We start from the raw sequence: 91,949 nt of genomic DNA on the forward strand, positions 1-91,949 counted from the left end.
TGTCCGAAGGCTGGATCCGCGCGCCGATTTCGTAGGCGGTGAGCTTTTCGGACTGGAAGTTCGCGCCGCCGATTACGAAGGGCGCGCCAGCCACTATCTCGACCACATCGCGATCGAACGGCGTTGGCGATCTCACCGCCCGCGAGGCGGCCGCCCAGATCATCGCCGTGTCGTTCGGGGTCCAAGACAGGCGCGCGCTCGGTAGAACCTCGGGATCGAGATAGGGGCCGTCCTCGACCTTCAGGCCCAGGATCAGCCTCGTGTTGTCCGCAAGGGACACGCTGTCCTGGACGAACAGGTTGGCAAGGTTGAGGTTACGGCTGAGCGGAGCGAAGAAGAAGGTCGGGGCGCCGACGATGTCGTAGTGGCTGCGCCGAAAGCCGCCGCCCCAGACCAACGCGTGCCGCGCGCCGAGATCGAAGCTGTGTTGGATGTCGATGTCGTAGGTGTCGAACGTGAAGCCTTCGCGGCGGCTGCTCTCCGAGGCGCGCCTGGTGCGGTCGTAATAGGCTTGGACCTGAAGCTTGGATCCATCCTGACCGGATCGGGTCCAGCGGGCGAGCAGGTTTCGCCCCTCGATGTCCTCGTCCAGCGTACCCAGCTTGGCCACCGAGCCGTCATAGGCGTCGCCCTGCAATGTCAGGACGTCACCGGAGGTCGGGGTCCAGTCAATGCGGAAACCGCCCTGCTCGCGGGAAGCGTCGTCGGCCCTGGAAGTCCCGGTAGGGGTCTTGGTGTTGTCCGTGCGCACCGTGCGCGCATAGATGCGATAGGTCAGGTCGTCGTGGAGTTTGCCGCCATAGCGTAGGCCGATCGTGCGTTCGCGATCATCGACGCTGGCTTCCAGCAGGCCGCCCTGGGTGTCACTCGACTTTCGGGTGATGATGTTGATCACGCCGTTGACGGCGTTGGCGCCCCACAGGGTGGCCCCTGGCCCGCTGATCACCTCTATGCGGTCGATATCGGCTGGCAGGACATCCTGCATGTCCCAGTAGACGCCAGAATAGAGGGGGGTATAGACGCTGCGGCCGTCGATCAGCACCAGCAGCTTGTTGGAGAAGCTCTGCGCCTCGCTGTTGCCGCTGAAACCGCGGGCGCTGATCACGTAACCGCTGGCGCTGGTCTGGGCCACCTGGAGGTTGGGCGCCAGGCGAAGGGTTTCCGGGATAGTCCGCGCGCCCGACCGGATGATGTCGTCGCGGGTGATCACATAGATGGCCGACGGCGCCTCGCGCACCGGCTCGGCGCGCTTGGAGACCGACGTCACCTGGATCTCGCCAAGTTCCTCGATCGATAACTGGCTGAGATCCTGCGTCGTACTCGGTGTTACATCGGCCCAGGCCGACCCACTGGCGGCGAGCCCCCCAAGTACGCACGCCGTCGTTACGCCCCAGGAGCGCGAACGGAGCAAGGCCGGCACTATCGCCTCCAAGCCAGTTACAAAACAACCGAGGAGCGAGATTCAACCGCTCTCCTGCCTGAGACGATCTCAGACGCACGCACCCGTCAAGCTATGATCGGCGAGGCATGGCTAACGCGTCGCCCACGCGCGGCCAACTTCCGACAGCGAGACGCAGCCATGATAGGCGCCGGGCACCGGGTCATACTTCAAGGCCACGGTCGCGCCCGGCTCGGAGGTGAAGTAGCCGACCGTGATCAGGTCTTCGAGGACGGGGAAGAAGTGGGTCTGGCTCGGCGTCTGGCTACGCAGGCTCAGGGCTTCCTGCTCGTAGGCGGTCAATAGTTCGACCTGCCGCTGCGGGGGCAGAGCGATGAAGACGTCGCCATGGACGGCGCGAGCATCGGTGTCCATGCGGGCCAGCCCGCCCAGAAGCTGCTCCACCTGCGCCTTGTTGCAATAGTCGGCCAGGGCCCGGTCAATGAACTGCGGGACTCCGGCGTCCCGGGCTCCGGGTGTGTCCGTCGCGGGAATGATCAGTTCGGCCACCACGTCCAGAAGGCGGGCCTGGTCGGTGGTGAGCGCGGTGGGATTCCAGGTCAGCGCCGGCGCGGCGGCCGCCGCGGCGTGGCCGCTCCATCCCGTGGCGGCGGCTCCGACCACGAGGGCCAGGCCGCGAATCGCGCCGCGTCGGTTCAACATCACAGCTCTCCCCTTTTCCGGGCCTGGACCGCGTGGTCGGCCGCCCGGGCGGTCAGGGCCATGTAGGTCAGGGAGGGATTCACACAGGACGCCGAGGTCATCGCGGCGCCGTCGGTCACATAGACGTTCTTGCACTCGTGGACCTGGTTGTGGGCGTTCAGCACTGAGGTCTTCGGGTCGCGCCCCATGCGCGCGGTGCCCATCTCGTGGATGCCCAACCCCGGCGAATAGCCGCTGTCCTTGCCTTGGACGTTCTTGAAGCCCGCCGCCTCCAGCATCTCGGCCGCCGCGTTCTGCATGTCGCGTCGCATGGCGATCTCGTTCTCGCGCATCGTGACGTTCATCGACAAGGTCGGCAGGCCGTACTGGTCCTTCACGGCGGAGTTCAGGGTGATCCGGTTGTCTTCGTAAGGCAGGATCTCGCCAAATCCGCCGAGACCCATGCTCCACGGCCCGGGCTGGCTGAGCGCCGCCTTGCGCGCCGCGCCGAAGCCCCTCGCACCCGAAGCGCGGTTTCCAAGATCGCGATCCCATCCCGGTCGCGCCGCGCCGCCCTGGTAGCCGAAGCCGCGCAGATAGTCGCTGCGCTTGGTGGCGGCGTCGCCGAGGTTGCGGAAGCGCGGCACGTAGATCCCGTTCGGCCTTCGCCCCGAATAGTACATCTCGGCGAACTCGGGCGCCTGGCCTGTCGCCCCGACGCCGAGGTGGTGATCCATCACGTTGCGGCCCAGCTGGTCGCTGGCGTTGCCAAAGCCGTTGGGGAACCGCGAACTGGTCGAGTTCAGCATGATCCATGCCGAGTTGAAGGCCGACGCGCAGAGGAAGATCACCCCTGCGTAGAACTCCTCTTCCTCGCGTGTCGTGGCGTCGAGGATGCGCACGCCGCTGGCCCGTCCCGCCTTGTCGTCATGGATCAGGGTGGTGACGATCGAGTTCGGGCGGATCACCAGGTTTCCGGTGCGATCCGCCGCCACCAGGGACGCGGAGTTGGAGCTGAAGTAGGCGCCGAACGGACAGCCGCGAATGCACAGGTTTCGGTACTGACACTTGGTCCGCCCAAGGCTCAACTGCTCCTCGGTCGGCGCGGTCAGGTGCGCCGTCCGGCCGATGGTGATCCGCCGTTCGGGGAACCGCGCCTCGGACCGGGCTTTGAAGGCCTTCTCGACGCAGTTCATTTCCATCGGCGGCTGATACTGGCCGTCGGGAAGCTGCGGCAGACCCTCGCGTTGACCGGAGACGCCGATGAAGCGCTCGACATAGTCGTACCAGGGCGCGAGCTCCTCGTAGCGGATGGGCCAGTCGACCGCGATCCCTTCGCGGGCGTTGGCCTCGAAATCGATGGGGCTGTGGCGATAGCTCTGGCGGCCCCAGGTCAGCGACCGTCCACCGACGTGGTAGCCACGGATCCAGTCGAAGCGCTGTTCTTCGGTGTAGGGGTGCTGGTCGTCGCGAACGAAGAAGTGCTTGGTGTACTCCGTCATCGTGTAGTTGGTGCGGCGCTGGACCGGATAATGGGCGGCCAGCTGGTCCTGCGGCAGCTGCCCTTGCGGGTACTTCGCCTGCCAGGGGTCCATGGTCGCGGTGGGATAGTCCTCAAGGTGACGGACCATCGGACCGCGCTCAAGCACCAGAACCTTGAGCCCCTTTTGAGTGAGCTCCTTGGCGGCCCAGCCGCCGGTTATCCCGCTGCCGACGACGATCGCGTCATAGGTATTTTCCTGACGCGCGCGACCGTTCAGGTTGGCCATGTCCGCTCCCTAACTGAATGCTCGATGGAGCGGCGTCGGCTGTCCAGCAGCGCGATGCGCCAACCTCGGCGACCTCTTCTTTGTTGCCCGAAGGCTTCCATGAAATGGGTTACATTGCAAGAAACCTCGCTATTTTGCTTCAAAACCATCGAGAGTCGGGACGGAGACAGAGAGCCATGGACAGAGCGAGCAAATCCGCTGGGTCAAACCTCATCCGCGCGGGCGCATTGATGGGTTGCCTGGCCCTGTGGGCGGGGGTTCCAGCCAGCGCGGAACCGGCGAAGGCGGGCCCGTGGCGCTCGCTGTTCGACGGCCGCACCCTGGACGGTTGGACGGCGAAGGTCGCCAAGCATCCCTCGGGCGACAACTGGCGCCAGACCTTCGTGGCCGATCATGGCGCGATCCGCGTCTCCTACGCCGGCTACGAGAAGCTCGACGGCCAGTTCGGCCACCTGTTCTACAAGACGCCGTTCAAAGCCTATCGCCTGCGCCTCTCCTACCGCTTCCTCACCGAGGGCGGGCTGGCGGACACCCCCGTTTGGGCGCGCAGCAACAGCGGGATCATGTTCCACAGCCAGAGCCCCGAGAGCATGACGGTGGAGCAGTCCTTCCCGGTGTCGGTCGAATTCCAATTGCTGGGCCGTGACGGCGACAAGCCTCGCCCGACCGGCGCGGTCTGCACGCCCGGCGTCACCATCACCTTCGACGGCGTCAAGGCGAAGGAGCACTGCACCCCGCCCGTCAACGCGCCCACGATCGACAACGGGACCTGGACGAAGGCCGAGCTAGAAGTCCTGCCCAACGGCGAAGTCTTCCAGAAGATCAACGGCGTGGTCGTCCACCACTATGCCGGTCTTGCCCTCGATCCGGACGACACCGTCGCCGCGGGCGCCAAGCCCTACATCCTGGCGCGCGGCGCCCAGGCCCTGACCGGCGGCTACATCGCCCTGCAGAGCGAGGGGCATCCGATCGAGTTCAAGGACATCGAGATCCAGGAACTGACCGCGCCCTAGGCAAGCCCGCCTGAGCTACTTCTTGAGCGAACCCAGGTACTGGATCACGGCGGCGCGCTGCTCGGCGTCTGGCGCGCCGAGCAGCATCTTGGTCCCCGGAACGGTCTTGCCCGGCGCCTTGATGAACGCATCGAGCGTCTCGGGCCCCCAGGTGATGTTCGAGGCCTTCAGCGCGCCGCTGTAGGCGTAGCCGCCCATCGCGCCCGCCTTGCGCCCGACGACGCCGGCCAGAGGCGGACCCATCTTGCCCGGCGCGGGCTGGACCGAGTGGCACATGGCGCAGCGTTGCTCGAATACGGCCTCGCCCGACGGCGCGGCGGCGGCGCTGGTCGCCATCCCGACCAGGACGGCGGCGAGCGTAAGCGGGAACTTCATCAAGGAACTCCGTCGGAATGTGTCGGCGGTCTTCGGACGCCAGGCTCTAGAGACCGAGTAGTCGCCGATTGCGGTCACCATCAGGCGCGCTGCCGGCGAAGTCGTCGAACGCCCGGTCCGTGACCTGAATGATGTGGTCGCGAATGAACGGCGCGCCTTCGCGGGCGCCCTGTTCGGGATGCTTCAAGGCGCACTCCCATTCCAGCACCGCCCAGCCGGCGAAATCATACTGGGCCAACTTCGAGAAGATCGCCTTGAAGTCCACCTGTCCGTCGCCGAGCGAGCGGAAACGGCCTGGCCGCTCGGCCCAGCCCTGGTAACCGCCATAGACACCGGACCGGGCCGACGGGCGAAATTCCGCGTCCTTGACGTGGAAGGCTTTGATCCGCTCGTGATAGCGGTCGATATAGCCCAGGTAATCCAGCTGCTGCAGCACGAAGTGGCTGGGATCATAGAGGATGTTGGCGCGCGCATGGCCGCCGACCTCGTCCAGGAAGCGCTCGAAGGTCGCGCCGTCGTGAAGGTCCTCGCCCGGATGGATCTCGTAGCAGACGTCAACGCCCTGCTCGTCGAAGACATCCAAGATCGGCTTCCAGCGGCGACCGAGCTCGGCGAAGGCTTCCTCGACCAGACCCGCCGGCCGCTGGGGCCAGGGATAGAAGTAAGGCCAGGCGAGCGCGCCGGAGAAGGTGGCGTGGGCGTTCAGGCCCAGGCGCCGGCTGGCGACGGCGGCCGCTTTCAGCTGGCCAACCGCCCAGACCTGGCGCTCCTGCGGTTTGCCACGCAGTTCTGGCGGCGCGAAGCCGTCAAACAGCTCGTCGTAGGCCGGGTGCACGGCGACCAGCTGCCCCTGGAGGTGGGTCGACAACTCGGTGATCTCCAGGCCGTACTCGGCCAGCAACCCGGCGATGTCGTCGCAATAGGTCTGGCTCTCGGCGGCCAGTGCCAGGTCGAAGAACGAACCCGCGCCGCCGGTCGGCATCTGCACGCCGACATAGCCAAGGTCGGCGACCCAGGCGGCCATGGTCTCCAGCTTGTCGAACGGCGGCTCGCTGCCGATGAACTGGGCCAGGAAAATGGCGGGTCCCTTGAGCGTCTTCATCGCCCCTCTCCCTGTAGCGCCACCCAGCCGGCGTCGTCGCGGCTGGCGGCCACGGCGCGTTCGACGAAGGCCATGCCGCGCACGCCCTCGCCGATGTCGGGCACAAGCCCGCCGTCGCGCCCCTGAATCGCGTCGGCGAAATCGCGATAGATGTTGGCGAAGGCTTCGATGAAACCCTCGGGATGCCCGGTCGGCAGTCTCGTAACCGCGCGGGCCGCCGCCCCCAGATAGCCCGAGCCGGCGTGCAGCACGTGGCTGGGGCCCTCCAGCCAATCCAGCGTCAGTTCGTTGGGGCGCTCGTGCGACCAGGTCAGGCCGCCCGTCTCGCCATAGACGCTGATCGTCAGGCCATTGCGCGCGCCCGCCGAGATCTGGGAGGCGATCAGCACGCCCCGCGCGCCGCCTTCGAACCGCAGCAGCACGTTGCAGTCGTCGTCCAGAGCGCGGCCGGGAACCACGGTGGCGACGTCAGCGCACAGGCGCTCGACCCGGCCGCCGGTGATGAACTCGGCGATATTGAAGGCATGTACGCCGATGTCGCCGATGCAGCCGCCGACGCCGGACTGGGCCGGATCGGAGCGCCAGCTGGCCTGCTTGCTCCCTTCGCGCTCGATCGGTTTCGAGAGCCAGCCTTGCGAGTATTCGACGACGACCTTGCGCACCCGTCCCAGGTCGCCACGCGCCACGATTTCGCGCGCCTCGCGGACCATCGGATAGCCCGTATAGGTATAGGTCAGGCCGTACAGCCTGCCGGACGCCGCGACGATGTCGGCCAGTTCCTGAGCTTGCGCCAGGTTCAGTGTCGCGGGCTTGTCGCTGATCACGTGGAGCCCGCCGCGTAGGGCGGCGGCCGAGACGTCGAAGTGCAGATGATTGGGGGTGACGACAGCGACGAGGTCGACGCCGTCTTCCCGCGCCCGCTCGGCCGCGATCATCACATGATGATCCGGATAGACACGGTCCTGCGACACGCCCCAGTCGGCGGCCGCCTGGGCGTTCTTGGCCGGATCGCGGCTGAACACACCGGCGACCAGCCGGATGCGGCCGTCCAACTCGGCGGCCATGCGGTGGACCGGCCCGATGAACGAGCCGGGACCGCCACCGACCATGGCCAGCCGCAAGGTCATCAGGCGTCGACCTTGGCGAGGTAGTCGAAGCTGATCTTGGCCGACTCCAGCCGAGTGTGAGCGAACGGCGCCTCTTGCTCGTAATAGAAACCGCGGATCCCGGCGGCATAGGCGGCCGGCAGTAGCGTCTTCCAGTCGATCTTGCCGCTACCGACCTCCGTCGGGTCCTGGCGCAGCTCGAAGTTCGGCTCGGTGCTGGCCTTGATATCCTTGACGTGCATCTGGGTGAAACGGCCTGGGTGCTTCCTCAGCATGTTCAGCGGGTGGTGCCCCGCCGCGGTGACCCAACCCACATCCATCTCGAACGTGACGAGGTCTGGGTCCGTGCCATCCAGCAGGATGTGCATGCCGTTGATGTTGCCCAGCGGCGCGAACTCGAAATTGTGGTTGTGGTAGCCGGTGGCGATGCCGGCCTTCTTGAGAACGGCGGCCTTGGCGTTCAGGAAGTCGGCGTTCCATTTCCAGTCGTCGATGGTCATCTGCGCGCCGGCCTGACGCAGGTCGGCGCCGCCCATGCGGTCAGGAATGTAGTGGATCGGCATGATGGCCGTTTTCACGCCGATCACGTGCAGCTCGTCCGCCAGCTTGGCCAGGTCGCCACTGAAGCTGGGACCGTTGGCGCTCTTGGGCGCGATGTGGGCGCTGGGGCAGACGAGGCCCGCGCGATCGAAGGCGGCGCGCAGCTCGGCCGGCGTGCGGCCCAGATAGCCGGCCAACTCCACTGACCTGAAGCCGATCTTGGCGATCGTGGCGAGCTGGGCGTCGAGCTCTTTCGCGAGGTCCGGACCCAGGGTGTAGAGCTGGATTCCGATCGGCAGATCGTGGCGCTGGAAGAACGGCTTCTCCGCCGCGCCCGCGACGCCGCCATAGGCCGCCCCGAGGGCCGCGGCGCCAACACCCAATAGGCTCCGCCGCGAAAGGTCGAAGGTCGAGGGTCGGGTTTCGCTAGCGATTGAGCGCACGAGGCTTTCCTTTGTCTGGAGGAACACGGGGTCAGACCTGGGCCGGGCTGGCCGTCCCGGCGGGCGCGGCGGCGTCGGTCTCGGCGACCGGTCCGGGCGTCGGCGGACGGAAGAAGACTGCCAGCAAGCACACCGCCGCCAGCGCCATGCCGGTCGGAACCAGGAACAGGGTGGTGTAGTCGACCGCCGCCGCGCCATCGCTCCCGACCGTGGTCAGGCTACCGATCAGCGTGGGGAAGAGGAAGCTGGCCACCACATTGCCGACGCCCAGGATCAGCAGGTTGAACAGGCCCTGGGCGCTGGAGCGGACGTCCTTGGGGAAGACCGCGTCGACGAAGATGTAGACCGTGGCGAAGAAGAACGCGTAGCAAATCCCGTGCAGCAGCTGCACGGCCACGATCACCGGGACGCTGTCGGCGAAGAAGGCGAAGACCGCGAACCTGGCGGCGTGGCCCAGGACGCCGACGATCATGGTGATCTTCCAACCCAGCTTCGCCAGCACCCGGCCCAACAGGAACATGGTCAGGATCTCGGCCACTTGGCCCAGGCTCAGCACCACCATGCTGAGATTGCCGGCGATCCCGACCCGGTTGGTCAGGAAGGCGTCCGCCATCACGAAGTAGCCGTTGTGGATCACGGAATCGATGAAGGTGACCAGGAACAGCACCAGCACGAACGGCGCGCCCAGCAGCTTGAAAGCGCGTCGCCAGGCCAGCTTGTCGATTCCCGCCGCATCCTTGCGGGCCGGGGTGTGCGGCAGGGTCAGGGCGTAGCCGGCGAAGGCGAACGAGACGATCGCCGCGACCAGGAAGATCCACCGCACCTGCTCCGCCGTGGCGTGGGCGCCCAGCAGGAAGATGAAGGGCCAGCTGACCAGCACCCAGCCGACCGTCCCGCCCATGCGCACCGCGCCGAAGTCGCCGGCCGGATCGCGCAGATTGGCGAAGGCGATCGAGTTGGTCACCGACAGGGTCGGCACATAGACCAGGCTGAAGATCAGATAGCAGGCGAAGAACGGCCAGAAGCTGGTCGAAAGCGCCGTCCCGACCAAGGCCACGCCGCCGATCAGATGGCTGACCGCCAGGAAGCGCTCGGCCGAGAAATTGCGGTCGGCGAACTGGTTCGAAAAGAAGATGCCGACGACGGCCGCCACGCCCCAGGCGCTGCCGACCAGCGACTGCTGCCAGGGCGCGAAGCCCAGCATGCCCATGTAGGGAAAAATCTTCGGCGCCCAGGCGCCCCAGATCGCCAACTGGAGCACCATCATCAGGAACAGCCTGAAGCTTGTGTTCATGGTCCTGGCCCTCCCCGACCAGTCTGGGCGGCATTTCTGGCCTGAAGGGGCCGCATCCGCTCCGATGTAATCGAAATCATCGATAACAGGGGTCCGCGAAAGCGGCAACCGGGTAGCGGGACGAGAAGCAGCTAGGTGCGCCTTGCCAACGGGCTGGCTTGTCGCCAGTGTCCCGCCAATGGCCACCATTCAAGAAGTCGCGCGCGACGCGGGCGTCTCGACGGCGACGGTTTCACGGGTGTTCAGCGCGCCCGAACTGGTGCTGGAAGCGACCCGCAACAAGGTGATGGAAGCCGTCGCCCGCCTCGGCTACGAGCCCAATTTCGCCGCCAAGAGCCTGCGCACCCTGCGGACCGAGAAGATCCTGGTCACGGTGCCGGACATCTCCAATCCTTTCTTCTCCCAGGTGATCCGCGGCGTCGAGGAAGCGGCGTTGGCCGCCGGCTATTCCGTGCTGCTCGGCGACACCCGTCATGAGGAAGCCCGCGAGGAGCAATACGCGGCCATGTTCCGGCGCAAGGAGGCCGACGGCCTGATCTTCCTGGGCCATCGCCTGCCGGACGTCCTGGCCGACATGGTCGCCGCCAAAGGCCCCAAGACGCCGATCGTCAACGGCTGCGAGTTTCGCCCGGGTCTGGCCGTCTCAAGCGCCCATATCGACAACGATCGCGCCGCGTCCGAGGTCATGGAGCACCTCTATGGCCTGGGCCATGTCCGCATCGGGGTGGTGACCGGCCCGCTGGCCAGTCCCATCAGCAGCGACCGCCTGGCCGGCGTATTGTCGGCGGCCCAGCGCCAAGGCCGCGCCAGCGCGCTGCGCATGGCCATCGGCGACTTCTCGATCGAATCCGGCGTGCGGCAGACCGGCGAACTGCTGGACGAGCCCGGACGGCCGACCGCGATCTTCTGTTTCAGCGATGAGATGGCGATGGGCGCGCTCGAGGCCATCCGGCAGCGCGGCCTGCGCTGCCCTCAGGATGTTTCACTGGTTGGCTTCGACGATATCCGCTTCGCCCAGTACCTCGACCCTAAACTGACGACGGTCAGCCAGCCGATGGAGCAGATCGGCCATGAGGTGGTCCGCCTGCTGCTCGACATCCTGGCGAACCGAACCAGCACCCTCCAGAACGTCACCCTGCCCCACCGGCTCGTCGTCCGGTCGAGCACGGCGCCGCCGCCAAGCTAGCCTCGCGGCTGCAGCTCGCGAACCCAGATGTTGCGGAAGCTGATCGGCGCGCTGGGATCGCCATGCGCCTGCAGCTTGATGGGCGCGGCGCCGTGAGGGTGATACGCGGGCTTGCCGATATAGACCGTCTCGCCCTTCAGCACGGCATTGTCCTGAACCAGCACGCCGTTGTGGAACACGGTCACGGTCGCCGGAGAGGCCAAAGCGCCGTCCGCGCCGAACACCGGCGCCCTCCAGACAATGTCGTAGGTCTGCCACTCACCCGGCGCGCGGCTGGCGTTCGCCAGGGGCGGGTGCTGCTTGTAGACGCTGGCGGCCTGGCCGTTCACATAGGTCGCGTTGGTGTGCGACTCGAGGATCTGCACCTCGTAGCCTTGGTCGTTCGGCCCCGTCGACGCCAGGAAGACGCCGCTGTTACCGCGCGCCTGGCCCGTTCCCGCGATGTCCGCCGGGATGCGCCATTCCAGATGCAGCTGGTAATCCCGGAAGGCGCGCTTGGTCTCGATGTTGCCCCGGGCCTTGTTCACGGTGATGACGCCATCCGCGACGGCCCAGCCCGCTGGCGATTTATCTCGGGCCGAAACCCATTGATCGAGGTCATGCCCGTCGAACAGCACAATCGCGTCGGACGGTGCGCCGCCCGCGCTCCTGGCCGGCGTCACGATAGAGGGCGTCGGCTTCCAGACCTCGGTGTCCTCCGGCTTGGCCTGGGCCAAAGCCGAGGAAGCCGTCGAAAGGCCGCCGAGAAGGACCAGGGTGGATGCCAGGATTGCTCGCTTGGTTGTCATGCCGCTTCGGCGCTCCGTCGTCTGGATCGGCTTTGCGTATCCCGGAGCGCCTCTGCGTACAATCACGTCCGCGCCGCGATCTAGGCGCTCCGCTCGACGCTCGCCAACTCGCGCTCGGACTGGGTGAAGCCATAGGCGGGAACGATCTCGCCCGTTCGATCGGCGACGCCGCTCCACTGGCGGATCACCTGCTCGCCCGCGTCATCGCCGCCGCCGATATAGCGGCCGTCGGTCAGGGTGATATGGGCCGCGGCGAAGTGGCCCGCGCCCGCGCACAGGACGGCCCGGGTCGGCGCGTCCTCGGCGACCAGCGCCAGAAGGCCGGGGCTGACGAAGCCGGGGTCCAGGCGGCGCAAGCTCTCCTCGGACAGCACGCCCTCGGTCATGCCGGTGGCGGCCGTCGGAGCCAGGCAGTTGACGCGGACGCCGTACTTCTCGCCTTCGATGGCGAGGGTCTGCATCAGGCCGACCAGCGCCATCTTGGCCGCGCCATAATTGGCCTGGCCGAAGTTGCCATAGAGGCCCGACGACGAAGTCGTCATGACGATCCGGCCATAGCCCTGCTCGCGCATGATCCCCCAGACCGCCTTGGCGCAGATCGCCGCGCCCATCACGTGAACCTCAAGCACCAGCCGGAAGTCGTCGATGCTCATCTTGGCGAAGGTCTTGTCCCGAAGGATGCCGGCATTGCTGATCAGGGTGTCGATCCGCCCCCAGCGCGCCATCGTGGTCTCGACCATGGCCGCCACGGCCGCCTCGTCGGTGACCGAAGCGGCGACGCCGATCGCCTCGCCGCCCCTCGCGACGATCTCGGCGGCCACGCGGTCGGCGGCCTCCTGGGTCAGGTCGTTGACGACCAGCTTCGCGCCCTGGCTCGCCAGGTAGAGCGCATGGGCGCGGCCCAGTCCTCCGCCCGCTCCGGTGACGATCGCGACGCGTCCATCCAGCAACATGGAACTTCCTTCTCAACTCAGATTTTTGCGAGCCGGCCAAACTCACGGTTCAGCCGGCGATCTTGACCGGAGAGTATCCTCCGGGGGTGCGGGGCTAGCTCTCGCCCGCCGTCCGACGAGCACACACGGAGATGAAGCCCGCGGCCATGAAGGTCGCCATCCGCTCCTTCACAGCGGCGAAGTCATCCGACTTGCAGGCGCCGCCGGACAGCTTGTCGATCCGGCCGGTCCGGGCCAGCGTCAGCATCAGCGCACCGGTGACGAAGTGATATCCCCAGAAGATGTCGGCCTCGCTGCAGTCCGGCAGGGCCTTCTTCAGGAGATCGATCAGGCGCAGGACCACGGGATCGAAATGCTCGTCCATCAGCGCCGCGCCCCATTCGGGCGCGTTGGCGACCTGGGCGCCGAGGGCGGCGTAGTTCTTCCAGCCCTCCCCGCCCTCGATGTAGAGATCCAGGTCGGTATCGAGGAACGCCCGCAAGGCGCCCTCCACCGTCGGCTTGCCGTTGGTGGCCTTGTCGTACTCGTCCAGGGCCCGCATCCGGCGCTCGCTAGTCACCACGGCCCGGCGCGCGAAGACGGCGTCGAACAGGGTCTTCTTGTCGTCGAAGTAGTAGTTCATCAGCGTGTGGTGCACGCCGACCATCTTGGCCACGTCCTTCAACGTGACGCCGTAAAGCCCGTGCTTGGAGAACAGGTGCTCGGCCGCGTCGAGGATCTGCTCCATCATCTCGGCGCGCTGTTCGGCCTTGGTGGAGCGTCGACGGGGTTTGGCGACTTCGGACACTAAGAGGACTTCCATTCCATTGTGGGCAGGCGAACCGGGACGGGGCGTCAGCCGCCGTACTCCGATCGCAGCCGAATTTTGTCGATCTTGCCGGTCGGCGCCAGGGGCATGCGCTCCAAACGGTAGATTGCGTCGGGCGCCCACCAGGAGGCCACGCGCCCCCGGAGCGCGGCCAACAGCGCTTCGTCGCTGATCTCGGCCTGCGTCTCGATCAGAAGAATAGGCCGCTCACCCCATTTGGCGTCAGGACGGCCGATGACGGCGGCGAGAGACACCTCGGGCAACGCCCCGACCACGGCCTCGATCTCGGCGGGGTTGATCCACTCCCCTCCCGACTTGATCAGGTCCTTGGCGCGGCCGGTGATCATCAGGTTTCCATCGGCGTCGATACGCGCCAGGTCGCCGGTCGGAAACCAGCCATCGGCGTCGGTCGCGGGAGCGTCGTGGCCAAAATAGCGCGCGATCACCGCCGCACCGCGAACCCGCAGATGCCCTTCGGCCTCCCTTTGCTTGGGAAGCGGCGCGCCGTCGGCGTCGGTCAGCAGAAGGTCCATGCCCACGGCGGGCCGTCCCGACAGCGCCGCGCGCGCGGGATCGCCGAGCGCCGCCACCGTGCCGGAGGGCGAAAGTTCGGTCATGCCCCAGCTCGTCTGCACCGTGACGCCCAGGCGTTGTTCGATCCGCTCCATGAGAGCGGGCGGCATCGGCGCGCCGCCGACGATGATCCGACGGAGCGAGGGCAGCTCGCCACCGACCGCCTCGAGATACTCGACCAGGCCCAGCCAGACGGTCGGCACGCCGACCCCAACCGTCACCTCCTCTTCGAGGATCAGGCGAGCCAGGCTCGCCCCGTCGGCTTGTCGACCCGGCAGGACCAGCTTGGCGCCCACGGCCGGCGTGGCGAACGGCAATCCCCAGGCATTGGCGTGGAACATCGGCACGACCACGAGCACCGCGTCGTTCCCCGAGATCGCCATGACGTCGACTTGCAGGGCCCGCAGGGTGTGCAGATAGCTCGAGCGGTGGGTGTAGGTGACGCCCTTGGGCGCGCCCGTCGTGCCGGAGGTGAAGCAAAGACCGCAAGGCGCGGTCTCGTCGAAATCACCCCAGACGACGCCGCCCCGCGCGGCGGCGACCATCGGCTCCAGGGCCTGCCCTTCGGGCGCCGCGCCATCGATGACCAGCAGTCGCTCGACGCCTCGCGCTCCATCCTGGATACATCGCGCCAGCGGCGCGAGGTCCGCCGAGGCGATCAGGATCGTCGCCTCCGACTGCACGACCATGGCCGCCAGTTGCTCGGCTGTCAGGCGGGGGTTGAGCGTGTGGCAGACCGCGCCCATGCCCATGATCGCGTACCAGACCTCGACGTGAGCCTGGGTGTTCCAGGCCAGGGTCGCGACGCGGTCTCCGGCCTTCACACCGAGACCCGCCAGCACGGCCGAGACGCGCACGGCGCGGTCCCTCAGGCCCGCGTAGCCGATACGATCCAGCCCGCCGTTGTCCCGCGCGGTCACCACCTGCGCGTTCGGCCTCCACTTGGCCGCATGATCGAGAAATTTGTCGAGCGTCAGGCCGAAGGCCTGCATCTCACCGTCAATCATCGGCACTGAGCAACTCCGGGCGGAAGCGGCGGCGCGACGATGCCGACGTTCCAATTCCACGAGACGTCGCCCTGCGCCCGGCGGCGGCACATGACGGTCTCGTTCAGTTCGTACATGCCCGGTCGCAGGTGAACGCCCGGCCGGGGACCTTCGGCGAAGGTCATGTACGCGCGTCCGGCGCCGTAGGGTTTCCACCTGGGCTGTCCGCCGGCTTTCGGTGCGCCATCACGCGCGAAGGAGGTCCAGTAGGCGACCATCGCCGTCGAGAGTCCTGCCTCGGCGGGCGCATCCGGGATCTTGGGCCAAGCCGGCGGAGTCAGGCCCCGGTTGCCGAGCATGTAGGGGATTTCCGAGGCGTGGAAACCGTGCAGCCCCGCCATGTCGGCGGCTGGATAGCCGTGATCGAAGTAGTAGAGATAGCCCGCCGCGCCGGCCGCCGTCTGCTTGGCGACCAGCCGCTCGGCCGTCCAACCGTAGAGGGCGTCCCGCGTGGTCAGCAGCACGCTCTCGGCCCGGTCGTTGGCCGGATAGAGCTTCAGGAATTCGTCAGCGAGGTCGCCGTAGCGCTTGCGGATCTCGGACTCGTAGGTCGCCGCGTCCGCCGGAGGCGGCGGGGCCAGGATGCGCAGTGAGCGGATCTCGCCGCTGTTGAAACCCGCCAGGATGGGCACCGGGGCCTGCTCGCCGGCGTCGAAGGTGTCGACCAACTGCTTGGGCAGCACCTTGCCGTCGACCGCGCCGAACGTCTGAAAGCCGGCGATCAGGCCCGCGGTGTTGAGAGCCTCGGCGTCCATGGCCCGCAGGTCCGCGAGGCTCTTGGCGCCCAGCTTGGCGGCTGTCGCCGCGCCCATGGCTTCGGCCGAGACGTGACCGAACTTCTGCTCACGCAGGCTTGGCGTGGACACCATGTAGGCGCTCTGGGCGATGGCCTTGTGGAAAAGACCCCGGGCGGCGGGCGAGGCCATCAGATACATGACACTGAGACCACCCGCCGACTCCCCGGCGATGGTCACATTGGTTGGATCGCCTCCGAAGGCGGCGATGTTCTTCTGGACCCAGCGCAGGGCCGCGACCTGGTCGAGCAGGCCATAGTTGCCAGAGACGCGATCCGGTGATTCCGCGCTGAGTTCCGGATGCGCCAGATAACCGAGCACGCCCAGGCGGTAGTTGATCGAGACGACAACTAGATCGCCGCGCTTGGCCAGGACCGCGCCGTCGTAGAGGCTCTCACTGCTGGCCCCGCCGATCAGGGCGCCGCCATGGATCCAGACCAGCACCGGGGCTTTGCGGGCCTTGGCCGGCGTCCAGATGTTCAGCGACAGGCAGTCCTCGCTCGTCGCCTTCAAAGGCGAGGCGTAGATGTTGCCCGCGCGCGGCGGGAGCTGAACGCAGGCCGGACCGAAGTCGAGAGCGTCACGAACGCCGCTCCAGACGGGAGCCTCGGCCGGTGGCTTCCAGCGCAGCGCGCCGATGGGAGCCTTCGCGTACGGGACGCCTTTGAAGACCCGCAAGCCGCTCTGGTCGACGCCGCGCAGCGCGCCGGCCGGGGCCTGGACGACAGGCTGTTCGGCTCGCGCGGGAGTGACGCTCGCCAAGGTCCCCAGGGCCAAGGCGAGCGTCGTCGAGACGAGACTTCTGGCGACGCTCTTGCAGAAGCGGAAGCCGATCATCGTCTAGAACTCGTAGCCCAGACGCACCCCGACCGTGCGCGGCCGCATGGTGGCGAACCGACTGGCGATGAAGGCCTCGGGGTGGACGTAGGTGATCGAGTGGTCGTCGAAGAGGTTCTCGACATAGGCCCCGACCGTCGTCTGGCCCATGGCTACGGCGAAGGTGGCGTTGACGTTCTCATAGGCTTCCGTGAACCCGTAGGTCGCGCTGGTCACGGTCGGTTGCCCGGGCACACGCGGGAACGATCCCGGATACGAGCCGACGTGTTGCAACACGACCGACAGGTTGGCCTTGGCCTTCGGGGTCAGATCCCAGCCGTAGTTGACGAACAGCGAGCCCTGCACCTTCGGCGAGGCGAGACGCGCGCCGGGGATCGCTCCCGAGATCGCCGCTTCGGCCGGCGTCAGCTCGGTGACCTTGGCCTCGTTCAGCGAGCCATTGAGGCCGACGGTCAGACCCTTGGCCGGGAAGGCCAGGAGCTCGAGTTCGATCCCCTTGCTGCGCGCCGCGCCGATGTTGGTGGCGAACTGCACGGAGTCGGAGACGCGGTTGGCCTGGACCTGGATGTTGCTCCAGTCGATCAGGTAGACGGCGAGGTTGGCCGAGACGAGACCGTTCAGGAAACGTCCCTTGGCGCCCAGCTCATAGTTGGTCAGGTCATCCGACGAGGCGCCGTTCGGGATGGTCAGGTCGTTGGGATTGACCACGCTGGCGCGCCCGGCGAACGCGTTGACCACCGGCGTGCGGAAGCCGGTCGAGACCGTGGCGTAGGTCGTCAGGGTCGACGAGGGCTTGTACGACAGGCTGAGCTTGAACGACGGCTTGCTGCCCTTGGCCTTGACGCCCGTCGCCGCCACGATCGGCGTCATGGCGAGCGGCCCTTGGATGCCGTAGATCGCGTAGGTCAGGTAGGCGCTGTTGTAGCCACCGGCCTCAGTGAAGCCCTGCGAGTCGACCTGGCCGTAGCGGATTCCGCCCGTCGCCCAGACCTTGTCGTTGAAATGGTAGGTCAGCTGACCGAACGCCGCCTTCTCGTGCGAGAGGAAGTGCGTGTACTGGCGCTGATAGTACTCGTCCGGCAGGCCGGTGATCTTGTGGGCGGCCAGATAGGCCGGGTTGGAACGGTAGAAGTAGTCCACGTCCAGGCGGCGATCCATGTAGAAGCCGCCGACCACCCAGTCGAGTTTGCCGCCCGGATCGGACGCCAGGCGCGCTTCCTCCACGAAGGTCTTCTGGTAGCCCAGGGCGTCCAGGGCGAAGGCGATGCCGCCACCGAAGGTGCCGGCCAGGTCGACGAAGAACTTCTGATCGAACTTCGAATAGGTCGTCGAGCTGGTGAAGTGCGCGCCGTCGAACTGGTAGTCGACCGTGAGGTTGTGGGTGCGCAGCTTGCCGACGAACTGGTCGGGCCGATCGGAGATCCGCTTGTTGCGCCCCAGCGCCGGGCTGATCATCGACGAATCCTTCGGGTTGCTCTTCTCGTAGGAGAACAGACCCTTCACCGTGAGACGGTCGTTCGGCTTGTACAGCAGCGTCGCGCGGCCGCCCCAGTCGACCAGGGTGTTGGAGTTGTGGACCTTGGTGCCGAGGTTATCGAGGTAGCCTTCCTCGTGCCGGTAGAAACCGACCACGCGCAGGGCCAGCTTGTCCTGAATGAGCGGCGTGTTGACCATCAGGTTATAGCGCTGGCGCAGCGAGTCCGAGCCGGTCTGGCCGAAGTCGACCAGGGTCGCGGCTTCCCGCGCCGAGAGGTTCGGGGATTCGGTCAGGATGCGCAGCGCGCCCGACAGCGAACCCGAGCCGAACAGCGTGCCTTGCGGGCCGCGGAGGAATTCCACGCGCTCGACGTCGAACAGATTGGGGTCCAGCACCGTGGTGTTGCCGATCGTCGAGATCGGGAGTTCGTCGATATAGACGGCCACCGTGCTCTGCAGATTGGCCCCGTAGCCGTTGGTGGCCACGCCCCGGGCGGTGAAGTTGTTGAAATTGGCGGTGGCGCGGTTCAGCACCACGCCCGGCGTTTCCCGCGCCAGACCCTCGTAGCCGACGATGCCCTTGGCGCTCAGTTCCTTCTGGTCGAAGGCGGTGACGCTGAGGGGAACGTCCTGCAGTTTCTCGGGACGGCGGGTGGAGGTGACGATCACTTCTCCCACCGACACGGCGTCCTTGCGTTCATCCGCCCGCTGCCCGGCGGTAGCAGCCGTCTGGGCCAGCGCCGACGTTGAAAGGGCGACAACAGCGACGGCGCACACCGACGCGAACAGACCAGCCTTCATGACGTTCTCTCCCCGAACGAGCGTCGATCGTTTTCCGTCGACGTTGTGAAGCCACGGTGCCGACGATCTGGGGCGCTGTCAACACTCACTCTCTCGCGTGTGAATATTGACGTGACGCCGTCCTTGGGCTCAACCTCGAACCAAGCCAAGCTCGAAGAGCGGCATTTGGGAGGAAGCCTTGAAGAACACGCGCGCCACGGCGCCGCGGCCCTGCCCGCGCGGCCCTGCCCTCTCGGCTCACACCCGGATGGTCGGCCGATGACCGCCCCTTCCCCCTCCCTCGCACCCGTCCATCAGGACGCGCCGACGACACCAGTCGGCGCCCGCGCCTGGGTCGTCCTGGCCATGCTCTGGTTCGTCTACGTCCTGAACTTCCTGGACCGACAGCTGATGTCGATCCTGGCCAAGCCGATCCAGGACGCTCTTCACGTCAGCGACAGCCAACTCGGCCTGATCGGCGGCCTCTATTTCGCGATGTTCTACTGCTTCATCGCCATCCCCGTAGGCTGGCTGGCCGATCGCACCAACCGGGTGGCGGTATTGTCCCTCGCCTGTGGAATCTGGAGCGCGGCGACTGTCGCCTGCGGACTCTCGCGCACCTACGGCGAGTTCGCCTTCTCGCGAATGACGGTCGGCTTCGGCGAGGCCGGCGGCGTGCCACCCTCCTACGCGATCATCACCGACTACTTTCCCGCCGGTCGCCGAGGCACCGCCCTGGGGATCTACAATCTGGGCCCGCCGGTCGGCGCGGCGCTGGGGATCGCCTTCGGCGCGGCCATCGCCGCGGCTTTCAACTGGCGCTACGCCTTCATCGTCCTGGGCCTGATCGGGGTCGTGGCTGCCGCCGTCCTGCCGCTGATCGTGCGCGAGCCGCGCCGCGGGGGCCTCGACGGCGTCACCGCCGACACTCCGCTTCCGAAGGCCCGGTTCTGGGCGACCCTGCGGATGTTCTTCTCGCGGCCGACACTGGTGCTGGCCTCCCTGGGCAGCGGCGCGACCCAGTTCGTAACCTATGGCCTGGGCAACTTCGCCACCCTGTTCCTGATGCGTGAGAAGGGCATGGACCTGAAGGAGATCGCGCTTTGGTACGCCCTGGTGGTGGGGATCGGCATGAGCGCGGGCATCTTCGTTTCGGGTCGAGTGATCGACCGTTTCACCCGCCGCTCCAAGCTCGCCTACGCCTTGGCGCCGGTGATCTCCCTGACCTTGGCGATCCCCTTCTATATCGGCTTCGTCTGGGCCCCGACCTGGCCGATGGCCCTGGCCTTCCTGATTGGCCCAACGTTCCTGAACTACTTCTACCTGTCCTCGTCGGTGGCGCTGGTTCAGGAGCAGGTGCGGCCGGAGGAACGGGTGATGTCCGGCGCGCTGCTGCTGCTGGTGATGAACTTCATTGGCCTGGGCCTGGGTCCTACCTATGTCGGCGCGGCCAGCGACTTCTTCCGGGCCAGCCATCCGCACAACTCCCTGCAGATGGCGCTCTACACCCTGGTCCCGTTCTATTTCCTGGCGATCGGCCTCTTCCTGTGGCTGGCGCGCATCTTCGCCAGGGCCGAAGGACGCCGATGACGGAGCCCGTCTTCAGCCGCCGCTCGACGCGGCGGTGAAGACGGCCAGCTGATCATCGAAGGCGCGCTGATAGGCGGGCCGGGCTTCGGCGCGGGCGATATAGGCGGAAAGGGTCGGATATGACCCCAGCACGCCCGACGATCCCAATCGGCGCAGCACCGTCACCATCAGCAGGTCGCCGGCGCTGAACTCACCGTCCAGCCAGTCGGCGTCGCCGAGGTGACTGGCGAGTTGGTCCAGGCGAGCGCGGACGCGCGGTTCAAGAAGGGACTGGCGTTCATCGTACCAGGGCTTGTCGCGCTCGAAGATCGTGGCCATTCCGAATTCGACGATGGGCGGCTCCACCGTGCTGAGCGCGGCGAACATCCATGTGATCGCGCGCGCCCGAGCGTTCGCGTCGGCCGGCAGCAGGCCCGCGTGGCGCTCGGCGATATGGAACACGATGGCGGCGGACTCGAAGAGCACGAGATCGCCGTCTTCATAGGTCGGGATCTGCCCGAACGGATGACGCGTGAGATGCGCGGTCTCCTTCATTTCAGCGAACGACAGAAGGCGCACGTCGTAGGACTGCCCCACCTCTTCGAGCGCCCAGCGAACCCGCATGTCGCGCGCCAGACCCCGGCCGCGATCCGGCGAACTTTTGAACGCGGTGATGGTCGGGTTCATTGAGCGGCTCCGGGCGAAGGCCGCGCGCCAGGCGCCACGGGGATGATCTTCCGCATTGTCTCTCTCCGGCTCTTCCTGTCCCGAGGACGAATGACAGGCGCCCTTTCCGACATGGCTTCGGCTTTTATCGCAGGCTGTATGCACGCACCGCCTCGACCTAGCCGCCGGGGTCAGGCACCCAGATATAAATGGGCGCAGACGAGGCGAGCGGGGACCTATCCCCCCGCTCGCGCCCTATCAAGTCGCGCCATGGCGTAGAAGATCAGCAGAGTGGTCATGAGCAGCACGGCCGCCAGGACCAGCATGGGCGCCAGATTGCTGCCCGTCGCGTCGCGCACCAGCGGCACCAGGTTCTGGGCCAGGAAGCCGCCCAAATTGCCGATCGCGTTGATCGCCGCGATCCCGGCCGCCGCTCGCGGCCCGCTCAAGAAGCTTGGCGGAAGGCTCCAGAACACGGGCTGCGCCGCGAAGATCGCCGGAGCCGCGATGCACAGCATGGCGAACTTGAGCGTCGGACCGGGCACGATCACGCTCAGGGTCAGGGCGATCGCTCCCAGCAAGGTGGGCCCAGCGATGTGCCAGGCGCTGGCGCCGTGACGGGCGGCGTGGCGCGGAACGAACCACAGCGCCACGGCGACCAAGATCCAGGGGATGACGTTGATGAAGCCGTTGACGGTGTTGGAGACGCCGAAGGACTTGACGATCGTCGGCAGCCAGTAGCTCAGGCCATAGGCGCCGAGCGGCATGCCGATATAGAGACCGGCCAGCAGCAGCACGCGCGGGTCGAAGATCGCCTTCCAGGCGCCGCGATGGTCGTCCAGATCCCCTCCCCGCTCCTTGGCGAGAGCCGTCGACAGCCAAGTCTTCTCGATCTCGGGCAGCCAGCGAGCCTGGGCGGGGCCATCGGGCAGTCGCCACAGGACATATGGCGCGAGCAGCACGGCCGGCAGGCCGGTGACCAGGAACACCCATTGCCACCCCGCGAGCCCCATCAGCCCGTCCAGGTCCAGCAGCAGGCCGCCCACCGCCGCCCCGACCGCGTTGGCGACGGCGCTGGCGATCATGAACAGCCCGACCATCCTGGCGCGATGCGCCTGGGGGTACCAGAGCGTCAGGACATAGAGCACGCCCGGAAAAAACCCGGCCTCGGTGACGCCGAGCAGGAAGCGCAGGACGTAGAACATCGCCGCGTTCTGAGTGAAGCCCAATGCCAAGGTGACAAGGCCCCAGGTGAACATGATCCTCGCGAACCATACCCGGGCGCCGACCCGGGCCAGGATCAGGTTCGACGGCGCCTCGAACAGGAAATAGCCGATGAAGAACAGCGAGGCGCCCAGGCCATAGGCCGCCTCGGTCAGGCCAAGCGCCTGGACCATGTCGAGCTTGGCGTAGGAGACGTTCTGCCGATCGATATAGGCGATCAGATACATCAGGCAGAACAGCGGCATCAGTCGCCGCGTCACGCGCCCGACGGTGGCGCGTTCCATGTCAGTGTGCGGATCGGGCATGTGGTGACCTTTCATCGGGGCGGCGCGGTGGACTGGCGCTCGATCAGCGCATGGTCCAGGACGTGGTCCACGGTGGTTTCGGTCGCCGACTCGGCCGATCGCAAGGCCCGCATCAACCGATCCAGGGCCACGGCCGCCATCTGCCGCACCGGCTGGCGGATGGTGGTCAGCGGCGGCCAAAGCGTGGTGGCCACGGTCGTGTCGTCGAACCCGACCACGGTCAGGTCGCGAGGCACGTCCAGATGTCTGCGGTGGGCCACTGAAACGGCCGCGGCGGCCATGTCGTCGTTGCTGGCGAAGATGGCGGTTGGCGGCCGGTCGGCGTCGAGCAGTTGCTCGGCGGCGCGAAGGCCGGAATCGTAGCTGAACGCGCCTTGGGCCAGGATCAGTTCGGCCCCTTCAACGGCCCCGATCGCGGCGCGCGCGCCTTCGATGCGCTCAGCGCTGGAGGACTGATCGGGATTGCCGGCGATGACGCCGATCCTTCGGTGGCCAAGGCTCAGAAGATGCTCGGTCATCATCCGGCTGGCCTGTCGGTCGTCGATGCGGACATTAATCGCACCGGCTTGGGGACGCCCCGCGGCGACCACGGCGACAGGCAGGTTGGCGGCGCGAAGAATATCCTGAACGACGACCGACTCGCCCAGAGGCGGCGCCAGGACGACGCCATGCACGCCGGCGCCCAGCAGCTTCTTGAGTTCATGAGGCGCCTGGGCCTGGCCCGTTTCGCCCCGCACCAGGATCAGCCGGGCTCCGGCGCTGGTCGCCTCCTCGAACACGCCGATCAGGAAGTCGCTCATGAAGGCGGCGCTGGGATTGGAATAGATCACGCCGATCCGCAATTCGCCGGCCATGACGAGGTTTCTGGCCGCCAGGTTGGGGGCGTAGTTCAGGTCGCGAATTGCGGCCAGGACAGCGGCTCGGGTCGTTTCCTGAACCTTGGCGTCGTTGTTGATCACGCGCGACACCGTCATGCGCGAGACACCCGCCAGCCGCGCCACATCGACCATGGTCGCGCCGCGGGGACGATCTGGCCTGTTCAATGGAGGGCCTCTCGCGCGCACGCCAGCAATGCGACCCTCAGGGGCCGTTCCGATCTCCGACCCCGCGATAGGGCCGGTGCTGTCGTCGCTAGGACGGTCATGTTCAACTTATCTCCGCGCATGCCGCTGTGAGACATGCACCAGTGTTCGCCGGGCGTCGAGCGACCAGGCTTCAAGAAGACGCCCGAGCCACGGATCGGCAGCGCGCCGATCCGGGCCCGGGCGGGGCCGCCCAGGGGGGAGGTGGACGGGCGGCCCGGGACCTAGAAGCTGTAGCGAAGGCCGACGTGGTAGAACCGGCCCAGCAGATCGTAGAGCGCCGGATTGGCGTCCAGACCGGTGTTGGTTTGCGGGGATGGGGTCGGATCGCGGTTCAGCAGGTTGTCGACCTTGCCGTAGATCTGCAGACCCTTGCCGAACTTGTACGAGGCGCTGATGTCGACATAGGTCGCGCCCTTCATTTGGTTGAAGTCGAGGGTCGGCCGGCTGGCGGTCGAGACGGGGCAACTGCCGGGCTTACACTCGACGTATTCGGTGGTGGTTCCGCCGAACCTGCCATCGCTGAACCAGCGCTCCTGGACGCTGAAGGCGAAGCGGTCGGTGTCCCAGGACTGGATGGCCAGCACCTTCCAGTCCGGCGTGGCGCCGGAGTTCTGGCCGGCCGAGTCGGTCGCGACCGCCCCAGGGATGCCGGGATTGGTGACGAACTTGTGGACGTTGGTGGCCAGGCCACGGACCGTGAAGCGACCGGGGATGTCAGGCAGTTCGAAGCGATAGCTGCTCTCGATGTCGAAGCCGCTGGTCTTGATCGAAGCCAGGTTGAACGTCTGGGAGTTGACGAAGGCCGTGCCCTGGGCGGGCGCGAAGTTGAAGGCGCCACAGAACTGCTGGAGGCCCGCGAAGCAGAAATTGACGACCTGCTGTGCCCCCAGGCTGGAGATGCCGCCATTCAGGACGATGTTGTACCAGTCGACCGAGACGCTGAAGCCCGGCAGCCAGGACGGGTTGGCCAGCACCGCGCCGATCGTCACATTCTTGGCGATCTCCGGCTTCAGGTCCGGGTTGCCCACCACGTTCTGCAGAACCGTCAGGGCGGTGCCGTTGAAGGGGTTGTTGAAGTTGGGCTGGGTGGTCGTCACCGGCGCGGCGAAGAGTTCGGACAGGTTCGGGGCTCGCACGTCTCGCGAAGTGACGGCCCGCAGGCGGACGCCGTCGACGGGCGTGTCCCAGGTGACGCCGACCTTCCAGGTGTAGACCGTGCCCGAGGTGCTGTAGTCGGTCCAGCGGCCGGCCATGTTGAGGTTGGCCTTGCCGGCCGCTTCGGAATTGATTAGCGGCACGTTCACTTCGGCATAGGCTTCCTTCACCGAGTACTTGCCGGCGCCGGAGTGGTAGTTGCCCGCGAACCAATTGGCGCCCGACGGAGTCAGGACCGGATCGGCGGGGTAGTCGGCGGTGTTGGGCGAGTCCGTGTTACCATCGCCATAGGGGTCGCCTTTGACGTGGTACTGTTCCTTCCGGTACTCGGCGCCGAAGGCCAGCGACACCGGCCCCGCCGGCACGGAGAAGGTCTCGCCGCTGAAGTTGATGCTGGCGACGTCCTGCTTCTGGACCGAGTGCTGGTAGGGGCCGTTCTTGGGCGTGATGTAGGCCAGGGCCGCTTCGCTGGGCGTCTTGCCGCCAAAGATGTTGATCGGCACGCAGCCGTTGGCGCGGGCGATCGGATCGACGCAGACGATCTGCCCGCCCACCGTGGTGGCCTGGATGGCCGCGCGATAGCGCGGCATCAGCAGGATGTCGCGAACGTGGATGTTCGTGGTGTTCTGGCCGTGCGTGAAATAGGCGTCGTAGTGCCAGTCCTTGCCCATGGCGTCGAACTTGCCGTTGGCCCCGACCACGAGACGATATTGGGTCCGCGTCGGATGGACCGTGATGTTGCGTGGCAGAAGAGCGTTACTGAGGCCGTAGCTGAAGGTCGTGACGCCATTGGCCGCGCAGGCGGCCGCGACCGAGGCCGGCAGGTACGGGTTCGAGCACGACATCGTCAGGTTGGTGGTGGCCGCCCCCGGATTGGGCTGATTGCTGGTCTCTACCCGGGCGGCGTTGAAGGTGGCGTAGACCTCGTTGTCGGCGTCGAGATCGAAACCCACACGGGTATAGGCGTTCATGCGCTTGAGGCGCGACTGCAGCGAGGTGCCGACGCCGACATTGCCCGACAGATCGCCGCCGACGCAGAAGCCGCCGTTCGTGTAGCAGCCGCTGACCGCGCCGTTGGCCGCCTTGGACGGCACGCCGCCGCCGCCATACTGGAACTGGAACGGGTTGCCGGCCTGGTCGAAGGCCGTCCCTTGCAGCGGGCCGGCGCTGATCAGGCCGTACTTGGCGTACTGATAGGCCTGGGCGTGCTCGCGATACAGATACTGCGGCGAGCCGTCGTTAGTGACACCGCGATTGACCAGGGTGGCGGTCGTGTACCAGTCGCGGCTACCCGGCGCGTCTTCGCCGAAGCCGCCCGCCGGGACGCCCTCTTCCCAGTCGTATTCGCCGCTGACCTGCACATGCAGGCGGTCGTCCATGAAGTTCCTGCCTGCCGCGACCTGCGCCAGCCACTGGTGATTGTCGCCATAGGTCGTCACGCCGGTCAGGACGTTGGCCTTCAGGCCGACGAAGCGTTTGTTGGTGACGAAGTTGACCACGCCGCCGACCGCATCCGAGCCGTAGGACGCCGAGGCGCCGCCGGTGACCACGTCGACCCGCTCGACCAGCAGCTGCGGGAACATGCTGATGTCGGGCACGCCCGTGACGTTGGCCGGCACGACCCGCTGGCCGTCCAGCAGGGTCAGGGTGCGGATGGTGGACAGGCCCCGCAGCGAGAACGAGCTAAGGCCCTGCTGGCCGCTCGAGGTGCTGAACGTGCCCGTCGTCGCGCCGGTCGAGCCCTGCAGCGACGGCAGCTGGGTGATGGCCGTGAAGATGTTCGGCTGGGCGGCGCGTTCCAGGTCGGCCTGACCCAGGACCTGGGTCGGGGTCGGCGCGGTGAAGCCGGTGGCTCGGATGCGCGTACCCGTGACGACGATCTCGGTCACGGTGCTGGTGTCCGACGCCGGCGCGGCCTGCTGTGCGTTCGCCGCCCCAGTCGCCAGGATCGTCGCGACCGCGCTCGTGGCGAGCAGAGCGCTCAAAAAGGACGATCGCCCTCGCGTGCTACCGACAGCACTCATCTGCATCCCTCCCATTTTCATTGAGACCACCGTTCGATGGCCTGAGAGGAATTTGTCAGACGATGGGAGCGCTAACTATACGACCATGGTCGTAGGCTCCGGAGCGCCGCCAAGAGGCGAGCGACGGCAGCCGAACGCGAACCCGCCTCGGCGCCCTCGCCCTTCGTGATCAAGGGGTTATTGGGTCCGCACCGCGTAGAGGGTGTGATGGGTCAGCACGAACAATGTCTTTTTGTCCGGACCACCGAACACCAGTTGCAGCGGCCGCTCCGGAATATCCAGACGACCAAGCTCCCGGCCGTCCGGCGCGTAGACGAACACCTGGCCATTGGCGACATAGACACGCCCTTCCCCGTCGGCGGCGACGCTCTCCCCGCCCCGATCCGCGAAGGGCTTCAGGTCGGTGATCGCGCCGTGCTTGCCCACGAGCCCGCTGTAGGTCTTGTTTTCGGAACTGTTGGCGACGAACACCCGCTGGCCTGGCTTGGCCGTGGTGAAGCCGTAGCTGTCCAGCGAGTCCGAGAAGCGCAGACCCCGATAGTCGGGCGGTCCCTGCTGGAACACCCGATAGGCCGGCAGCGTCAGGCTGCCGTCGGGCGAGACGTATTCCTTGGCCTTCGGCAGGGCCATGTCGCGGGCGAACAGCTCGGCCAGGGTCGTGAACTCATAAGTCTCGAGATTCAGCTGATCCTTGAACTCGCCGTTGTTCCACCAGTTGACCGGCAGCACCGTCGCCGCGCCGGGATGGTCGCCCACGGGCGTAGCCGCGATCACCGTGACCTCGGCATCAGGGGCGCCGGGCCGGAAGCTGTAGACCGAGCCGTTGCGGCCATCCGACGAGAGCACCAGCAGGTTGCCCGAGGCGTCCATGGCCAGGTTGACCGGGTCCAGGGTGTTGTCGCGCACGATCGACAGCTTGCGCGCCTCCGACCAGCTGTAGATCCGCTGCTGACGACGATCGGCGAAATAGAGCGTCCCGGCGGCGTCCAGCGTCGCTCCGCCTAGCCCATAGAAGCCATCGGCCAACTTCTCGACCACAGCCCCGGCGGGGAAGGTCGAAGCCGCGACCGACGTCGGCGGGGCGGCGCCGATATCCAGCACCGCGAACTGGCGCTCCCGCACCTCGAGCCCGCTGGTGATGTCCTGGATCGCGTTCTCGTAGGGGTATTTCGTGAGGCGCGTGAAGGTCGCGCAGCCGGTCTCGTCGCAGGTCCCAAAGCCGCTCTCGCCATTGACCGCGACGTTGCGGAACCGGATGTCGCGCGAATTGTAGATCCTGACCGCCGCCGGCGCCGGACGGCGCGTCCGGGTCACGCGATAGCCGTGATAGTTCGCCAGCAGGATATTGTGCGAATCCCGGATCTCCAGCGAGACGGTCTCCTCGCCCTCCCCAGCCTCTTCCTCGGTCTGCGGGGCCAGGAACTCCCAGTTGGCGACGCGGTTCAGGCTGATCTCGGAGCGCAGGTGGTGTTCGACCGAGGCCTGGTAGACGTATCCGGGCGTCGTGGTGTCGGACACGTAGATGCCCGAATAGGCGTAGGTGTTCGGGCTCCAGACGTTCGAGAATGTCCCCCCGCCGCCGTTCGTCACCCAGAGGCTGGGGTACTGGCCACCCCAACGCTTGGAAGGATCGGGATCGGCCGTGGCGTTGCCGTTGTAGGGGTTGTAGCGCGTCCCGTCGGCCAGGTTGGTGCCGTGGCCGCCCTGGAGCTTGACGTCGTTGACCATCGAGTTCGCGCCCGCCGTCCACAGCAGGGCCGTGGCGCGCGGATTGGCGCCGTCAGTATAGAGGCCAAGGCCGAAGACGATGTTGTCGCCGCCTGCGGCCGACTCCACCAACGCCTTGGGTCCGCCCACGCCCTGATAGGCAGGCGTGCGGTCAGGCAGCACGATCTGGGTCAGGCTCGGATGCAAGCCGATCAGAACCGTATCGGCGCGCAGCTTGAGTGTGTCGGTGACGCGATAGAAGCCGGTCGGGAAATAGATCACGCGGTGAGTGTCGATCGCCTTCTGGATCGCGGCGGTGTCGTCGGTCGTGTTGTCGCCCTTGGCGCCCAGCGCCCGTACGTTCGTCCAGGCCGACGTCGGCGGCAGGGCCCGGATCGCCGGCGAGCGGGCTGGCGGCGAGGTCGCCAGCGCATCGAGCTGCAGGTTCGTTCGGGTCTCGCCCATCTGACCGAGCGCCGGCACGGTCAGGCCGTGATTGAAGGCGGCGACCCGATAGGCCTTGCCCTTGCCGGGCAGGATCTTGCCGCTGTCGCGGAAGCGGGCGAACACCGGCGTGTTCACGGCGACGGCGTTCTCGAAACCGACCTGGGTGTAGACGCTACGTTCGTTCGAAATGACAACGCCGGCCTTCGAGACGTTCTCGAAACGAACGTTCTTGCCCCACAGCCAGTCACCGTAGCCGCGGTCGATCTCGATCCCGACAGGCGTGTCGCGCATCGTCACATTGACCAGGGTCAAGCCGGCCTCATGCTCGCGGATCGCCGCGTCGCGCTGGCCTTCGAAGGTCGAGTCGAGCAGCACGAAGCCCCAGGCCGGCGACGGCTTCTCGGTCAGGATGCCGTAGCGCCCGCCCTTGAAGTGCAGGTCCTCGGCCTCGTTGCCGACCTGGTAGAGGCCAGCCAGACCCGAGCCGATGTCGAACGTCGCGTGGCTGACGAAGGCGTGCTGGGCGGCGTGAAAACGGATCGCCGTCGCCGCCGGGTTGCCCTTGCCGATCTTGAAATCGATGTTGCTGATCGCGGTGTAGAACGTCCCGGAATTGGCGTCGGGAACATCCTTGTTGAACGGCACGCTGCCTGGCGGCGGGAAGGCGACGGCGCGCGCCGGGTCGGGCTTGGCGCCGGTGAAGATCACCATGTTGGCCAAGCCCTTCTGGAAGCCCGGCGTCGCGTCGCCCAGCACGATCTCGGGACGGGTCGCCCCGACGCCAAACAGGCGCACCCCAGGCCACAGGAAGATGGTCTTGCTGATCCGGTAACGGCCGGACGGCAGGAAGACGAGGCCGCCGCCAGGCTTGGCCGAAGCGGTGTCGATCGCCTGCTGGAGGGCGGCGCTGTCGTCCGCACGGCCGTCTCCGCGACCCTTGACCACGACGGCGGCGGGATCGTCCGGGACGGTGGTGAAGACCGAGGTCGACGCCCAGACCGGCCCGCTCACCGCTGAAGTGAGCACGACCAAACCCGCGCCCAGCGCGACAACCCAATTCTTCATACCAAACTCCCCTACCCGACGACGCGGCGGCCGATGTCGGGCCACGCCGCCAACAAACGCAAGTCTTCGCTCAGGGCGTGACCGCATAGAGCGAGTGATGGGTCAGGACGAACAGGGTCCGCTTGTCCTCGCCACCGAAGATCAATTGCAGGGGCCGTTCTGGTACGTCGATGCGACCCACAAGGCGACCATCCGGGGCGTACTGGAAGATCTGGCCGTTCGCGACGAAGACGCGGCCCTGACCGTCGACCGCGACGCTCTCGCCGCCCCGGTTGGCGAAGACCTTCAGATCCGTCAGCGTTCCGCCGGGACCGACCAGGCCGCTGTAGGTCTTGTTCTCGGATCCGTTGGTGACGAACACCCGCTCGCCGACCGCGCCACCGATCAGGCCATTGGTCTGGAGGCTGTCGGCCCAGCGCCAACCGACATGGTCCGGCGGTCCCTGCTGCCACACCCGGAAAGCCGGCAACGACACGCTGCCGTCAGGCGATACATATTCCCGCGTCTTGGGCGTGGCGACATCACGAGCGAACATCTCGGCCAAAGTAGTGAATTCGCCCTTGGCTGGGTCGTACTGGTCCTTGAACTCGCCGTTGTTCCACCAATTGACCGGCAGCAGCGTCTTGGCGTTGGCGCGCGCGACCGAGGCGGTCGGCGTGATCATGGTCATCTGGTCCTTGGGCCCATCTGGATCGATCGAATAGACCGAAGCCTGTGGCCCGTAGGACGACACCACCAACAGCTTTCCAGAGCGATCAACCGCCAGGTTCGTGGGGTCCAGCGAGCTGTCGCGCACCACTTTCAAGCCCTTGGCCCTGGTCCAGCGATAGATCCGCTGGAAGCGCTTTTCCACGAAGTAGAGGGCGCCGTCCGCCCCCACCGTCGCGCCGGAAATCGACCAGAATCCGGTCTCCAGCTTCTGAAGCTTCGGATCCGTGGTCGGAGGAGCCGGCGATGGGTCACCTTTGATGTCCAGCACCGCGAATTCGCGCTCGCGAACCTCCAGCTTGCGGGTCTTGTCCTGGATCGCGTTCTCGAACGGGTACTTGCTGGCCCGAAGATAGGTCCCGCAGCCGCCAGTGGATGGGGGCGCATCGCAGAGGGCGACGCCGCTCTCGGCGTTGATGTGGACGTTGCGGAAGCGGATGTCGGACGAGTTGAACAGCTTCACCGCCGTCTCGGCCGGATGGTAGGACCGCGTGACCCGATAGCCGTGATAGTTGGCGAACAGGATGTTGCGCGAGTTGCGCACCTCCAGCCCAACCGCGTCCGGGCCGTCGCCGACCTCCTGCTCGGTCTGGGGCGCCAGGAACTCCCAGTTCTGGACATTGTCGAGCACGAACTCGTTGCGCACGTGGTGCTCGACCGAGACCTCGTAGATGTGGCCCGGCGTGCTGGTGTCGGAGATATAGAAGCCGGCCGAGGCGAAGGTGTTCGGGCTCCAGACGTTGGCGAACGTCCCGCCGCCGCCGTCGGTCACCCAGACGCTGGGATACTGCGCGTCCCAGCGGCCGTCAGCCACGGGATCGCCGCTGCGCGCCTGGGCCGCGCCCAGCGGCTTGCCGTCGGCGGTGGGCGTGCCGCCGCCGCCCATGATCTTAACGTCGGTCACCAGCGACTGCTCGCCCGACCGCCAGAGCAAGGCCGACGCGCGTGGATTGATGCGGCCCGTGAACAGGCCGATCCCCGACAGGATGTTGTCGCCGCCGCGTGGCGTCTCAAGGATCGGCGTCACCGTCCCGACGTCGGCATGGCGAGGATTGTTGTCCGGGATGACCAGCTGCGTCAGGGCCGGGTGCAAGCCGATCAGCACCGTCTCGGGCCGAAGCTTCAACGTGTCGGAGACCATGTAGAAACCGATCGGCAGGTAGAGCACCCGGTGTGTGTCGATCGCCTTCTGAAGGGCGGCGGTGTCATCGGTCGCGCCGTCGCCCTTGGCGCCCAGCGTCTTGACGTTGGTCCACTCGCTCATCGGCGGCAGCGCCCGAAGCGCCAGCGGCGTCCCAGCTGGCAAGGCCTTCAGCGGCGCGATATCGGCGAGGGTCTTGTATTCACCCATCTGGCCGAGCCCCGGCAGCGTCAGACCGTAGGTGAACGAAGCCACGCGATAGGTCCCGCCCTTCCCCGGCACGGTCTTGCCGCTGTCGCGGAAGCGGGCGAATACCGGGGTGTTGGACGCCACGGCATTCTCGAAACCGACTTGAGTGAAGACGCTTTCCTCGGCGGAGATGACCACACCGGCCTTGGAGACGTTCTCGAACCGGACGTTCTTGCCCCACAGGCTGTCGCTGTAGCCACGGTCGATTTCGATCCCGACCGGCGTGTTCTTGATGGCCACGTTGACGAGGGTCAGGTCGACCTCATGCTCGCGGATCGCCGCGTCGCGTTGACCATCGAACGTCGAGTCCACGAGCGTGAACTGCCAGGCGGGTGAGGTCTTCTCCGTTACGATGCCATAGCGGCCGCCATGGAAGTGGACGTCCTCCATGATGTTGCCGGCCTGGTAGACGCCCGCGAAGCCCGAGCCGATGCGGAAATCCATGTGCCGCAGGAAGGCGTGCTGGGCCATTCGGAACCGGACGCCCGCCGCGGCCGGATTGCCGTCGCCGATCTCGATGTCGATGTTGCTCATCGACGAGTAGAAGGTTCCGGAATTGGCGTCGCGCACCCTGGCGGTCGCGGGCCTGACGGTCGGGACCGGCACGGGGATGTCGCCGACCTGATACTGGTCGCCGCCCGTGAACACGATCATCGTGCCCACGCCTTCCTGGAAGCCAGGCGTCCTGGCCCCCAGGACGAAGACCGGCCGCGTTGGGCCGACACCGAAGACGCGGACGCCCGGCGGCACGAGGATGCTGCGGCTGAGGCGATAGCGGCCCGACGGCAGGAAGACCAGGCCGTGCCCCGTCTTGTCCCGGGCGGCGTCAATCGCTTGCTGAACGGCGTCGGTGTCGTCCGCGCGGCCGTCGCCCACACCCTTGACGGTAATTGCGCGCGGGTCGTCGGGCGCCTTTGGCAGCACGGATTGGGCGGGCGCCGCCGCGATGGCGGGGGAGGACACCACGCACATCCCCGACAAGACCGCCGACAACAGGATCGCTCGCATGCCGCTCCCCAAATCTACTTTGACGGAAGACTAAAGGGCGCCGCCCCGACCTCCACCCTCGACCATGGTCGTAGTTACAGCCCATCCGACCCGCCGCTAGAAACCCAGCTCCAAGCTTGGCTCGTCGGTATCGACGCGCCTACTCCGCCCTTCCGACGCCTTCCGGGGACATCGCTTGCCATCGCCACCGAGTCTTGCACCCCCGGCCGGCCTCGCCGTCATCGCGATGGGCGTGAGCGGAAGTGGAAAGTCGACGCTGGGCGGCCTCCTGGCGAACAAGCTCGACTGCCCCTTCCTGGAGGGCGACGCCTTTCACGACGCGCAGGCGGTGGCCAAGATGCGCGCGGGCCAGCCCCTTGCTGACGATGACCGCTGGCCCTGGCTCGACCGACTGGGCCGCGCCGTCGGCGAAGCCCTGGCCTCCCGCGGGCGGGTCGTGGCGGCCTGCTCGGCGTTGAAACGCAGCTATCGCGAGCGTCTGCGGATGACCATCGCCGGCCCGGTGCGCTTCGTGTTGCTCGACGCCAGTCACGACGAACTCCTCCGCCGTTTGTCCCAACGCTCGGATCACTTCATGCCGGCCACCTTGCTCGGCAGCCAATTGGCCACCCTGGAGCGACCGGACGCCGACGAGGCGGTCTTCACCCTCGACGCCGCTGTCTCCCCCGAGCGGCTCTGCGAGATCACCCAGGCCTGGTTGGACAACCCCGCGCTCGCGATCGACGCCGCGCTACGCCTAGGGCATCAGCCGCTTTCGTCCTCGTGAGAGATGCCACCGCATGGCGAGGGCGGCGCCGTCGCCGTCCTGCGCCCGGATCGCCTCGACGATCATCTCGTGCTCGCGCATCATCTCGCCGATCGCCTCCGGAGGCCGCGACCTCGAGATATCGACGCCCGCGCGCATGATCCGGTCGACATCCGCCTCCAGCGCCTCGAAGGTGACCAGGAAGGCGGGATTGGCGGTCGCCAGCACGATCCTGCGATGCAGTTCCATATCCTCGGCATGGGCCGGGGCGTTCGACAGCAGCGCGTCACGCAGTTTGGAAAGCGCGTCCTCAATGCTGGTCATCTCTTCGGCCGAGCGCCGCATGGCCGCCAGCCGCGCCGCCTCGGCTTCGAGCACGAAGCGCACCTCATAGCTGCCCATGGTCGACGGCAGTTCCGAGAGGGGCATGTAGGCGCCCAGCTTGTCGGATGGGCGGTTCTTGACGAAAGATCCGGCGCCGCGACGCGCCTCGGTGATGCTGTCGGCTGCGAGCCGGACCAGGGCTTCGCGCACAACGGTGCGCGACATGCCAAAGATTTCCGCCAGGCGGGATTCGGATGGCAAACGATCGCCTATGGCCAATCCGTCGGCGTTGATCATCTCCACAATGCCCGTATAGGCCCGGTCGGCCAGGCGGCCTTCGGTCATCCATCGCTCCCCACATCGACAACCCACCATCGCGCTGTTCGCGACGGATAGAAAGTGGCGGGCGGCCAACCCGCCAACCGACTTGGACACCCGCCAGGCCTTCAGGCGCGGAGGACACGCGTTCATGCGCTATCCGTGAAATTCGACAAGCTGTATGACAGCTTTATCCGATAGGCGCCAGTTTTGAGAATGTGCACGTTCCCATTTGCAAAATCTCTTGAACCTGTCTGACAGATAGCGCTACCATCATTTCCAGAGACTCGGGCAGCCAGCCGAAATTCGGCGGACAACGGGCGAACGCTGCGTCATCGCAAGACAGACGCGCAGGGATGGAGCAGAGGGATTCAGAAATGAAGACGACCGAAGTCCGCGTTGCCGATCGGAATTTCGAGACCGCGCTAGCTGGGCTCACGCCAACCCAGATGAAGGTCCTGGAAGGCGTCAACTCGGGACGGCTCAACAAGCAAATCGCCTTCGACCTCGGCATCGCCGAAGCCACGGTCAAGGCGCACATGACCGCGCTCATGCGGAAGCTCAATGTCCACAATCGCACCCAAGCCGCGATCGCGGCCCAGGCGCTGGTCCATGGACTTCAGTCCGCCACCCGCTAGAGCGTCAGCGGCCCGCACGGGGCGCCGTCGTTAGCTCAATGCGTAACGATCAGTCGCACGTCGCCCAAAACAGAGGCGCCGCGCCTCGACCCGAGGCGGCCATCAGTATTACACATTGCATCCTTCGTAATATCGACGATGGATGCCCCTTATGGATACGTCCTCCCCCACCCTCGCTCGCCTAAGCATTAGCCTGCCGGCCGAACTGATGGCGCAGCTCGACGCCATGGTCGCCGAGCGCGGCCTGCCCAGCCGCTCGCAGATGATCGCCGAACTGATCCGCCACGAGCTGGCTGAGCACACCGCCGAGCGTCCCGACGCCGTCCTGGCCGGCACCGTCACCCTGATCTATCGCGCGGAGAGCGGGCGGGTGCGCCACGCTCTCGCCCAGGCCCAACTCGGCTATGTAAAGGAAGTGATCTCGGCCCAGAACGTCTTCCTGGAGGACGATCAGGCCATGGAGGTCCTGCTGGTCCAAGGGCCGTTCGAGCGCCTGCGGCAGCTGTGCGACGACCTGCGCAAGGTGCGGGGCGTGCAGCAGATCAAGCTGGTCACCACCACCGCCCTGTTGCCGCCGCTGCATTTCCACGGTGAAGACGGAGCACCGGCCTGATGAGCCAGACCGCCGATCCTTACGCCGCCCGGGCCCACGCCCGAGCTCAGGCCGGAACTCGGGCCGAGGCCATGCCCACCGTGCCGGCCACGGCGGCCGTCAATTTGCCGGAAGGTGTTGTCGCCGCCGGCGTCGTCTGGGACGAGACCATTGCGCCAGGCGGTTACGCCAGCCGCCAGATCGCGCGTGGGACCCGCCTGCGCCTGACGGACTTGGCCGGCGACGCCAGCCCCTCACTGCTGCTGTTCAATGCCGAGCGCCCGATCGAGCGGCTGAACATCGCCGACACGCTGAAGGTCCAGTGGAACGGCTATCTGGGCCAGGGGCGCCTGCTGCTGTCGGACATGGGCCGGGTGCTGGCCAGCCTGGTCGAGGACACCGCTGGAACCCACGACGCCTTCTGCGGGGCCTCCAACCAGGCCAGCAACGCCCGCAAGTACGGCGACGGCTTCAACCACGGCGCTCACCCCAACGCCCGCGATCGTTTCTCGCTGGGCGTGGCCAAGTTCGGCCTGGGCCGCAAGGACATCCATCCCTGCTTGAACCTCTTCAAGGATGTGCGGATCGCTCAAGGCGGCGAAACGGTGCTCGACGTTGGCCCCTATCCGCCGGGCCGGTTCGTCACCCTGCGCGCCGAGATGGACCTGGTCGTCGTGCTGACCAACTGCCCGCACGTGCTGGACCCACGCCTCGACTACGCCGTCACACCGCTGCGGGCGACCGCCTGGCGAGGCCCCGTTACGCCAGAAGCCGACCCGATCCGCAACGCGACGCCAGAGGGCCTGCGCGCCTTCCTGAACGTCGAAGACTACTACCGTCGCTGAGGGCCCGATGACCGCCTCGCCTCCCCCACTCGCCGGAACCATCGTCCACGATGAAGTGGTGCCCGCCCGCGCCCCGTGGCTGCACACGGTCAAGGCCGGTCAGACCCTGCGGATCGTCGACCTGGAGGGCAACCAGGCCGTCGACTTCCTGGCCTACAGCGCCGACGACGATGCTGAACGCTACAGCGCCCAGGACACCATCGCCGCCCAGGGCAATGTCTTCCTGCGCGAGGGCTCGGTGCTGCTATCCAACGAAGGCGCGCCGATGATGACGGTGACCGCCACGGCAGTGGCCTATCACGACACGATCGGCGGGGCCTGTTCCTGCGAGAGCAACACCCTGCGCTACGGCCACCACACCAAGGCCCAGCACGCCTGCGTCGAGAACTTTCTGATCGCCAACGCCCGCCACGGGCGCGGCAAGCGCGACATGGTCAGCAACGTCAACTGGTTCATGAACGTGCCGGTCGAGGCGGACGGGGCCCTGGGCATCGTCGACGGGATCTCGGCGCCGGGCCTCTATGTCGACCTGCGGGCCGAAATGGACGTCGTGGTGGTGGTCTCCAACTGCCCGCAGATCAACAACCCCTGCAACGGCTTCGACCCGACGCCGGTGCGCATGATCGTCACGGAATAGGACCCCCATGTTCGACAAGGTCCTGATCGCCAATCGCGGCGCCATCGCCTGCCGGATCATCCGCACGCTAAAGACCATGGGCGTGAAGTCCGTGGCGGTGTTCAGCGACGCCGACGCCGGCTCGCTGCACGTCAGCCTGGCCGACGAGGCCGTGCGGATCGGTCCCGCGCCAGCGGCCGAGAGCTATCTGCGCGGCGACCTGATCCTGGCGGCGGCCAAGGCGACGGGCGCCCAGGCCATTCATCCAGGCTATGGCTTCCTCAGCGAGAACGCCGGCTTCGCCGAGGCCTGCGAGGCGGCGGGGATCGCCTTCGTCGGCCCAACCGCCGACAATATCCGCGCCTTCGGCCTCAAGCACACGGCTCGCGACCTGGCCCAGGCGCATGGCGTGCCGCTGGCGCCCGGCACGGACCTGCTGGTCGATCCGTCGGCGGCGCTGGAAGCCGCCGAGCGCATCGGCTTCCCGGTCATCCTCAAGGCCACGGCCGGTGGCGGCGGCATCGGCATGCGGGTCTGCGAAAACGCCGAAGCCGTGGCCGAGGCCTTCGCGGCCGTCCAACGCCTGGCGACCGGCAACTTCAGCGACGGCGGCGTGTTCCTCGAGCGCTATGTGCGCCGGGCCCGCCACGTCGAGGTGCAGGTGTTCGGGGACGGGGCCGGCAAGGTCGTGGCCCTGGGCGAGCGCGACTGCTCGCTGCAGCGACGCAACCAGAAGGTCGTCGAGGAGACCCCCGCCCCCGGCCTGCCCGCCACCACCCGCGCGGCCTTGCTGGAAGCCGCCACGCGCCTGGCCGCCGCCGCCAACTACCGCTCGGCCGGCACGGTGGAGTTCCTCTACGACGCCGAGCGCGACGATTTCTTCTTCCTGGAGGTCAATACCCGGCTGCAGGTCGAGCACGGCGTCACCGAGCAGGTGACGGGCGTGGACCTCGTCGAATGGATGGTGCGCGGCGCGGCGGGTGATTTCGCCTTCCTCGACACCCCGCCCCCCGAGCCCAAGGGCGCGTCGATCCAGGTGCGGCTCTATGCCGAGGACCCGGCCCAGGACTATCGCCCCAGCTCCGGCGTGCTGACGGACGTGTCGTTCCCGTCGAATGTGCGCGCCGACGGCTGGGTGGTCGATGGGACCGAAGTCAGCGCCTTCTACGACCCCTTGCTGGCCAAGCTGATCGTCACGGCGGCCGACCGCCCCGCGGCGGTGGTGGCGCTTCAGGCGGCGCTGGACGACACCCGCCTGGCCGGGATCGAGACCAACCTCGACTGGCTGCGGACGGTGGTGCGCAGCGAGCCCTTCGTCACGGGCCAGGTTTCGACCCGCGCCCTGGAGACCGTGACCTGGACGCCCGACACCATCCAGGTGTTGAGCGGTGGTCCGGCGACCACCGTGCAGGACTGGCCCGGCCGCCAGGGCTATTGGGACGTCGGCGTACCGCCGTCGGGACCGATGGACGCCCTGGCCTTCCGGCTCGGCAACCGCCTGCTGGGCAATGGCGAGGACGCCGCCGGGCTGGAGATCACCGCCCTCGGCCCGACCCTGAAATTCAACCGCTCGGCCGTCGTGTGCCTGACCGGCGCGGCGTTCGACGCCAAGCTCGACGGCGTCGCGGTCGAGGCCTATGCCCCGATCACCGTCGCCGCCGGCCAGACCCTGAAAATCGGCCGCGTCGTCGGTGCGGGCCTGCGCGGTTATCTCGCCTTCCAGGGTGGCCTGGACGTTCCGGCCTATCTGGGCAGTCGCTCGACCTTCACCCTCGGCGGCTTCGGCGGCCATGCGGGACGCAACCTGACGGCCGGCGACGTGCTGCGGCTGCTGGACGGCGCGCCATCGACCACCGCCGCGCCCTTGGCCGAGCCGCTGCGCCCCGCCACGACCAAGGCCTGGACCATCCGCGTTCTGCCCGGTCCGCACGGCGCGCCGGACTTCTTCACGCCCGGCGACGTCGCCATGATCGGCGGCACGGACTGGAAGGTGCACTACAACTCCAACCGCACCGGCGTGCGGCTGGTCGGCCCCAAGCCCGAATGGGCACGGCGCGACGGTGGCGAGGCCGGGCTGCATCCGTCCAACATCCACGACAACGCCTACGCCATCGGCGCGGTCGACTTCACCGGCGACATGCCGATCATTCTGGGACCGGACGGCCCCTCGCTGGGCGGGTTTGTCTGCCCGTTCGTGATCATCCAGGCCGATCTCTGGAAGGCGGGGCAGCTGGCGCCGGGCGACACCGTCCGCTTCGACGTCGTCGATGACGCCTCGGCCGCCCTGGCGCTGGACGAGCAGGAAGTCCTGATCGCCCACCTGGTCGCGCCGCCCAAGCCGACGGCGGCGCGGCCGCCCCGGGGTGACAGCCCGATCCTGGCCGAACTGCTCGAGGACGGCCACCGCCCCCGCGTCCTCTATCGCCGCCAAGGTGATCAACATCTGCTGGTCGAATACGGCCCCATCGTGCTGGACCTGGAACTGCGCCTGCGCATTCACGCCCTGCTGCTGGAACTGCAGAGCCTGGCCCTGCCCGGCGTCATCGACCTGACCCCCGGCATACGCTCGCTGCAGGTCCACTATGACAGCCGGCGCCTGACCCAGGCCGACCTGCTGGCGGCCCTGGTCGCGGCCGAGGAGCGGCTGGGCGGGCTGGACGATTTCGAGATCCCGTCGCGCGTCGTCCACCTGCCGCTGAGCTGGAAGGATCCCGCGATCTACCAGACCATCGACAAGTACATGCAGGCGGTCCGCGACGACGCGCCCTGGTGCCCGGACAACATCGAGTTCATCCGCCGGGTCAACGGCCTGGACAGCATCGACGACGTCCAGCGCACCGTCTTCGACGCCCGCTATCTGGTGATGGGCCTGGGCGACGTCTATCTGGGCGCGCCCGTCGCCACCCCGGTCGATCCGCGCCACCGGCTGGTGACCACCAAGTACAATCCGGCCCGCACCTGGACCCCGCCCAACGTGGTCGGCATCGGCGGGGCCTATATGTGCATCTACGGCATGGAGGGACCGGGCGGCTATCAGCTGTTCGGGCGCACCATCCAGGTCTGGAACACCTGGCGGCAAACCGACGCCTTCACCGACGGCAAGCCCTGGCTGCTGCGGTTCTTCGACCAGATCCGCTTCTTCCCGGTCAGCGCCGACGAACTAGTCGAGTGGCGCCGCGACTTCCCGCTGGGCCGCCGCCAGATCCGCATCGAGGAAGAGACCTTCCGGCTCTCGGACTACCGCAAGATGCTGTCCGACAATGCCGACAGCATCGAGGTCTTCCAGGCCACGCGCCAGGCCGCCTTCGACGCCGAGCGCGCCGACTGGGAGGCCAAGGGCGAGTTCGCCCGGGTCGAGGCCCTGTCCAGTGTCGCCGACGACACCGGCGACGCGGCGGCCATCGTGGTCCCGGACGGCAGCGACTTGATCGAGGCCCCGCTGGGCGGCAATGTCTGGAAGGTGCTGGTCGAGCCCGGCCAGCGGGTCGCGGCCGGCGCGGTGATCGCGGTCATCGAGGCGATGAAGGCCGAGTGCGACGTCAACAGTTCGACAGCCGGCGTCGTCACCGCCGTCTACGCTCAACCTGGACAGGCTATCGCCGCGGGCGCGCCGATCGTCGCCATCGCGTCAGACCTGGAAGCGGCGGCATGAGCGACTTCCAGCGTCTGTCGGTCACCACCATCGCCGATGCCGTCAACAGTGGAGCCAGCGCGGTCGAGGTCGCGCAAACCGCCCTCGACGCCGTCGCCGCCTATGACCTGATCCAGCCGCAGACCTGGATCCTGAAGCTCGCGCCCGAGTCCGTCCTGGCCCAGGCCCGCGCGGTCGACGCCCGGATCGCGGCCGGTGAGGCCCTGCCCTTGGCTGGCGTGCCGTTCGCGGTGAAGGACAATATCGACGTCGCCGGCCTGCCGACCAGCGCTGCCTGCCCGGCCTTCGCCCATACGCCCGACCGCTCGGCGACCGTGGTCGAGCGGCTGGTCGAGGCCGGCGCGATCCTGATCGGCAAGACCAATCTGGACCAGTTCGCCACCGGCCTGGTCGGGGTCCGCAGCCCCTATGGCGCCCCGCTGTGCGTGTTCGACCAGGACTATGTCAGCGGCGGCTCCAGCTCCGGCTCGGCCGTCGCCGTGGCGGCGGGCCTGGTCGCCTTCGCCCTCGGCACCGACACGGCCGGGTCGGGCCGCGTGCCGGCCGCCTTCAATCACCTGATCGGCCTGAAGCCCTCCAAGGGCCGCTGGAGCACGCGCGGCCTGGTTCCGGCCTGCCGCTCGTTGGACTGCATCAGCGTCTTCGCCGACGACCTCGCCGGCGCGGCCCTGGTCGACGCGGTGCTGACCGCCTTCGACGCCGAGGACGACTATTCGCGCCGCGCGCCGGCCTCGCCGCCGACCGCGCCGTCCGGAACCTTCCGCTTCGGCGTACCCCGCCCCGACCAGCGCCTGTTCATGGGCGACGAGCAGTCGGCCGTGCTATACGCCGCCGCCATCGACCGCATGGCAACGGCCGGCGGGACGCCCGTCGAGGTCGACATCACCCCGCTGCTCGACTGCGCCAAGCTGCTCTACAGCGGTCCTTGGGTGGCCGAGCGGACGGCGGCCGTCGAGGACCTGCTGCGCGACAAGCCCGGCGCGATCCATCCCACCGTGCGGGCTATCGTCCAGGGCGGCGTGGCGGTCACCGGCGTCGAGACCTTCAAGGGCCTCTACGCCCTGGAGGCCTATCGCCGCGCGGCTGAAGCGATCTGGGATGCGGCCGATGTCATGCTGCTGCCCACGGCCCCGACCATCTACCGCCTGAAGGAAGTGCTGGCCGAGCCGATCGCGCTGAACGCCAATCTGGGCCTCTACACCAACTTCGTGAACCTGCTCGACATGAGCGCCCTCGCCGTCCCGGCCGGCTTCCGCGAGAACGGGACCGGCTTCGGCGTCACCCTGATCGGACCGGCCTTCGCCGACCGCGCGCTGCTGGCCCTGGCCGAGCGCTATCTGGAGACCTTCCCCATGGCCGACACGCCCCCGCTGGACCTGACGCCCAAGAAGTCCGGCGTGAAGCTGGCCGTGGTCGGCGCCCACCTGGCCGGCATGCCGCTGCACTGGCAGCTGACCTCGCGCGAGGCCCGGCTGGTCGCGGCGACCAGGACCGCCCCGGCCTACAAGCTCTACGCCATGGCCGAGACCACCCCGCCCAAGCCGGCCCTGATCCATGTGGGAGACGGCGGTTCGTCGATCCTGGTCGAGGTCTATGAGTTGGACTTCGAAGCCTTCGGCAGCTTCACCGCCGAGGTCCCCGCGCCCCTGGCCATCGGCACGGTGACCCTGGAGGACGGGAGTTCGGTGAAGGGCTTCGTCGCCGAACCCCGCGCGCTGAATGGGGCGACCGACATCACAGCGCTGGGTGGATGGCGTGCCTATATCGCTTCCCTGACCTGACGAGTCTGCTCCCTTTGCGGGAGCGGCTGAAGAGCACAAACGCCGCGCCCACCTCCATGGGCGCGGCGTTCGACGTTTTACGAAACCCCTCATCCGGCATTGCGCGCCACCTTCTTCCACAAGGGGAAAAAGGACTACGCCCCCAACCCCGCCAAGGCTTCGGGCCCGACCGCGCCAGGCTTATCGAGCGGGAAGTCATAGACCGCCGTCGAGCCATAGCGATGCGGCGCCTGCGGGTCGCGGCGGCGCTTGTCGAAGGCCAGGACGCGGGTGCCCAGCTTGAAGGCTTCCTTGATGTCGTGGGTGACCATCATGATGGTCAGGCCGTGCTCGCGCCAAAGACCGGTGATCAGCTCGTGCATGTCGAGGCGAACGCCGGGATCGAGGGCCCCGAACGGCTCGTCCAGCAGCAGGATGCGCGGCTTCTTGATCAGGGCCTGGGCGATGGCCAGACGCTGCTGCATGCCGCCCGACATCTGGGCGGGGTAGACGTCGCCGCTGTCGCCCAGGCCGACGGCGGCCAGCATCCGGTCGGCCTGCTCCGCCGCCGCGCGACGCTTGGCGCCCGACAAGCGTCCCAGGAACGGCGAGCCCTCGCAGTCGAGACCGAACACCACGTTGTCGCGGGCGTTGAGGTGCGGGAACACCGAGTACTTCTGGAACACCACGCCTCGGTCGGGGCCCGGTTCGGCGCGCAGTTTGCGGCCGTCCAGATCGATCGCGCCCTTGGTCGGCGCCTCCTGGCCCAGGGCCAGGCGCAGGAAGGTGCTCTTGCCCGCGCCGGACGGTCCGACGATGGAGACGAAGCTGCCCTGCTTGATCGACAGGTCGACATTCTCGAGCACGACCTTGTCGCCGTACTCCACCCACACGTTGCGGAAGGTCAGCAGATCCATCTCAGCGCCCTCTCGCCGGGTGAGCCCAGGGATAGGCGCGGCGGCTGGCGAGCTTCAGGGCCACGTCCATCGCCACGGCCAGGATCGAGATCCAGACGACATAGGGCAGGATGATGTCCATCGACATGTAGCGGCGGACCAGGAAGATCCGGTAGCCGAGGCCAACGTCGGCGGCGATCGCCTCGGCCGAGATCAGGTAAACCCAGGCGGGACACAGCGACAGGCGCAGACTGTCGATCAGCCGGGGCATGGCCTGGGGCAACGCCACCCGCACCGCCAGCTGCCAGGTGCTGGAGCCCAGGGTCTGGGCCTTGACCAGCTGCTCCTCCGGGATCGCGGCCACGTGGGCCGCCAAGTCGCGGACCATCACCGGGGTGATGCCGATGACGATCAGGGCGATCTTGGCCGTTTCGCCGAGACCGAAGACGATGAAGAGGATCGGCAGCACCGCGATCGGCGGCACCACGGCGATGGCCGCCACCAGCGGTCCGAACTTGGCCCTGAGCACCGGCAGCAGACCGAGGCCCAACCCCAGGATCAGGGTCGTACCGGTTCCGATCACGAGAGCCACGCCGATCCGCTTCAAGCTGGCGACGGTGTCGACCACCAACGGCGCGTCGCCGGTCAGCGGATCGACCTTGGCCATCAGCTGCACCGCCTCGACCATGGCTGTCGGGGTCGGCAGCAGCTTGTCACGGGGGTTCTCGGCATGACGGGCCTGGGAGGCCATCAGATAGACCAGCGCCACGGCCAGCAGCGGCAGCAGGCCCAGCAACACGCTGAGGCCGCCTCTTGGTCTGACATTCAGCAAGCGGCGCATAAGGTCGTGAAAGTCCTGGTGCTGGAGGGCGTGGCCGCCCCGCCCTGACGGCGAGGCGGCGTCTTCAAGCTACAGCTTGCCGTCGGCGGCCAGCTGAACATAGGTCGTGTCGAAGCGTAGCTTCACATTAGCCGGGTCGCCCAGCGTCTTGCCGCCCGGGAAGGTGATGCCGATGTCGTCCACCGACTTCGCGCCCTGGCCGAACAGGCCCATGCTGAAGCTGAACTTGCGGACGCGGTCGTTGGCCGTGACCAGGTCCGGGCTGACCGTCGCCGCCAGGGCGGCCTTGGGATCGGCATAGAGATAGGTCGTCTTCAGCTGGCTCTCGAAGCTGGCCAGGTCCGAGCCCGACAGCTTGGCCATCGCCTCGCGGGCCGCCTTGCCTTCGGGCGTCTGGGCGACGGTCAGGGCCAGGGTCTCGTACCAGATGCCGGTCAGGGCCTTGCCGAGGTTCGGGTTGGCCTTCAGGGCCTCGGTGCTGACCATCAGGCCGTCGAGGATCTCGCCGGGGATCTTGGAGCTGTCGAACACCAGGGTCGCGCCAGGCGCTTTCTTCACTTCGGACAGCTGCGGGTTCCAGGTCACCAAGGCCTTGGTGTCGGCCGCGTTATAGGCGGCGACGATGTCGGCGTCGGAGGTGTTGACCGTCTTGATGTCGGCCATCTTCAGGCCGGCATTCTCCAGAGCGCGGGCCAGCAGATAGTGCGAGACCGACAGCTCGACCAGATTGACGGGACGGCCCTTGATGTCGGCCAGGGTCGCGCCGTTCTTCAGGATGACGCCGTCATTGCCGTTGGAATAGTCGCCGATCATCAGGACGGTGGTGTCCTTGCCGGCCGCGGCGGGCACGGTCAGGGCGTCCATGTTGGTGGCGGTGACGCCGTCCAGCTTGCCGGCCGAGAACTGGTTCAGGGACTCGACGTAGTCGTTGATCTGCACCAGCTCGATATCGACATCGTACTTGTCGGCCCACTTTTTCACGATGCCCGACTGTTGGGCATAGGCCCAGGGCATCCAGCCCGCATAGATCGTCCAGCCGATCTTGTAGCTGGTCTTGGCCGCGGCGGCCGGCGCCTCGGGCGCTTTCTCGGCGGACTTGGGTCCGCATGAGGCCAGGGCCAGACAGGACGCGACCATGGCCGCCATGAAACGCTTGCGGGTGAACAGGATACTCATCTGCGGCTCCCTCCGAATTCGCTGAGGAAAGCGTTCGACATATTACGAGTTGCCGCAATCGTAATACCGACAACAGGTCATCCGTACGCGCGGCCGGGCCCGAACTGCCAAAAAAGCAGGCCTTTCAGCCCGCAGGCGCCACATCGCGCGCCGTTCACACTCCGCTCGGCGCAATTGCCAAGGCCACGGTTTGCCTCCGGCCTCGGCGCCACGCAGCTTGGCGCCTTAGCAGCGAGGTCGCCATCATGCTTTCGAAGCTAGCTGCCCGCCTCTGGCGCCTGATCCGCGACGGCTTCACGGCGCGCGGCGGCCGATACTGGCTGACCTAGGCGCGTCCGACCTCCGCGCCCCGCCTCGCGGTCACCGCCGGCGATCTAGAATGCGCCGCGTATCGAGACCGTCACGGCCCGACCATCGTAGTCGTTGGCGCGCGGCACCAACTCGATGTTCTGGTACTGCGTGCGCCGAGCGTTGGTCAGGTTGTAGACGTCGACCGACAGGTTCAGGCGATTGGTGATGGTGTAGGCGATGGAGGAGTCGACCTGCCCCCGCGCCTTGACCCGGCTTGTTCCACCCGTGAACGTGTTGAGGCCCGACAGGATGTACTCGTCCCGATAGTTGTAGACGATGCGGACGCCCAGACGCGGCGTTTCATAGTAGCCGATGACATTGTAGCTGCGCGCCGAGACGCCGGGCAGGATGGCCTGCGATCCGTCCGGGTTTCGGCCGTCGATCCGGGTCAGGGAATAGTTGATCACACCGCCAAAGTTTCTCCAGAAGCCAGGCAGAAAATCCAGGTTCTGCTGCAGGCTGAACTCCAGACCCGTCACATGCAGCGGCCTGGTCTGGTTGAAATTCCCTGACGCGGTGATCACGGCGCGCTTTCCGTTGATCAGGATGTCGCTCAGGCACTGGTCGCCGCTGATGGTCAGCCGGCCAAGCCCAAAAGCGCTGGCGTCCGCGGGGCAGAGCTTCTCCAGTCGGTTTTCGACCGTCGCGAGATTGCGGATGTTCTTGCGATAGAGATCGAGCGACACCATCCCGCCCGAGCGATTGTACCACTCCAGGGACACGTCGTGGGAAACGGCGGTGAAGGGCTTCAGGCCATAGCCGCCATGGACGATATTGAAGCCCTGGTCGGTCGCGGTCACCGTACTGGCGGGACTGAGGTTGCGCGGCTGCGGCCGGACGAAGGTCTTGTAGGACGCCAGCCGCAGGACCACGGTGTCGCTGAGGTCGGCCGCGACCAGCAGTGACGGCAGCCACTCGCCGTGGTCGCTCTCGAAACGGGCAGGCTCGTAGCGGATGTCGCCAGACAGCGCGGTGAGGCGATTGAGCGTGACGATGGCCTGCTGGGTGTGCTCGTACCGCAAGCCCACGTTTCCTCGGACGGAAACGCCGAGAGCTCGGCGATCGAAACGCCCTTGGACGTACAAGGCGCTGGTCAGGCCAGACACCTTGAAATTGTTCGCCGAGTACGACTCGTTCGACGGGTCATTGACCCATCCGGTTTCGGTGAGGGTGTCGCCGGGCTGGAGCGTGACGGGTCGCAGCCGCGCCACCGCATAGTCGTAGTCGACGCTCGTGAAAGGGTTCAGATAACCCTTGGCGGCGCCGCCAAAGAAGTCGGCGGCATAGGCGCTGTTCTTGAGAAAGCTGGCGTCGATATTGTCGGTGCGCACGCCCTTCGCGCTGGCCCGGTAGCCGCGCGAGGCAAACCTGGTGCGTTCGACTCTTGCCCCGCCCGAAATGGCCTCGAACAGGCCGCCCGAGAGGGATCGGTCGAGATCCAGCTGCGCCGCGTCGATCGCATTGCGGGTATAGCCAGCCGATCCGGCGACGATGAGCTGGTCGCCCAGACCGTTTTGCTGGAACGCGGGATTGGCCGCCGCCAACCAGGTCCAAGGCCCCGGCGTCACTTGCGGGACCGACCGCGGCGAAAGCGTCAAGACATAGTCTCGGATGTCGCCGCCGCCGGAGAAGAAGGTTCCCGACGTGCCGTTGCCGCCGGACTTCGAGACGTTGCGCCAATCGATCTGGGTCTGGGTGTAGTCGTAAGCGCCGCGGGAACTGACCAGCGCCCCGGTGGCGGTCCAGGGCCCTCCCGACCACAGGGCATGACCGCTCAGGCTCCAAGCCTCCTGAACAATGGGCTCCGATCGGAAGGACGTGTTGATCTGGGCGTTGGAGAAGTTGACGGCGTCGACATAGGCCATCCCGTCCGACAGCCGCCGCACCGGAGCCGTCGGCGCGACGCTGGTCGTCGCGGGCCGCATATCGACCTCGTTCATCTCGGTGAAGTTCTTCGCCAGGTCGCGCCGCGTGAAGAAGCCGTCGAGGCTGAGCTTGAGGTCCGCGGACGGGGCGAACTCGACACCGGCCGCGGCGGTCAGCAGCGTGCCTTCGTTCAGCTTGACCAACTGGCGCACATCCGAGGGAAAGAGCACGCCGGTGCGGGCCAGCAGCCCCGTGCCCAGAGCGCTGCAGGCCTCAGCCCGCGCGCAGGTCCCATCCGGCGCCAACGGCGCGAAATAGCCCGCGTAGAGGTCCTTGAACCCCGGCGCGAGATCGTTGAGCGGGGTGTACTGATTGAAGTTGATCGAATCCCGACGAAACCGCTCCTTCTTGAAGGCCACCACGCCGAACGCCGCCAGGTTTGGCCTGAAATGATGGGCGGCGGACAGAGTCACGGCGGGCGTGGCCAGTTCGCCCAGACTGTCCTTCTCGTAGGAGAGCTTGTAGGCGGCGCCGTCCCGGCGGCTGAGGGCCGGCTGGATCCTGAGATCGATATTGCCGCTCAGGCCGCCGGACTGGTCAGAGGCGGACGGCGACTTGTTGATGGTGATCGCCGAGAAGATATCGGAATTGAACGCGCCCAGCGGCGTCGAGGAATCCAGCATGGGCTCGGCGAAGGCCTGGCCGTTGATGGTCGTCCGCGCGAACGTGCCGGGCAGTCCGCGCAGGTTGATGGTCGCGTTGCGGGAGTCGGCCTCGCGATTGATCTGCACGCCCGTGATGCGCTGGATCGCCTCGCCGACATTGAGATCGGGAAAGCGCCCAAGGCCGTCCGATGAAATGGAGTCGGTGATCCCCGGGGCGGCGCGCTTCATGCGGATGGCGTCGGCATAGCTCTGGCGAAAGCCAGTGACGACCACGGTCGTCAGGACCGTCGGCTCCTCGTCGGTCGCGATGGCCTCTTCGGGCTTGGGTGGGGCGACCTTGACGATCAGCACCGTCCCGTTCGGACGAAGCTGCGCCGTCAGCCCCGTGCCTTGCAGCAGGACGCGCAGCGCCGCCTCGGTTCCGAGCGTCCCCGCCAGGGCCTGGGTCGTGACGCCCTTGAGGTCCGCGCCGTTGGCCAGGACCTGGAGGCCCGATTGACGAAAGAAGGTCTGAAGCGTGTCGACCGCCGGCCCCGCGGCGATGTCGAAACGCTTCGGACGGGCCTGGGTTTGCGTCTGAGCCTGGGCGTGGCCGAAAGCCAGCAGGAGACATGTCGCGATCACCAGCGACAGCTTCTCACCTCCCCGACCGCGACTGGTCGACGCCATCCCGCGCTCACCCCTTCGTTCCTGGCTTCTTCGATCACTTGCGTGGTCGCGAGCCTTATCCTGGTCCTTGGACTAGCTACGGTCCGAGGGCGTGTTCGCGGAGCCTCTCCCGCCGACCGCGAGTTGGTCGCCCACCCTGGTCACGGGGACGCCCAGCAGGGTCTGGACCGCGTCGACGAATTGCTCCGGCTGGTCGGCGCGATACTGTCCGACCAGGCGGTGCGACCCGAGAGCTGGATCCGTGATGACGATCTTCAGCTTGTTGTAGCGGTTGAACTCCAGCGCGGCCTCGGCCAGCGTCTGGTTGTTCAGGATGATGTTGCCCTCGCGCCAGGCGAGCCTGCGCTCGATTTCCTGGGGCGCGGCGAGCACCGAGATCGGTTCGGCGCGATAGGGCACGAAGGCCTGCTCCCCAGCCGCGATGCGCCTGGCCCCACCCGTCCCGCCAGCGTTCCACGCCTCGACCACGCCTTCGGTCACCAGGACGTCCGCGCCTGTCGCCCGGCGCCGAACGCTGAACGCCGTCCCGACGGCCCTGACGAAAACCTCGCCGGCCTCGACGACGAAGGGCCTCTGGGGGTTCTTGGCGACTTCGAACAGAGCTTCGCCACTGATCAGGACGACGCGACGCAGCTTTGGCGTCATGCTCACCTCGAGGTGGCTGTCGCTGTTCAGACTGGCGATGGTCCGGTCCTCGAGCGGAACCTTGCGAACCTCCCCGAGAGTGGTCCTCAAGGTTTCGCCGCCGGCCAGGCGGGGACCCAGCACCACCGCGATCAGACCCGCCGCCGCGCTCGTCGCGACGCCGGCGGTCAGGAGAGCGCGGCGGGACGGCCGATGGACGGTCCGCGCCTTCAGGTTTCGCCGGGTGGCCTCGGGCCGCAGATCGGCCTGGACGGTCGCCTTGTCCAGACTGCGCCAGATCGCCTGGGCCCGCAGATAAGCGCCCTGCTGCCGCGGCCCCGTGTCATACCAGGTCTCGAAGGCGCGTTGAGAGCCCTCATCCAGCGGGCCCGACGCCTGCCGCACGACCCAGTCCGAGGCTTCCTCGTCGATCGTCGACATCAGCGGCCGCTTCGCGCCGGCGCCCGCGAGCCGCCGACCTGGCGCCGATGGGCGTCGTGGTGGTTCGAGACGCTTACCCGCGCGACCGTGTCGGAGATGATGTGCATGCCACGCATGGTTTCCTTCTCGACGACATTCTCGCTCAGGCCAAGCTGTTGCGCGGTTTCGGCTTGGGACAATCCGTAGACCTTCCGCATCTGAAAGACGTCTCGGCACCGTTCGGGCAGCTTGGCGATCACGCCCAGGACCCATTTCAGCTCGGCGCGCGCCATCGCCACGCGCTCGGGAGACGGCGCCCCGTCGAAGACGGCCAGTTCGTCCAGGCTCTGGGCCGCTTCGATATTGACCACTCGCTTGCGGCGAAGGTGATCGATGACGAGATTGCGGGCCATCTGGAAGACGTAGTTCCGGGGATCATCGATGTGGTCGACGGACTGCATCTTGAGAAAGCGATAGTATATTTCCTGAACCAGATCGTCGACTTCGTGGGCCGCGCCGCAGATGTGCCTGAGCTTCTGACGCAGATCGGCCTCGAAGGGCACCACGTGCGAGCTGACCCAGGCGACGATCTCGGGATCAGCGCCGCGCATGGCGTTCCTCAAGACGTACGACACCCATGCTCGTCCCTCCCGTGGCCCTGCCCTATTCCAAGGGCTTGATGGCCGTCCGACCTCCCGGCGGGGCCTGCGGCCCAAACAACCGATCCGTTCCATTATTTGGAACGAAAAGTCATATGTTGGCATCATCTTTGAGGCGGACAGGGTCGTCAATCGAATAGCGAGCTGTTGCGGATCGATAGGACCCGCCCCCCTGCGAGCCCAGGCAAAAACGGACGCCGGGGCGGGAAGCGCCCAGGACGTCCCTCTTGCGCATGAGGCCTCAACGTCCCTTGGGCCGCAGGGTCATGAACAACAGGGTCGTCGGATCCGGAATATCCGGGGCCGCCAGATCCCGGTGCGGCGGCCGGGCATTCCAGACCAGGGCGTAGGTCTCGCCGTTGTCGCCTTCGGCGTTGACGATGTTGACCTGCATGTCCTCAGGGGTCTTGACCGTCTTCCGGAGCTGATCGGCCAGCGACTGCACGGGACGCTCTTCAACGAGGGACAGGTCGGCCGAGCGCACGATGAAGTCGATCGACTGGCCGAGCCGGATCACCGGGACCTTCAGCAATCCGTCGCCGAGAGGCTGGGCGCCGCCGACGAAGATCTCGGACTTCAGCGAGCCGCCGCCGGAAAAGTCCCACCGATAGTTCTTCCACTGGCTGATCTGCTTCCGCTCCCAGCCCTGCTTCGGGCCCTTGCCCAGGTAGCGTGCCAGGTAGATCTGCGTGTTCCCGGCGGAATCGAACTTGTGATAGGTGATCGTCGCCCGTCCCTGCTCGTCAAAGCCCAGCAGCGTGTTGTTGTTGATCATGCCGCCCCGCTCGGGGACGGGATCGACGATCTCGGCGTCCTTGAGCTTGATCGGCAGCGGCAGCGGCGCGCCGTCGGCCTTGAACCAGTGGATCAGGTCCGGGCTCTTGGCGTAGCTGAGATCGTGGTTGGTCTCGGCCATCGGCGTTTCGCGCCACACCCAGGCGATGTGGAACCAGCTGTCCGGCCCGATCACCGGTCCCATGAAATAGGCGTTGCGCTGCCCCTCCCCGTCCACGAGCGGCGCCGTGGTCAGGCGGGCCCATTTTCCCGTGTCGGCGTCGAGGACGTCATAGATCTCGTCGCCGGCGCCGCTCACGCCGTTGCGGTACTTGAAGATCAGGCGGCCGACGCGGTCGCGCAGGAAGATCGGATAGGTCGCCGCCCGCTCCAGCGCGGCGTCGACCAGCACGGGAACGCGCTTGAGCGTCCGAACGTCGCCGGACGGCTCCGACACGAACATCGTCATCGGGCTGGAATGCATGTTGGCCGCCACGTGCAGGCGACCGGCGGCGTCCTCGGCGATGGCGATGTAGTTGTGGCTGTCCCAGTCGTTCCAGGTGTCGAGCTTCTGGTAGGTCCAGCCGCCGCCGGTCTTCCGGCGGCGCGCCACCGTCAGCTGGCGATTGGCGTCATAATACCCGATCACGACGGCGGTCTTGGTGGTCACCAGGGCGAACCGCACGCTGTGCCCCGACCACACCCGATCGATCGCCTCGGTGGAGACGACCTCCGCGCTCAGGGTCGGCGAGGCCCCCGGCGATGGGGTGAAGGTCTGGGCCCGCGCCTCCGCGCACCAAAGCACCGCCACGACAAGCAAACTCGATACGAAACGGTTCATCGCGACGGGGCGTCCTGGTCTGGTGGAATACGCGAAGCTAACGGCGATCAGGCGAAAAATCGCCAGGCGGCGGGGGGACCATCGCCTGGCGCAGTTGCCTAGAACGAGCCGCGCAAGGTCAAGGTGTAGGTTCGGCCGTCATAGTCGTTGGCGCGCGGCATCGCCTCGACATTCTGGTACTGGGTGCGGCGCTGGTCGGTCATGTTGTAGGCGTCGAACGACAACGCGAACCGCTCGTTGATCGTGTAGGACAGTGACGCGTCCAGCTGGCCTCGCGCCTTCACGCGGCTGGCGCCGCCGGTGAAGGTGTTGCCGCCGGACAGGATGTACTCGTCACGATAATTGTAGACGATGCGGGCGCCGAATTTGGCCGTCTCGTAGAAGCCGATGACGTTGAAGGCGTTCTTCGAGACCCCGGGCAGGATCGCCTTGTTCCCGTCGGCGTAGGTCCCCGAAATCTTGGCGTACGAATAGTTGAAGACGCCGCCGAAGTTTTTCCAGAAGCCGGGCAGGAAATCGAAGTTCTGCTGGATGCTGACCTCGACGCCGTCGACCTTGATCGCCTTGTCCTGGTTGTAGTTGCCGCTGATCTGGACGACGGCGGGCTGGCCGTTGACCAGGATGTCGCTCTGGCAGGTCGTGCCGTTCAGCGACAGATGCCCCAGCCCGTAGGCGGTCGCGTCGGCCGGGCACAGGCGGCTGAGGCGGTTTTCGGCGATCACCAGGTCGTTGATCGTCTTGTGATAGACGTCGACCGAGATCAGGCTGTTGGCGCGGTTGTACCACTCCAGCGAAATGTCGTGGGAGACGGCCGTGTAGGGCTTCAGGTCGTAGCCGCCGTAGGCCAGCTGGAAGCCGTTCCCCGTCCTGACCAGGGAGGTCGTCGGGCTCAAGTTGCGCGGCTGGGGCCGGACGAAGGTCTTGTAGGACGCCCCGCGCAGGACCAGCGTATCGGTGAGGTCCGCCGCGAGCATCAGCGATGGCAGGAAGTTGTTGTACTTCTGCGTAAAGGTCTCAGGCACGTAGATGACGTTGCCCGCGGCGTCGAACTTTCTGTTCAAGGCGTCGACGGTCTGCTCGGTGGATTCGTAGCGTCCACCGAAATTGCCCCGGACGCGGACGCCAGAGACCTCCATATCGACCTTGCCCATCAGATAGGCCGAAGCGATGTCGTTCTGGACCGAGAAGTTGAACGCCGAGTACGAGCCGTTGGTCGGGTCGTTGATCCAGCCCGACGGCGTGACGAGATCACCCGCCACGGTCGTGACCGGCTGCAGGCGCGACACCGCGCGTGCGTAGTCGACGGTGTACCAATTGCGGGCATAGGCGCCGCCAGACCCGCCGAAGAAGTCGCTCGCATACGGGCTGAGCTTGAGGAAGCTACTGTCGACATTCTGGCCCTGGACGCCCTTGGCGCTGGTCCGATAGCCGCGGGATTTGAACTCGGCGCGTTCGATCCGCGCGCCGCCGACCAGGCTGCTCAGCACGCCGCTATCAAAGAAGCGCTCGACGTCGCCCTGGGCTGAATTGAGCTCGTTAGTCAGGTAGCCCAGGCTGCCGGCCACGATCAGCTGATCACCGGCGGCGTTCTGGGCCGTGGGCGTATTGCCGGCGCCTTGCCAGACATAGGGACCCGCCGTGACCACCGGCGGTCCGCCGGGGTTGAGCGACATCAGATATTTTCCAATGTCACCGTCGCCGGAAAAGAAGCTGCCCGACACGCCGTTGCCGGCGGCCTTGGCCAGATTTCGCACGTCGATCTGAGTCTGGATGATGTTGTTCGAGGCCTTCGACGTCACGAGCGTGCCGGTCAAGCGCCAGTCTTCGGTGCGGTATTCGGCGTTGCCGCTCACGTCCCAGGTCTTCTGGACCGTCGGCTCGGAACGGAAGGACCGGTTCACCTGCGCGTTCGAATAGTCGAACGCATTGATGTAGTTGAAGCCGTCCGCGAGCGTGAACACCGACCCGGTCGGCGTGATCGTCGTCGTTCCCGGGCGCGCGTCGACCTCGAGCAGGTCGGTGTAGTTCTTGTCGAGGTTTCTCCGCGTATAGAAGCCGCTCAGCCCGACCTTCAGCGCTTCGTTCACGCGATATTCGAGACCCCCGGCGGCGGTCCAGAGATCACCCTCATTGTATTTGACGATCTGGCGGTTGTCCGACGGGAAGAGCACGCCATTGGTGGCCTTGGCCCCGGTGCCCCACGGACGGCATTGCTGGCCCGAAGGACAGGCCGCGCCCCCCGCCGGCGTCGGCGCGTAGTAGGCGGCCAGATTGGCGTTCGCCGGCGTCAGCGCGTTCAGCTGGGTATATTGGACGAAGTTGATGGAATCCCGGCGGAACTTCTCCTTCTTGTAGGCGAGCACGCCGAAGACGGCCAAGTCCGTGGTGAGATGCTTGTTGTAGCCAAGCGTCATGGCGGGGCTTCTGAGGTCGCCCAGTTCGTTAGCCTCATAGGCCAGCTTGACCGTCCCGCCGTCCCGGCGGCCAAGGGCCGGCGCGATCTGCAGATCGATGTTCCCGCTCATGCCGCCGGACTGGTCAGCGGCCGACGGGGACTTGATGATCGAGATGGCCGAGAAGATATCGGAGTTGAAGGCGCCGAGCGGCGTGGATGAATCCAGGATCGGTTCGGCGAACGCCTGGCCGTTGATCGTCGTGCGGGCGTACGTGCCGGGCAGGCCGCGAAGATTGATCGTGGCGTTGCGGGACTCAGCCTCGCGATTGATCTGAATGCCGGGAAGCCGCTGGATGGCCTCGCCGACGTTGAGGTCGGGGAAACGACCCAGGCCGTCGGACGAGATGGAGTCCGTGATGCCGGCGCTGTCGCGCTTCATGCGCACGGCGTCGGCGTAGCTCTTCTTGAAGCCCGTGACCACGACCTCGGTCACCGTGGCGGCGTCCTTCGACGCGCCCGAGCCCGTCGCGGTCTGCGCTTGAGCCGGCGCCGAAAGGGCGATGAGGCTCGTCGAGGCGAGCATCAGCACGCACGTCGTCCGACCGATCTTGAAAGCCATCTGGTTCGTTTCCTCGGTTTGCTGTTCAGCATTTTTGTTTGCTGGAGCAAGCCAAGACCCGCCCCCCGATACCGAAACGAACGTCCGAATATTTTCCGCCGACTTTTCTGAAACGACCGCCCGACGGCGGCTGGACCCGCTCGATATGAAATGCTGGCGCGGCGAGTCTTGGCTCGCGCCCGGGAACCTGACATTCGGGAGAACGGACCCGTCGCCAGTGAGAGTCGATCGAAGAGATGCTTGCCGCCGGACTGCCCCTGCTCGTCGCGCTCCTGGCGTCGACGCCGCAAGCTCCCTCTCGTCTCGATTTTGCCTTTGGGACCGATCCGGCGCCCTCACGCGCCCGGGCCGGGGCCTTGGCCTATTCGGCTCAGGCGGGGTTTGGAGTCGAGGGCGCGATGCCCGTCCTCGAGTCGCACAGCGCCGGCAAGACGCCGTTCTTCTTCTCGGTCGAGGTCCCGGAGGGCAACTACAAGGTGACGGTCACGTTCGGCGGCGATTCAGCCTCGGACACCACCGTCAAGGCCGAGCTGAGGCGTCTCATGCTCGAGCAAGTCGCGGTTGGAGGGGGCCGATCGGCGACCAGAAGCTTCATCGTCAATGTGCGTACGCCTGCCTATCCCGGTGGCGCGGTGAAGCTGAAGGCGCCGCGCGAGACCGTTCAGGAAGCTCGGGCCTGGGATAGCCGCCTGTCGCTCGAGTTCGATGGGACGCCAGCGGTGCGGGCGTTGAAGATCGAACCGGCGGACGTGCCGACGATCTATGTCCTGGGCGACTCGACGGTCGCGGATCAACCGGGAGAGCCCTACGCATCCTGGGGTCAGATGCTCCCGCGCTTCTTCAAGCCGTCGGTGGCGGTGGCCAACCACGCCGAGTCCGGCGAGTCCACCTTCTCGGCGATCGTCGCCAACCGCTTCGAGAAGATCGCCGCGCAGATCCGGCCAGGCGACTATTTCCTCGTTCAGTTCGGCCACAACGATCAGAAGTCCAAGGACCCGGAAGCGCAGCGGAAGTTCAAGGCCAACCTGATGGAGTGGGCCAGGCGTGTAAGCGCCAAGGGCGCCACGCCGGTGATCGTGACCCCGATGTTCCGCAACAGATTCGACGGGGATCAGGCGGTGGATACCGCGGGCCCGTTTCCGCAGCTGGCGCGCGAGGCGGCTCAAGAATCGGGAGCGCTTCTGATCGACCTCCACGCGCGTAGCAAGACGCTCTACGAGGCCATGGGTCCGACCGGCGCGGACGCGCTCTTCATGCACAATGCCGATTTCTCCGTGAAGGACGGCTCCCACCACGGCCCCTACGGCGCCTATGAACTGGCCAAGATCGTCGTCCAGGGACTGCGCGACGCCAAGGCGCCGATCGCTCGCGCCATCGTGAGCGATCTGCCGCCCTACGATCCCCGCAATCCCATGCGGGAAAGTGAATTCAAGGTCCCGCCCAGTATTACCGCAACCGAAGAACGCCCGCTCGGCGTCAATCAGCCCTAGGGATTTCGCCGGCGGGGCGCCCCTCGGGCGTTCGCAGTATCTGGGCGCGCGCGAAGATCGACGCCACCTCTCGATGGGTAGCGCTACCTAAACCACACATTACTGAACGCCAGCCAAAGTTCGACGCCGGTCATTCGTCATACTTATGGACCTCTACCGTTACTTGGCGCAGAACGGTAAAACCGTCGATCGCCGCCCTGGCGCCGCATGGTGGGCTCGTGGAGACGGAACGAAATGGAGGGAGGCAAACGCCAACCGCCTCGGCTAAGCGACATCGCCGCGCACCTTGGCCTGAGCAAGGCGGCGGTCTCAAAGGCGTTGCGGGATTCCCCCGACATCTCGCCCTCCACGCGCGAGCGCGTGAAGCGCGCCGCCCACGAGATGGGCTATCTGCCCAACTTTCTCGCCCGGTCGCTGACGACCGGATCGAAGGTCTTCGGGGTCGTCATCCCCAAGGTCCAGCATACGTTCTTCGCCGCCGTTTTGGCGGGTATCAACAGCGCGGTGGCGGCTCGCGATTTCGAGATGGTCCTGGGGATTTCCGGAGAAGATCCGGTCGTCGAGCGCCGGCATGTCGAAACCTTTCTGTCCATGCGGACCGCGGCGCTTCTGATCTCGGTGACGGAACATACGCAGACGCTGGACGAGCCGCTGTGCCGGATGGCCGTCGACAATGGCATTCCGCTCGTCTTCTTCGACCGTGTGCCGACAAATCCCGGTGTCATGAACCGCGTGGTGATGGACGACTTCGGCGGCGCGAAGGCCGCGGTGAGCGCGAGCATCGACCACGGCTATCGGCGCGTCGCGCACCTGGCGGGCTCCAGCCTGACCAGTATCGGCCGCAGCCGGCGCGAAGGCTACGAGGCGGCGCTGCGGGAAGCCGGGATCGCGCCACGCGGCGAGTGGATCATCGAAGGACGGTTCGACGAACAGGCCGGGTTCGACGGCTTTCAAAAGCTGTGGGCCCAGTCAGAGCGACCAGACGCCCTGTTCTGCGCGTCCTTCCCCGTGGCTTTGGGCGCGATTCATGCCTTGAAGCTCCACGCCCCCGAGCACCTGAGCAAGATCGTCATCATCTTTTTCGGCCTGGGCGACATCGTCCACCTTCTGGGCGTCCAATACATCTGCGCCGTTCAGCCGGCGGTGGAAATGGGTCGGTCGGCAGCGGACATGGCCTTCACGGTGCTTGAAAACGCCCAAGGCGCGACGGAGCAGATCCTTGATCTGGAGATCGTCTGCGCCGTGAAGCCGCGCGTCATGACCTGACCCCCGGCCCACCTCGCAATCGGCCTGGCCAAGAATTGACGCCCCCAAGTTAACCGGTTAAGCCAAAGTCATAAGATCACCAGATAACAGTGACGATCGCAGCCTATGGTCCGTGATCGCGAACAGCTTCCGGTTCCCATGCAAGTAGCGATCGTCCCGCCTGTCGTCGAAGCCTGCCTAACCCGCATGGTCGCCGGGCGCCTCGCGCACCTGGTTGGCCCGAAGAAGGCTGAGAACTAGGATGCTGCACGCTCCCGAGACTCCCGCGCCCACCGAAGCGACCGGCAAGGCGGAAAAGTCCAGCCAGACCCTCACGCGCGCCTTGGATATCCTGGACGCCGTGCGCTGCGGTCCGATCAACCTGCCTGACCTCGAGCGCCAACTGGGGCTGAGCCGTAGCACGGTGCATCGCCTGGCCACCGCCCTGATCGAGCGCCGCCTCCTCAGCCATGAGCACCGGAAAGGCTATCGGCTTGGCCCAAGGCTCATGGACCTGGGCCTGCTGGCGCGCGAAGCGACAGACCTGGCGACGGTGGCTCAGCCGACGCTGGACGACATCAGCCAGCGCATGGACGACGCCACCAATCTTGGCGTCCGGCATGGTGACGACGTCGTCTATATCGCTCGGTCGCCGAGCCGCCGGCGCGTCGTGGTTCGGCATCGCGTCGGCGATCGAAACCGCATCAAGGACACCGCCTTGGGCCGGGCGCTGCTGTTGGACACGCCTTCGGAGGTGTGGTCCGAGTACTTCCCTCCCGAGGAGCTGAAGCTGGCGATCCAGGATCGCTTCACGCGCCACATCGACGAGCATGGCGATCGCATATGCTGTGTCGCCTCGCCCATTCGAGACGCCAGCGGGGCGATCGTCGCGGCCCTGAGCCTTTCCAGCATTCCGCAGTACATGACTTCGGAGCGGCTGGAACAGGCGGGCCGATGCGTCATCGAAGGCGCCGAAACGATCAGTCGTCGGCTGGGCTGGGGCTGGAAGATCTGACCTGCCCAAGGCCCCGCCGCACGCTCCCGACCTTTCTGTGATTGGACGCCAAGCCATGTCTCTCCATCGCCGGACGCGCCGCTGGTTCGCCGCCTCGCTGATCGCCACCCCGATCCTGGCCGCACAGGCCGGGGCCGCGACCAAGCGCGCGAAGTCGGTGTCGATCACGGACTTTGGCGCCAAGTCTGACGGCGTCACCATCAACACGAAGGCGATCCAGGCGGCGATCGATCACCTCGCGGCGCGGGGTGGCGGTACGGTGACGGCGCCCGCCGGGGTCTTCATCAGCGGCGCGCTGTTCTTCAAGCCCAAGGTCAATCTGCACCTGGCCAAGGGCGCGGTGCTCAAATGCACGACCGAAATGTCGAACTTCCCGCGACAGCGCACGCGCATCGAGGGGCATTTCGAGGAGAGCTTCACGCCCGCCCTGATCAATGTCGACGGCTGCGACGGCTTCTCCCTGACCGGTGAAGGCGTCCTCGACGGCTCCGGTCGCCCGATCTGGGACCTGTTCTGGAAGCTGCGGGCCGCCGCTCCCAATCCGTCCAACTTCCCCAACATCGGACTGGACCGCGCCCGCCTGGCATTGATCCAGAATTCCAAGCGCGTGACGGTCGATGGGGTGACGTTCAAGGACTCCCAGTTCTGGAACCTGCATCTCTACAAGTGCCAGGACGTCCTGGTGCGCAACGCCCGCTTCGAGGTGCCCGACGACGTCAAGCAGGCCCCGAGCACCGACGGCGTCGACCTCGACAGCTGCCAGCGCGTGACCATCGACGGCTGCTACTTCTCGGTGACCGACGACTGCATCGCCGCCAAGGGCTCGAAGGGGCCACTGGCGCTGGAGGACAAGGATAGCCCGCCGGTCGAGCACATCCGCATCCGCAACTGCCACTTCCGCCGGGGCCACCAGGCGCTGGCCTGCGGCAGCGAGGCGACCATCGTGCGCGACGTGGTCATCGAGGATTGCCGGGTCACCGGACCGCTGAACCTGCTGATGCTGAAGCTGCGGCCCGACACCCCGCAGCTCTACGAGGACATCCACCTTCGCAACGTCACGCTGGACGCCGCGGGCGGGCGCGTCGTCTACATCGCGCCATGGTCGCAATATAAAGACCTCAAGGGCCACGCCCCGCCTCAGTCGAACGTGCGCAACGTGACGATCTCGGGCGTGAAGGGTCGCTTCGGTTCGTTCGGCTCGATCCGGCCCAACCCGGGGCAGACCACGCTCCGCGACATCAAGTTCAAGGACATCGACGTCCAGCTCTCTCAGGCCGCGTCCCTGGAAGCCTCGGGCGTCACGGGCCTGACCTTCGACAACGTCTTGGTCAACGGCCAGCCGGCGGTCGTCCCCGCCCTCTGATCGTCGACACCGAGCGCCTAGCCGGGACCGAAGCGCAGCGTCGGCTCGGTGAGCAGGCCGGACGGCAAGGGCTTCAGCTCGCTCATGTTCTGGGGCTGGAAGCGATCGCCATAGGCGGCGCGCAAGGCCGTGTAGTCGGCCGGCGGGCGGCCCGCCAGGCTGTTGATCGCGGTGTTGTAGACGCGGATCTCCAGTCGATTGCGGCCCGCCTTCAGGAAAGGCTTCAGGTCCAGCCGGAACGGCGCGCACCAGATGGCGCCGGCGCGTTTGCCGTTGACGAACACCTCGGCCGCGTCGCGGACCGGCGCGTCGTACTGGGCGTAGTAGCCTGGCCCTTTGCGTTCGTTCGCCACGCCCGGAGCGCCCTGCCCCAGGTCGAGGATGATCGTCGGTGAGGCCAGGTCCGCCGCCGTCAGCTCCAGGTCTCGGCCATAGCTTCCCTGGCCGGAATAGTGCTGGAGCGCCGGATCGTCCGCCCACGAACCGAAGGCGCCCACGGCGGCCTCCTTCTGGCCCACCCTCAGGCGCCAATCGCCGGACAGGGGCAGGACGCGCGGGGCGGACGCGATCTTGCGCGGCGCGACAGGCAAGTCGCGACCGAAGACGAAGAGCCGCGACTCGAACGGCGCCAGGCGGATCTCGGCGCCCGGCTTGAAGCTGTCGGTCGCGCCCGTCACCGGATCCCAGGCCTGCCCTGCCTGATCGCCGGCGCCGAAGCGCGGGACGGCGGCGATCGGGGCATTGGTGGTGTTGGCGACGAAATAGAGATCCCCGCCCGCCAGGCGGCGATGGACATAGCCGACGCCCTTCGGCACGCCGGATAGGTCGGGCGGCAGGAGCCCGTTGAGCGTGCGGACTAGTCCCGCCTCGTCGGTGACGGCGCCGCCCCTAAGCTTGCCGCCGAACAGCGCCACCGAGAGCTCCGCCACGTGTCGGCTCTGGGCCTCGGCGTCCGTCAGGCCAGGCGCCTTCGACGGCGGCGCGCCGACCGAAACGACCAGGCCGCCGCCGGCCGCGAAGGCCTGGATACGCTCGTAGACATCCGGGGCGATGCGCTCGATATGAGGCAGCAGCAGCACGTTGTAGCGGACGCCCCGGCGAAGGATCGCGTCGCCGTCGATGAGGTCGAAGTTGTAGCCGCCATCGAGCAGGCTATCGAGGATGGCGGCCGGGAAGGTCTTGCGCAGCTCGTCGTTGATCGAGACGTCCTTGCCGGGCTTGAAGCCCGACATGATGTCCTCCGTCGGCACATACAGGGCGACATCGGCGACGTTCTCGCCCTGGCGCAACAGGTGGCTCAGGCGCTGGAGGTAGAGGTTCACGTCGGCCATCACCGGCCACCACGGATTGTGGTCGTTGAACACCGCGGCGGCGTAGAGCGCCCAGCCGGGCTCCGGAGCCTTGGGCGGCGAATAGGGCCAGCCATGAACGATGAACTGGTTGACGCCCTGCAGCATCAGCACGTCCGCCTCGGCCTTGATGTCCAGCGGCGTGGCCCGGAAGGCGCCCTTGTGCAGCCAGGTGAAGCTCTCGGCGGAGGTGACGGCTTGGCCGTAAAGGTGGTTGGCCGAGCTGGCCCATCGGGTCGAGGTCGCCAGACGCCAGTCGGCGCCCTCCCCTTCGGCCAGATCGACCAAGCGGTTGGAGGACAGGGTGACGGCCGGGATGCCGTAGGTCTGCGACCGGAACAGGGTCCGGCGCGTCTTGGCCCAGGCGCTGACTTGGGACAGGTAGCGCTCGTTGACCAGCTCCGAGAGGGTCAGCCCCCAGTCGTAGCGAACGCCGGGCGACCGCTCGGTGTCGACGAACAGGCTCAGCAGGTGCGGGGCCAGGTCATAGCCCCGACGGACCTTGAACTCGGCCAGAAGATCGTCGGTCCAGTTGGCGCCGTAGACCTCGAGACTGTCGCTGAAGATGGCGTGGGGACGATCCTCGCCGAACGCCGCCAGCAGCGGCTCGCCCACGGTGTCGAGATGCTTGCGGACGGCCCGCGCGCTCAGGTGATCGAGCACGAAGCCTTCCGAACCGACCGTCGGGCGCTTGACCTGCTGCCGGGTCCGGGTCTGCAGGATCAGGGAGAGCGTCCGATCCGTCTGAGCCTTCGCGAACACCGCGCGCGCTCCAGTGATCTCGGCGGGCTTGGCGTCGGCCGGTGAGGTCCCGATGAAGGCGGCGACGTAGCGCTGGCCAGGCTGAAGCGCCGGCAAGTCAACCGTTTCGGTCCCGCCAGGCGCGGGCAGCTCCTGTTTGACGACACGCGAGGCGGCGTTCTCGGGATCGATGTGCGGCCCGCCGAAGGGCCAGCCTGAACCCAAGGTCAGGTCCGCGCGCAGTCCCTCCTCGCGCCCCGTCCGGGCCGCGACGGCGACCATGTCGAGGAAGTCCTTCGACAGGTAGGGCTTGTTCCGAATGCCGAGCTTGGCGTCATCCAGCGACAACGGATAGACCGGCTGGATCTCGAAGCCGCCGAAGCCGCCGGCCTTCATCGCCCGGATTTCGCGGACGATCTCGTCGGCCTCGACCGCGCCGCCGAACCACCACCAGCGCGCCATGGGGCGGGCATCGGCGGGCGGGTGAGCGAAGCTGGCGGCCAGTTGCGCCAGGCCGGGCCGATCCGCCGCCAGGGCTGGCGTTCCGGCCAACAGGCCGAGCGCGCTGGCGCCGACTAGGAATCCGCGGCGCGAGGCCTCGACGCCTGGTCCCGATCGTCCTTCGACGACGTCCATTCGTCTCATGCTCGCACCCTCTCCGGAGCCCCCTGGGGACGGGCCCGGCCTCGGGGGGAAAGGCCGGGCCCGTGGCCGAGTCCTAGAACTCGGCGATCAGGCCGAAATAGTAGCGACGGCCCAGATAGTTGGTGTCGTAGACGTACGGCGTCCCGTTGCCGATGCTGCGATACTCGTCCGGCGTGAAACGCGAGGCGCTGTCGTTCAGCAGGTTCTTGCCCTCGGCGAACAACTGGATCCGCTTGGTCACCTTGTACGAGGCACGTGCGTCAAGCGACTTGGTGCCAGTCTTGAAGATCGGCGAGACGATCTTGTAGTACGAGGTGGCCGTGCCGCCCACGCTCGTGGGCACGCGGTTGATGCTGGCCGAGAGATCGGTGCGATCATAGTAGAAGTCGCGACGCTGATAGGCCACGCGGGCGTTCAACCGACCATCGTCGTACCAGAGGTTCAGGTTGTAGGTGTAGTTGGACTGCTTGGCGGGCGGCAGGGCCTTGCCCGAGAACAGGTCGATCGGCGTGTTGGCCTCGTTGGACTCGGTCTTCGCGTAGTTGAAGCCGGCGCCGGTGTACTTGAAGCGCCAAGGCAGGAAGGTGAAGGCGGTCTTGCCCGCGACTTCGAAGCCCTTCTGCTTCAGGCCAGCAGAACCGTCCGCGTAGGTGTTGGCGGTGTAGGCTTCGCCTCCGATCTCATAGTCGGCCACCGTGACGGCGTCCGGATAGCCCGACTTCACGTCGATCGCGAACAGACCCAGGCTCAGCTGGGTGTCGCGGTTCGGATACCACTCCGCCGACAGGTTCTGAGTCGTGGCAGCGTAGCCCTTCAGCGCCGGATTGCCGATGCGGCCCGTGCAATTGTTCACCGCGTCGGCACGGATCAGGCTGGCCGAATCCTCGTTGTCCACGGTCGGGTCGTTGAACTGGCTGGGGTACTGGGTGATCAGCTTCTCGACCGCCGCGCGGGTCGCCGCGTCCATCCTGTTGCAGGTCGCCGCCGAGGCGCCGGTCAGTTCCGTCATTTTTGGCCGCGCCCGCTGCTTGGCGATCGAATAGCGGACAACGAACTGGTCATCGAGCGGCCACAGGGCCAAGTTGAAGCTGGGCAGGAAGTCGTTGGACTTCCGGTCGATATCGGTCTGCTGGCGCGAGACGAAGGTGCTAGTGACCAGATTGTTCGGATCGACGGTCCTGCCGGCGGTGAGGTCCGCCAGCACGGTCGGGTTGATGACCAAATTGTTCAAGATCAGCGACGGCTGGCCCGTCACCTCGACGCGCTGATACCGCACACCGAAATTGCCCATCACCTGCATCCCGGCGACATGCGTATCGAAGTCCATCATGGCGTAGGCCGAGGTGGTCTTCTCATTGGTCGAGTAGGCGGGCTTCTTGTAGGTCTTACCGTCGGTGGCCAGGCAGCTGTAGAGGCAGCTCGGGTTGTGACGGCTGAGATCGGCGTACCCAGCGAGCTCCTTGAAGAAAGTCTGGAAGTTGTAGGCCGACCAGCTGTCGAGCAGGTTGCCGCGACCGGGCATGCCGCCGAAGAACTGGCCGCCCGGAATGTCCTGGAGGCTATTCTTGATCAGCGACTGATACTGATCCTGGGTGATCGTGTAGGTGCGGTACTGCTGGTCCCTGATCGTCGTGCTGGGACGGTTGGCCGTGCCGAACACGCAAGGCGCGGAGGCCGGGGCCGCCGACGGCACGCAGTATTGGATCAGGTCCAGGCTGCGGGCGCGATACATGGTCACGCCGGGCGAGATGTCGAAGCTGTCTTCCCGCCAGGTGTTGTTGGTGTGGTCGCGGCGCTGGAGACCGAACTTGATGTCCCTGACCGGGCCGAGGTGGTCGAACTCGCGGCTGACGTCGATCTGGAAGTTCGACTCGGTGCTCTTGTCGGCCTGGGGCGTATATTCCAGTTGCGAGTTGGCGCTCAGGCCGTTGGTCCCCAGGACGGGGTAGTAGGCGGCGGCGCTGGTCAGATCGACCGTCGACGGCGCGAACATGGTCCACAGACCGTTCTCGGGCACCATCTTGAACGTCGCCTGCGGGATCGAGGCGACGAAGCTGAAGGCCTCGTCCTCGCGCTTGCCCTTGGCCAGGCCGTATTGGGCGCGCGCCTTGGCGACCCACTTGCCCGCGTTGAAGTCCGCGCCGGCCTGCAGATAGTGCTGCTGGTCCCGGCGCTCGATGTAGCGGTCCTGGGTCGTCCAGTTGAGAGTCGTGGAGCCGTTGCCGCGGATCAGGTCGTACTGCGTGACGTAGTGGTTCGGGTTGACCACGACGTTCCGCATGCTGGTCGTCAGGACGCCGGTCGTGTTGGTCGTCCCCGTCGGGCTGGCGACGCTCAGGTTATAGGCGTCGGAATTCTGGTTCAGGATATTGGGGTTGTAGGAGGCGAAGACGGTCAGGTTGTCGTTGACCCGGAAGTCGGCGCGGAACTGGGCCGAATAGCGCGTGTCCAGGCGCACGCCGCGGCTGAAGCGCACCAGCGACGGGACCAGATCCTCGAATTGGGCAAAGCAGTTCAGGCGGGAGTCGGCCTGGCCGGCCGCCGGCGCCGGCAAGGCCGCGCAGCCAGCCTTGGTGGTGACCGCCGCGGCGATCGGGTCGTAGGGGGTGGTGAAGCTTTTCGACGACGAGTTGTCGTGATCACCCAGCGGCAGATAGCCGGCCTGCTTGTCCGAGACCCGCGCCGTGTCGATGATCGTGCTCGCATCGTCGTAGGTGAAGTTGACGAGAATCCCGAGGCGGTCATCGAAGAACTTCCGCGTGGCGAAGGCGTTGATGCGCGGCGTCGCCCGGCCTTCCAGCGAATTGTTCTGGTACTGGACGTTCAGCTTGATCATGGGCTTGCGGAAGTCGAGGCCGCCGCGCTGTTCGATGCGCACCGTGCCGCCGATGCCGCCAGGCGTCATGTCGGCGGTCTGGCCCTTGATCACGTCGACGCTCTTGATCAGGTCCGACGAAATGTCACCCAGGCTGGTGGCCGAGCGGCCGTCCTGGGCGCGGGTCGACAGCATCGTCATGCCGTCGACCTCGACGCGCACCAGATCGGCGCCCTGACCACGGATGCTGAAGCCGCCCTGCTCGCCGTCGTCGGCGACGTCCAGCCCCACGCCCGCGATGCGGGCGACGGCCTCACCGACGTTCTTGTCCGGGAAGTTGCCGACGTCATCGGCGACGATCGAGTCCTGGTTGGTGGACGCTCGCTTCTTGCGCTGGATGGCCGACTGCTCGGCCTTGCGCGCGCCGACCACGACGATCTCGTCCACCTGCTCGGCGGCGGCCGGAGCCGCGCCGGTCGCGCTCTGGGCCTGGACCGAGGTCCCCACCCCGACAACCAGCGCCACGATCGATGCGCCGACCATCAGCCTCATGGCGTTCGCCTGTGAGTTCTTAGAGACGTTCATTTGCTTCCCTCCCCCGGGGGCTCTAGTTCTAGTTTTTGTGTCTTGGCAGGCGAGAACGAGATCATTCCGCACGCCACTAAGTATTCTTACCGCTTGATGAGCTGATTTTTGCTCACAGGTCGCAGAGACAATTCCGCATCCTTAAGTTCTGGCTCGGGTGCGGGCCGTTGAAGTTTCTCAAGGATTCGAAGGCGCCCAACGTGCATACGCGTCCAGAGCCTTTTGCGGACCAGCCGAATACCAGGAGTATCCATTGCGCCGCCCCTTGGAGATCTCGTTCACGTCGTCGTGGATGGTCTTGCCCCAGTCGCCGAAGATCGGCTGGCCGGTGCGAATGTCGTAGTTGCGCGACCAGATCGGCCCGGCGCCGGGCTTATCGACCAGCTTGCGGCCCTCGTCGTCGCTGACCTTGGTGAAGGCCTTGTCGTAGACGGCGTGAGCCTTCAGCCAGGCCACGCCGGCATGGACCGCGCTCTTCACTTCCGGCGTCGGCTTAGGCTGACGCATCAGGAACAGCAGGATGTCGGTGCTTTCGGCGCTGGCGAGCGAGCGCATCTCGTAGTCGCGGGCGGAACTCGGCTTCAGGGTCAGCGGGTCGACCTGTTGCGGCCAGACGGTCCTCTTGCCGTCGACGACGACCTGGGCGTCGAGGATCGGCCGAATGGCGCGCGCGGACGCCGCGCCAGCCGTCTTCCGCAGGGCGGGCGGCGCGAAGGCGAAGCCTTCCTTGGCTTCGGCGACGTCCTCCAGGATCATCGCCGCCTCGGCCACGGCGTTGTCGTTGAACGTCACCGCGTCGTGGAAGCCGCCTTCGATCGGATAGATCTGCGGCCACCCGCCGTTGGGGTACTGGGCCGCCAGGAGGTAGTTGACGCCCTTGAGGATGCTGGCGCGGTAGGCGTCGCCTTCCTTGCCCGGCGCCTGCTGCTGCACCTTGGCGAGGAACCGCATCTCGGTCGTGGTCGCCCCGTTATCGAGGGTGCCCACGAAGGTCCAGAACCGGTCGACCGGCGTATCGAAGCTGTCGTCGAGCGCCATGTGCTCGGCGTTGTTGGCGAACCGCTGTCCCTTGAGGCGCGGCGGCTTGGTGCGATCCTGGTTCTTGCTCCAACCGCCGGCCGGCGTCTGGAAGCTGACGATGGTGTCGGCGATGGCGCGAGCTTCCTGGCTCGCGTACCAGGCCGGGTCCTTGTCGAGAGCCATGTGGCCGCTGCCGGCCTCGGGCGGCGGCGGCGGCGTCTGCCCGGGGGCGAGCTCGGCGGCCAGCGCCGCGCGATCCCGCTGCATCTGGGCCTGGGAGCGTTTGATGTAGTTCGCCCAGGCCTCACGCTGCCCCGAGGGCAGCTCAGAGAGACGTTCCACGGTCAGGGATTGGGCGGGTTGGTTCTTTCCGATCACGGAGGCATGGACGAAACCGGGCGCGGCGAAGGTCAGCGCGATCACGCTCGACAGCACGGCCTGCCGCACAAGTCGATTGCGACTAATGATTACATTGGTGGCGTCGCATATCGCCTCGTTTTTCTTCGTCACTTCCAACCCCATCGATTCTATTTACGGATTACGCCCGCAAACACTGGCCTCGACTGGCGCCGATGACCCGAGAGGAGCGAAGCGTCATGGAGCCTTCACAGGGCGCCCAGACGCGACCACCCCGTCGCTGATCTGACCATTTGGGGCCACAGAACCGATTAGCCCCACATAAGTCAACCGGTTAAGGGTCGTTTTCCGGTCGGCTTGGCTTCACCAATTTTCATATATGAACCCTATTTCCAATGTTATTTGGCCAACGGGCCTCGCGAATAAACCCAATATTTTCAACAAGAAGCCGAAAATCAGCCTCGCTTGATTCCAGGCCGCGGTTCAAAATTGGTCATGTCGATTTTCTTGGATCGCGAAGGTCGAATTCGACCGCGAGCGCCTTGGCCTAACCAGTCGTGCACGGACGGCGCCCTGACCTCGCAGCGCCATGTCGACCGCTCCACATCAGAGCGCGCCACGCAACGCATCCCATAATTTGGGAAGTTACAGAGAATGATAACGTTGTCTTTTCTAGTATTCCGTCTGGAGAGACAAAATTTCACGAAGTTTTACTTGAACATAGCGAAACGCCGCCCCGATCGGCGTCGCGTCATCTGGACTTCATTCCAGAAAATGGCACACTGTTCCAAATAATGGAAATCGACGCCATAGGGACGTCGCCGTCGAGGGATTTGCCGTGCTCTTTTCAAAGCGTAACAAAACGCCGCTGCACGTCGGCGCGGCCGTCCTGCTTTGCGCCACGGCCCTGTCGCCCGTATCGATCGCTTGGGCCGCCGCGCCCCCTGCCGCGACGCCCCCTCAAGTCCCAGCGGCGGCCGATGTGCTGGCGGTCCTGAATCGCGCGAACAAGGCCCAGATCGACGCCATGCGCGCCGAACCGATTCCGCTTACCACCGGCGGCGCGGTCCGCGAGATCTCATCGAACTGGGTCTCGGCCACCTATTATATCGGCGCGGCGCGCCTGGCGCGCGTCACTGGCGACGCCGCCACCCTGAAGTTCCTGACCGAGGCCGCCGAGCACTACAATTACGGCCTCCGCGGCGCCCGGTCCGGCAAGGCGATGCTGAACGCGGACGAGTTGGCGATCGGCGACCTCTACCAGGAGCTCTATGCCCGTCGCGGCCAGGAAGGCGTGATCATGCCCCTGCGCCAGCGTGTGGACTGGTCCCTGCCCCACCTTCGACGTCAGCCCGTTCCCGAGCACCTCGTCTGGTGGTGGAGCGACGCGCTGTTCATGGCCCCGCCGGTCCTGTCGCGCATGGGCGCCATGACCGGCGAGAAAAAGTACTTCGACGCGATGGACACCCAGTGGTGGCGCACCTTCGCGCGCCTCTACGATCCCGATGAAAGCCTCTACTTCCGCGACGAGCGTTTCATCGAACGCCGCGACGACAAGGGCCGCAAGATCTTCTGGTCGCGCGGCAACGGCTGGGTGATGGGCGGCATGGCGCGGCTGCTGGAATCGCTGCCGGCCGACTACTTCAATCGCCCGCGCTACCTGGCCATCTTCCGCGCCATGTCGGCCCGCGTCGCGGGCCTGCAGCGCGCCGACGGGCTATGGGCCGCCAGCCTGATGCAGCCGGAGCAATTCCCCGAGGCGGAGACCTCAGGCTCGGCCTTCTTCGTCTATGCGATGGCCTGGGGCATCAACCACGGCATCCTGGACCGGGCCACCTATCTTCCGGTGGTCGTGAAGGGCTGGAATGCGCTGGAGCGCCAGGTGCTGCCCAACGGCATGATCGGCGCGGTCCAAAAGACCGGCGACCAGCCGGTGACCACCCTGCCGACCGACATCGGTCCGTACGGCACGGGCGCCTTCCTCCTGGCGGGGCTCGAGATCATGAATCTCGACAAACCGCAGACGGCTCTTCCGCTCTCCGAACCGAAGCCGGACGCCGCGGCGCTCGTGTCCGCCAGCACGCCGACCCCGGCTCTGCCCCGGACCGTGCGAGGCCCGGAAGAGACCGCGCGCCACGCCACCGAAATGAGGGCGGTCGCCGCCCTCGCCTACGATCCAACGATCGAGGGACCGGGCCTCGCCCCCGCCCAGGTCCCGCCCGCCGCGCCAGGCCAGCCGACGCCGCCGAAGATGATCTATCGCATGGCCCCGCCACCGGCCGGCCAGGACAAGCCCCGCGCCACCGTCCGCTACGCGCCCGAGCGCTATGACGATATCCTGTGGGAGAACGACCGCACCGCTCACCGCATCTACGGCCCGGCCCTGGAACAGTACGAGCCGCCCTCTACCTCGGGGATCGACGCCTGGGGCAAGAGCGTCCGCTACCCGTTCATGACCCGCCAGCTGCGCACCGGCGACCAGCACGCCTATCACGGTGAGGGCATCGACTATTACAACGTCAAGACCTACCGCGGCGCGGGCGGCCTGGGCGTGTGGGACGGCGGCAAGCTGTGGGTGTCTCGCAACTGGAAGGACTACAAGGTCCTCAAGGACGGCCCGGACGTCGCGTCGTTCAAGGTCAGCTACGCCCCGTGGAAGATCGGCGGCGCCGAGAAGACAAAGGCGCGTGAAGTCTGGGAGAGCCGGACCTTCACCCTGCCGATGGGCACGAATTTCACGCGCATGGTCTCGACCTTCGGCTCCAACGCCAAGGGTCCGCTGACCGTGGCCCTTGGCATCAGCAAGAAGCCGACAGCCCCCACGGCGGGCGACCTCAAGGTCGACAAGGCCAAGGGCGTCTTCTCGTTCTGGGATGTCACCGATCCCGACAAGGGCACGATGGGCGTCGCCCTGCTGGTCGACCCACGACAGGTCGTCGACGTGGTCGAGACCGACACCGACTGGCTGGTGCTGGTCAAGGTCACGCCCGGCAAGCCGTTCGTCTACTACATGGGCGCGGCCTGGGACAAAGGCCTGGACTTCCATAGCCGCGCCGACTGGGAGACCTACGTCTTCGCGCAGAAGCCCGACTTCAATCCGGGGCGTTAGCCGTCAAAGCCGCTGAAGACCCGCATCCTCGTCATCCCGGAAGCCTCGCAGAGGCTATCCGGGACCCAGGGGCAAATAGCAGTGCGGTCGCCGCTGGGTCCCGGCTCTCCGCTTCGCTGCGGCCGGGATGACGAGGGGGCGGAAGCTCAATTGGCCGAACCTGCCCTTTACCGAGGCCGCTCCAGCGTCGCGGCCATCAGGCCGATCACGACCTCGTTGGCCGAGGTCCGCACCGTCAGCGAGCGCAGCGCCTTGCGCGGATCCAGCGCCAGCGACAGCACTGTCGCCGCGCCGCCATGAACCTCGCGTCCTTGGCCCTTGAAGCTTGCCGCGTTCAGCACCCGAACCTGGCCGGTCTCCAGGTCCACGCGCGTGGGCGGCGGCGTATCGACACGGAACTGGTAGTCGTCGACGAAGTAGTCCGCCTCGATCGGCCACCAAGTGTCAGGATTTCGCAGCGGCAGGCGCGCCTTTGTCCCGTCCTGATAGGTCACCACCACCTCGCCATTGTCGAAGCGGCTCTGCATTGGATTGGTCGAACCGGCCATCAGCAGATGAACGCGGCTGGCCTTGCCGGCTAGCGGCACGACGGCCTTGGCCGGATAGTTGTCCCACAGCGACGTGAACGCGATGTTCGGAACATCGGGTTCGCCCGGCGTGGCGAAGACCACGCCATCGGGTGTGGAGATGCGGCCGCCCTGCCCGGCCGCGAGCCTGCGCAGGCCGGTGTCGTCGATCTTGGCCGCCTGGTTGACGTTGCCGGCCCAACCGCCCAGCCCCTGGGCCGGAAGCCCCAGCGAGGGCCCCTTGGGCCGGGGTGAGCGGTATTTGCCCTTGGCGAAGATCGCCGTGACCTTGTCGTTGAAGGCCAACGTCACCGGGTCCATTCGCCCGCGCGCGATCGCCTGCACGGCAGGTGCTCGCGGCGGCGGCGCCGCCGATCCGGCGACCGGCGCCAACCAGGTCAGGCCGTTGCGCGAGACCTTTACAAAGCTCTTGGCCGGTCCGGCTGACTTGGCCGGCGAAACCGCCTGGCCGCTCCAGCGGACGACGATCTCGGCGGCCTTGTCGCCCGGCGCGGTGATCTCGATGGCCGGACCGCCGATGGCGTCGGGCGCGGATCGCCAGGCCGCCTTGGCGCCGTTGACCTCGACCCCCGCCACGGCGTCGCGCGGCGCTGGCAAGCGCAGGACCACGGTCTTGAAGCGGCTATCGCCCGGCGTCAGGGTCCAGTGATCCGTGTCCGCGGAGCGGCGGAAGCCATAGCCGAAGGCCGGGTGCTTGATCGCCGCGTGGCCCCAACTGGCGGGAAAGCCTGGGCGGATGGTCATGACGCCGGCCAGGGCATCCGGCCGCAGCCCGAAGAGACCCTCGACCATGGTCCGGGCGGTCACCCCCGCGCTATCGGCGAAATCGCGCTGCGACTCCCGCCGATAGACGTCTGGCCAGGCCAAGGTGCCCATGTTGCCGGGCGAGATGCCCATGAACATGCTGGCCAGGAAGCCGCTCTTGGCCAGCGCGAAGGCCTCGTCGTTCTGGCCCGACTGCCACAGCGCCAGGGCCGTGTGCAGGTTCTCCTGGGTTGCGACATTGTTGATCGACCAGGCATAGGGCAGCCAATCGGTCGTGGCGTAGAGCCCGTAGCGCGCATCGCTCGGCACGCCGGGTCCCTTGATCGGCACGCGCGGCAGTCGCCGCAGCGCGTCCGACATGCGCCAAGCGTCCGTAGGAGAGACAACCTCGGAATCGATGGCGTGATAGTAGGTCCACAGGCCGAAGGCCGGGTGCAGCCTCTGCTCACCCAGCAGGTCGCGATACTCACCGTAGGCGCCCTCGTCCGGCATCCAGAGCAGCGCGCGCATCGCCTCCTGGATCGCGTCGGCTTCGCGATCGTAGGGCGCGGGATCTTCGCCGATCAGACGGGCGAGCTTGGCCGCCATGCGGTTGTGATAGGCTTGGTAGGCCGACGAATGGGTCGCGCCGCCGCCGTTGTACGAGAGGTCGTCGCTGGCCCAGATCGCGGCATAGGCTTCATAGAGCGGCAGCTTGCGCGGGCCGTACTCGCGGCGGAAGAGCCGGCGTTCCCAGGCCAGGTGCCGGGTGATGGTCGGCCAGAGTTCGCGGGCCAGCTTGAGGTCGCCGGTCCACGCCAAGTGCCGGAACAGCGCGTCGATATAGACGGTGTTCATGTCGTAGTGGGAGTTCGACAGGTCGCCGTTCGAATGCAGCGCCTTCTCGGCCCGCGCCAGGTTGGCGTCCTCGTCGGCGGGCGGGATCGTCGCGGGAATGGGCGAGACGTTCTGGCCCTTGGCCCAGGCGCGGAAATGCTGGTCGGCGCGGTCGGGGCGGCCTAGGGCGTCCAGCCAGTACGGCCCACGCCAGCCCAGCAGGCGCGTCCGCCAGGCGACCGCGCCATGCATGACCGCCTGCTGGGGCCCGTCCCAGGTGGCTTCGGCCCCGACGTTCAGCGCCTCCATGGCGGCGTTGACATAGGGGTCTGGCGTCTCGACCTGGACCTGGTCGCGGAGGGACTGGACGTGGCGGCGGGTCTCCTCGAACCGCGCGCCGAGCTCGGCCTGGGCGAAGGCGGCCGGTCGACGCACCGGTGCGGGCGCGGCGTCGGGCTTTCCCGCCCTGACCGCCTTGTATTCGGGCAAGTCGTCGGCGGCGCTGGGATCGACCCGCTGCAGGGCGACGATCAGCGGGACGTTCGACGACAGGGCCGCGCGACCCACGGCGACACTTCCTTGCTCCGCCCCCTCGCTCTTCAGGAGGCGGCCGATGTCACCCCATGCGGCCGCCTCACCTCGCGAGAAGCGCGCTGGCCCGCTGACCGCGCCCACGATCACCGCCTGGGGCGCGCTCACCTGGAAGCCGTCGCCGCTCAGAGCGACGCGGTTGGTTTCCGCGAAGGCCGGCTTGAACTGGAACCACTCGGAGATCGGGACCTTCTCGGTGCCGATGTCGCCATCGCGGACGCCGCGCTGGCCGGTGACGCCGCCGTACGCCCAGACCAGGTCCAGGCCTGGCGGCAGATCGACGCCCTCGACCCGCAAAGACAGCCCCTCGGTCACGGCATAGGCCAGGGCCTCGACCCGCAGCACGCCCTGCCCCAGCAGTGGATCGCGGATCTCGTAGATCAGCTCGCCGGGGCGGTACCGCGTGACGATCTGCTTGGCCTCGTGCAGCCAGCGGGCGCCGTTCGGACCGGCGACGCCGAGCCGTAGATTGCCGCCGCGACCGGGCAGGTAGAGAACGAATTCAGGCTTGTCGCCGCCATCGACGCGGAAAGCGGTGTCGCCGCCATAGAGCGGCCGATTGAAGGTCTCCCCGCCATTCTCGATGACGAAGTCGCCGTTGTCGGGCCGATAGCGGATCGGCCGATCCATCTGGCCGACCAGATTGGGCTTGGGCCCGCCCGCCGCCGAGGGGACGGTCTGGGCCCAGACCAGGCTAGGCGATAGGCCCGCCAGCAACGCCAGGGCCAGACCCGTATGTCGACGCGATCGTTTCATCACCCGCCCCTGATCAAGCGCCGCGCTTGTCGACCTCTACGGCATAGACATGATTTTCGCCGTGCATGTTCGACGTGAAGACGATCCATTTCTGGTCGGGCGTGAAGGTCAGGTTCGGCTCCAGGCGATAGTCGTGGGCCGACATGTCGACCAGGCGCTCGCTGGCCATCTTGTCCACGGTGATCAGGTCGTCGGCATAGAACTGCGTGGCCGCGTCGCGGATGGTCTCGGGCCGGAAGGCGTAGATCCACTTGCCGTCCTTGGCGTGGGCGACCATGTCCTCGTCGCCGCCGTCGCCGGCGAACAGCTGGCCGTCCCGAGCGACATTATAGTGCACCGACCACTCGTTCTGCTCGACCCGGCGATAGAGCTTCTTGCCCGTCGCCAGCTCGTGGCCGGCGATCCAGAACACCTGGCCGCGCGGGGTCTGCAGATCGTACCAGATCCACTTGCCGTCGGCTGAGAAGAACTCGTGGCCGGCGATCTCGAAGTTCATGGTCCGGGTGTGGATCTTGGTCAGGGCCGAGCCGTCCGTGCGGATCGTCCAGATGCGGTCCACGCGGTTCCAGGGTCCCTCGTGACAGAACATCACCAGAGTCGGATCGGTCGGCGAGAACTGGGCGTGGCCCAGCCACCGCTCCGAGGCGTGGACCACCTTGCGCTCGCCGGTCTTCAGGTCGAGCGTGAAGATCTCCATCGGCGTCGGCGTCTCGAACCGCTCGGTCATCCGCACGCCCTTGGCCTTGGCGAAGGACAGGGGTTTGCCGTCGGGGCCGTTGGCGGCGTACTCGGCCTGGCCGAAGCGCTTGCGGTCGTCGGCGGTATTGGGCTGTAGGGGCTTGCCGCCATAGGTGACGACGCCCAGCAGCAGGGTCTCGTCGGCGTTGATCGAGGCGATGCCGCCCTGGGCCAGCTTACCCACGACCTTGGCTTTGCCGCTGTCGATATCCAGCGCGTAAATGGTCTTGGCCCGGTCAGCCGGCAGCCCCTCGCCCGGCGCGGTGACCGAGTAGTACAGGCGTCGCGACCGCTGGGGGAAGAACAGCAGGTCCGCGCCTTTGGTCTGCGGCAGCGGCGTCAACTTGAACGTCTTCAAATCGACCAAGGCCAGGCCGGATGGCGTGGTGATCGCCAGCTTGTCGCCCTGCGGCGTGTAGCCGTTCTGATGGAAATAGAGGTTCTTGCTGCCGCCCTCTTCGGACAGCCGCACCACGCGATGGCCGGTCTTGGCGTCGCGCCATTCCTTCGGCGCGCTGGCCGCGCGCGTCGGCTGCTGGGCGAACACTGGGCCGGCCAGGGCCGCCGCCGCCAGACCAAGAACGGTTCTACGCTCAATCACGAGGACTCTCCGCAAAAAGAGAGGTCTGGCGCGGGGAAGGACCGCGCCAGACCCAGGGGGAGGAGTAGAGGAAAGACGCTTAGTAGGTCCAGCGCACGCCCAAGAGGATCTCGCGGCCCGTGTGGCGATAGTCGCTGATGCGGTCGGCGGTATCGACATAGGCGTCGGTGAACTTGTCGCCGAGGTTGATGCCTTCGAAGGTGATGACGAGGTTGTCGCGCAGTTTGTAGCTCGACGAGAAGTCGTAATAGGTGCTGCCGTGCGTGCCGTGTTCGCTGTTGCCGTTGGAACCGGGGAACTGCGTCAGGAAGCTCGACCGGCGGGCCGCCGAGGTGCGGGCGCTGAACTTGCCGCGCTCGAAATAGAGCGTGGCGTTGGCCGTGGTCTTCGATTGGCCGGTCAGCTTGTTCATCCGCGGTGCGGCCGTCGTGCCGTAGTTCACGTTCGAGCCGACATAGGTGAAGTTGCCGATGAAGCCGAAGCCACGCAGGTAGTCGGGCAGGAAGTTGAACGGCTGCTGGTACTGGAACTCGACGCCCTTCAGCCAGCCGCCTTCGCCGTTATAGGGATTGGTCACGTCGAACAGGTCGTTGACCGAAACGCCGGCGCTGGTGCTCAGCAGACTGGCCGGCAGGCCCAGCGAGCTGTAGACGGCGCGGGTCGTCTGGCTGGCGATGAAGCTGTCGATCTTCTTGTAGAAGACCGCCACGCCGATCAGGGATTCCGGCGCGAAATACCATTCGGCGGCCAGGTCGAAGTTGGTGGCGCGGAACGGCTCAAGATCCGGATTGCCGAAGCTGACCGTCCGGGTCGTCGCGCCGACCGAGCCGCCGGGCGTCAGGCTGCCCAGGGTCGGACGCGCCATGACCTTAGCGATGCCGCCGCGCAGGATGAAGTTGTCGCGCGGCTCCAGCGTGATGTTCATCGAGGGCAGGACGTCGGTATAGTCGTTCTTGCGCGTCAGGTAGACGCCGCTCCCGATGAAGCCCTGCGAGGTGACCTTGGTGTGGGCCACGCGGTAGCCGAAGTCCGCGCGCAGCGGCATGCCGCCGAGCACGGTGGCGTCCACCACCGCCTGGCCGAAGCCCGACAGGTCCTGTTCCTCCACGTCGCGGGTGTCGCCCTGCTGGACGATCAGCGGGAAGTTCAGCAGCTTGGTGTACTCAACGGCCTTGTCGATATTGGCCACCACGTACTTGCGGTCGCCGCCCGGGAACGGGAAGTCGCGGCCGAACGAGACCACCTTCGAGAAGGCGCCGACGCCGACGATCTGGTTGGCGGCGCTCAGGACCTGGTTGCGGCTCGCGCCGCGATACTTGACCACGTACTGCTGGGCGTCGAGGCCGCCGCGCAGCTTCAGGTGCTCATCGACATCGAACTCAAGGCTGCCACCAGCGGTGCGGGTAATGTTCAACGACGTCTGCACCGCCGAGCGCATCTCGGTCAGGGTGTAGTTGGCCGGATTGGTGACATCGAAGCCGTAGGTGATGATCGGCGTCCGGTCGTTGGCGCGGGCGTCGTAGGTGTAGCCATTGACGTCGTTGCGATCGAGCTGGAACGAGATCTGCTCGGGCATGCGGTAGTCCGAGTTGGCCACGCCGATGCGGGCCTGGCCACGCAGACGATCGGTGAACTCGTACTTCCCGGACAGGGTGACCTGGGTGAAGGTCGTGTGGTCACGCTGAGTGCCGTTCTCCGAGCGCACGTCGACCTTGTCGAACACGCCGTAGGTGAAGGTGTTGCGGTCGTTCAGCGCATAGTCGCGAACGATGGTCGAGCCCACGCCCGCCGCGTTGGAGCGGCTGAACGAGATCGCTTCCAGGTTCGGGCTCTCCGTGAACTGGTTCAGGTCCGAGTACAGGACGTCCAGCGACAATTCCGACTTGTCGTTCGGGCGCCACTGGGTCGCGAAGGTGAGGCCCAGGCGCTCGGAGTTGATCTTCGAAGCGGTGTAGCGCGGGATGCGCGGATAGAAGGCGTTCTGGACCTTGGCCAGCTCGTCCGGCGTCGCGCACTTGGAGCAGCTGGCGAAGTTGTCGCTGGCGTCGGCGCCCTGCCAACGGGTGGTGTTGAAGCCTTCGGCCACCGGCTGGCGCTTCGAATAGGCCACCGAGGCCAGCACGCCGAAGGTCTGGTCCGGATTGGACCAGCTCAGCAGGCCGGCGGCGCGCGGCAGGATGCGGTCGGTGATGCTGTTGAGGCTGCCCTCGGCCGAGGCGGCGGCCTTGAAGCCCTTGAAGTCGAACGGACGACCGCTCTGCAGGTCGACCGTGGCGCCCAGCGAGCCCTCGGCGACGTCGGCCGACTGGGTCTTGCGCACCGTAATGCTGTTGAAGAGCTCGGAGGCGAAGACATTGAAGTCGAAGCCGCGGCTGCGGTTGCCGCCGCCGGTGGCGATGGCTTCCACGCCGTTGATGCGCACGCGGGTGAAGTCGGCATTGAGGCCGCGCACCGAGATCTGGCGACCTTCGCCACCCACGCGGTCGATGGTCACACCCGGCAGGCGCTGGATGGCTTCGGCCAGGTTCTGGTCCGGGAAGGCGGCGATGTCTTCGGCCAGGATGGCGTCGATGGCGCCGATGCTGGTCCGCTTGGCGCCCAGCGCCTTGCTCAGGCTGGAGCGATAGCCGGTAACGACGATCTGCTCGACGGCCGAAGCCTCATCGGCGGTTTGCGGCGGCGCGGCGGTCTGCGCCGACGCGGCGCCGGCGAGCATCGACACGGCGAAGGCGCCGCCGAGCAGAGCGCTCGCCATCAGTTGTTGACGCAGGGTGCGCGAAGCCATTTCGTTTCTCCCTAACCGGACTGACACCGGTATCATTAATTGTCACATCGTTTTCCACAATGTGAGATACTAGCCCATATCGTGCAGTAAACCGGTTTAGTAGGCAACCACCTTGTTGGCTTCGCGACGAGGCGTCAGCGGCGACGAGCTCGGCAATGGGGACAGCGCCGAGAGCCATGCTGTTGTTTCAACAGGCTTTACGCCCGCTCGCCTGTGAGGCGAACGGCGATGCGCACCGCATTTCCACTGCAGCGGATCATAGTCGGCCAAGCTGAGCCTCAAGCATGGCGCGGGGCTCTCCGGCCACGCGCCCGCTCGATCCAAGGCCTAGGGAAGCGGCTTGAAGCCCTCGGCGCGGACGGTCCACTTGCCGTCCTTCGGGAAGCCCGGCGCTGGCCCCTTCGAGCCGTCCCAGCCGCCAGCCATCATCGCCACGGCCGCCAGCAGAGAGCCGTTCGACGGGAAGTAGGTCTCAGCCGCGCGGCGATAGCCTGGGCCGTCCGGCCCTGCAGGCTCGCTGGCCGGCGTGGCTTGGCCGCCCGCCCCCGCCGCCTTGGGCACGAAGGCCTGGGCGTGTTCGTCCAGGTGGACACGCGGCGTCATGCCCGAGACCCCGAACTTGTTGTTCTTTGCGTCGTAGAACAGCCAGTCGACGGCCTTGTCCGGCTCACCCAGGCGCGCGGCGGTCATGGCCACCATCGGATAGTCCCAGCCCCAGGTCTGGCGCAGGTCCCAATCGCTCTCGACCGCCCGCAGCGTGCGCCGCATGGTCTCGCGATCGACGCTCTTTCCCGGGATCAGGCCATAGGCCATCAGGAACGAGGGATGGTCGCGGTTCATGCACTTGGGGTCGATGGCGCGCCGCGAGCAATCCTTGCTCTTGGCCAGGTCCCAGAAGTCCGGGGTCGTCTCGGTCGGAAGGTAGAGGCCGTCCTTGGTGGCCGGCGCGGGCAGCCCCTTGATCACCGCGTCCCACTCGGGCTTGCGCCTCAAGCCCTGACGTTCGCGCCACCGCTGCGCCGTCTCCAGGCCCCAGCGATAGTATTCCAGCTCGAAGGTCGGGTTGGCGGTGGTCAGGGGGTCGTAGTTCTCCTGCACCGGGATGATTGGCGGCCCCAGGACGTAGCGCCCGGTCGCGTCCTTGTGCGGGAAGCTGGCCAGCAGTTCGGCGGTCTCCGAGACCAGCGCGCCGTACTGGGCCAGGGTCGCCTTGGTCGGCCTGTCGCGCCAGATCAGCTCCGACATCCAGATCGGGTGCGGCTGCTGCCACATGATGAACGGCGAGACCTTGCTGGGGCTGTCGACGCCATCGGGTCCGGTCATCTTCGGCCACCAGGCCCCCTTCAGCCCGTGGCTGGCCGCACGCGCCTGGGCGTTCTTCAGCTGGCTCACGTACCAGGGCAGGCTGCGCTCCAGGAGCGCCGGCCTGTTCCAGAGCGCGAAGTGCCCCGCATGCCAGGCATGCATCTCGAGGTGGAACTTGCCGTTCCAGCTGTTGGAGAACAGCCCCTCCTCCTGAGGCGGCACCTCGCCCGCGCCGTTCAGGGCCATAAGGTACTGCGACAGCACCACGCGGCGCTCCAGCTCCGAGGCCCGCGGGTCGGTGCTGCCCGAGAAGTCGACGGCCGCGCCTTGTGTCCAATAGGATTTCCAGTGCGCCCGCGTGGCTTGGTCGGCGAGCGCCACGGACGGCAGCTTCGCCACGGCCTGGCGCGAAAAGGCGACCTCGAGGCCCAACGTCCGTCCCTTGGCCTTGGGCGCGACCGTGAAGCCGTGCGGGCCGGTGGCCGTGAAATCCACCGCGCGATCGGCCTGCAGAGCCGCGAAATAGCGGGTCGCATCCAGCTGGCGCGAAACGTCGAGGCGCGAGGCGCCCTCCCCCGTCACCTTGGTCGTGTGCAGCGCCGGATGGGTCCAGTCGGACGGATCCGGATTCAGGGTCTTGGAGACGCCCGGGAACTTCACCGAAAGCTTCAGCCGTCCCTGAGCGACCAGAGCCGAGTCCACGTCGACCACGATCATGTCCAGAGTCGGGTGGACTCGCGTGCGGACCGTCACGGCATCGCCGTCATAGGTGAAGCGGCTCGTCAGCACCCCGGTCCACAGGTCCAGGGTCTGTTCGGTCTGGGTCAGGTCCTCGAACTTGGCCGGCTTGCCGGCCTTGTCGCGCAGATCCAGGGCCACGCGGCCGAGCGAAAAGCGGTGGGGGTTCTCACGCAGATAGGCCAGGGCCGGACGGGTCTCGGCCTCGTTCCAGTCCTTCATGTAGGCGTAGGGCTGCTTGGTCCCGCGCACGTCGATCGGCGTCGTGCCGTCGGCGTAGGTGTAGTTGTTGGGGTTTGGAAAGGCGTGCCAGGCCCATTGAGCCTCGGTCAGCAGCGGCGCGATGCCGGAATAGGCTTCCGGGAAGGTCTGAAGGCCGGTGATGTCGGCGGTGAAGCCGATCTGGCCGTTACCGACCATCAGGGGCGCGGAAGGGTCGACCTTCGTCAGCTTCACGTCGTGGCGGCTGACCAGGGCGTGGCGGTCGATGGGCTGCGCCAGCGCCGGAGTGACCAGGCAAGCCAGCGCGAGGCCGGCGACGAGAACGCGTTTCATGCTTACTCCCCATCCTACTACGGGCGGGCGCTGAACCGTGCCGGATCAGGCCCAAAGGCTTGACCAAGGTCGATGCACGTTTGCCTCAGCTCGGCGCCATTATTTCATTTTATAGAACGATATCTCATATGATGGAATTTGCTACAAGCGTGGTTCTGCGCGTCGTCGTTGCGCCGTGGACCTTCGGCGCAGCCGCGTCCTCGCAGCGAGCAGCTTACGCCTAGGCGCTTCTAGGACACCGGCGACTTGGCCGGCTGGCCGTTGATCCGCACGTTGTCGAAGGTCAGGCCCTCCACATGGCGGACGATGTCTTGACCGGAGACGTCGTTGAACTCGCAGTCGATCAGCTTCACGTCACGGATCGGCGCATTGGCGAAGCCCTGAAGATCGAGCGCGCGCGGGCTATGGCCGCTCACCAGGCGCTCCACCACCAGGTTGCGGAACACCGGGACATAGGGCCCGTTGGCGCCCTCCTGGTAGTTGTATAGTCGATGGTGATCACCGCCTTGGCCACCTGGCCGACGGCGATGTCGCGCACATGGATGTTCTCCAGCGTGCCGCCGCGCATGGCGTTGTTCTTGAAGCGAATCGCGATGTCGAGGCGCGGGCTGTCCATCTTGCAACGCTCGACGAAGACGTTGCGCACCCCGCCGGTGATCTCGCTGCCCAGGGTGACGCCGCCGTGACCATCCATCATCTGACAGTCGCGGATGATCACATTTTCGGTCGGCCGCTTCAGCCGTCGCCCCTCGGCGTTGCGACCTGACTTAATGGCGATGCAGTCGTCGCCGGTGTCGAACACGCAGCCCTCGATCAGCACGTCGCGGCAGGATTCCGGATCGCAGCCGTCATTGTTGGGGCCGTGGCTACGGATCTTCAGTCCTCGGACGATGACATTCTCGCACTCGACCGGATGGATCTCCCACATCGGCGAGGCGACGATGGTCAGACCCTCGATCAGCACGTTCCGGCACCGGTAGGGCTGGACGAACATGGGGCGAATGGTGTGTCCGGCGCCGAACACCCGCTCGGCCACGGGCACGCCCGCCTCGGCCATGTCGCCCAGGCGCCTGCGGTCGCTGACCACGCCGGGCGGCGGGCGCTTGACCCAGTTCCACCAGTGGTCCGCGTCCGCCTGACCATCCAGGGTCCCCTCGCCTGTCAAGGCGATGTCGTGCTGGTCCAGGGCATAGATGAAGGGCGAATAGTTCAACAGCTCGATGCCCTCGTGCCGCGTCAGCACGTTGGGCAGATAGGCGGCTGGATCGCGCGAGAACTTCAGGGTCGCGCCCTTGGCGACGTGCAGTTCGGTCCAGCTCTTCAGATGGACAGCGCCCGTCAGCCAGACCCCCGGCGGGACCACCACCCGGCCGCCGCCGGCCTTCGACGCCGCCTCCAGCGCGGTCGCGATCGCCTGGGTGCAATCGACCTCACCGCCCGGCTTGGCGCCGAACCCGGTGATCGGAAAGTCTCGGCGCGGAATGGTCGGCGGCTTGATCCGAGCCAGGATGGCGGCGGCCTCCTTCCAGCCGTCGTCGCGGTCGGGCGCGGCGGCTCGGGCCAGGGCCGGCAGGCCCGCCAGCGCGGCGCTGGACGCGATCAGGCGACGACGCGTGGTCTGGATCATCGGCGAACTCCTCATGGCAGCGGCAAGGGATCGCGGGCGCCGCGCCAGGTCCAGCGCACCTGGTCGGGCTGGCCGAGCTTACGATCGGCGGCGCGGACAAAGGCCAGTTCCTTGTCGAACTCGGCCTGTTTCAGCGGGACGCCCACGGCGTCGATCGGATTGATGAAGGTCACCGGGCGTGGGAACGCCGCCAGGGCCAGGTCGCCGAGCTCGTACCGCCGCAGCACGCCGGGCGGCAGCACTTCCGGCAGTTCGCGTTGGATCGGCTGGTCCACGGCCATGCGGTAGGCGGTCAGGCTGTTGTCGGCATAGATCGCCGCGACCCGATCGTCGACCGCGCCAAGGTGCAGGGCCACTGGCCCCAGGGCGCCCACGCCGTAGACGCTGATCGCCTTGGGATCGACATCGGGCCGCGCCGCGAGCCAGTCCATGGCGCGCACCGCGTCGTCCAGGCGCAGGCCCAGCGGCGTCTTGTTCACCAGCAGGGCGCGGGTGGCCAGGAGGTTCCAGTCGCCCAGCACCGAGGCCTTGATCTCCTCGGTCCCGCCGGCGCCCCGCGCCACCACGACCAGCACAATCCGGCCGGCCTTGGCCAGGCGCGCGGCCTCGGCCCTGACCGCCTGCGGTTGGCTGGTCAGCAGCAACACGGCCGGCATTCGGCCGCCGCCTTCCGGCGCCGTCAGGATCGCGTCGACCGCCTGGCCGTCGGCCACCTTCAGGCGCAAGGCGCCGTTGGCGCCCTCGACCGTGTCAAGCGGCGCGGCGCCAGGCTGAACCTGGGCGAAGGTTACAGCACGGATGTCGGCCTTCAACTTGGCGCGCAACGCGGCGACGTCGGCGACCGAAGCGACGGCGGGCCGCTTGGCCGACACGAGCTTGGCGCGCGCGGCGTTCAGGGTCTGGATCGTCTCGCCGCCGATCGAGGTCGAGATCTGGCCGGTCGGCGTGACCAGCAGCTGGTCGGGCGACAAGCGCGGCGCGGCGGCGAACGGGCGCTTGTCGGGCTCATTCTTCAGCCATCGGGTGAAGAATGCGACGATGTCGGACGAGATCGGAGCGAGCGCTCCGTGGCCGCCAGGACCGTAGATCCAGCTCAGTCGATCCTCGGCGTCATAGAGCTTGTAGACACCCTTGATCTCGTCGACCGCCTTCCTGGCGCCGGCGAACGGGAACATGTCCTCGGTGGTCGAAACCACGGCGTAGGGACGCGGCGCGGCCATCTCGACGAAGTCGGCGAGGTCGAGGCCGGCGGCCAGGAAGCCGGGGATCGACTGCTCGCCGTCCTGGGGCCCGACGGTCGACAGCAGATGGTCGAAATCGGTGACGTAGCAGGCCGTTGCGGTGGCCTTGACCCGTTCGTCCAGGGCCGAGAGGAAGGCCGTTATCGTGCCCCCGCCCGAGCACCCGAAGGCGCCCAGGCGTTGAGCGTCGACGTCAGGCCGCGCGGCCAGATAGTCCAGGCCCCGGACGGCGTCCCAGATGAAGTAGCGCGAGACGTGGTCGCCGACCGGCGCGGTCTGCCAGGCGGCCAGACTATGTTCGCCCGTCGGCCGGCCGACCTTGGAGGCGCCGAGTTCGGAATCGTAGTGTTGTAGCCGCTCGCCCTCGGAGACGATGTCGTAGGCCAGGGTGATGATACCGGCCCGCGCCAGGTTCACCGCGAACCCTCGGTTGCCGATCTTGCCGTCCAGGCCATGGCCGGGCGCGACGATGACGGCTGGAAACGGCCCCGCCCCCTGCCCCGTCGGCACATAGACATTGGCGGTCACATGATAGCCCGGCAGGCTGTCATAGGTGATCTTCTCGACCTTGAAGCCCTCCTCCTGGATCACGCCATAGGTCTGGGCGGCCAGCGGCGTACGCGTCGGCGGCAGGCCGCCGATCAGCTTCAGGACCTTGGCCTTGTTGCTGGCCTTGCGGGCGTCGGCGTCGCTGGGCGTCCTCAAGCCGGCGACCTCGGCCGCGCGCGTCTTCAGGTGTTCGCGCGCCAGCCCGTCGATATAGGCGGTGAGTTCGGCGCGGCCGGTCGCGGGGGTCGCGGTCTGAGCCAGGACCGGACCGGCCGACATCAACAGGATCGCCGCCGCCGCGCTGAAAATGCGCCGATCAAGCGCCCAAGCCCTCCCGGCCGACACCGGCGTCATGCGGGCGACCAGCCCGACAGCAACTTGGGAAGCGTATAGCCCCGGGCCGCCGCCGTCGTCAGTTGCCGGCGTCGCGAGGATGGTTTTCCGGCGCCAGGACCCCGGCTGCCATATTCGAAGAGGCGCGCGTCCTCCGGCTCGTACATGGCCCGGCGCCCGCCCTTCAAATTGTAGTGCATGGGGTACCAGGCCTCGGGGACGATGTGATCGTCCATCCAGCAGCGGACGAACGCCGCATGGCCGACGGCGTCGGGGTTGCCATAGCGGCCGTCGGGGAACGTCATCGTGTGGCGCCAAGGCCGCCCCAGCGCCATGGTGTGGCGCGACATGTCCGCGTCCTTGGTCAGTCGGCAGTCAAGAAAGACCAGGCCGTGGGGCTGACGGCGGTCTGTGTCTGGCGCGGCGATGAAGCCGTGGAAGTCCTTGCCCGGGCGGGTGCGCGAGCGGATTTCGCAATGGTCGAACACGGCCACGCCCCGACCGTAGATGAAGTCCACGCAGCCGCTGATGTAGCAGCGGCGGAAGAGGCTGCGACCAGCGTCGGTGAACAGGGTGTCCTGCCAACCCGTCAGGGCCACATCCTCGAAATAGGCCCGGTCCGAGCCGTCGGCCAGCTTCAGCGCGGTCGCTTGGGCTCCGCTCGCGCCGGTGCGGTCGTAGGGCACGTCGGGCGGCATGTGGCCCGGATAGTCGAAGTCGTTGGCGATCGTCAGGCGCGCGGCGCGAAAGCCGGGCGCGGACACGACCATCGTCGCGATCTCGTTGGAGCCTCCCGACTTCCGGCCGCCGGCGTAGTCGCCGAAGACGATGGTGCTGGCCGCGCGGCCTTCGCCGAACAGCCAGACATTCGGCTTGGTCACGACCAGTTTCTCGCGCCAGGTCCCGGCGGTCACCAGGATCCTGAACGGACGGTCGCCCGAGGCCGGCGCGGCGTCGAGCGCGGCGGCCAGGGTGGCGTAGGTCTTGCCGCGAGGATCGGAGCCCTTGGTCGACACCACCGCGTCGAAGCCGGTCCGGGTGGCGGCGAGAGCCGGAGACGTAAGGGTCAGGCCGCAGACGCCGACCAGCAGCGTCCGGCGGTCGAAGACGATGGACATGACGGTCCTCGAAATGAAGACGGCGCGGCCCCGAAGGACCGCGCCGCGCCAAGCTTAGAAGGTGTAGCGGAAGCCCGCGAAGAACTCGCGACCCGTCTCGTGGTAGAACGACACCAGCTGGCTGGAGTCGTAGTACTGGTCCTGCCTCTCATTGGTGAGGTTCACGGCCTCAAGCGTGAAGGCCAGGTGCTTGTTCCAGGTGTAGGTCAGCGACGCATCGAAGTTCAGCGTCGCCTTGGTGCCTTCCACGTCCGAGCCGTTACGTCCCGGGATCATGGTCAGGTACTTGCTGCGATAGGCGGCCGAGACGCGGCTGCTGACCTTCTTGTTCTCGAAGTAGAGCGTGGCGTTGTAGCTGTTCTTCGAGAGGTTGGTCAGCGGACCGATGGCCGCCACCGTCCCGGTCGAGGACAGATACGTCACATTCGAGGTCACGTGGGTGTAGTTGCCCAGGAAGCCGAACTGGTCGAACGGAGCCGGCAGGAAGGTGAACGGCTGCTGGTAGTTGACCTCGAAGCCCTTCAGCGGACCGCCGGGCGTGTTGACCGAGGTGCTGAACTGCCAGACCGGGAGACTGGGCGCGCAGCCCGGCGTGCTCCCGCAGGCGGCGACCGCCGCGCTGTCGGGCAGGCCGAACGGGTTCTGGTCGAAGGTCGACAGCGGCGAGGTATAGGCCTGAACGAAGGTCGAGATGTCCTTGTAGAAATAGGCGAAGGACAGCAGGGCCTGAGGCTGGAAATACCATTCGATCGCCGCGTCGACCGTCTTGGCCCGGAACGGGTCCAGGAACGGGTTGCCCGAGGTGACGGTCTTGTTGCTGCCGGTTCCGATGTTCACGCCCGGCGTCAGGGAGCCCAGGTTGGGGCGCGACATCACCTTGGCCGCGCCGAAGCGCAGCAGCAGGTCCTCGTGCGGTTCGACCACCATGTTCAAGGCCGGCAGCACGTCGTCATAGCTGCGGGTGGCCATGGTGGCCGAGATGGTCTGGTAATTGACGCCGCTGACCGTCGACGGAACGACGCCGTAGCCAAGGGCCTTCTGGCGGGTCTTCACATAGCGCACGCCCAGATCGCCGCGGACCGGCACACCCCCGACGTCGAGGTTGAAGTTGCCCTGCAGGTATCCCGTCGTGTCCCACTCATCGATGGCGTAGTTGGCCCCGAGGCTGGCCTCTTTGCCCAGGTGGTAGATGCCGCAGCCGCTGGTGAAGCACTCGTTGCCGAACGGGCTGACCCAGACCGTGCCCGGCGTGGTGGTGATCGTCTTGCCGTAGGTCGGATCATCCATGTGCAGGGCCGAGAGCGCCTTCTGCAGGTCGGGCGTGATCCAGGAGGTCACATTGCCGGCCGGCAGCTTCAAGCTCGAGAAGTCGATCGTCTCAGCATAGCTCGACCGCGCCACGTTCCGCAGGTCGGCGGAAGACACCGGGTTGATGTTGGCTGAGGTGCCGTTGGTCCGCGAGAATGCGGTGCTGTCGGTGTTGTAGGCCTTGTAGGACAGGCCGCCCTTCAGCTTGAAATTGTCGCTGAAGTCATAGGCCAGATCGAACTGAGCGGTCTTGTAGCTGTTGTCGACATAGCCTTGAACCATGCGGATCTCGGCCAGGGTCCAGGCGTCGGCGTTGACCGTGTCGCCCGTGCCGTACTTGATGACGGGATAGGTGTCGCCGCCACTGTAGTCCCAGCTGTAGCCCTGGACGTTGTACTGGTCCCACTGGACCGTGTTCTGGACCGGGTTGGCGAAGGTCGACTTGGCGAAGCCCAGCACGCCCCGCACCTTCAGCTTGTCGGTGAGTTGATGCTCGCCGGTCAGGGTGAACTGCCGGAACTCGGTCTCCAGTTCGTCGTGGCGCTGCTCGGTCTTGAGGTCGATATTGTTGAACGTTCCCTTGGTCATGACGGGGAAGTTCGAGCGCGGCGACACAACCGTATAGTCAACCACGTCGACCTGGTTGATGCCGCACGAAGCCGGCGAGGTCGCCGTGCAGGCGCCGGCGGTCTGGGGCGTGAAGGTCTCAAGGAAGTCCTCGTTCCGCTCGCCCTTGAAGTCGGCGTAAAGCACGTCGAACGAGACCTGGGTCTTGTCGTCCGGCGCCCATTGCAGCGAGCCGGTCATGCCCAGGCGATCCTGGGTGGTGTGATACCAGTCGAAGCGCGGAATGCGCGGATGGACCGCGCCGTTGGCCTCGGCGCAGGCGGCGGCGTTGGTGGCGCAGGCCACGCCCTTCACGCTCCGGAAGCCGGGCGACGCGGCCGTGCCGGTCTGCCAACGCACCGTGCTCGTGCCCTCGTCCAGCAGGTCGCGCTGAGAGTACGCGACCGAGAACAAGGCCCCGATCGTATCGTCGCGCCAGGTGTTGGAAATCAGCGCGGCCATGCGCGGCGACGCCTTCTTGGCCTGGTCGTTGTAGCCGTACTTGCCCGACACCGCGAAATTGAAGCCGCGCTTGTCGAACGGGTGGGCGGTGTTCAGGTCGACGGTGGCGCCGAGAGAGCCTTCTTCCGTTTCGGCCGAAGCGGTCTTCTGAACCGTGATGCGATTGAAGAGGTCCGAGGCGAACACGTTGAAGTCGAAGGAACGGCTGCGGTTCGTGCCGCCCGAGGCGTCGGTGCCGCCCGACGTCGTCAGGGCCTCCATGCCGTTGATGCGCACGCGCGTGAACTGCGGTCCAAGACCGCGCACCGAGATCTGACGCCCTTCACCGGCGTCGCGGGCGATCGCCACGCCCGGAATGCGCTGGATTGATTCGGACAGGTTGAGGTCCGGGAACTTGGCCATGTCCTCGGCGTAGATGGCGTCGACCGCCGCCGCCGAAGAGCGCTTTACGTTGAGGGCCTGTGCGAGGCTGTTGCGAAAGCCCGTGACGACGACCGTTTCGACGGTGTCGTCCGAGGCCGCCGGCGTCGCGCTTGTCTGGGCCATCGCCGCCCCGGCGCCCAGCAATAGGGCTACGGCGCCGCTGCCGCCGACGAGGCGCGCGCGGAATCTGGATCGTTCTGACTGCAACATCCCATTTCCTCCGTGGCCCGGCGTTCTTATGACACCGGTATCATCCGAGGATCATAGTTCGAGACGTTCAGCGCTTTTGCAAATGGTTTCGCTACCGCGATCTCATCAGACCCATCCGATGGGCGAACGGAACTTAGCCCTCAACCGTCGGCGGCGTGCTCGGGCTTCCCTTTGCGCTTGGTGTGGGCGAACGCCTCAAGCTGCTTTTCGCTCATCGACAGCATCGATTTGGAAGCGCCCTTGAGCTTGCTCTTAGGGGTATCCCCGCGTTTGGCCGAGAGCGCGGCCCCGGCGGCCTTCTGTTGAGCGGCGGACTTGGCGGGCATGGTGGCTCCTCCTGCTGCCCCCGACACGTCAACGCGCGGAATGGCTTCGGGTGGCGCAACGCCCCGCCTTGGCCCAGGGCCGAGCGGCGGCGGCCAAGGCTTCAAAGCAAGTTTGGCGCGCCCTGCTGGATTCGAACCAGCGACCGCTCGCTTAGAAGGCGAGTGCTCTATCCAGCTGAGCTAAGGGCGCGCGTGCCGGACCCGCCGAGGCCTAGTGGGTCCAGGGTTGCTTGCGGTTGGCCGCGAAGTTGTCGGCATAGGCCTTGATGATGCGCTTGGGGGCCTTGGCTTCGAAGATCTGGAAAGCAATCTCGTGACGCTGGGCGTAGGCCACGGCCTCGTCACGCGTCTCGAAGGTCAGGCGGATCTGGCCGTTCATGTCGCTGGAGGTGGTCCAGCCCATCAGCGGATCGGCCTTGCGGGCCGAGGCCGGTTCGAACTCCAGCACCCAGTCCTTGGTCTTGGCCTTGCCGGACTGCATGGCGTTCTTGGCGGGGCGATAGATGCGGGCCAGCATGGACCTCTCCCAAAGTACTTACCGATGGTCGGAGCGGCAGGATTCGAACCTGCGACATCCTGGTCCCAAACCAGGCGCGCTACCAGACTGCGCTACGCTCCGAAACATCGGCAGGCGCGTGCTCTACAGGCGTTCGACGCGCGGATCAACGGATGGAGCGCCGCAATTATCCCTTCGGGAAGATTCGATGCAGCACCCGGTCGCCCGGGAGGATGCCCAACTGAGCCGCCCTGCCCCCGGCGATCTCCAGCACGCCCAGGACCAGGCCGCCCGCGGGCAGCGGCGTTTCGTCGTGCGGACGGGCGTTGCGGACGATCGACAGGATTCTGCCGTCCGGCTGGATATAGATGATGTCGAGCGGGATCAGGGTGTTCTTCATCCAGTAGGCCGCCGGCTGTGGCCGCTTGTAGGTGAAGAGCATGCCCCGGTCGGGGGCCAGCGACTTGCGAAACATCAGGCCGCGCTTCTGCTCGGCCAATGTGGCGGCGATCTCGACCTGAAAACGCGCGCGGCCGCGGCTGGCGACCACCTCGACGGTCTCCAGCTTCGGCGCCGCCCAGGCGGAACCGCCCGCGCCGACGCCAAGCGCCAGCGCGGCCAGCAAGCCTCGCCTGTCGATCATCCGTCCCGCCATGCGCGCGCCTCTGTCAGAGCCAGTCCCTGTCGAGACTAGCGGTCCGACCGGGGCGGCGAAAGTCAGACGTCGCCGGGGGTGATTTCCGCGACCACCAGGCCCTTGGGCCCGCGCGCGAACCGCACCAGGACGTCGTCGCCCGGCTGCAGGTCCTCGAGCCCGCCCCGACGGAGCGTCTCGATATGCACGAAGATGTCGCCGGGTTCGGCGTCGCGGATCACGAAGCCATAGCCCTTGGTGCGGTTGAACCACTTGACCTTGGCGTGCTCGGCCGGTCCTTCGGGCTCCAAGGCGTGACGCCCATGCCCTTCTCTCAGCGGATCGCGGCGTGGCGGCCCATCGGCGAAGGTCCGCTTCTGGCGCTCAAGCGGCGCCGGCGCGGAGCTTTCGTCGAGATTGACGACCTCGCTGACCTGCCAGCCCTTGGGCCTTCGCACCACGTCGCACACGATCACCGCCCCCTCCATGGCGGTTTCGCGGCCGCAGTTACGCAGCGATGTCACATGTAGAAGCACGTCCTTAAGCCCGGTCTGGCCCGGATCATCCGGTACGATGAACCCGTAACCCTTGCCGGCGTCGAACCACTTCACCCTCCCGCTGATGCGCACGAACTCTTCGTGCGCCGCAGCGTCCTCAAAATCGAAACCAGACATCCCACCCCTCTGGCTCGCCCAATCAGCCCATCGGAGCGAGCACTACGAGAACAGTGTTCTCGCGTGGCGAGAGCCGTCAATGACGAAATCACGTCAAAACGGCGCGCAAAGGCGTTCCGCGACATTTCGTCGCAGCCACAAACCCGAAACAATTCTGAAATACAGCCGAAGATGGCAGTCCCTAGGGGAGTCGAACCCCTCTCTCCAGATTGAAAATCTGGCGTCCTAACCGATAGACGAAGGGACCACGTCACCGCCGGAGCGGAACATCGTCAAAATATAGCCTCGCGGGTGGCAGTCCCTAGGGGAGTCGAACCCCTCTCTCCAGATTGAAAATCTGGCGTCCTAACCGATAGACGAAGGGACCAC

At 66.7% G+C, this 91,949-nt stretch carries 59 protein-coding genes, 4 tRNA genes and 1 pseudogene (1 of these 64 cut by a window edge); 15 read left to right on the top strand and 49 right to left on the bottom strand.

What is annotated here, in order from left to right:
- The 3 genes from AC1RRV_RS09560 to AC1RRV_RS09570 form a co-directional block, all read right to left on the bottom strand.
- Nucleotides 1–1,420, bottom strand: partial view of a TOL_0244 family TonB-dependent receptor gene (locus tag AC1RRV_RS09560; protein ID WP_492859387.1) — the 5' portion only. 518 nt of this gene lie to the left of the window's left edge; the window shows 1,420 of its 1,938 coding nt (coding positions 1–1,420); its start codon is at nt 1,418–1,420; its stop codon lies off the left edge, out of view.
- 111 nt (nt 1,421–1,531) lie between these two features.
- On the bottom strand, nt 1,532–2,101 hold the full coding sequence (locus AC1RRV_RS09565; protein WP_492859388.1) for a gluconate 2-dehydrogenase subunit 3 family protein: 570 nt from the start codon (nt 2,099–2,101) through the stop codon (nt 1,532–1,534).
- Nucleotides 2,101–3,849, bottom strand: a complete 1,749-nt coding sequence (locus AC1RRV_RS09570) for a GMC oxidoreductase (protein ID WP_492859389.1) — start codon at nt 3,847–3,849, stop codon at nt 2,101–2,103. Before AC1RRV_RS09570 ends, AC1RRV_RS09565 begins: the two co-directional genes overlap by 1 nt.
- Nucleotides 3,850–4,079: 230 nt before the next feature.
- Here AC1RRV_RS09570 and AC1RRV_RS09575 point away from each other — a divergent pair, with 230 nt between their 5' ends.
- Nucleotides 4,080–4,862 (top strand): 3-keto-disaccharide hydrolase, encoded by a 783-nt coding sequence (locus AC1RRV_RS09575; protein ID WP_492859390.1) that lies wholly within the window; start codon nt 4,080–4,082, stop codon nt 4,860–4,862.
- Nucleotides 4,863–4,877: 15 nt separating this feature from the next.
- On the opposite strand, the gene AC1RRV_RS09580 is transcribed toward AC1RRV_RS09575, so the two are convergent.
- The 5 genes from AC1RRV_RS09580 to AC1RRV_RS09600 are packed head-to-tail and all read right to left on the bottom strand — an operon-like array spanning nt 4,878 to nt 9,722.
- Entirely contained in the window at nt 4,878–5,237 is a 360-nt protein-coding gene (locus AC1RRV_RS09580; protein WP_492859391.1) for a c-type cytochrome, read from the bottom strand.
- Between the two features lie 46 nt (nt 5,238–5,283).
- Nucleotides 5,284–6,339: a sugar phosphate isomerase/epimerase family protein gene (locus tag AC1RRV_RS09585; RefSeq protein WP_492859392.1), complete on the bottom strand. Its 1,056-nt coding sequence runs from the start codon at nt 6,337–6,339 to the stop codon at nt 5,284–5,286.
- On the bottom strand, nt 6,336–7,466 hold the full coding sequence (locus tag AC1RRV_RS09590) for a Gfo/Idh/MocA family protein (RefSeq protein WP_492859393.1): 1,131 nt from the start codon (nt 7,464–7,466) through the stop codon (nt 6,336–6,338). The genes AC1RRV_RS09585 and AC1RRV_RS09590 overlap by 4 nt, the downstream gene beginning before the upstream one ends.
- Entirely contained in the window at nt 7,466–8,428 is a 963-nt protein-coding gene (locus AC1RRV_RS09595) for a sugar phosphate isomerase/epimerase family protein (RefSeq protein ID WP_492859394.1), read from the bottom strand. Before AC1RRV_RS09595 ends, AC1RRV_RS09590 begins: the two co-directional genes overlap by 1 nt.
- 31 nt (nt 8,429–8,459) lie before the next feature.
- Nucleotides 8,460–9,722, bottom strand: coding sequence for an MFS transporter (locus AC1RRV_RS09600; protein WP_492859395.1), 1,263 nt, complete (start codon nt 9,720–9,722; stop codon nt 8,460–8,462).
- Between the two features lie 178 nt (nt 9,723–9,900).
- Here AC1RRV_RS09600 and AC1RRV_RS09605 point away from each other — a divergent pair, with 178 nt between their 5' ends.
- Nucleotides 9,901–10,908 (top strand): LacI family DNA-binding transcriptional regulator, encoded by a 1,008-nt coding sequence (locus AC1RRV_RS09605; protein ID WP_492859396.1) that lies wholly within the window; start codon nt 9,901–9,903, stop codon nt 10,906–10,908.
- Here the strand turns inward: AC1RRV_RS09605 and AC1RRV_RS09610 are convergent.
- The 6 genes from AC1RRV_RS09610 to AC1RRV_RS09635 form a co-directional block, all read right to left on the bottom strand.
- Entirely contained in the window at nt 10,905–11,696 is a 792-nt protein-coding gene (locus AC1RRV_RS09610; protein WP_492859397.1) for a 3-keto-disaccharide hydrolase, read from the bottom strand. The two genes, AC1RRV_RS09605 and AC1RRV_RS09610, sit on opposite strands and share 4 nt — an antisense overlap.
- Nucleotides 11,697–11,776: 80 nt before the next feature.
- Entirely contained in the window at nt 11,777–12,649 is an 873-nt protein-coding gene (locus tag AC1RRV_RS09615; protein ID WP_492859398.1) for an SDR family NAD(P)-dependent oxidoreductase, read from the bottom strand.
- Nucleotides 12,650–12,743: 94 nt separating this feature from the next.
- The gene (locus AC1RRV_RS09620; protein ID WP_492859399.1) at nt 12,744–13,436 is read right to left on the bottom strand and encodes a TetR/AcrR family transcriptional regulator; all 693 of its coding nucleotides are present in this window, start codon (nt 13,434–13,436) and stop codon (nt 12,744–12,746) included.
- 47 nt (nt 13,437–13,483) lie between these two features.
- Entirely contained in the window at nt 13,484–15,037 is a 1,554-nt protein-coding gene (locus tag AC1RRV_RS09625; RefSeq protein ID WP_492859682.1) for an AMP-binding protein, read from the bottom strand.
- On the bottom strand, nt 15,034–16,707 hold the full coding sequence (locus AC1RRV_RS09630; protein ID WP_492859400.1) for a carboxylesterase/lipase family protein: 1,674 nt from the start codon (nt 16,705–16,707) through the stop codon (nt 15,034–15,036). Before AC1RRV_RS09630 ends, AC1RRV_RS09625 begins: the two co-directional genes overlap by 4 nt.
- Nucleotides 16,708–16,710: 3 nt before the next feature.
- The gene (locus tag AC1RRV_RS09635) at nt 16,711–18,984 is read right to left on the bottom strand and encodes a TonB-dependent receptor (protein WP_492859401.1); all 2,274 of its coding nucleotides are present in this window, start codon (nt 18,982–18,984) and stop codon (nt 16,711–16,713) included.
- Between the two features lie 258 nt (nt 18,985–19,242).
- Here AC1RRV_RS09635 and AC1RRV_RS09640 point away from each other — a divergent pair, with 258 nt between their 5' ends.
- Nucleotides 19,243–20,553 carry a spinster family MFS transporter gene (locus AC1RRV_RS09640; protein WP_492859402.1) on the top strand — a complete coding sequence of 437 codons (1,311 nt, stop codon included), beginning with the start codon at nt 19,243–19,245 and terminating at the stop codon, nt 20,551–20,553.
- A gap of 12 nt (nt 20,554–20,565) precedes the next feature.
- Here the strand turns inward: AC1RRV_RS09640 and AC1RRV_RS09645 are convergent, their stop codons facing one another.
- The 6 genes from AC1RRV_RS09645 to AC1RRV_RS09670 all read right to left on the bottom strand — a co-directional run bounded on the left by AC1RRV_RS09645 (nt 20,566) and on the right by AC1RRV_RS09670 (nt 33,316).
- Nucleotides 20,566–21,219 carry a glutathione S-transferase family protein gene (locus AC1RRV_RS09645; protein WP_492859403.1) on the bottom strand — a complete coding sequence of 218 codons (654 nt, stop codon included), beginning with the start codon at nt 21,217–21,219 and terminating at the stop codon, nt 20,566–20,568.
- A gap of 215 nt (nt 21,220–21,434) precedes the next feature.
- Entirely contained in the window at nt 21,435–22,727 is a 1,293-nt protein-coding gene (locus tag AC1RRV_RS09650; RefSeq protein ID WP_492859404.1) for an MFS transporter, read from the bottom strand.
- Between the two features lie 11 nt (nt 22,728–22,738).
- Entirely contained in the window at nt 22,739–23,770 is a 1,032-nt protein-coding gene (locus tag AC1RRV_RS09655; protein ID WP_492859405.1) for a LacI family DNA-binding transcriptional regulator, read from the bottom strand.
- A gap of 263 nt (nt 23,771–24,033) precedes the next feature.
- On the bottom strand, nt 24,034–26,991 hold the full coding sequence (locus AC1RRV_RS09660) for a TonB-dependent receptor plug domain-containing protein (RefSeq protein ID WP_492859406.1): 2,958 nt from the start codon (nt 26,989–26,991) through the stop codon (nt 24,034–24,036).
- Between the two features lie 177 nt (nt 26,992–27,168).
- Nucleotides 27,169–30,210, bottom strand: coding sequence for a glycosyl hydrolase family 28-related protein (locus AC1RRV_RS09665; RefSeq protein ID WP_492859407.1), 3,042 nt, complete (start codon nt 30,208–30,210; stop codon nt 27,169–27,171).
- 70 nt (nt 30,211–30,280) lie between these two features.
- Nucleotides 30,281–33,316: a glycosyl hydrolase family 28-related protein gene (locus tag AC1RRV_RS09670; RefSeq protein ID WP_492859408.1), complete on the bottom strand. Its 3,036-nt coding sequence runs from the start codon at nt 33,314–33,316 to the stop codon at nt 30,281–30,283.
- 175 nt (nt 33,317–33,491) lie between these two features.
- Between AC1RRV_RS09670 and AC1RRV_RS09675 the strand changes: the two genes are divergently transcribed.
- On the top strand, nt 33,492–34,082 hold the full coding sequence (locus AC1RRV_RS09675; protein ID WP_492859409.1) for a gluconokinase: 591 nt from the start codon (nt 33,492–33,494) through the stop codon (nt 34,080–34,082).
- Here AC1RRV_RS09675 and AC1RRV_RS09680 read toward each other — a convergent pair.
- Nucleotides 34,053–34,730, bottom strand: coding sequence for a FadR/GntR family transcriptional regulator (locus AC1RRV_RS09680; protein WP_492859410.1), 678 nt, complete (start codon nt 34,728–34,730; stop codon nt 34,053–34,055). The genes AC1RRV_RS09675 and AC1RRV_RS09680 overlap by 30 nt on opposite strands.
- Before the next feature lie 350 nt (nt 34,731–35,080).
- On the opposite strand from AC1RRV_RS09680, the gene AC1RRV_RS09685 reads away from it, so the two are divergent.
- The 6 genes from AC1RRV_RS09685 to atzF all read left to right on the top strand — a co-directional run bounded on the left by AC1RRV_RS09685 (nt 35,081) and on the right by atzF (nt 42,827).
- A complete protein-coding gene (locus AC1RRV_RS09685) occupies nt 35,081–35,341 on the top strand; it encodes a helix-turn-helix domain-containing protein (RefSeq protein WP_492859411.1) in 261 nt (86 codons plus the stop codon).
- A gap of 142 nt (nt 35,342–35,483) precedes the next feature.
- Complete coding sequence (locus AC1RRV_RS09690) at nt 35,484–35,954, top strand: CopG family ribbon-helix-helix protein (protein ID WP_492859412.1); 471 nt, start codon at nt 35,484–35,486, stop codon at nt 35,952–35,954.
- Entirely contained in the window at nt 35,954–36,778 is an 825-nt protein-coding gene (locus AC1RRV_RS09695) for an urea amidolyase associated protein UAAP1 (RefSeq protein WP_492859413.1), read from the top strand. The genes AC1RRV_RS09690 and AC1RRV_RS09695 overlap by 1 nt, the downstream gene beginning before the upstream one ends.
- A gap of 7 nt (nt 36,779–36,785) precedes the next feature.
- Complete coding sequence (locus AC1RRV_RS09700; protein WP_492859414.1) at nt 36,786–37,415, top strand: urea amidolyase associated protein UAAP2; 630 nt, start codon at nt 36,786–36,788, stop codon at nt 37,413–37,415.
- A 7-nt stretch (nt 37,416–37,422) separates the two neighbouring features.
- On the top strand, nt 37,423–41,046 hold the full coding sequence (uca, locus tag AC1RRV_RS09705; RefSeq protein ID WP_492859415.1) for an urea carboxylase: 3,624 nt from the start codon (nt 37,423–37,425) through the stop codon (nt 41,044–41,046).
- Nucleotides 41,043–42,827: an allophanate hydrolase gene (gene atzF / locus AC1RRV_RS09710; RefSeq protein WP_492859416.1), complete on the top strand. Its 1,785-nt coding sequence runs from the start codon at nt 41,043–41,045 to the stop codon at nt 42,825–42,827. Before uca ends, atzF begins: the two co-directional genes overlap by 4 nt.
- Before the next feature lie 134 nt (nt 42,828–42,961).
- On the opposite strand, the gene AC1RRV_RS09715 is transcribed toward atzF, so the two are convergent.
- The 8 genes from AC1RRV_RS09715 to AC1RRV_RS09750 all read right to left on the bottom strand — a co-directional run bounded on the left by AC1RRV_RS09715 (nt 42,962) and on the right by AC1RRV_RS09750 (nt 55,602).
- Nucleotides 42,962–43,723: an ABC transporter ATP-binding protein gene (locus AC1RRV_RS09715; protein WP_492859417.1), complete on the bottom strand. Its 762-nt coding sequence runs from the start codon at nt 43,721–43,723 to the stop codon at nt 42,962–42,964.
- Nucleotide 43,724: 1 nt separating this feature from the next.
- Complete coding sequence (locus AC1RRV_RS09720; RefSeq protein WP_492859418.1) at nt 43,725–44,543, bottom strand: ABC transporter permease; 819 nt, start codon at nt 44,541–44,543, stop codon at nt 43,725–43,727.
- A 69-nt stretch (nt 44,544–44,612) separates the two neighbouring features.
- A complete protein-coding gene (locus tag AC1RRV_RS09725; protein WP_492859419.1) occupies nt 44,613–45,719 on the bottom strand; it encodes a putative urea ABC transporter substrate-binding protein in 1,107 nt (368 codons plus the stop codon).
- Between the two features lie 374 nt (nt 45,720–46,093).
- Nucleotides 46,094–49,270: a TonB-dependent receptor gene (locus AC1RRV_RS09730; RefSeq protein WP_492859420.1), complete on the bottom strand. Its 3,177-nt coding sequence runs from the start codon at nt 49,268–49,270 to the stop codon at nt 46,094–46,096.
- A gap of 72 nt (nt 49,271–49,342) precedes the next feature.
- Nucleotides 49,343–50,335 (bottom strand): FecR family protein, encoded by a 993-nt coding sequence (locus tag AC1RRV_RS09735; protein WP_492859421.1) that lies wholly within the window; start codon nt 50,333–50,335, stop codon nt 49,343–49,345.
- Complete coding sequence (locus AC1RRV_RS09740; protein ID WP_492859422.1) at nt 50,335–50,925, bottom strand: RNA polymerase sigma factor; 591 nt, start codon at nt 50,923–50,925, stop codon at nt 50,335–50,337. The genes AC1RRV_RS09735 and AC1RRV_RS09740 overlap by 1 nt, the downstream gene beginning before the upstream one ends.
- Nucleotides 50,926–51,214: 289 nt before the next feature.
- On the bottom strand, nt 51,215–52,588 hold the full coding sequence (locus AC1RRV_RS09745) for a BNR repeat-containing protein (RefSeq protein WP_492859424.1): 1,374 nt from the start codon (nt 52,586–52,588) through the stop codon (nt 51,215–51,217).
- A 98-nt stretch (nt 52,589–52,686) separates the two neighbouring features.
- Nucleotides 52,687–55,602 (bottom strand): TonB-dependent receptor, encoded by a 2,916-nt coding sequence (locus tag AC1RRV_RS09750; RefSeq protein ID WP_492859425.1) that lies wholly within the window; start codon nt 55,600–55,602, stop codon nt 52,687–52,689.
- 398 nt (nt 55,603–56,000) lie between these two features.
- Between AC1RRV_RS09750 and AC1RRV_RS09755 the strand changes: the two genes are divergently transcribed.
- The 4 genes from AC1RRV_RS09755 to AC1RRV_RS09770 all read left to right on the top strand — a co-directional run bounded on the left by AC1RRV_RS09755 (nt 56,001) and on the right by AC1RRV_RS09770 (nt 60,715).
- Entirely contained in the window at nt 56,001–57,092 is a 1,092-nt protein-coding gene (locus tag AC1RRV_RS09755; RefSeq protein WP_492859426.1) for a rhamnogalacturonan acetylesterase, read from the top strand.
- 234 nt (nt 57,093–57,326) lie between these two features.
- A complete protein-coding gene (locus tag AC1RRV_RS09760; protein WP_492859427.1) occupies nt 57,327–58,358 on the top strand; it encodes a LacI family DNA-binding transcriptional regulator in 1,032 nt (343 codons plus the stop codon).
- Nucleotides 58,359–58,599: 241 nt separating this feature from the next.
- The gene (locus AC1RRV_RS09765; RefSeq protein ID WP_492859428.1) at nt 58,600–59,352 is read left to right on the top strand and encodes an IclR family transcriptional regulator; all 753 of its coding nucleotides are present in this window, start codon (nt 58,600–58,602) and stop codon (nt 59,350–59,352) included.
- Between the two features lie 55 nt (nt 59,353–59,407).
- A complete protein-coding gene (locus AC1RRV_RS09770) occupies nt 59,408–60,715 on the top strand; it encodes a glycoside hydrolase family 28 protein (RefSeq protein ID WP_492859429.1) in 1,308 nt (435 codons plus the stop codon).
- 17 nt (nt 60,716–60,732) lie between these two features.
- Here the strand turns inward: AC1RRV_RS09770 and AC1RRV_RS09775 are convergent, their stop codons facing one another.
- The 3 genes from AC1RRV_RS09775 to pelA all read right to left on the bottom strand — a co-directional run bounded on the left by AC1RRV_RS09775 (nt 60,733) and on the right by pelA (nt 68,317).
- Nucleotides 60,733–63,441, bottom strand: coding sequence for a glycosyl hydrolase (locus AC1RRV_RS09775; protein ID WP_492859430.1), 2,709 nt, complete (start codon nt 63,439–63,441; stop codon nt 60,733–60,735).
- Nucleotides 63,442–63,523: 82 nt separating this feature from the next.
- On the bottom strand, nt 63,524–66,817 hold the full coding sequence (locus AC1RRV_RS09780) for a TonB-dependent receptor (RefSeq protein ID WP_492859431.1): 3,294 nt from the start codon (nt 66,815–66,817) through the stop codon (nt 63,524–63,526).
- 210 nt (nt 66,818–67,027) lie between these two features.
- On the bottom strand, nt 67,028–68,317 hold the full coding sequence (gene pelA, locus AC1RRV_RS09785; protein WP_492859432.1) for a pectate lyase: 1,290 nt from the start codon (nt 68,315–68,317) through the stop codon (nt 67,028–67,030).
- Nucleotides 68,318–69,065: 748 nt separating this feature from the next.
- Between pelA and AC1RRV_RS09790 the strand changes: the two genes are divergently transcribed.
- Complete coding sequence (locus AC1RRV_RS09790; protein ID WP_492859433.1) at nt 69,066–71,336, top strand: glycoside hydrolase family 88 protein; 2,271 nt, start codon at nt 69,066–69,068, stop codon at nt 71,334–71,336.
- A gap of 167 nt (nt 71,337–71,503) precedes the next feature.
- Here AC1RRV_RS09790 and AC1RRV_RS09795 read toward each other — a convergent pair whose 3' ends face one another.
- The 17 genes and pseudogenes from AC1RRV_RS09795 to AC1RRV_RS09875 all read right to left on the bottom strand — a co-directional run bounded on the left by AC1RRV_RS09795 (nt 71,504) and on the right by AC1RRV_RS09875 (nt 91,947).
- Nucleotides 71,504–74,851 carry a DUF4450 domain-containing protein gene (locus AC1RRV_RS09795; protein WP_492859434.1) on the bottom strand — a complete coding sequence of 1,116 codons (3,348 nt, stop codon included), beginning with the start codon at nt 74,849–74,851 and terminating at the stop codon, nt 71,504–71,506.
- Between the two features lie 13 nt (nt 74,852–74,864).
- On the bottom strand, nt 74,865–76,190 hold the full coding sequence (locus AC1RRV_RS09800; RefSeq protein WP_492859435.1) for an oligogalacturonate lyase family protein: 1,326 nt from the start codon (nt 76,188–76,190) through the stop codon (nt 74,865–74,867).
- 79 nt (nt 76,191–76,269) lie between these two features.
- On the bottom strand, nt 76,270–78,975 hold the full coding sequence (locus tag AC1RRV_RS09805; protein WP_492859436.1) for a TonB-dependent receptor: 2,706 nt from the start codon (nt 78,973–78,975) through the stop codon (nt 76,270–76,272).
- Between the two features lie 327 nt (nt 78,976–79,302).
- Nucleotides 79,303–81,573 carry a hypothetical protein gene (locus AC1RRV_RS09810; protein ID WP_492859437.1) on the bottom strand — a complete coding sequence of 757 codons (2,271 nt, stop codon included), beginning with the start codon at nt 81,571–81,573 and terminating at the stop codon, nt 79,303–79,305.
- 230 nt (nt 81,574–81,803) lie between these two features.
- Nucleotides 81,804–81,989: a hypothetical protein gene (locus AC1RRV_RS09815; RefSeq protein WP_492859438.1), complete on the bottom strand. Its 186-nt coding sequence runs from the start codon at nt 81,987–81,989 to the stop codon at nt 81,804–81,806.
- Nucleotides 81,986–83,200: a glycoside hydrolase family 28 protein gene (locus AC1RRV_RS09820; protein WP_492859439.1), complete on the bottom strand. Its 1,215-nt coding sequence runs from the start codon at nt 83,198–83,200 to the stop codon at nt 81,986–81,988. The genes AC1RRV_RS09815 and AC1RRV_RS09820 overlap by 4 nt, the downstream gene beginning before the upstream one ends.
- An 11-nt stretch (nt 83,201–83,211) precedes the next feature.
- Nucleotides 83,212–85,269 carry an alpha/beta hydrolase family protein gene (locus AC1RRV_RS09825; protein WP_492859440.1) on the bottom strand — a complete coding sequence of 686 codons (2,058 nt, stop codon included), beginning with the start codon at nt 85,267–85,269 and terminating at the stop codon, nt 83,212–83,214.
- A 71-nt stretch (nt 85,270–85,340) separates the two neighbouring features.
- On the bottom strand, nt 85,341–86,441 hold the full coding sequence (locus AC1RRV_RS09830) for a pectinesterase family protein (RefSeq protein WP_492859441.1): 1,101 nt from the start codon (nt 86,439–86,441) through the stop codon (nt 85,341–85,343).
- A 54-nt stretch (nt 86,442–86,495) separates the two neighbouring features.
- A complete protein-coding gene (locus AC1RRV_RS09835) occupies nt 86,496–89,363 on the bottom strand; it encodes a TonB-dependent receptor (protein ID WP_492859442.1) in 2,868 nt (955 codons plus the stop codon).
- Nucleotides 89,364–89,590: 227 nt separating this feature from the next.
- Nucleotides 89,591–89,776 carry a DUF3008 family protein gene (locus tag AC1RRV_RS09840; RefSeq protein WP_492859443.1) on the bottom strand — a complete coding sequence of 62 codons (186 nt, stop codon included), beginning with the start codon at nt 89,774–89,776 and terminating at the stop codon, nt 89,591–89,593.
- 113 nt (nt 89,777–89,889) lie between these two features.
- Nucleotides 89,890–89,966 (bottom strand) — tRNA-Arg (locus tag AC1RRV_RS09845).
- Nucleotides 89,967–89,987: 21 nt separating this feature from the next.
- The gene (locus tag AC1RRV_RS09850; RefSeq protein ID WP_492859444.1) at nt 89,988–90,293 is read right to left on the bottom strand and encodes an ETC complex I subunit; all 306 of its coding nucleotides are present in this window, start codon (nt 90,291–90,293) and stop codon (nt 89,988–89,990) included.
- Between the two features lie 25 nt (nt 90,294–90,318).
- Nucleotides 90,319–90,395 (bottom strand) — tRNA-Pro (locus tag AC1RRV_RS09855).
- Nucleotides 90,396–90,459: 64 nt separating this feature from the next.
- Nucleotides 90,460–91,018: pseudogene (locus tag AC1RRV_RS09860) on the bottom strand (DUF192 domain-containing protein); the annotation flags it as partial.
- Complete coding sequence (gene cspD / locus AC1RRV_RS09865) at nt 90,990–91,580, bottom strand: stationary phase survival cold shock domain protein CspD (RefSeq protein ID WP_492859445.1); 591 nt, start codon at nt 91,578–91,580, stop codon at nt 90,990–90,992. The pseudogene AC1RRV_RS09860 and the gene cspD, both read right to left, overlap by 29 nt.
- A 172-nt stretch (nt 91,581–91,752) precedes the next feature.
- Nucleotides 91,753–91,827: transfer RNA gene (locus AC1RRV_RS09870), tRNA-Glu, on the bottom strand.
- A 45-nt stretch (nt 91,828–91,872) separates the two neighbouring features.
- Nucleotides 91,873–91,947, bottom strand: a tRNA-Glu gene (locus tag AC1RRV_RS09875).
- Between the last annotated feature and the right edge of the window lie 2 nt (nt 91,948–91,949).

It is taken from the genome of Caulobacter sp. GW821-FHT11E10, assembly GCF_058808375.1.

What these genes read in the sequence shown, in the direction of transcription:
- AC1RRV_RS09635 (WP_492859401.1), bottom strand. Translation starts at nt 18,984, where the DNA reads ATGAAGGCTGGTCTGTTCGCGTCGGTGTGCGCCGTCGCTGTTGTCGCC.
- AC1RRV_RS09745 (WP_492859424.1), bottom strand. Translation starts at nt 52,588, where the DNA reads ATGAACCGTTTCGTATCGAGTTTGCTTGTCGTGGCGGTGCTTTGGTGC.
- AC1RRV_RS09625 (WP_492859682.1), bottom strand. Translation starts at nt 15,037, where the DNA reads ATGATTGACGGTGAGATGCAGGCCTTCGGCCTGACGCTCGACAAATTT.
- AC1RRV_RS09670 (WP_492859408.1), bottom strand. Translation starts at nt 33,316, where the DNA reads ATGCGAGCGATCCTGTTGTCGGCGGTCTTGTCGGGGATGTGCGTGGTG.
- AC1RRV_RS09700 (WP_492859414.1), top strand. Translation starts at nt 36,786, where the DNA reads ATGACCGCCTCGCCTCCCCCACTCGCCGGAACCATCGTCCACGATGAA.
- AC1RRV_RS09725 (WP_492859419.1), bottom strand. Translation starts at nt 45,719, where the DNA reads ATGAGTATCCTGTTCACCCGCAAGCGTTTCATGGCGGCCATGGTCGCG.
- AC1RRV_RS09600 (WP_492859395.1), bottom strand. Translation starts at nt 9,722, where the DNA reads ATGAACACAAGCTTCAGGCTGTTCCTGATGATGGTGCTCCAGTTGGCG.
- AC1RRV_RS09810 (WP_492859437.1), bottom strand. Translation starts at nt 81,573, where the DNA reads ATGAAACGCGTTCTCGTCGCCGGCCTCGCGCTGGCTTGCCTGGTCACT.
- AC1RRV_RS09565 (WP_492859388.1), bottom strand. Translation starts at nt 2,101, where the DNA reads ATGTTGAACCGACGCGGCGCGATTCGCGGCCTGGCCCTCGTGGTCGGA.
- AC1RRV_RS09830 (WP_492859441.1), bottom strand. Translation starts at nt 86,441, where the DNA reads ATGTCCATCGTCTTCGACCGCCGGACGCTGCTGGTCGGCGTCTGCGGC.
- AC1RRV_RS09805 (WP_492859436.1), bottom strand. Translation starts at nt 78,975, where the DNA reads ATGGCTTCGCGCACCCTGCGTCAACAACTGATGGCGAGCGCTCTGCTC.
- atzF (WP_492859416.1), top strand. Translation starts at nt 41,043, where the DNA reads ATGAGCGACTTCCAGCGTCTGTCGGTCACCACCATCGCCGATGCCGTC.
- cspD (WP_492859445.1), bottom strand. Translation starts at nt 91,580, where the DNA reads ATGTCTGGTTTCGATTTTGAGGACGCTGCGGCGCACGAAGAGTTCGTG.
- AC1RRV_RS09840 (WP_492859443.1), bottom strand. Translation starts at nt 89,776, where the DNA reads ATGCCCGCCAAGTCCGCCGCTCAACAGAAGGCCGCCGGGGCCGCGCTC.
- uca (WP_492859415.1), top strand. Translation starts at nt 37,423, where the DNA reads ATGTTCGACAAGGTCCTGATCGCCAATCGCGGCGCCATCGCCTGCCGG.
- AC1RRV_RS09720 (WP_492859418.1), bottom strand. Translation starts at nt 44,543, where the DNA reads ATGCGCCGCTTGCTGAATGTCAGACCAAGAGGCGGCCTCAGCGTGTTG.
- AC1RRV_RS09690 (WP_492859412.1), top strand. Translation starts at nt 35,484, where the DNA reads ATGCCCCTTATGGATACGTCCTCCCCCACCCTCGCTCGCCTAAGCATT.
- AC1RRV_RS09575 (WP_492859390.1), top strand. Translation starts at nt 4,080, where the DNA reads ATGGGTTGCCTGGCCCTGTGGGCGGGGGTTCCAGCCAGCGCGGAACCG.
- AC1RRV_RS09685 (WP_492859411.1), top strand. Translation starts at nt 35,081, where the DNA reads ATGAAGACGACCGAAGTCCGCGTTGCCGATCGGAATTTCGAGACCGCG.
- AC1RRV_RS09715 (WP_492859417.1), bottom strand. Translation starts at nt 43,723, where the DNA reads ATGGATCTGCTGACCTTCCGCAACGTGTGGGTGGAGTACGGCGACAAG.
- AC1RRV_RS09765 (WP_492859428.1), top strand. Translation starts at nt 58,600, where the DNA reads ATGCTGCACGCTCCCGAGACTCCCGCGCCCACCGAAGCGACCGGCAAG.
- AC1RRV_RS09645 (WP_492859403.1), bottom strand. Translation starts at nt 21,219, where the DNA reads ATGAACCCGACCATCACCGCGTTCAAAAGTTCGCCGGATCGCGGCCGG.
- AC1RRV_RS09665 (WP_492859407.1), bottom strand. Translation starts at nt 30,210, where the DNA reads ATGAAGAATTGGGTTGTCGCGCTGGGCGCGGGTTTGGTCGTGCTCACT.
- AC1RRV_RS09755 (WP_492859426.1), top strand. Translation starts at nt 56,001, where the DNA reads ATGCCCGTCCTCGAGTCGCACAGCGCCGGCAAGACGCCGTTCTTCTTC.
- AC1RRV_RS09775 (WP_492859430.1), bottom strand. Translation starts at nt 63,441, where the DNA reads ATGGACGTCGTCGAAGGACGATCGGGACCAGGCGTCGAGGCCTCGCGC.
- AC1RRV_RS09660 (WP_492859406.1), bottom strand. Translation starts at nt 26,991, where the DNA reads ATGAGTGCTGTCGGTAGCACGCGAGGGCGATCGTCCTTTTTGAGCGCT.
- AC1RRV_RS09630 (WP_492859400.1), bottom strand. Translation starts at nt 16,707, where the DNA reads ATGATCGGCTTCCGCTTCTGCAAGAGCGTCGCCAGAAGTCTCGTCTCG.
- AC1RRV_RS09580 (WP_492859391.1), bottom strand. Translation starts at nt 5,237, where the DNA reads ATGAAGTTCCCGCTTACGCTCGCCGCCGTCCTGGTCGGGATGGCGACC.
- AC1RRV_RS09850 (WP_492859444.1), bottom strand. Translation starts at nt 90,293, where the DNA reads ATGCTGGCCCGCATCTATCGCCCCGCCAAGAACGCCATGCAGTCCGGC.
- AC1RRV_RS09820 (WP_492859439.1), bottom strand. Translation starts at nt 83,200, where the DNA reads ATGATCCAGACCACGCGTCGTCGCCTGATCGCGTCCAGCGCCGCGCTG.
- AC1RRV_RS09825 (WP_492859440.1), bottom strand. Translation starts at nt 85,269, where the DNA reads ATGTCGGCCGGTCCGGTCCTGGCTCAGACCGCGACCCCCGCGACCGGC.
- AC1RRV_RS09680 (WP_492859410.1), bottom strand. Translation starts at nt 34,730, where the DNA reads ATGACCGAAGGCCGCCTGGCCGACCGGGCCTATACGGGCATTGTGGAG.
- AC1RRV_RS09610 (WP_492859397.1), bottom strand. Translation starts at nt 11,696, where the DNA reads ATGACAACCAAGCGAGCAATCCTGGCATCCACCCTGGTCCTTCTCGGC.
- AC1RRV_RS09570 (WP_492859389.1), bottom strand. Translation starts at nt 3,849, where the DNA reads ATGGCCAACCTGAACGGTCGCGCGCGTCAGGAAAATACCTATGACGCG.
- AC1RRV_RS09770 (WP_492859429.1), top strand. Translation starts at nt 59,408, where the DNA reads ATGTCTCTCCATCGCCGGACGCGCCGCTGGTTCGCCGCCTCGCTGATC.
- AC1RRV_RS09750 (WP_492859425.1), bottom strand. Translation starts at nt 55,602, where the DNA reads ATGGCTTTCAAGATCGGTCGGACGACGTGCGTGCTGATGCTCGCCTCG.
- AC1RRV_RS09735 (WP_492859421.1), bottom strand. Translation starts at nt 50,335, where the DNA reads ATGTCGACGATCGACGAGGAAGCCTCGGACTGGGTCGTGCGGCAGGCG.
- AC1RRV_RS09835 (WP_492859442.1), bottom strand. Translation starts at nt 89,363, where the DNA reads ATGGCCCAGACAAGCGCGACGCCGGCGGCCTCGGACGACACCGTCGAA.
- AC1RRV_RS09780 (WP_492859431.1), bottom strand. Translation starts at nt 66,817, where the DNA reads ATGAGGCTGATGGTCGGCGCATCGATCGTGGCGCTGGTTGTCGGGGTG.
- AC1RRV_RS09590 (WP_492859393.1), bottom strand. Translation starts at nt 7,466, where the DNA reads ATGACCTTGCGGCTGGCCATGGTCGGTGGCGGTCCCGGCTCGTTCATC.
- AC1RRV_RS09605 (WP_492859396.1), top strand. Translation starts at nt 9,901, where the DNA reads ATGGCCACCATTCAAGAAGTCGCGCGCGACGCGGGCGTCTCGACGGCG.
- AC1RRV_RS09640 (WP_492859402.1), top strand. Translation starts at nt 19,243, where the DNA reads ATGACCGCCCCTTCCCCCTCCCTCGCACCCGTCCATCAGGACGCGCCG.
- AC1RRV_RS09740 (WP_492859422.1), bottom strand. Translation starts at nt 50,925, where the DNA reads ATGCGCGGCGCTGATCCCGAGATCGTCGCCTGGGTCAGCTCGCACGTG.
- AC1RRV_RS09760 (WP_492859427.1), top strand. Translation starts at nt 57,327, where the DNA reads ATGGAGGGAGGCAAACGCCAACCGCCTCGGCTAAGCGACATCGCCGCG.
- AC1RRV_RS09650 (WP_492859404.1), bottom strand. Translation starts at nt 22,727, where the DNA reads ATGCCCGATCCGCACACTGACATGGAACGCGCCACCGTCGGGCGCGTG.
- AC1RRV_RS09695 (WP_492859413.1), top strand. Translation starts at nt 35,954, where the DNA reads ATGAGCCAGACCGCCGATCCTTACGCCGCCCGGGCCCACGCCCGAGCT.
- AC1RRV_RS09585 (WP_492859392.1), bottom strand. Translation starts at nt 6,339, where the DNA reads ATGAAGACGCTCAAGGGACCCGCCATTTTCCTGGCCCAGTTCATCGGC.
- AC1RRV_RS09730 (WP_492859420.1), bottom strand. Translation starts at nt 49,270, where the DNA reads ATGGCGTCGACCAGTCGCGGTCGGGGAGGTGAGAAGCTGTCGCTGGTG.
- AC1RRV_RS09795 (WP_492859434.1), bottom strand. Translation starts at nt 74,851, where the DNA reads ATGAAACGATCGCGTCGACATACGGGTCTGGCCCTGGCGTTGCTGGCG.
- AC1RRV_RS09615 (WP_492859398.1), bottom strand. Translation starts at nt 12,649, where the DNA reads ATGTTGCTGGATGGACGCGTCGCGATCGTCACCGGAGCGGGCGGAGGA.